This window comes from Desulforhabdus amnigena, from assembly GCF_027925305.1.
Classification (GTDB): Bacteria; Desulfobacterota; Syntrophobacteria; order Syntrophobacterales; family Syntrophobacteraceae; genus Desulforhabdus; species Desulforhabdus amnigena.
In genome coordinates this window covers 1,024,728-1,140,070 of sequence record NZ_BSDR01000001.1, presented here as the reverse complement: position 1 = coordinate 1,140,070, position 115,343 = coordinate 1,024,728, and the positions used below count along the sequence as shown (strand labels likewise).

General features: G+C 50.3%; 109 protein-coding genes, 1 tRNA gene and 2 pseudogenes (1 of these 112 only partly in view). 60 read left to right on the top strand and 52 right to left on the bottom strand.

All coding sequences use genetic code 11. The features are described 5' to 3' along the window. The 29 genes and pseudogenes from QMG16_RS05040 to QMG16_RS04900 all read left to right on the top strand — a co-directional run. On the top strand, positions 1-1,490 hold the 3' portion of the coding sequence (locus QMG16_RS05040; RefSeq protein WP_281792667.1) for a flagellar hook-length control protein FliK. Its footprint begins 778 nt before the window's first position; only the last 1,490 of its 2,268 coding nucleotides appear in the window; the start codon falls outside the window, past its left edge; the stop codon is at positions 1,488-1,490. Positions 1,491-1,542: 52 nt separating this feature from the next. Further along, positions 1,543-2,250, top strand: coding sequence for a flagellar hook assembly protein FlgD (locus tag QMG16_RS05035; protein WP_281792665.1), 708 nt, complete (start codon positions 1,543-1,545; stop codon positions 2,248-2,250). Positions 2,251-2,325: 75 nt separating this feature from the next. Next, positions 2,326-3,162, top strand: coding sequence for a flagellar hook-basal body protein (locus QMG16_RS05030; RefSeq protein WP_281792663.1), 837 nt, complete (start codon positions 2,326-2,328; stop codon positions 3,160-3,162). A gap of 638 nt (positions 3,163-3,800) precedes the next feature. Further along, positions 3,801-4,565 carry a motility protein A gene (locus QMG16_RS05025; protein ID WP_281792661.1) on the top strand — a complete coding sequence of 255 codons (765 nt, stop codon included), beginning with the start codon at positions 3,801-3,803 and terminating at the stop codon, positions 4,563-4,565. Between the two features lie 46 nt (positions 4,566-4,611). After that, on the top strand, positions 4,612-5,097 hold the full coding sequence (locus tag QMG16_RS05020) for a flagellar basal body-associated FliL family protein (RefSeq protein WP_281792659.1): 486 nt from the start codon (positions 4,612-4,614) through the stop codon (positions 5,095-5,097). 19 nt (positions 5,098-5,116) lie between these two features. Continuing rightward, entirely contained in the window at positions 5,117-6,133 is a 1,017-nt protein-coding gene (gene fliM / locus QMG16_RS05015; RefSeq protein ID WP_281792657.1) for a flagellar motor switch protein FliM, read from the top strand. Between the two features lie 103 nt (positions 6,134-6,236). Next, a pseudogene (fliN, locus tag QMG16_RS05010) lies at positions 6,237-6,497 on the top strand (flagellar motor switch protein FliN); the annotation flags it as partial. 105 nt (positions 6,498-6,602) lie between these two features. Further along, complete coding sequence (fliO, locus tag QMG16_RS05005) at positions 6,603-6,887, top strand: flagellar biosynthetic protein FliO (protein ID WP_281792653.1); 285 nt, start codon at positions 6,603-6,605, stop codon at positions 6,885-6,887. Positions 6,888-6,931: 44 nt separating this feature from the next. Continuing rightward, positions 6,932-7,690 carry a flagellar type III secretion system pore protein FliP gene (fliP, locus tag QMG16_RS05000; protein ID WP_281792651.1) on the top strand — a complete coding sequence of 253 codons (759 nt, stop codon included), beginning with the start codon at positions 6,932-6,934 and terminating at the stop codon, positions 7,688-7,690. Positions 7,691-7,700: 10 nt separating this feature from the next. Further along, the gene (fliQ, locus tag QMG16_RS04995) at positions 7,701-7,970 is read left to right on the top strand and encodes a flagellar biosynthesis protein FliQ (protein ID WP_281792649.1); all 270 of its coding nucleotides are present in this window, start codon (positions 7,701-7,703) and stop codon (positions 7,968-7,970) included. Positions 7,971-8,211: 241 nt separating this feature from the next. Then, on the top strand, positions 8,212-8,982 hold the full coding sequence (gene fliR, locus QMG16_RS04990; protein ID WP_281792647.1) for a flagellar biosynthetic protein FliR: 771 nt from the start codon (positions 8,212-8,214) through the stop codon (positions 8,980-8,982). Positions 8,983-9,072: 90 nt separating this feature from the next. Beyond that, positions 9,073-10,137, top strand: a complete 1,065-nt coding sequence (flhB, locus tag QMG16_RS04985; protein ID WP_281792646.1) for a flagellar biosynthesis protein FlhB — start codon at positions 9,073-9,075, stop codon at positions 10,135-10,137. A 40-nt stretch (positions 10,138-10,177) separates the two neighbouring features. Continuing rightward, positions 10,178-12,247: a flagellar biosynthesis protein FlhA gene (gene flhA, locus QMG16_RS04980; protein WP_281792644.1), complete on the top strand. Its 2,070-nt coding sequence runs from the start codon at positions 10,178-10,180 to the stop codon at positions 12,245-12,247. Beyond that, a complete protein-coding gene (locus QMG16_RS04975) occupies positions 12,237-13,340 on the top strand; it encodes a flagellar biosynthesis protein FlhF (protein WP_281792642.1) in 1,104 nt (367 codons plus the stop codon). The genes flhA and QMG16_RS04975 overlap by 11 nt, the downstream gene beginning before the upstream one ends. Position 13,341: 1 nt before the next feature. Further along, positions 13,342-14,229 (top strand): MinD/ParA family protein, encoded by an 888-nt coding sequence (locus QMG16_RS04970; RefSeq protein ID WP_281792640.1) that lies wholly within the window; start codon positions 13,342-13,344, stop codon positions 14,227-14,229. Between the two features lie 22 nt (positions 14,230-14,251). Beyond that, positions 14,252-15,109: a FliA/WhiG family RNA polymerase sigma factor gene (locus tag QMG16_RS04965; RefSeq protein ID WP_281792638.1), complete on the top strand. Its 858-nt coding sequence runs from the start codon at positions 14,252-14,254 to the stop codon at positions 15,107-15,109. Positions 15,110-15,363: 254 nt separating this feature from the next. Continuing rightward, entirely contained in the window at positions 15,364-16,089 is a 726-nt protein-coding gene (locus tag QMG16_RS04960) for a hypothetical protein (RefSeq protein ID WP_281792636.1), read from the top strand. A 19-nt stretch (positions 16,090-16,108) separates the two neighbouring features. Next, a complete protein-coding gene (locus QMG16_RS04955) occupies positions 16,109-16,591 on the top strand; it encodes a DUF6115 domain-containing protein (RefSeq protein ID WP_281792635.1) in 483 nt (160 codons plus the stop codon). A gap of 362 nt (positions 16,592-16,953) precedes the next feature. After that, positions 16,954-17,661 carry a flagellar hook-basal body protein gene (locus QMG16_RS04950; protein ID WP_281792633.1) on the top strand — a complete coding sequence of 236 codons (708 nt, stop codon included), beginning with the start codon at positions 16,954-16,956 and terminating at the stop codon, positions 17,659-17,661. 16 nt (positions 17,662-17,677) lie between these two features. Further along, on the top strand, positions 17,678-18,460 hold the full coding sequence (flgG, locus tag QMG16_RS04945) for a flagellar basal-body rod protein FlgG (RefSeq protein ID WP_281792631.1): 783 nt from the start codon (positions 17,678-17,680) through the stop codon (positions 18,458-18,460). 20 nt (positions 18,461-18,480) lie between these two features. After that, a complete protein-coding gene (flgA, locus tag QMG16_RS04940) occupies positions 18,481-19,506 on the top strand; it encodes a flagellar basal body P-ring formation chaperone FlgA (RefSeq protein ID WP_281792629.1) in 1,026 nt (341 codons plus the stop codon). A 246-nt stretch (positions 19,507-19,752) separates the two neighbouring features. Further along, positions 19,753-20,316 (top strand): flagellar basal body L-ring protein FlgH, encoded by a 564-nt coding sequence (locus QMG16_RS04935; RefSeq protein ID WP_281792628.1) that lies wholly within the window; start codon positions 19,753-19,755, stop codon positions 20,314-20,316. Between the two features lie 12 nt (positions 20,317-20,328). Then, a complete protein-coding gene (locus QMG16_RS04930; protein WP_281792626.1) occupies positions 20,329-21,438 on the top strand; it encodes a flagellar basal body P-ring protein FlgI in 1,110 nt (369 codons plus the stop codon). A 15-nt stretch (positions 21,439-21,453) separates the two neighbouring features. Further along, a complete protein-coding gene (locus tag QMG16_RS04925; protein WP_281792624.1) occupies positions 21,454-22,284 on the top strand; it encodes an OmpA/MotB family protein in 831 nt (276 codons plus the stop codon). 44 nt (positions 22,285-22,328) lie between these two features. Then, the gene (locus QMG16_RS04920; RefSeq protein WP_281792622.1) at positions 22,329-23,078 is read left to right on the top strand and encodes a flagellar motor protein MotB; all 750 of its coding nucleotides are present in this window, start codon (positions 22,329-22,331) and stop codon (positions 23,076-23,078) included. Positions 23,079-23,107: 29 nt separating this feature from the next. Next, positions 23,108-23,410, top strand: coding sequence for a rod-binding protein (locus QMG16_RS04915; protein ID WP_281792620.1), 303 nt, complete (start codon positions 23,108-23,110; stop codon positions 23,408-23,410). Between the two features lie 97 nt (positions 23,411-23,507). After that, positions 23,508-23,975 (top strand): flagellar export chaperone FlgN, encoded by a 468-nt coding sequence (flgN, locus tag QMG16_RS04910; RefSeq protein WP_281792618.1) that lies wholly within the window; start codon positions 23,508-23,510, stop codon positions 23,973-23,975. 2 nt (positions 23,976-23,977) lie between these two features. After that, on the top strand, positions 23,978-25,402 hold the full coding sequence (flgK, locus tag QMG16_RS04905) for a flagellar hook-associated protein FlgK (protein ID WP_281792617.1): 1,425 nt from the start codon (positions 23,978-23,980) through the stop codon (positions 25,400-25,402). A 256-nt stretch (positions 25,403-25,658) separates the two neighbouring features. Next, complete coding sequence (locus QMG16_RS04900; RefSeq protein ID WP_281792615.1) at positions 25,659-26,573, top strand: flagellin N-terminal helical domain-containing protein; 915 nt, start codon at positions 25,659-25,661, stop codon at positions 26,571-26,573. 635 nt (positions 26,574-27,208) lie between these two features. Here the strand turns inward: QMG16_RS04900 and QMG16_RS04895 are convergent. Together QMG16_RS04895 and QMG16_RS19530 are read right to left on the bottom strand one after the other, a co-directional pair. After that, complete coding sequence (locus tag QMG16_RS04895) at positions 27,209-27,622, bottom strand: flagellar biosynthesis anti-sigma factor FlgM (protein WP_281792613.1); 414 nt, start codon at positions 27,620-27,622, stop codon at positions 27,209-27,211. 113 nt (positions 27,623-27,735) lie between these two features. Next, a complete protein-coding gene (locus tag QMG16_RS19530; protein ID WP_373878654.1) occupies positions 27,736-27,996 on the bottom strand; it encodes a DVU0524 family FlgM-associated protein in 261 nt (86 codons plus the stop codon). A gap of 570 nt (positions 27,997-28,566) precedes the next feature. Here QMG16_RS19530 and QMG16_RS04890 point away from each other — a divergent pair. The 3 genes from QMG16_RS04890 to QMG16_RS04880 all read left to right on the top strand — a co-directional run bounded on the left by QMG16_RS04890 (position 28,567) and on the right by QMG16_RS04880 (position 32,130). Then, positions 28,567-30,219: a GGDEF domain-containing protein gene (locus QMG16_RS04890; protein WP_281792611.1), complete on the top strand. Its 1,653-nt coding sequence runs from the start codon at positions 28,567-28,569 to the stop codon at positions 30,217-30,219. Positions 30,220-30,272: 53 nt separating this feature from the next. Continuing rightward, complete coding sequence (locus QMG16_RS04885) at positions 30,273-31,331, top strand: VgrG-related protein (protein WP_281792609.1); 1,059 nt, start codon at positions 30,273-30,275, stop codon at positions 31,329-31,331. Between the two features lie 304 nt (positions 31,332-31,635). After that, positions 31,636-32,130 carry a chemotaxis protein CheW gene (locus QMG16_RS04880; RefSeq protein ID WP_281792607.1) on the top strand — a complete coding sequence of 165 codons (495 nt, stop codon included), beginning with the start codon at positions 31,636-31,638 and terminating at the stop codon, positions 32,128-32,130. A 186-nt stretch (positions 32,131-32,316) separates the two neighbouring features. On the opposite strand, the gene QMG16_RS04875 is transcribed toward QMG16_RS04880, so the two are convergent. The 14 genes from QMG16_RS04875 to QMG16_RS04810 form a co-directional block, all read right to left on the bottom strand. Beyond that, a complete protein-coding gene (locus QMG16_RS04875; RefSeq protein ID WP_281792605.1) occupies positions 32,317-33,717 on the bottom strand; it encodes a protein phosphatase CheZ in 1,401 nt (466 codons plus the stop codon). After that, entirely contained in the window at positions 33,714-35,873 is a 2,160-nt protein-coding gene (locus tag QMG16_RS04870) for a chemotaxis protein CheA (protein WP_281792604.1), read from the bottom strand. Before QMG16_RS04870 ends, QMG16_RS04875 begins: the two co-directional genes overlap by 4 nt. A gap of 24 nt (positions 35,874-35,897) precedes the next feature. Beyond that, positions 35,898-36,266: a response regulator gene (locus tag QMG16_RS04865; protein ID WP_373878710.1), complete on the bottom strand. Its 369-nt coding sequence runs from the start codon at positions 36,264-36,266 to the stop codon at positions 35,898-35,900. Between the two features lie 71 nt (positions 36,267-36,337). Beyond that, positions 36,338-37,390 carry a protein-glutamate methylesterase/protein-glutamine glutaminase gene (locus tag QMG16_RS04860; RefSeq protein WP_281792601.1) on the bottom strand — a complete coding sequence of 351 codons (1,053 nt, stop codon included), beginning with the start codon at positions 37,388-37,390 and terminating at the stop codon, positions 36,338-36,340. Positions 37,391-37,460: 70 nt separating this feature from the next. Continuing rightward, complete coding sequence (locus QMG16_RS04855; protein WP_281792599.1) at positions 37,461-37,883, bottom strand: chemotaxis protein CheX; 423 nt, start codon at positions 37,881-37,883, stop codon at positions 37,461-37,463. Continuing rightward, entirely contained in the window at positions 37,864-38,286 is a 423-nt protein-coding gene (locus tag QMG16_RS04850; RefSeq protein WP_281792596.1) for a response regulator, read from the bottom strand. The genes QMG16_RS04855 and QMG16_RS04850 overlap by 20 nt, the downstream gene beginning before the upstream one ends. A 337-nt stretch (positions 38,287-38,623) precedes the next feature. Beyond that, a complete protein-coding gene (locus QMG16_RS04845) occupies positions 38,624-39,106 on the bottom strand; it encodes a chemotaxis protein CheD (protein ID WP_281792594.1) in 483 nt (160 codons plus the stop codon). A 37-nt stretch (positions 39,107-39,143) separates the two neighbouring features. Then, complete coding sequence (locus tag QMG16_RS04840) at positions 39,144-39,974, bottom strand: CheR family methyltransferase (RefSeq protein ID WP_281792593.1); 831 nt, start codon at positions 39,972-39,974, stop codon at positions 39,144-39,146. Positions 39,975-40,170: 196 nt separating this feature from the next. Further along, on the bottom strand, positions 40,171-40,641 hold the full coding sequence (locus QMG16_RS04835; RefSeq protein WP_281792591.1) for a hypothetical protein: 471 nt from the start codon (positions 40,639-40,641) through the stop codon (positions 40,171-40,173). Between the two features lie 369 nt (positions 40,642-41,010). Further along, entirely contained in the window at positions 41,011-41,688 is a 678-nt protein-coding gene (locus QMG16_RS04830) for a sensor histidine kinase (protein ID WP_281792590.1), read from the bottom strand. A 9-nt stretch (positions 41,689-41,697) separates the two neighbouring features. After that, entirely contained in the window at positions 41,698-41,835 is a 138-nt protein-coding gene (locus QMG16_RS04825; RefSeq protein ID WP_281792588.1) for a hypothetical protein, read from the bottom strand. Between the two features lie 8 nt (positions 41,836-41,843). Beyond that, positions 41,844-43,355 carry an HD domain-containing phosphohydrolase gene (locus tag QMG16_RS04820; protein ID WP_281792586.1) on the bottom strand — a complete coding sequence of 504 codons (1,512 nt, stop codon included), beginning with the start codon at positions 43,353-43,355 and terminating at the stop codon, positions 41,844-41,846. Further along, positions 43,352-44,047: a response regulator gene (locus tag QMG16_RS04815; protein WP_281792584.1), complete on the bottom strand. Its 696-nt coding sequence runs from the start codon at positions 44,045-44,047 to the stop codon at positions 43,352-43,354. The genes QMG16_RS04820 and QMG16_RS04815 overlap by 4 nt, the downstream gene beginning before the upstream one ends. A gap of 121 nt (positions 44,048-44,168) precedes the next feature. Next, the gene (locus QMG16_RS04810) at positions 44,169-44,864 is read right to left on the bottom strand and encodes a hypothetical protein (RefSeq protein WP_281792583.1); all 696 of its coding nucleotides are present in this window, start codon (positions 44,862-44,864) and stop codon (positions 44,169-44,171) included. 334 nt (positions 44,865-45,198) lie between these two features. Between QMG16_RS04810 and QMG16_RS04805 the strand changes: the two genes are divergently transcribed. The 8 genes from QMG16_RS04805 (at position 45,199) to QMG16_RS04770 (ending at position 53,810) form a co-directional block, all read left to right on the top strand. Next, positions 45,199-45,357: a hypothetical protein gene (locus QMG16_RS04805; RefSeq protein WP_281792582.1), complete on the top strand. Its 159-nt coding sequence runs from the start codon at positions 45,199-45,201 to the stop codon at positions 45,355-45,357. Between the two features lie 37 nt (positions 45,358-45,394). Continuing rightward, a complete protein-coding gene (locus QMG16_RS04800; protein ID WP_281792580.1) occupies positions 45,395-45,994 on the top strand; it encodes a Uma2 family endonuclease in 600 nt (199 codons plus the stop codon). Between the two features lie 97 nt (positions 45,995-46,091). Then, on the top strand, positions 46,092-46,700 hold the full coding sequence (locus tag QMG16_RS04795; protein WP_281792578.1) for a Uma2 family endonuclease: 609 nt from the start codon (positions 46,092-46,094) through the stop codon (positions 46,698-46,700). 249 nt (positions 46,701-46,949) lie between these two features. After that, on the top strand, positions 46,950-47,369 hold the full coding sequence (locus QMG16_RS04790) for a flagellar protein FlaG (RefSeq protein ID WP_281792576.1): 420 nt from the start codon (positions 46,950-46,952) through the stop codon (positions 47,367-47,369). A 695-nt stretch (positions 47,370-48,064) separates the two neighbouring features. Then, positions 48,065-50,812 carry a flagellin N-terminal helical domain-containing protein gene (locus QMG16_RS04785; protein ID WP_281792574.1) on the top strand — a complete coding sequence of 916 codons (2,748 nt, stop codon included), beginning with the start codon at positions 48,065-48,067 and terminating at the stop codon, positions 50,810-50,812. 442 nt (positions 50,813-51,254) lie between these two features. Next, positions 51,255-52,679, top strand: coding sequence for a flagellar filament capping protein FliD (gene fliD / locus QMG16_RS04780; protein ID WP_281792572.1), 1,425 nt, complete (start codon positions 51,255-51,257; stop codon positions 52,677-52,679). A 290-nt stretch (positions 52,680-52,969) separates the two neighbouring features. Then, on the top strand, positions 52,970-53,437 hold the full coding sequence (fliS, locus tag QMG16_RS04775; protein ID WP_281792570.1) for a flagellar export chaperone FliS: 468 nt from the start codon (positions 52,970-52,972) through the stop codon (positions 53,435-53,437). Next, positions 53,427-53,810, top strand: a complete 384-nt coding sequence (locus tag QMG16_RS04770; protein ID WP_281792568.1) for a hypothetical protein — start codon at positions 53,427-53,429, stop codon at positions 53,808-53,810. The genes fliS and QMG16_RS04770 overlap by 11 nt, the downstream gene beginning before the upstream one ends. Before the next feature lie 122 nt (positions 53,811-53,932). Here the strand turns inward: QMG16_RS04770 and asnB are convergent, their stop codons facing one another. Together asnB and QMG16_RS04760 are read right to left on the bottom strand one after the other, a co-directional pair. Continuing rightward, on the bottom strand, positions 53,933-55,819 hold the full coding sequence (gene asnB / locus QMG16_RS04765) for an asparagine synthase (glutamine-hydrolyzing) (protein WP_281792567.1): 1,887 nt from the start codon (positions 55,817-55,819) through the stop codon (positions 53,933-53,935). Between the two features lie 87 nt (positions 55,820-55,906). Then, positions 55,907-56,473, bottom strand: coding sequence for a Uma2 family endonuclease (locus QMG16_RS04760; protein ID WP_281792565.1), 567 nt, complete (start codon positions 56,471-56,473; stop codon positions 55,907-55,909). Positions 56,474-56,855: 382 nt separating this feature from the next. On the opposite strand from QMG16_RS04760, the gene QMG16_RS04755 reads away from it, so the two are divergent. Continuing rightward, positions 56,856-58,121, top strand: a complete 1,266-nt coding sequence (locus tag QMG16_RS04755; protein WP_281792563.1) for an HD-GYP domain-containing protein — start codon at positions 56,856-56,858, stop codon at positions 58,119-58,121. Here the strand turns inward: QMG16_RS04755 and fliW are convergent. Then, positions 58,114-58,626 (bottom strand): flagellar assembly protein FliW, encoded by a 513-nt coding sequence (gene fliW, locus QMG16_RS04750; RefSeq protein ID WP_281792561.1) that lies wholly within the window; start codon positions 58,624-58,626, stop codon positions 58,114-58,116. The genes QMG16_RS04755 and fliW overlap by 8 nt on opposite strands. 32 nt (positions 58,627-58,658) lie before the next feature. Further along, positions 58,659-58,922, bottom strand: coding sequence for a carbon storage regulator CsrA (csrA, locus tag QMG16_RS19525; protein ID WP_373878653.1), 264 nt, complete (start codon positions 58,920-58,922; stop codon positions 58,659-58,661). 252 nt (positions 58,923-59,174) lie between these two features. Between csrA and QMG16_RS04745 the strand changes: the two genes are divergently transcribed. The 5 genes from QMG16_RS04745 (at position 59,175) to QMG16_RS04725 (ending at position 65,276) form a co-directional block, all read left to right on the top strand. Beyond that, positions 59,175-60,431 carry a DnaJ domain-containing protein gene (locus QMG16_RS04745; protein ID WP_281792560.1) on the top strand — a complete coding sequence of 419 codons (1,257 nt, stop codon included), beginning with the start codon at positions 59,175-59,177 and terminating at the stop codon, positions 60,429-60,431. Positions 60,432-60,591: 160 nt separating this feature from the next. After that, on the top strand, positions 60,592-61,431 hold the full coding sequence (locus tag QMG16_RS04740) for an HDOD domain-containing protein (RefSeq protein WP_281792558.1): 840 nt from the start codon (positions 60,592-60,594) through the stop codon (positions 61,429-61,431). Positions 61,432-61,462: 31 nt separating this feature from the next. Further along, positions 61,463-63,772, top strand: a complete 2,310-nt coding sequence (locus QMG16_RS04735; RefSeq protein WP_281792556.1) for a PAS domain S-box protein — start codon at positions 61,463-61,465, stop codon at positions 63,770-63,772. A 231-nt stretch (positions 63,773-64,003) separates the two neighbouring features. Continuing rightward, positions 64,004-64,918: a metal ABC transporter solute-binding protein, Zn/Mn family gene (locus QMG16_RS04730; RefSeq protein WP_281792554.1), complete on the top strand. Its 915-nt coding sequence runs from the start codon at positions 64,004-64,006 to the stop codon at positions 64,916-64,918. Positions 64,919-64,943: 25 nt separating this feature from the next. Then, positions 64,944-65,276, top strand: a complete 333-nt coding sequence (locus QMG16_RS04725) for a hypothetical protein (RefSeq protein ID WP_281792552.1) — start codon at positions 64,944-64,946, stop codon at positions 65,274-65,276. Positions 65,277-65,354: 78 nt separating this feature from the next. Here the strand turns inward: QMG16_RS04725 and aroC are convergent, their stop codons facing one another. Then, positions 65,355-66,407: a chorismate synthase gene (gene aroC / locus QMG16_RS04720; RefSeq protein ID WP_281792550.1), complete on the bottom strand. Its 1,053-nt coding sequence runs from the start codon at positions 66,405-66,407 to the stop codon at positions 65,355-65,357. Between the two features lie 168 nt (positions 66,408-66,575). On the opposite strand from aroC, the gene clpS reads away from it, so the two are divergent. The 8 genes from clpS to QMG16_RS04680 all read left to right on the top strand — a co-directional run bounded on the left by clpS (position 66,576) and on the right by QMG16_RS04680 (position 76,545). Then, a complete protein-coding gene (gene clpS / locus QMG16_RS04715; protein WP_281792548.1) occupies positions 66,576-66,890 on the top strand; it encodes an ATP-dependent Clp protease adapter ClpS in 315 nt (104 codons plus the stop codon). Continuing rightward, positions 66,891-69,233, top strand: a complete 2,343-nt coding sequence (gene clpA / locus QMG16_RS04710; protein ID WP_281792547.1) for an ATP-dependent Clp protease ATP-binding subunit ClpA — start codon at positions 66,891-66,893, stop codon at positions 69,231-69,233. A 17-nt stretch (positions 69,234-69,250) separates the two neighbouring features. Further along, positions 69,251-69,943, top strand: a complete 693-nt coding sequence (gene aat / locus QMG16_RS04705) for a leucyl/phenylalanyl-tRNA--protein transferase (RefSeq protein ID WP_281792546.1) — start codon at positions 69,251-69,253, stop codon at positions 69,941-69,943. 189 nt (positions 69,944-70,132) lie between these two features. Beyond that, positions 70,133-71,467 carry a cyclic 2,3-diphosphoglycerate synthase gene (locus tag QMG16_RS04700; RefSeq protein WP_281792545.1) on the top strand — a complete coding sequence of 445 codons (1,335 nt, stop codon included), beginning with the start codon at positions 70,133-70,135 and terminating at the stop codon, positions 71,465-71,467. Between the two features lie 105 nt (positions 71,468-71,572). Then, on the top strand, positions 71,573-72,475 hold the full coding sequence (locus tag QMG16_RS04695) for an NAD(P)-dependent oxidoreductase (protein ID WP_281792543.1): 903 nt from the start codon (positions 71,573-71,575) through the stop codon (positions 72,473-72,475). A 250-nt stretch (positions 72,476-72,725) separates the two neighbouring features. Then, positions 72,726-73,679 (top strand): carbamate kinase, encoded by a 954-nt coding sequence (gene arcC, locus QMG16_RS04690; protein ID WP_281792541.1) that lies wholly within the window; start codon positions 72,726-72,728, stop codon positions 73,677-73,679. 137 nt (positions 73,680-73,816) lie between these two features. Beyond that, positions 73,817-75,400, top strand: coding sequence for a hybrid sensor histidine kinase/response regulator (locus tag QMG16_RS04685; RefSeq protein WP_281792539.1), 1,584 nt, complete (start codon positions 73,817-73,819; stop codon positions 75,398-75,400). Positions 75,401-75,429: 29 nt separating this feature from the next. Next, positions 75,430-76,545, top strand: a complete 1,116-nt coding sequence (locus QMG16_RS04680; RefSeq protein ID WP_281792537.1) for an HD domain-containing phosphohydrolase — start codon at positions 75,430-75,432, stop codon at positions 76,543-76,545. A gap of 45 nt (positions 76,546-76,590) precedes the next feature. Here QMG16_RS04680 and QMG16_RS04675 read toward each other — a convergent pair whose 3' ends face one another. From QMG16_RS04675 to QMG16_RS04550, 25 genes and pseudogenes are all read right to left on the bottom strand, one after another. After that, positions 76,591-77,307 (bottom strand): DUF4410 domain-containing protein, encoded by a 717-nt coding sequence (locus tag QMG16_RS04675; protein WP_281792535.1) that lies wholly within the window; start codon positions 77,305-77,307, stop codon positions 76,591-76,593. 20 nt (positions 77,308-77,327) lie between these two features. Further along, entirely contained in the window at positions 77,328-78,368 is a 1,041-nt protein-coding gene (locus QMG16_RS04670) for a DUF2950 domain-containing protein (protein WP_281792533.1), read from the bottom strand. 92 nt (positions 78,369-78,460) lie between these two features. After that, a complete protein-coding gene (locus QMG16_RS04665; RefSeq protein WP_281792531.1) occupies positions 78,461-79,669 on the bottom strand; it encodes a DUF3300 domain-containing protein in 1,209 nt (402 codons plus the stop codon). A 217-nt stretch (positions 79,670-79,886) separates the two neighbouring features. Continuing rightward, the gene (locus QMG16_RS04660) at positions 79,887-81,305 is read right to left on the bottom strand and encodes an efflux transporter outer membrane subunit (RefSeq protein WP_281792529.1); all 1,419 of its coding nucleotides are present in this window, start codon (positions 81,303-81,305) and stop codon (positions 79,887-79,889) included. 1 nt (position 81,306) lies between these two features. Then, positions 81,307-81,462, bottom strand: coding sequence for a hypothetical protein (locus QMG16_RS04655; protein WP_281792527.1), 156 nt, complete (start codon positions 81,460-81,462; stop codon positions 81,307-81,309). A gap of 65 nt (positions 81,463-81,527) precedes the next feature. Then, a pseudogene (locus QMG16_RS04645) lies at positions 81,528-82,828 on the bottom strand (efflux RND transporter permease subunit); the annotation flags it as partial. A gap of 75 nt (positions 82,829-82,903) precedes the next feature. Further along, entirely contained in the window at positions 82,904-83,938 is a 1,035-nt protein-coding gene (locus tag QMG16_RS04640) for an efflux RND transporter periplasmic adaptor subunit (protein WP_281792521.1), read from the bottom strand. 345 nt (positions 83,939-84,283) lie between these two features. Further along, positions 84,284-84,874, bottom strand: a complete 591-nt coding sequence (gene pgsA, locus QMG16_RS04635) for a CDP-diacylglycerol--glycerol-3-phosphate 3-phosphatidyltransferase (protein WP_281792519.1) — start codon at positions 84,872-84,874, stop codon at positions 84,284-84,286. A 60-nt stretch (positions 84,875-84,934) separates the two neighbouring features. Then, a complete protein-coding gene (locus QMG16_RS04630; RefSeq protein WP_281792518.1) occupies positions 84,935-85,591 on the bottom strand; it encodes a transglycosylase SLT domain-containing protein in 657 nt (218 codons plus the stop codon). A gap of 47 nt (positions 85,592-85,638) precedes the next feature. After that, a complete protein-coding gene (fsa, locus tag QMG16_RS04625) occupies positions 85,639-86,295 on the bottom strand; it encodes a fructose-6-phosphate aldolase (protein WP_281792515.1) in 657 nt (218 codons plus the stop codon). A 378-nt stretch (positions 86,296-86,673) separates the two neighbouring features. Then, a complete protein-coding gene (gene folK / locus QMG16_RS04620) occupies positions 86,674-87,168 on the bottom strand; it encodes a 2-amino-4-hydroxy-6-hydroxymethyldihydropteridine diphosphokinase (RefSeq protein ID WP_281792513.1) in 495 nt (164 codons plus the stop codon). Positions 87,169-87,274: 106 nt separating this feature from the next. Continuing rightward, a complete protein-coding gene (locus tag QMG16_RS04615; protein ID WP_281792512.1) occupies positions 87,275-88,441 on the bottom strand; it encodes an LL-diaminopimelate aminotransferase in 1,167 nt (388 codons plus the stop codon). A gap of 98 nt (positions 88,442-88,539) precedes the next feature. After that, positions 88,540-89,343 carry a 4-hydroxy-tetrahydrodipicolinate reductase gene (gene dapB, locus QMG16_RS04610; RefSeq protein ID WP_281792511.1) on the bottom strand — a complete coding sequence of 268 codons (804 nt, stop codon included), beginning with the start codon at positions 89,341-89,343 and terminating at the stop codon, positions 88,540-88,542. A 114-nt stretch (positions 89,344-89,457) separates the two neighbouring features. Continuing rightward, on the bottom strand, positions 89,458-90,333 hold the full coding sequence (gene dapA, locus QMG16_RS04605) for a 4-hydroxy-tetrahydrodipicolinate synthase (protein ID WP_281792510.1): 876 nt from the start codon (positions 90,331-90,333) through the stop codon (positions 89,458-89,460). Between the two features lie 10 nt (positions 90,334-90,343). Next, positions 90,344-91,213, bottom strand: coding sequence for a diaminopimelate epimerase (gene dapF, locus QMG16_RS04600; protein WP_281792508.1), 870 nt, complete (start codon positions 91,211-91,213; stop codon positions 90,344-90,346). An 81-nt stretch (positions 91,214-91,294) separates the two neighbouring features. Further along, on the bottom strand, positions 91,295-92,554 hold the full coding sequence (lysA, locus tag QMG16_RS04595) for a diaminopimelate decarboxylase (RefSeq protein ID WP_281792506.1): 1,260 nt from the start codon (positions 92,552-92,554) through the stop codon (positions 91,295-91,297). Between the two features lie 109 nt (positions 92,555-92,663). Further along, positions 92,664-93,755: a fibronectin type III domain-containing protein gene (locus QMG16_RS04590; RefSeq protein WP_281792504.1), complete on the bottom strand. Its 1,092-nt coding sequence runs from the start codon at positions 93,753-93,755 to the stop codon at positions 92,664-92,666. A 22-nt stretch (positions 93,756-93,777) separates the two neighbouring features. Beyond that, the gene (gene argH / locus QMG16_RS04585; protein ID WP_281792502.1) at positions 93,778-95,178 is read right to left on the bottom strand and encodes an argininosuccinate lyase; all 1,401 of its coding nucleotides are present in this window, start codon (positions 95,176-95,178) and stop codon (positions 93,778-93,780) included. Between the two features lie 109 nt (positions 95,179-95,287). Further along, entirely contained in the window at positions 95,288-96,502 is a 1,215-nt protein-coding gene (locus QMG16_RS04580) for an argininosuccinate synthase (protein WP_281792500.1), read from the bottom strand. Positions 96,503-96,636: 134 nt separating this feature from the next. Then, entirely contained in the window at positions 96,637-97,557 is a 921-nt protein-coding gene (gene argF / locus QMG16_RS04575; RefSeq protein ID WP_281792498.1) for an ornithine carbamoyltransferase, read from the bottom strand. Then, a complete protein-coding gene (locus tag QMG16_RS04570; protein ID WP_281792496.1) occupies positions 97,554-98,744 on the bottom strand; it encodes an aspartate aminotransferase family protein in 1,191 nt (396 codons plus the stop codon). Before QMG16_RS04570 ends, argF begins: the two co-directional genes overlap by 4 nt. A gap of 179 nt (positions 98,745-98,923) precedes the next feature. After that, positions 98,924-99,820 (bottom strand): acetylglutamate kinase, encoded by an 897-nt coding sequence (gene argB, locus QMG16_RS04565; protein ID WP_281792494.1) that lies wholly within the window; start codon positions 99,818-99,820, stop codon positions 98,924-98,926. 193 nt (positions 99,821-100,013) lie between these two features. Beyond that, a complete protein-coding gene (hslU, locus tag QMG16_RS04560; protein ID WP_281792492.1) occupies positions 100,014-101,390 on the bottom strand; it encodes an ATP-dependent protease ATPase subunit HslU in 1,377 nt (458 codons plus the stop codon). A 4-nt stretch (positions 101,391-101,394) separates the two neighbouring features. Then, positions 101,395-101,934, bottom strand: a complete 540-nt coding sequence (hslV, locus tag QMG16_RS04555) for an ATP-dependent protease subunit HslV (protein ID WP_281792490.1) — start codon at positions 101,932-101,934, stop codon at positions 101,395-101,397. A gap of 143 nt (positions 101,935-102,077) precedes the next feature. Beyond that, positions 102,078-103,022 (bottom strand): tyrosine recombinase XerC, encoded by a 945-nt coding sequence (locus QMG16_RS04550; RefSeq protein ID WP_281792488.1) that lies wholly within the window; start codon positions 103,020-103,022, stop codon positions 102,078-102,080. Positions 103,023-103,285: 263 nt separating this feature from the next. On the opposite strand from QMG16_RS04550, the gene QMG16_RS04545 reads away from it, so the two are divergent. The 3 genes from QMG16_RS04545 to QMG16_RS04535 all read left to right on the top strand — a co-directional run bounded on the left by QMG16_RS04545 (position 103,286) and on the right by QMG16_RS04535 (position 106,480). Then, on the top strand, positions 103,286-103,543 hold the full coding sequence (locus tag QMG16_RS04545) for a hypothetical protein (RefSeq protein WP_281792486.1): 258 nt from the start codon (positions 103,286-103,288) through the stop codon (positions 103,541-103,543). A gap of 179 nt (positions 103,544-103,722) precedes the next feature. Beyond that, positions 103,723-105,801: an elongation factor G gene (fusA, locus tag QMG16_RS04540; protein WP_281792485.1), complete on the top strand. Its 2,079-nt coding sequence runs from the start codon at positions 103,723-103,725 to the stop codon at positions 105,799-105,801. Between the two features lie 169 nt (positions 105,802-105,970). Next, positions 105,971-106,480: a MogA/MoaB family molybdenum cofactor biosynthesis protein gene (locus tag QMG16_RS04535; protein ID WP_281792484.1), complete on the top strand. Its 510-nt coding sequence runs from the start codon at positions 105,971-105,973 to the stop codon at positions 106,478-106,480. Positions 106,481-106,554: 74 nt separating this feature from the next. Here the strand turns inward: QMG16_RS04535 and QMG16_RS04530 are convergent, their stop codons facing one another. From QMG16_RS04530 to efp, 6 genes are all read right to left on the bottom strand, one after another. Continuing rightward, positions 106,555-106,953, bottom strand: coding sequence for a hypothetical protein (locus QMG16_RS04530; RefSeq protein WP_281792483.1), 399 nt, complete (start codon positions 106,951-106,953; stop codon positions 106,555-106,557). Positions 106,954-106,980: 27 nt separating this feature from the next. Further along, the gene (locus QMG16_RS04525; protein WP_281792481.1) at positions 106,981-107,466 is read right to left on the bottom strand and encodes a Mut7-C RNAse domain-containing protein; all 486 of its coding nucleotides are present in this window, start codon (positions 107,464-107,466) and stop codon (positions 106,981-106,983) included. Then, positions 107,463-108,242, bottom strand: a complete 780-nt coding sequence (locus QMG16_RS04520) for a LolA-like protein (RefSeq protein ID WP_281792479.1) — start codon at positions 108,240-108,242, stop codon at positions 107,463-107,465. Before QMG16_RS04520 ends, QMG16_RS04525 begins: the two co-directional genes overlap by 4 nt. Before the next feature lie 8 nt (positions 108,243-108,250). Continuing rightward, positions 108,251-109,963, bottom strand: a complete 1,713-nt coding sequence (locus tag QMG16_RS04515; RefSeq protein ID WP_281792477.1) for a tetratricopeptide repeat protein — start codon at positions 109,961-109,963, stop codon at positions 108,251-108,253. A gap of 327 nt (positions 109,964-110,290) precedes the next feature. After that, entirely contained in the window at positions 110,291-111,217 is a 927-nt protein-coding gene (gene epmA / locus QMG16_RS04510; protein WP_281792476.1) for an EF-P lysine aminoacylase EpmA, read from the bottom strand. A gap of 5 nt (positions 111,218-111,222) precedes the next feature. After that, positions 111,223-111,792 carry an elongation factor P gene (gene efp, locus QMG16_RS04505; RefSeq protein WP_281792475.1) on the bottom strand — a complete coding sequence of 190 codons (570 nt, stop codon included), beginning with the start codon at positions 111,790-111,792 and terminating at the stop codon, positions 111,223-111,225. A 191-nt stretch (positions 111,793-111,983) separates the two neighbouring features. On the opposite strand from efp, the gene eno reads away from it, so the two are divergent. The 3 genes from eno to QMG16_RS04490 all read left to right on the top strand — a co-directional run bounded on the left by eno (position 111,984) and on the right by QMG16_RS04490 (position 115,282). Further along, positions 111,984-113,264, top strand: coding sequence for a phosphopyruvate hydratase (eno, locus tag QMG16_RS04500; protein ID WP_281792474.1), 1,281 nt, complete (start codon positions 111,984-111,986; stop codon positions 113,262-113,264). Between the two features lie 107 nt (positions 113,265-113,371). Beyond that, a tRNA-Cys gene (locus QMG16_RS04495) sits at positions 113,372-113,446 on the top strand. Positions 113,447-114,049: 603 nt separating this feature from the next. Continuing rightward, complete coding sequence (locus QMG16_RS04490) at positions 114,050-115,282, top strand: D-alanyl-D-alanine carboxypeptidase family protein (RefSeq protein WP_281792473.1); 1,233 nt, start codon at positions 114,050-114,052, stop codon at positions 115,280-115,282. The last annotated feature ends 61 nt before the right edge of the window (positions 115,283-115,343 follow it).

Genomic DNA, 115,343 nt, shown 5'->3' with positions numbered 1-115,343 from the left:
ACTTGCATGTTTCGGTAGCTGCAGATGCCGAGTTGAACACACCTGTGAAGGAACCCGGAACAGCTCTTCTTTTCACTGGATTCGGTGAGGACACATCAGACAGTGCCACCTTTGAGACTACCTGTCTTACTGAGAAGGATTCAGATGAAATATTTGAGACAAATGCTTTGCCGGTCTCTGGAATGGAAAAAGAAAACTCGCCCTACGTAACGGCAGGGCAAGGAAATATAAGGAGTGAGAAGCCTCAAAAGGTCAGAATAAGCGACATACAGGAAACTGTAGAGAAATTGGCCGATGGTGGTGGAGATGGGTTTGCAATTCGGCAATATGGAGGGGGCAAATCCTCTTCCACCGATTCTTTCCAGGAAAGGGATGATATCCTGTTTTCTTCGCCGAAATCTTTTCTGGAAGCAGGTGAAATCTTGGAAGGGAGAAGCAGCGCATTGGGGCAGGAGGAAGCTCCTGATCAGTCGTTCAAGAAGGAAATTCCAATAGTCAAAGCATCGGAAATTCCAATAGGCGATCCGGATCAATTCCTGGAAGGCCTGGATCGGGTGATCCAAAAGGCGGAAAGGGAAGAGCCCGGGCATTCTGGAGCGGATGGAGATGTCCCTCACGAATCCATTTTGGAAAAAGCGGACCCCGCTACAACCGTTTTGGTGAAGAAGGACTCTTCCAATCTTGAAGGGCACGGTGTTTCCATCCTTGAAAAGTTCCCCGAGGCCGATTCAAAAGATCGCCAAGTATCCGGAAAGGATGCTCCCCGAGGAAAGGTGAGCGGATCAGGCGCTGAAGATCCGGAAGGATTGGAGGCAAAAGATGCTCGCAATACTCCCCAAGTACCTTTCGATGCCCGTCCGGCGAACTCCGACCAGGGCAGAGGTATATCTGAAAAGGATCGCTGCGGGCCGGGAGAACAGGGGGGAGATCCGGTTCTTGAGGAAGATCGGGATGATCTCGGGGTTGATGCAACGGACTTGGGCAGTGCCTTCAGTCCTTCGGTAACCGGTCGGTCGGTTGGTTCCGGCGAACCTGCGCGCGCTCCCGAAGCCGTTCTTTCTCTTCAAGATGATTCATGGGCAGGAGATCTGAGTCGTCGCCTTGTGGAGCTTCATGAAAAAGAGCGAAACCAATTGACGCTGGAACTGACACCCAAGCATCTGGGAAAATTGGTCCTGCAGGTGGAAACAAAACACGACCAGGTGATTGCGTGGCTTTCCACGGAGAACGAACAGGCCAAGAACCTGCTCATGCAAAATGTATCACTCCTGCGACAGCAATTGCAGGACCAGGGGCTCATACTGAGCCAACTCCATGTGAATGTCAGGCAGGAAGGGCAGGAAAAAAATTCCCACAGGAACTTCGAACAGTTCAGTGTCAAGGGTGGGCGCAGCAAGGTTTTAGAAAGACTGAACGGGTCGCGACTCTCCACAGCCGGGTCAGCCTACAAATCAGAAAACGATAATCGTCGCATCAGTTTCTTCGCATAGGAAGAGATTTCAAACGGCAGCCGAGTGAATCGGTACAGAAGGGAAGAGAGCTATGGCAATTACAGGAATAGAATCGGCGGGCAGCCTGATGGGAGTCTCTCAAAGCAGTGCACAGTCGGAAACATCAACCGGCGGCAACCGGATTGACATGAACGGTTTTTTGAACTTGTTCTTGACTCAGCTGGAAAATCAAGACCCGACAAACCCACTGGAATCATATGAACTCGCAGCTCAATTGGCGCAGTTCAGCACGGTAGAGCAGCTTTCTCAGGTCAATGCAAACATTCTCAAACAAAAAGATTACTTGACGTCCATCAATTACGGGCAAATGGCCCAGTTGATCGGAAGGGATGTGGTAGCGGTGGACGACAGCATACAATTGACCGATGGAGAAACATCCAAAAGTTCATATGAGTTGAATGTTTCGGCTGAGGTGAGTCTGAAGATCCTGGATGATCGAGGGACACTTATCCGTACGATTTCACTGGGGAACCAGGAGTCGGGGACTTACGAGGTTGAGTGGGATGGAAAGAACGATTCCGGGGAGGTTGTGCCGGATGGAACCTATCATGTTCAAGTGGAAGCTGTCGATGCCGATGGAAATTTCACGGAGGCGACCCAAACCGTGAGCGGTAAAATATATGCCTTAAGCCTTGATCAAGACAATCCCCAATTTATTATCGGTGGGCCGAATGGCGTGAAAGTGTCCGCAGGGACAATCTCTGAGGTTCGTGAAATGGATGGATCAGGAACTGTCTGATGAGGACAGATTACATTTTGGGGTGTAAAGTTTTAAATCAAAAAACACTTATGATCGGCAACAGGGAGGATTACCATGTCTATAACCAGTGCAATGTCAAATGGCGTCAGCGGATTGAACAGCTTCAGCACGGCTTTGGAAGTAACGAGTGACAACGTTGCCAATACGGGTACTACAGCATTCAAATCCAACGCAGCGCGTTTTGGTGACATGGTAAGTAGTTATTATAACACTCAATCTAAAGATACTGACAGACGGGGAGCCGGCAGTGTTGCTCTGGGTGTGGCCACTGACTTCGCTCAAGGTTCTTTTTCCACCACGACGTCCTGGTCAGATATGGCGATCAACGGCCAGGGCTATTTCGCTGTAGCCAAGATTTCTTTGGATGATAGCGGTGCCGCTACGGTTAACGGTCAGACTTTCTATACGCGGGATGGTAGCTTTCACGTCGATAAGTCGGGCTATTTGGTGAACTACCAGGGATATGCCGTATTGGGAGCGGATGGTCAGCCCATAAGAGTTGAAGCAACACCAAACAGTCCTTCGCACACCAACTTCTATGTAGATAACAAGGGACAGATTTGGGGATATCCCACGGATACAACTTTGAGTACGGATCCAGAAATGATTGGAAATCCGGTGAAAATTGTTATTTTTCCCAACGAAGGTGGACTGATTCGCAAGGGTGGCAATCTCTACAGCGTCGGCCCCGAATCCAAGAGTCCCATTGACGTCACGAACAACGAGACACTGCGTGGAGATATCGCCGGATACACTTTAGAGGGTTCCAATGTGGATTTAGCCAAGGAGATGGTGAATATGATCATCTACCAGGCAAGCTACAATGCCAACAGTAAGTCCATCACAACAGCAAGGGATATGCTGGATACGACCATAAATCTCGTAAGATAGCATTGAAGGATTCAGTGCCGTTTCGGGGATGCTGAATCCATACTCTGCCCCGGTATGGTCGCAATGGTTGATGATTGTGCTTTCGCAGGAGCGGCTTCCAACTGTTCCTGCGGAGGTCAAGGTTTCAACCGTTCACGGTAGAGCAGTCGCTTGAGATGATGCTTGTCAAAAAAATGACAATTTGTGATTTGGTTTGACGAGGTAGTGTCTTTCATAAAACTTCAAGGAACATCCCTCTTCTCGTTTTGAAGAGTCCGCCCCGTTTTGCGCTTCATCAAGCGCAATGTCCTTCAGTCAGGGACGGATTCTTTATTTCAGCTGCTCCTGCATGTTTCTGCCTTGTTTCATTATCCTGCCATGGCATGTTCGTTGCTTTTCCAGTCTTGTGGTAACTTCCAGCACAATCGACCCGATTTGACTGATTCGAAACACTGAGGTTGGTTCGTGTGGGCATAAGGCTCGCCACCCTACGGCATAAAATCCATGGCTCCGATACGTAGGGATGAGGTTTGTGGCCACCCGCCTGCAGTGCCGGTCTGTGCAGCAGGTTGAACGAAACGGTGGCTCGATTCAGGTCGGAATGGCTGTCTGTTGTAATCGTACTTACCGTCAATCAACACCAGGGTTTTTGACTGTTTATGGACTTAGCAACTGTAATCGGCATTGTCGTGGCTTTTGCTCTGGTCTTTCTTTCCATTGTTATGGGAAGCGGACTGGGTGTATTTGTCGACTACCCGTCCATAATGATTGTCATGGGGGGGACGCTTGGAGCGACGATGATCAACCACCCGCTCAAAGAAGTGTTCTCGGTTTTCAATGTTGCCAAGCATTGCTTCTTCACCAAACCTTGGAACAGCAGTGAAATCATTCCCATGTTCATAGAACTTGCCAATAAGGCGAGGAAGGAAGGCATTCTGGCCTTGGAGTCGGAACTGGGCAATATCGATGACGAATTTTTGGCAAAGGGTTTACAACTTGCCATCGATGGAATCGAGCCGGATTCCATTCGTGAAATACTTGAGACGGAAGTGGAATATCTTGAGGAGAGGCATCGCACAGGTGGTGAAATCATGAATACCATGGCGACTTTCTTCCCGGCGATGGGAATGATCGGCACGCTCATTGGATTGGTGCAGATGCTTCAGACCATGTCCGATCCATCCACCATCGGACCCGCCATGGCTGTCGCGCTGCTCACGACGTTTTACGGAGCGATCGGAGCGAACCTGCTCTGCATCCCCATGGCGGGAAAACTTCGCAAACGTAGCAAGGAAGAGACGGCCATAAAAGAAATGATCATCTGCGGAATCATGGCCATTGCCGGTGGGGATAATCCAAGAATCATCGAGCAAAAGCTGTTGGTATTCGTACCGCCAAATTCGCGGCAAAGCGCGTTCAAGTAAGGGCGTCTAGCCAACTTTTTGAAAAGAGGAAGGAGTTTTCCGGTTTATGGCTAGAGCAGGGAATGGAAAAGATAATCCGCAGGAGGTTGGGAGCGGCAAATCATCGGGTATGAAATGGGTAATCATTGGAGTTCTGGCTCTCGTTCTTCTTGGTGGGGGTGGGTTCTTTGGGTGGAGGATGTTTCTTTCAACAGGCCGGAGCGACGCGCCCGCTGCCGCCAAGGAGGCGCCTCAGATTACCCACCAGATGGATTCTTTTCTGGTGAACCTGGCGGATCCAGGCGGCAAAAGGTACTTGAAAGTGAATATCCAGGTCCTTTTGGATAATCCTCTCGTAGAAGATGAAATTAAAACACGTACTTATGCAGTTCGGGATACCATATTGATGCTTTTGTCGGCAAAAGCATATGATGATATCGCGACGCCCAACGGTAAAGACATTCTGAAAAGGGAAATGATGGTCAAGTTGAATCGCCTTCTCACAAAGGGCCAGGTCAAGGAAGTTTTTTTTACTGATTTTTTGGTTCAGTAAGGAAAATAAGTCTAAGCCCATGGAAAAAGTCCTTTCCCAAGAGGAAGTTGATGCCCTCCTCAGAGGTATTTCGGACGGGGCGATCGAGTCCGAACCCGAGGTTGAAGAGAATCCAGACGCTGTCCGTGTCTACGATCTCACCAGTCAGGATCGGATTATCCGCGGACGTATGCCCACGCTGGAAATCATCAACGACCGGTTTGCACGGCTCCATCGGGTCAGTCTCTCCGCATCACTGCGAAAAATAGTTGATATTACCGTCACTCAAACAGACATGGTGAAGTTCGGAGAGTTCCTTCGCACTTTGCCGGTACCCACGAGTCTTCATATTGTCAAAATGGAACCGCTGCGTGGGCATATTCTGCTCGTGATAGAGAGTCGTCTCATTTTCAGTTTGATGGACTGTTTTTTCGGCGGCAGCGGGAAAAGCAGCTTCAAAGTGGAGGGAAGGGATTTTACCAGCATTGAGCAGCGTGTGATTCATAAGGTGGTCGGCGGTGCGCTCAATGATCTGGACAATGCCTGGAAACCCGTCGTTCCGGTCAATTTTCAGTTGGTACGGTCCGAAGTCAATCCACAATTCGCCACCATTGTGGCTCCAACGGATCTGGTCATTGTGATTCATTTCGAACTGGAATTGGAACGCTCCATCGGTAAGATCATCCTCTGTTTACCTTATTCCACCATTGAGCCCATTCGATCGAGGCTCTACGCAAGCTATCAAAGCGATCAGCTTGAGGTTGACCTGGATTGGATCGAACGACTCAAACGGCGAATGATGGAAGTGGAGGTGGAAGTCCTGGTGGAACTGGGAACAGCAGCAATCAAAGGCCGTGATCTGCTTCATCTCGAAGTGGGAGATGTTCTGATTCTGGACCAGGAAGTTCATCAACCCCTTCGAGTAAACATCGAGGGCATTCAAAAATTTAAGGCGTCTCCAGGTATTTCAAGAGGAAATCACGCAATTCAGGTGACTGAAGTCGTCAATTCTCCTGTTTCGGAAGGGGTATCCAAGAGGATTCATAATTATGGCTGAAAGTGAGAACGTCCTCAGTGAAAAAAACAAAGAGAGCCTGACTTCCGGAGATGGGAAGGCGGAATTTCCCAAGTTCGAGTCGAGTCAGCAAAAAAAAGAGATGGTGAGAGACCTGGATTTCATTTTGGACATTCCTTTACACCTCTCCGCCGAATTGGGACGCACCACCATGATCATCAATGACCTCCTGCAACTGGGGCAGGGATCAGTGATCGAACTCACCAAACTGGCAGGCGAACCTTTGGAAATCCTGGTCAATGGAAAGCTCATTGCCCGGGGAGAACCGGTTGTCGTGAATGAAAAATTCGGTGTTCGAATCACGGATATCATCAGTCCCATGGAACGAGTCAAGCAACTCGGGTAAGTGGGCGGTTTCAATCCGGTACGGATGGGAAGAATTTCTTCAAAGTGACCCGCTCGTCGCAGGATGTGCCTGTGACCTGAAGGCATGGAAGGATCACAGCTGTTGATGGACCTTGGAATACAGTTGCTCCGTGTAGCGGGCAGCCTCGCTCTTGTCCTGGCCTTGCTGATTCTGGGGCTTTATGTGGTCAGACATTTCAGTTCCTGGATAAAAAAAACAGGTGATAACGAATGGATTCAGGTTTTGAGCCGTCATTATCTGGATCCCAAAAACTATTTGGTCGTGGTCAAGTCACAGGAGCAGGTGCTTCTGATGGGCGTTTCCCCCCAGGGCATACAGCTGCTTACACCTCTTGATAAGCCCACAGGCGTTCCTTCAGAAGAAGTCTGAAGTCTTCGACATCTTCCCGAAAAGTGGGATTTGAATGTAACAATATGAAAAAAAAGTGGTTTATTCTATTTGTTGCCGTCATCTTCATCTTGGGTTTCCAGCTTGTCGGCGGTTGGGCGTCTGAGATTCATTTTCCCGGATTGAGCTTCGACCTGGACAACCCGCAGGCTCCAAAACAGATTTCCGGAATCCTTCAAGTCGTTTTTCTCCTCACTGTCCTTTCTGTGGCTCCCGCCATTCTGATCATGACCACCTCATTCACCCGGGTGGCGGTTGTTTTAAGCTTTCTCCGCCAGGCTATCGGCACGCAGCAGTCTCCTCCCACCCAAGTGATAATCGGTCTGGCGCTGTTTTTGACTTTTTTCATTATGCAGCCTGTCTGGGAAAAGATTCAAAAGGACGCCATCGTTCCTTACACCCGGCATGAAATTACCGGTGAAGAGTTTTTGAAGAGGGGAGTGACACCGCTCAAAGACTTCATGCTTCGGCAGACCAGTAAAAAGGATCTGGCGCTTTTCATATCTTTTTCCCAGGAGGAAAAACCTCAGAATGCCGAATCGCTCTCACTCGCCACAGTGATCCCGGCCTTTGTCATCAGTGAACTCAAAACGGCCTTCCAGATTGGATTTTTACTATATGTCCCTTTTATCATTATGGACATGGTGGTGTCCAGTATCCTCCTTTCCATGGGCATGATGATGCTTCCTCCCGTAATGATCTCTTTGCCTTTCAAACTCATGCTCTTCGTGCTGGTGGACGGCTGGAACATGCTGGTCGGCTCTCTTGTCAAGAGCTATCTGTGAGGAGCGAGCCATGACTTCTGATTTTATTATAGGCCTGGCCCGGGAGGCCATCGAGATTACACTTCTTACCAGCATGCCGGTTCTTCTCGTCAGTTTGGTTGTGGGGGTGGGGATCAGTCTTTTTCAGGCAGTCACCCAAATCCAGGAACAGACCATCACCTTTGTTCCAAAGATTGTCGTGACTTTTTTGGCGCTGCTTTTTTTCGGGGCCTGGATGTTGAACGAGATGGCTCAGTTTCTGAGAGAAATCCTGCAAAACTTTCCTCAGTGGATTCGGTGAAAGGTATGAGGGAGTCAGCGGATTCCAATATCCCGTTATTCACCACGGAGACACGGAGGGCACGGAGAAGATTTTGGAATTCTTATGGAGCTCCTCCTTGATCTCTGTGCCTCCGTGGTAAACGGGGATTTCAAGAGCGACTCACTCCCTAAGCATTCTCTCCGGTTTTCAAATTTTGGGTTGAGAATCTTTCGTGCGATGGCTCTATTGCGAAAATCGGTTCGGGAAGAGGTGAGAGGGAGTGACGACTTTTCATATCGATATTAATGAAATCGCAATCTTTTTTTCCATTTTGCTCCGGATCAGCCTCCTTTTATTCATGATCCCGCTCTTCACCGGAGGACAGATTCCGAATATGGTGAAGGCTGGCGTATCCCTGGCTCTGGGAGCTTTTTTTTTCCCCTTTCTCCGCTCCGTGGTCACCCCTCTGCCCCTGGAACCTGTGGCCTTTGTTCTGGTTGTTCTAGGGGAAATCCTCCTGGCAATGGTGCTTTCTCTGTCCATGCTTTTGGTGCTGGCGGCCTTTCATTTGGCGGGAGAAATAATCAGTGTGGAGATGGGGTTGGGATTTGCACAGGTCGTTGACCCGCAAGGCGGCGCACAGGTGATGGTCCTCAGCAGATGGTTCAATTTGCTCGCAGTTTTGCTTCTTTTCAGTTTCGATGGACATCACATGATCATTCAGACCATCGTGGAAAGCTTCAGAACAATTCCCATGGGCGGATTCTTTTTAAAGCATCTCACTTATTCCCGAATGGTCGCCCTCTCGGGGTACCTGTTCGTGATCGCCCTCAAGATAGCCGCACCCGTGCTCATCGTGCTGATGCTCATGAATGTCGCATTGGGCTTGATTGCCAAATTTTCTCCTCAAATCAACATACTTACAACAAGCTTTCCTCTCACCATATTCTTGGGGCTCCTTTTTATGGGATTTTCCGTTTCCGTGTGGGGAGCTGCAACGGGTCAATTCCTCATGCAACTCATGGAGTACCTTCGCGTGATCACCGGATAGGAGATTCCTTGCCCGCCTCTAATATCAAGGTTTTTTGGGACAAAAAATTGACAAGGCAGGTTTTTTGACGAGAGCTCAGGAGCATTTTTCGTGTCAGGTGGACAGGATAGGAGTGAAAAACCCACAGAAAAAAAGTTGCGCGAGGCTCGAGAACGGGGACAAATCCCCAAGAGCAGGGAACTGAACTCTGCTGCCGTTTTATTGGGGGGAGGGATGGTCCTTTATCTGAGCAACGGTGTCATTTTTGATCAGTTTGGACAAATGCTCAGGGAACTCTGGAGTCAAGGGTTCAGTTCAACACTGACACTCCCGTCCGTAAAAGAATCCATGGGGCATGTATTGATTCATTTCTTTACCATGATTGCTCCCACGGTCATTTCCATTCTCCTGATCGCTGTCGGAATCAATATAATACAAACCAGAGGCTTGAACTTTTCTTTGAAGGCCGTTCAGCCCAAGTTTTCGAAACTGAACCCCTTTCAAGGTCTGAAACAGATCTTTTCGATACGCTCTCTCATAGAGTTGGTGAAGTCGATTCTCAAGATCATGATCGTGGGCTGGGTCGTGTACAGTGTATTCAGGGATGGTGAGGATCTCTTTCTCCCCATGGTGCAGCAGGAACTGCCACAGATCCTGGAAGTCTTCGGACATCTGAGTCTGAAACTTTTGGTTCGAGTCTCTCTCATCATGATCGTTCTGGGCATCGCCGATTACTGTTATCAAGCCTGGCAGCATCGGAAGGATCTCATGATGACCAAACAGGAGGTGAAGGAAGAACACAAGCAGTCGGAAGGCAACCCGCAGATCAAATCGCGCATTCGTTCCATCCAGCGTGCCCTCGCGCGACAACGCATGATGGCCAAAGTCCCCAAGGCTACGGCAATAGTCGTCAACCCGACCCACTACGCAGTCGCCCTCCAATACAAGCAGCAGATGGAAGCACCTAAAGTCGTCGCAAAAGGCGTCGATTTTGTCGCCAGGAAGATCATCGAAGTGGGGCGAAAACATGGAGTCCCTGTAATTCAAAATCCACCATTGGCACGTGCTTTGTATCAGGAAGTGAAACTTGAGGGGACCATTCCGATTTCTTTGTATCGAGCCGTAGCCAAAGTGCTGGCCTACGTCTACCAACAAAAGCAAACACGCACAAAATAGAGAGCGAATGCAAGCGTCCGGTTCTGCAATGAATTCATTCATGGAGCGCCTCAAACGCGCATCCGACAGCGATGCCATGATGGGACTCGGGGTCGTGATGATCCTATCCGTCATGCTTCTGCCCATGCCCAGCACTTTCCTGGATATGTTACTGGCTGTAAATATCGCTTCTTCCCTGGTCATTATGCTGACCGCCGTCTATTCTCTAAAGCCCCTGGATTTCGCTATTTTTCCCTCCGTTCTTCTGATCACGACCCTCTTTCGGCTGGCCCTGAATGTCGCCAGTACGCGCCTGATCCTTTTACGAGGCCATGAGGGGCCTGCTGCCGCGGGTCACATCATCAATGCCTTCGGTCAATTTGTCGTCGGAGGAAACTACGCCGTTGGTTTCATCCTGTTCGTCATCCTCGTGATCATCAACTTCATGGTGATTACCAAGGGTACCGAGCGAATCTCTGAGGTCACTGCGCGGTTTACTCTGGATGCTCTACCCGGAAAACAGATGAGCATCGATGCGGATCTGAATTCGGGAATGATCAGTGATGTACAAGCGCGCCGTAGGCGAGAGGAGGTTCGAAGGGAAGCCGACTTTTATGGCACGATGGATGGTGCCAGCAAGTTCGTGCGGGGGGATGCCATCGCCGGGATTCTCATCACATTTATAAACGTCGTCGGCGGTTTGACCATTGGAGTTCTCCAAAACCACATGAACATCGTGGATGCCTTGAAAAACTACACTCTGCTCTCCATCGGCGATGGTCTGGTTTCACAGATTCCTGCACTGATCATCTCGTCTTCGGCAGGCATACTGGTAAGCCGGGCAGAATCGAACGTGGGAATGGGAAAGGCCTTCGGGGAACAGTTCAGCATACAACCCAAGCCGCTCGTCATAGCGGGTGCAATGCTCTGCGTACTTGCGCTGGTTCCCGGATTCCCTGCCATTCCCTTGATCCTGGTAGGGGCAGGGCTCCTGTATGCCGGTTTGGCCCTGTTGAAGAGAAAGGAAAAGAGCGAGGTTCCCAAAGAGGACCAGGAGCAGGCTCAGGCGGCATCTCCCCCTGAATTCGGGGAACTTCCTCCGCCTTTGGACATCCTGGAATTGGAAGTGGGCTACGGATTGATTCCTCTGGTGGATGAGTCACAAAAAGGGGATCTGCTGCCCCGCATCAAGGCCATCAGACAACAGCTGGCCATGGAATACGGGATCATCGTGCCTGCATTGCATGTGCGCGACAACTTGCAGCTCAAGCCCGCCGAATACCGGGTTTTGCTCAAAGGGAACGTCATTGGCAAAGGTGAACTGATGATCGGGCATTATCTTGCCCTCAGTTCGGGGGACAGCTTCCAGGATATCAAGGGAGTTCCCACCAAGGATCCCACTTTCGGTCTTCCCGCAGTCTGGATCCCGGAGAAAGAATATGAGTCGGCGGTGGGAAAGGGCTACACGGTCATTGACCTTTCCACCATTGCAGCGACCCATTTGACGGAGCTGTTCAAGAGGCACGCCGACGAACTCCTGAGCCGCCAGACAACTCAGAATCTTCTGGACAACCTGGCTGCATCTCAGCCGAAACTGATTGAAGAGCTCGTCCCCGGTCTCCTGTCCGTGGGAAGCATTCAGAAGGTATTGCAGAATCTTATCCGGGAGCGCGTTTCCATACGGGACATCCAGACCGTGTGCGAAACCCTGGCGGATCATGCCGCTATCGTCAAGGATCCTGAAATATTGACGGAATATGTGCGTCAGGCCCTGGCGCGTACGATCACCAGGCCGTATGAAGGGGAGGGACGGGAACTGAAGGTTCTCACTCTACAGCAGGATTTGGAAGAGCGGATCAGCAAAAGCATTCAGAAAACGGACCAGGGAGCCTTCCTGGCTTTGGAGCCCGATTTTTTGAAATCCTTCATCCAAGCGACCAATGTTGAAGTCAAGAAGGTTCTGAATATGGGGTTTCATCCCGTAATCCTCTGCTCGCCCATGGTGCGCAGGCATTTGAAGAAACTTCTGGAACGCTTTCTGTCCGACGTCGTCGTGCTCAGCCACAATGAATTGAGCGGACATCTGGAAATTCAATCCATCGGGATAATCAGGCTCACGCATGCAAATTAGGACTTTCAAAGCTTCCACTGTCAACGAGGCCCTGGCCCAGGTAAGGAAAGAACTGGGTGAGGATGCGCTCATCCTCGGAAACAGGAAGGTGACTGTTTCTCCGATGGAAACCTACGTTGAGGTGACGGCTGCTGCTGAACCGGACAGGGGGGAACCTCTCATTGCCAAACCGGCACCGGTAGATGGATTGGATCTGCATTCACGAAATGATATCGAGGAAATCAAAAGCTTTTTGTCCATGCTCATTTCATCCAAGGACTACTACAGCAAATTGCAGATGCAACAACCGCTTGCGGAAGTCTACCACAGCCTCATAGTTCGTGGACTGGATGAAAAGCATTGCTATGTCCTTTTGAACGATGTGCTGAGCGCAATGAAGATGGAATGCCTGGACAAGCGCAGGGTCATGGAGGGATTTTGCAGGAAGCTTCTGGAAAAAATCAATTTTTCTCGTCCTTTCCATGATCTTCCTCCGAATATCGGAGCGCCCCACACCTTTACCTTTGTGGGGCCTACAGGCGTGGGGAAGACCACCAGTCTGGCCAAGTTGGCCGCTTTTCTCAAAATAAAGCGGAATCTTGAGGTCGGTATCATTTCGGTCGATACCTACCGCATCGGCGCAGTGAATCAACTCGGTACCTATGCAGACATCCTCAACATTCCCTTCCTGGTGGTCCAGACCAATGCGGAACTGCGCAATGCCAGAATGCAGTTTGGGCACCACGATGTCGTGTTGGTGGATACCAGTGGAAAGAATTTCATAAATCCGGATCATATCAAGGATCTCCAGGCTGTTTTTGGGAATATGGATGACATTCGGCACTTTCTCGTTCTGAGCGCTACGGTGAAAGACAGTGATCTGAAGCAGACCATCATTCATTTCCACCCTATGAACATACATAGCTTCATATTTACCAAGATTGATGAAACGCTCAGCATTGGTTCCATCATCAATCAGCTTCTTCGTTTTCCTTATCCTGTTTCATATCTGGGGACAGGGCAGCAGGTTCCCGAAGACATTGAGTTGGCAACTCCTAAACGGTTGCTCACGTTTCTCTTTCCTGCGAAAAAAGGTCGGAATGGAAAGGAGTAGTATGGATCAAGCATTGGGCTTGCGTAGCAAAAGAGAGCGGGAAGCCCGCTGGAAAAGCTCTTTTTCGCACCCCCTGTCTCCCGGGCATCAATCGATACGTGTGATGACTGTCAGCAGTGGGAAGGGGGGGGTTGGAAAAAGCAACATCGTGGTAAATCTGGCCCTGGCATTCGATCAGCTGGGAAAGCGAGTGCTGATTATGGATGCCGATCTCGGGCTGGCGAATATAGACCTTCTGTTGGGGCTGACACCGAAGTTCAACGTCAGTCATGTACTTGCAGGCAACAGGAAATTCAGCGAAGTCCTGGTGAGAGGGCCGGGCAATATCCGTATCATGCCGGCATCTTCCGGGGTGCAGCAACTGACTCAACTCTCCGACGAACAAAAACTGCTCTTCCTCGAATTACTGGAAGACCTGGAAACGGAGATCGATATTCTGCTCATCGATACGGGAGCCGGCATTTCCGATACGGTCCTCTATTTCAATCTGGCGGCTCAGGAGAGGATCGTGGTAGTGACCCCCGAACCCACATCCCTCACTGATGCATATGCCCTCATCAAAGTGCTCTTCACCCGCCATGGAGAGCGTTATTTCAAGGTCCTTGCGAATTCTGTGGAAGATGAGAAAGCGGGAAAGGTGATTTTCGGGAATATAAGCAAAGTGGCGGACCACTTTCTGGATGGGCTCTCCTTGGATTATCTGGGGAGTATTCCTCACGATCCAAATATTCAAAAAGCGGTTTTGCATCAGAGGCCTCTGCTGGATCTCTTTCCAAATTCACCCGCCTCGAAAGCCTTTCACATGGTTGCCAATCGTATTGAAAAGATTCCTCCTCGTATCAACCAGGGAACCATTCAGTTTTTTTGGAAAAGGTTATTGAATGTATAACCCCAGAATGAAGAAAAATCCTATGTTGCCAAAAGAACTTCAGTGCAAGAATTCCTCTCAGATGCAACGCCCCGCACAGCTCTTGAGCAGAAATTGCTACCCATCCCAGTATAACGCTGCATCTCAAGAATCCATGGACCGAGAAGAGGCCATAATCAAGCATTCCGGCATCGTGAAATATATGGCGCTGCGATTGGCTGCCAGACTTCCGGCTCATGTGTCTGCAGATGATCTGATCAATTCGGGGATGATTGGGTTGATCGATGCTTTTGAGAAGTTTGATCCCGGCCAGGGGATTTCTTTTTCTTCATATGCCAAGATTCGTATAAGGGGGGCCATGTTGGATGAGATCCGGGCCATGGATTGGGTGCCGCGCTCGCTCCGTCAAAAAAGCAATGAGCTCTCCAAGACCTGTCTGCTCCTGGAACAAAGACTGGGGCGCGCTCCCCTGGATGAGGAAATTGCCGCCGAGCTCCGGATTTCTTGTGAGCAACTTTTCAAGCTATTGGATGAAATCAAGGGAATTTCTCTAGTGCCCGAAGACATTTTTGATGCGGTGGGGGAAGGTAAAATCAATGGTACGTTGCCCTCGGAATCAGATGAAATTTTCCAGAAGACGTATCGGGCAGAACTGAAGAAACACCTTGCAGAGGCTATCAGCAGTCTTTCCAAAAAAGAACAGCAGTTGTTGGCCCTGTATTATTATGAAGAATTGACCATGAAAGAAATCGGCGCGGTCATGGATTACACGGAATCGCGTATTTCCCAGATTCATACGAAAGCGATTCTAAAACTGCGCAGTCGGCTGGCAAGGAAGCTCAAGAGGGAAGACCTTCCGGACCGATTGCAGGATCAGTGGTGTGAACAGACTGTTTCTTGAACGAAGTTTATATGAAAAAAGGCTCATGGTTCATAGCTCATGGCTCATAATAACATCGCCTTTCAAGAGCGTTTCCCGCTTTCCATATTGGCTTGCATCTCTTTGCCTTTTTCATTTTTCGTTGTGACCGTTCCGGCCATGGGAGTTCATTGAAAGGACGCGCACGAGTATGGAAGATCCCATGAGGATGGGCTGGAACCTCAAGATTATTTTGATGAAAAAAACTGTATGCGATTGAAGGAAAAATTCAAAAGGTGAAAGATGAAGCATTCGAGAGAATACTTCCCCAGGCATCTACCGAAGGCAGGCATTTAGATGAGGAATTTGTCGGGATTCAGGGGGAAGAAACATCCAATGAAAGGTTTTCCCTTGAGATAGATGAACCGTCAGAGGATGAAGAGGATTCGGTGAGCATTGAACTGGATCCATATTTTACGCCCGATTTGTCGGGGGAATCCTCTTCCGAATGTGAATCTTCACTCGAACCGGCCTCCTCCAGCCATGAGGTTGGTCTGAAACGGCCTGTTTTCGTCTGGAAGATCCTTTTCGTCTGGCTTGTGGCCTTCCTGGTGATAGGTCTGGCAATCGCCTGTGTGGTATTTTTGCGTTCCAAGGGGTTGGCAAAATCGAAGAGAGTGGCATCTGATGGGGCCAATATAATCAGATATCCGATTCCTGTTCCGTTGTATGTGGAAAACCTGGAATTCTTTTTTCTGGCTCAGTCCAAAGAGGAAAGAGATCTGGTTTCCATTGAGCTGGAGTTGACGCTTGAAGGCCGGGAATCCTATATTTTTTTTTCGCATGGCAATGTTCTACTGCGGGATGTGATCTATAAATTCCTACTCGCACAGGCGCCGGTGCGTAACACGTATAAATATTGGGAAAACATTTTGCAGAATGCTTTGGCCGATCATCTTAAAAACACGCTGCCTCAATGTAGAATTCGATTGATCAAGATCATCAAGCTGGATCGGTTGTGAGCGAAAACCGGAGATATGAATGGAAATTTTCCAAAGCTGGTTCGGCAGCCAAATGTCTTTTACACTCATGTTGCAGATCATTCTGGACGTGGGGCTCATTATTCTGTTGTTCCTTCTTCTCGGGAGACGTTCGCGGCCCCTGGACGGGGCGGAGGAACTCATTCAGACTTTGGAAAAAATACTTGAAGAAACCACCGCTATCACCACGGAGTTCGATGCAAATCTTCATGAGAGAAAGATGCTGCTCCAAAACATCCTGGCTAAATTGGATGATCGTTTGAATGAAGCGGAGAAGGTCTGCAAACGTCTTGAAGGGGCACAATCCGTGGCGGTTGTCAATAACCCTGCGCCTCTTGCTCCTCCAAAGGGCAATGACCATGATAAGGTCTTCAAACTTGCCAATAAGGGGCTTGCGGCGGAAGCCATTGCCAAACGCTTGCAGAAACCGCTCGGAGAAGTAGAGCTGATTCTGAACCTTAAGAAGATGTACTCCAGTCGTTGAATCGATCTATTCCCCAAGGCTCATATCCTACCGATTTTACTTTGCTTTTCGTCTTGAAATCCTCTGCAAGTCATTCGGTCTTTTCCTTTCGAGAAATATTCGGAACAATAATCTGAAAATCAGGTCCTGACCGAAGATATGAATCGATCTCGATAAGTCTTTTTGCAGGAAATTCCCTAAGGAAGAAGATAAGAGGAAAATCTTGCCTGCGAACGGACTTTTTTTTGAATTTGGATTGCAGAGCTTCTAGTGGTGTGAGGGCTTCCATCGCCGTGTACCGGCTTCAGACCTGGCAATGCGAGGGAATTCATTTCCTGGCATTATCGTTGCTTCTCTAAAGAATGCAAAAGGAGAGCAAGGCCATGCGATTAGGACTTCATGCCGTTGTGTTGGGAGCCAGACAACAGGAAAAACGTCTGGAAGTGATTGCGAACAATCTCTCGAATATCGAGACTGCAGGCTACAAGAAAGACAATGTCCACTTCAGTGATTTTATCCGCCAGACGACTTACACGCGAATGGATCAGGGAAATATGAGGAATACTGGACAGCCCCTTGACGTCGCGCTCTCCGGGGAAGGGTTCCTGCGTGTACAAAGTGACAAGGGAACGGTCTATACGCGTGAAGGCAATTTGAGCCTCAACAAAGACAATGTTCTGGTGACACAGGAAGGGTGGCCGGTGTTGGGCCAAAATGGCCCCATCACGTTATCCGGAGCTGATGTGCGCATAGAACGAAATGGTCAAATACTTGACAAGGGAGAGTCCGATGGTCTTGGAAATGGTGAATATGCGGCGGTGGATACTCTCGATATAGTCAAGTTTTCTGAGAATTCGTTGCTGGAAAAAACAGACAATGGTTATTTCAAGCCCAAAGAAGAGAATGTACAGCCTGTTCCGGCACCGGATACCATCGTGCAGCAGGGATCACTGGAGGAAGCAAACTTCAATCCAGTGGAAGAAATGGCGCTTATGATCGATACCCAGAGAAATTACGAGGCTTATCAAAAAACGCTGCAATTTTTTCAACAGGAAGATTCTCAATTGATCAACAAATTGGGCAGCCAGTAACGAGGAGGCAGAAAGCATGATTCGCAGTCTTTGGACAGCAGCGACCGGTATGGGAGCACAGCAGTTGAATATGGACGTGATCGCCCACAATTTGTCCAACGCCAATACGACGGGGTACAAACAGAGCCGCGCCAACTTCGAAGATCTGATGTACCAAAACATTATACCTCCAGGTGCCAAGACTTCCAATGATGCTCAGCTTCCAGTGGGAGTTCAGGTGGGTATGGGAACGAAAACCGTTTCCGTTCAGAAAAATTTCACTCAGGGAAATTTTGTGGAAACCGGCAACAAACTTGATCTTGCAATTGAAGGCAAAGGTTTTTTCAAGGTGTTGCGAGGATCGGAAGAGGTCTATACACGCGCAGGCACCTTCAAGTTGAATGAAGAAGGATTCATTTGTGATTCCGAGGGAAACCGTCTTCAGCCCGAGATCGCCATTCCCGTGACAGCTACGACCATCAATATCGACGCCGGGGGAACTTTGACGGCGGTAGATCAGGCGGGAAATGTAGTGGCCAACGAAACCCTGAACATTACGGATTTCCCCAATCCTGCAGGGCTTTCCAGTATAGGGAAGAATTACTTTGTTCCTACAGAGGCATCGGGGGAAGCGACCGACGGACAGCCCGGCAGCGATGGCTTGGGGAGCCTGCTCCAGGGGTTTCTGGAAAATGCCAATGTCGATGTCGTAGAAGAGATGGTCAATATGATTGTTGGTCAAAGGGCTTATGAAGCCAATTCCAAGGTCATCAAGGCTTCGGATGAAATGCTCCAGATCGCAAATAATGTAAAAGCATAATGATCAGGAAAGTGAGCCCGATGGGTGGAACACTCTTGCAGCAGAGCCTCATGTTCTTTTTTGTTTTGCAGTTGATTTCCTGGGGACTGCCGGGTGGTGTGTGGTGGCCATCGTTTCCCTGTGAGTCTCAGGCTTACAGTCAGGAGTTGAACGGGCTCGATAGAGTGGAAGTTAAAGGAAAAGATGTCTCTTTGTTGGATCTTTTTGACTCAAACACGGTTCCAGCCGATCTGAAGGTTCTTTTGAGCCGGGAAAGCATCGGACAAAGTCCTGCAGTGGGTGAAGAGAAATTCGTTCAAGGTGATCGATTACGCAGTTATCTCAATACGTTTCTCAGCGACCACGGGTACGATCCGTCGGAGTTTACGATCCGATTGCCCGACCGAATCGTCGTGGTCAGCGAATCGGTTCAGATCCACCGGGAAAAAATTGAGAAAATTTTTCGCGAATTCATTTTGGCTCGCATCTCCAGGGATGCGAGCGATATCGTCATCAACAACATCCGGTGTGACGACAATCTGTCAATGCCTGCGGGAGAAGTCACTTATAGAGTAAACGCCTCTCCCGGGGAGCGTTGTTTGGGCGATGTAGCGGTCGAAATCGATTTTTATGTGGATGGGAAAAAGATCGACAGCGCCAAAGTATCGGGGCGGGTGGAACTCTACCAGAATGTTCTGCACTCCCGCCACCCCATGAAGCGCAATAGCGTGGTGGGGCCTTCAGATATTGAAGAAAAGCGCATCAATGTAGCGGATGGGGCTGTGGGTTTTGTTACTCAATCGGACCAGGTGATCGGCAAGCGCCTCTTGCGGGATGTGGGATTTTTGCAGCCCCTGAAGCTTGAGGACTTCGATGAACCTCTCGCCCTCAAGCGTGGTGATGCGGTCACCATTGTGTATGAACAACCAGGTTTGCGCGTGACAGCAAGTGGAAAGAGTCTGGAAGAGGGTAGCGAGGGTGCTACCATCCGTGTGTCGAACATAAAATCAAGGCGCACGATCGATTGCAGAGTCGTTGATGGGGAAACGGTTTATGCGATTCCCTGACGGGATAGCACGGAGGGATTCATGTCCCAGGTGAAGCGAGTCTTAGAATTGATTTCATTTTTCTGTCGATATTTCTCCATGGCGAGGGCGGTTAAAATCCTTCCATTCCTATTGCTGTTCTTCTTTTTTGGGTGTGCATCTCAACAGCTTCACAAAGTCGAAGCTCCTCCCTTGAATCCCGTCCCTCCTGCGCAAATGACCATCCCCACCTCGCAACCCCCTTCGATAGTGCAGGAATATAAGTCCGTGCAACAACCTCCCAGCGGTTCTTTGTGGGTGGAAGGCAATAGCTCCATGTTCCAGGACATTAAAGCTCGAAAGATCGGTGACATTCTCACCATAACGGTCAGCGAAATATCCAAGGCCAGCAAGTCGTCAATGACGGATACCAGCCGGGAAAAGACCATGAATGGCAACTTCAAATTCAATGGCTTGACTGCAGGCAACAAAACCATTCTCAATCCCGTGGAATTTGGAGGGTATGAGGGCACATTCGGGAGTGGTTTTACTGGAGCCGGCAGCACGTCCAAGTCGGATTCCATGACAGCGTATATGACGGCAACAGTCGTGGATATTCTGCCAAACGGCAATTTGCTCATCAGGGGTTCGCGATGGACCAAGGTGAACAATGAAATGCAGCAGATTGTTTTGGAAGGGGTCGTGCGGCCCAATGACATCAGCAGGAACAATGCGGTTCTTTCACAAAATATTGCGGATGCCAAGATCTTCTTTGAAGGCAAGGGGCCGCTCACTCAGCAACAGAAACCGGGCTGGCTGCTTCAGCTCTTCGATTTGGTTTCCCCTTTCTAAGAGGTGTGTGAGGTGTTCAGACGAAATCTGTTTCTTTTGTTGAGCGTGTTTCTTCTGCTTCAGTTCCATGTCTTTCCTGCTTCCGCTGCGAGAATTAAAGATATCGCTTCCTTTATGGGAGACCGCCCCAATCAGTTGATCGGCTATGGGCTCATTGTCGGATTGAACGGCACCGGCGACAACAACAAAACGCAGTTTACCGTAAATACTCTGGCAAACCTGCTTGACAACATGGGCATCCATGTCAATCCGGATCAGGTCAAGGTGAAAAATGTAGCGGCGGTCATGGCGACAGCCAAACTGCCGTCGTTTGTGCGCAAAGGAAGCCGGGTGGATGTTCAGGTTTCTTCCATAGGCGACGCCAAGAGCCTGGAGGGAGGAACCCTCCTGATGACCCCGCTCCAGGGGCCCGATGGAAAAACCTACGCCGTGGCCCAGGGCCCCATTTCTGTAGGTGGCTTCAGCGTATCGGGGGCCAGTGGGAGCGGAGTGCAAAAAAACCACCCGACAGTCGGTTTTGTGAGTGGTGGTGCTCTTGTCGAACAGGAAGTTCCCGTGCCTTATGGTAATTTGCAGCAGTTGGATCTGGTATTGAGCAATCCCGATTTTTCCACGGCCAATAAGGTCTCTAAAAGAGTCAACGAGACCTTGGGAGACTCTGTTGCACAGGCAATGGATGCAGCGACCATCAAGGTACAGGTTCCGGAAAGCTATCAGCAAAATATTGTGGGGCTTATCAGCCGGGTGGAGAGCATAGAAGTTCAACCCGATGAAGTAGCCAAAATTGTGGTCAATGAACGGACAGGGACCATCGTGATAGGGGAGAATGTTCGGATTTCTCCTGTGGCTGTGGCCCATGGGAATCTGACGGTCCAGATCTCTGAAACGCCCAGCGTTTCTCAACCCCAGCCTTTCGGTAAGGGACAGACGGTCGTAGTTCCTCAAAGCGAAGTGAATGTAGAAGAAGAGAAGGGGCATATATCCATTGTGGGAGGAGGCGTAACCATCGGTCAGGTGGTCAAGGGGTTGAATGCCATTGGGGCTACCCCTCGTGATCTTATCAACATTCTACAAGCCATTCGCGCAGCCGGGGCGATGCAGGCTGAACTTGAATTCATTTAAACCGGGTATTGCCTCATGGCCAGGAAAAAAAAGCAGGAAGAAAGTTCACCGGGGGCCAGTTGGCTCACTACCTTTGCAGACCTGACCACCTTGCTCTTGACCTTTTTTGTTCTTCTTCTGAGCATGTCGACCATCGATGAAACGCGTCAGCGGAAGGCTCTCGATTCCCTTGTAGGCGCCTTTGGATTTCTCAGTGGAGGGCGCTCCGCCATCGGCAAAGAGAAGGGTTCGGATCCACGGGAATTCACTTCTCCCATCAATAAGAGCGAGGGTGTCGATATTGAAATGCTCAAAGAAATCACCATGCAGAATAATGTGGATGCCGATATTCAAGTCCTTCAGGAAAACGACAGAATCATCATTCGCATCAGTGAGAAGATCCTCTTTTTTCCTCAATCCGCAGAGATTTGCCCGGGAATTAAAGACTATCTGATCCGCCTGGCGAGTTACTTGAAGTCCACAAAAAGGGAAATCGAGATTCAGGGGCACACAGACATCCACGAGATATTGAAAAATGGCATCTATAAAGACCACATACAGGAGCGTTCCTGGTACCTTTCAAGCAAGCGGGCACAGGTCATCTACACTTTTTTTGGGCAGGCTGGAGTTCCTGAGGAACAAATGATCGCCAATGGATTCAGTTATTATTATCCCATCGTGAAGAGTGAACAGCAAGTGGAGATGGGCAGCCGAAATCAGCGGGTGGATATCATTGTTGGAAAGGATGAAATCATCCCTGAAGCTTTGCTGGAGGTCAGATCGGTTCCAGCGAAAGGATTCAGCTATAAGAATTTTTTCTTTCAAGTGTTTCCCGCTGAAAAGAACGAAACGAAAGAGAACTTCTGAATTTCTTTGTAGCGAAGAGAGCCTGAAACAGGAATGGGGGCGGGGTGAGAAAGAAGAAGAATCAGGAAGGGGAAGGCAACGGAGGGGGAGAGGCTTCGTGGTTGGTGACCTTTTCCGACCTGTGTACTCTGCTTCTCACCTTTTTCGTTCTTCTCCTGTCGATGTCTTCCTTGAACCAACGCGCTTTCAGAATAGCCTTCAACAACTTTTCCGCCTCCAGTGGCGCGCTCTATTATAACGACCATGAAAGCGTCATTCTGCCGAGGGACCTGGCCATCAAAGACCTCTGCAAGAGTCTGCAGAGTGTTTATGTGCTGGATATTCGCGACCTGGACGAGGTCAGAAAAGAAGAAGTTTCTTCCGATCAAAAATTCAATCTTCTCGTTTCCTCGGGTAATGCCGTATGGGTGAAAAGATCCCGTGCAACGGGAAAATTCTCATTTATATTTGGAGACAAGCTGTTGTTTGAAAAGGGGAGCGCAACACTCAATCCACGAGCTTTTCCAATCCTAATGAAACTAGGGGATTTTATTCGTGAATCCAACTATTCCGTTTTTGTTGAAGGGCACACGGACAACATTCCGATCCATACGCAAAGCTTTGCATCCAATGAAGATCTTTCGCTGGCGCGGGCTCAGGCGGTGCTTGAGTTCCTCTTGAATCGATGTGATACGGATCCGAGGCAGATGGGCATGGGCGGTTATGGAAGCTCGCATCCCATTGCTTCCAACGAAACTGAGGCGGGTAGAGAGATGAATCGCAGAGTCGAAATCATTTTCAAAAGGGAGAAGTGATCCGGTTTTGTGAAGTCATGGAGGAAAAGATGCTGAAAATCGGCGCGTCACGTGTGAATCCGGAACCGAACAGGGATGGGGAAAATCAAAAGAACCGGCTCAAAGAGTGTTGTCAGAGCTTCGAAGCCATCATGATGAACAATCTCCTGAAGGATATGAGGCAGAACTCCCTCAGCACCGAATCTGCAGACACCGGGCGGGAGGTCTACGAAGGGATGATGAACGAGTCCGTCGCAAGGATGATGAGCAAAAGCGGCGAGTTAGGGTTGGGAGAGACTCTGTATCGGCAACTTTTACCCTTGATTCAGAAGGATGGTCGGGAAGATTCATGAACAGGCGTGCTTTGATGGCAAAATCTTTCGTGCCGTAAATTATATTCCGCATGTTTCGATCTGATCTCTGATCCTTCAAAGAAAGTGTAATCCATTGATGAGTCATGATAATCGCTCTTGTCTGAATGTATCCGACCCGGAATCTTCCAATGTTTCAGAGTTTCAATCAAGCCTCTTGGAAGCCTTTAGCAAGACGGTTCAGAGCTTGATGCGGATACTCCATGAAGAGTTTGAAGCCTTGAAGCATTTTCAAAGCGATAGGCTTTTGGAGCTCCTTCCGGAAAAGGAATTTCTGATACAGCGTATGACGCAGATGCTGGGAGAACTCGAAAGGATTGGCGAGGAGGATACCACCCTGGGAGAAAGCGAGAGTGTCAAGACTTTCATGGGTAATCTCCTTGAGATCGAGCGTATGAACCGTATGAATCATGTTCTCGTTGAAGGATCGTTGGAATACTGCCGGGAATATCTCAACGTCCTGGTCGGAGGAAGCTACTCCGGGAATAATTCGAATCCGCTCAGTAAGATGTCGTTGAAGGGACTCAGGGTCAGCAGGGAGATATAGCCATGGGTAGCCTGAACTTTACTCTGGAAGTTGCCAAGAATACGCTTCTGAATACTCAGGTTTCCATCCAGACAACGTCGCACAATATAGCCAATGCCGACAATGCGGCTTATGCACGCCAGAAAGTTGTCATGAGTACGAATCCGGCGTATCGATTCCGTGGCGGCTGGGTTGGCATGGGGGCCAATGTTGCCACGGTGGTGCAGCAGCGTGATCAGTTTGTCGAACGGCGTCTTGTAAATAGTATTTCTGAAAAATCGCAATCGGAGACGCTGACTTCTCACTTAAGCCTGGTAGAGGCATATTTTTCGGACGATGGGGAATCGGGAATTTCAGGTGCGTTGGGTTCGTTTTGGGAGTCCTGGGATCTGCTTCACCGGAATCCGACCGGAGAGACGGAAAAAGAAGGGGTCGCTCAAGCGGCAAAGCGTTTGGTGGAGGAGATCAATGGTGCCTACCATAATCTTGAAGGTCTGGCGGAAGACATCAATGGCGAACTTGAAAGGGCGGTCGGAAACGATGGCTCAGTAAAGAGCACAGTCAATGCTCTTTTGGACCGGATAGCGTCCATGAACGCGGAGATTCGTTTGTCGGAAAACCCGGGCCGGACGGCAAACGATCTTCGAGATCAACGTTATCAGGCGATCAAGGATCTTTCAGAAATCATCCCCATTCGCTATAGCGAAGAGCAGGACGGGTCTCTGACGGTTACCCTCGATTACAGAAACTCGAGTACGGACCCCGTGGTGCTTGTCTCTCACGACAAAGCCGGAGAGCTGACCCTGGCAACCGACTCCGTGGAGGGAAAGCTGATTGAATATCGTTCCTTCGACTACGATTCCGCTGCTTCCTCTGGAGTGGCGGTCACACCTTCGCCGGGGGAGGGTGAGATTTCCGGCGGAAGTCTGAATGGATTGATCAAAGCTCGGCATGTGATAGACGATTCACTCGATCAGCTGAATAGTTTCGCTGATAACCTGGCTGAGCAAATCAATTCCTTATACCCCGTATTTGAAACGGGAGGCTCTGGGAATCCAGCCGAAAGTATTCAGGTCGTTTCGGATTTGGCGAAGAGCATGGCCACGGAAACCAACAATGAGATTCAGAACATTTCGGAACTTTCACTTGAAATTTCAAAGATGCAGGATGAAAGCATCAGCTTTGGCGAGTTGGGCGACTTCACATTTGGACATTTTTTGAGCAACATTCATTACAAAATAGGGATTCAACAGAGTGATGCCGATTCTAAAGTGGAGTTCTACGGAAGTCTGGTGAGTGAACTGGAGGCGCAACAACAATCGGTTTCAGGTGTTTCCATCGATGAAGAAATGGTCGATATGCTCAAAAATCAGCAGGTTTATCAGGCTGCTGCAAAAATAATTCAAATGACTGCAGACTTACTCAAGACCGTTATCGACATGGTATAAGGACCAAGGGCCTATCCAGAAACCTCCTATGGGCTTTGGAACACCCCCTTTAGTCCCCAATGTTGTTGACTTAAAGTCACCCCGGTGAAAACCGGGGTCCAGAAAAGCTTAATTGACCTGGATTCCGGCTTTCGTCGGAATGACGAAAGTTGGTTAAGTCAACGGCATTGCCTTTAGTCTCACCTCGAGGGGGAATTGAAGGGGAATGTTCGCTGCCAAGGATAGGTGGTTCTAAGAAAAGAAAGAGGGGGCACCCATGAGAGTCACTTTAGCGTCCAGCCACGAAGGAACGGCTGCAAATCTTGGCAGACTGAATGCCGACCTGGCACAGTTGTCAATTGCTGCTTCATCTGGAAAACGACTGGCAAAGCCTTCCGATGATCCCATGGGGTGGGCTGGGTCCATGGATATCAAACAAGGGCTAAAAAAACTTGAAGCATACTCCAAGAATATTGATTTTGCCGTCAGTTGGGGGAATGCCACCGAGAATGCTTTGAATCAGCTTTCGGATTTGTTTGTAAGAGCAAAAGAAATCGCAATAGGATCGATCAATGGAACTTTGAGTGAAAAGGACACGGCCTATTTGTCCGAATTGGACCAGATCCTTGAAGAAGCCGTATCGGTTGGCAATCAGAAATATCAGGGTCGCTATCTTTTTGCGGTGAACAGTGGGCAACCGCCTTTCGATCTTTCTGAAGCCAATGCTGCAAACAGCAATTATCCCATTTCGGTTGAGAGTAATTTAGAAGGTACCTTCACGGTTCGGGTGGGAGAATCCAGTGAGCAGAAAGTGAATGTGAGTGGAGCGGATACTTTTCTTTACGACCCGGCAGGCGATGGGGAGAACAGCTTGCAACATCTTGTCAAGCTCAGAAAGGCCATTGCGGATGGAGATACGGATGCCATCAGCCAGGAGATGGAATTTATCGATACGGCTATCGAAGGATTTTCCAAACAAACCTCTATAGTCGGGTCCCGCCTGGCAGGTCTCGAACGGCGGCAGAACTTCCTGGATGATATGGAAATAGGACAAAAGTCCAACCTGTCACAGATAGAGGATGCCGATATGGTTCGAACAATATTGCAATTGCAGCAAAAGCAAACCGCCTACCAGGCCGCGCTCCAAGTCACAAGTATGCTCAACGGCCTAAATTTGGCACAGTATTTGTAAAATAAGCTTTGCTGAGTGCAGCCCCACACAAACAAGCGTACAAAATCGGTGGAGTCTATCCATCGTCATTCCGACGAAAGTCGGAATCCAGGTCAATTAAGCTTTTCTGGATCCCAGCTTTCACCAGGGTGACGGCAACCGCATTTTGTTCACCTTTCAATGTAGAGCTGTACTGAGGATTCAATGATCTGATTTTATGGCGGGAACTTTCAAGCGAATGGCGTGAGACACTCAGACATCATTTGCTTGCTCTCTGGGTAGGCGGCTTTCTCTCTGCAACTCCTTTATCTCTTGGTGAACAAAGGAGGAGACAATCGCGTCTCTTCCTTTGTTCCATTCCTGTCGCGCTATAAGTATCCAATCTTCCATCTGCGCTTTTTCATTCTTTATTGTAACCGCTCCGTTTATGAGAGGGATATACGATAAGAAACTGTTCATTATGAAGCGTCAAAGGGCAGACAAGGGAGTTGCCATGAAAGCTTCGCTGCCTCGGGAAAAGAAAATAGGGACAAGGAATTCTCTGAATTCTCTCTGCTTCAGCCGTACATCCAGGTGCTTTGAACTCCAACAGTTTGTCAATCTACTGACATGCCGTGTTGATTTTTGGCGGTTTCGTGATCGTATGGGGTTGAAAATCAAAACAGCTCAGAGATCATCTTTTCTGCAATCTTTTCAGCATCTATCGAATACGCGTCATTCTTCAGGAGATTACGATAATGGTCTACAACCTCCGTGCGAATTTCTTCCCGATCCATGGAGACTTTCGTCAGCCGGTTCATTTCCTGGTATTTATCGGATAATTCCACACGGTCCTGCGTCACCATTGGAGTCTTGTTTTCCGACTCATTGTCTTCCAATTTGTTCCGAAGAAACGTTTCCTGTGGGCGTTCGATGTGTGGAGCACTATAGGTGTTGAGTTGCTTGATGTCCATGTTGTAAAGCCTCTTCAATTCTTTCTTGAGTATCCGAGCGATGATGGAAGCCTTACCGGAAACAGTATGGAGCAAGTTCGCTCTGAAAGGTAGGAATTTTTTTCCTTTTTGCCCCAAGACTTTCTCCATCACAAAGGGTCTGATGTGATTTTTTCTCCTCAGTCCAACTGGTTTCTTCCGGGAAATGGCCATTCTTATTTTTGTATTTTTAACCATTTTGTAATTGTTTCTCAATCTACAGGAATCGGAAGTGTGATTGTCAGTTGGTCATTCCCGTCACAGTAAGTGGATTCATTCAAGTCTTTCGTCTGGGATGCGAAATGCTGCAAAATCATTTGCCGTCCGGCTTCTTCAGATATGCTGACATTTGCAGATGGCATTCTTTTGCGTTCTGCGTCAGGGACGTCCGACCCGGCAGAAAGTTTCGAACGCTGTAGTTGTTTGCTGTAGTTCCGAATTACGTTCTGCACCAGATGGGAAGTTATTCTCATGTCAGCTCCTCCAACGATAATATTATCGGCATCTGCATAGGAAACTTAAAAAATAAATGCGGTTTACCCGGGTCAAAGAGAAGCGAGCCTCCAATCTCTTAAATCCTTCATTTATGCGGATGGCTTGTCGACAAGCGCTTAAAATGGCACGAAATTCGCTTTTTAACATTGGTGAGATCCGGGACAGACAGAAACAAAAAGCGCCCCCCTTCACACAATTTTCAATCAATAATTTTGCATGAGAAGTGAGGAATGAAAAACATAACCTGTATAAAATGCAAGCACTTTTTTATCACATGGGATCGCAACCTGCCGTATGGCTGCAAGGCTTGGGGGCTACGCTCCAGGCGGTATCCCGATACATTGGTTCATGGGACATCCGGAATGGTCTGTCAGTTGTTTGAATTGAAACCGGTCAAAGTGAGTCCGGTGACATAGAATGACAACGAGGCTTCTACCGTCTGGTGGGCAAAAGCAGAGTGTTGTCTACCAGGGTGATGTCTGGGGCTATGACGGTGGGCAGGGAAAAGACTTTGACCACCCGACAAAGGGATGGATGAGGGAGTGCCGATGGGGCGGGGTCAGGATTCTCAAGAGCTTGGCAAAAATATGGGAAGGTTGTCGGAAATCGTCATTGAAGCTTTAAAGGAGATCTCTGCACAGCGCCGGCCGCTTGCATCTTCTTCTCTGTGCCAGGCCCTTTCTGCGAGAGAGGATGTTTTTCATCTGATATCGGAAATATCCTGTTGCAATGGTTTGTCTTTACAATGTCCGGATCAAACGAAAGCTGAACTCAAAACCATGAAGAATGAAATTCTTATCCTCAAGTCTCAGAAAGAACGTCTTTTCAATCACGTGATAGAACTTCAGGAGGAAAAGGAGCAACTGCAAACATTTTATAGACGTTCCTTGTCCACCTTCCTGACGTGGATTCAAGCATCGGCGAATGATTCGCTCTACTGCGCCCTGAACGATTTCAAATCCTTATTGTTCAAAGACACAGATTTGGCCGACCTCGAGAAGTCCCTCAGCAATATAAAGGAAATCTTTGTAAAGTTGGGTGAGGAGGATCTGTTGCCCCCCGCTATCTCCAATCACTCTTCCCCGGTTTGGGGAAGACTTTTCAAAAAAGCGAAGGACCTCAGGGAACCGGGAGAACCCGGCGGCTTGTACCTGAAAGAACTTCAAGAGATTTACCTGGATGTCCTTCAGGTGGTCACAAACGATCTGGGGAAAAGGGATGTGAACGGTTTATCCGAACTGCAACAGAAAATCAAACGCAGTGCCGATCCTTCGCAACTTTTTTCAATAAAAAAAGACATTCTTGCCTTTATAGAGTTTTCCATCAAAAGCATTTCAGAAGAGCGCAAGCAAATCGCTCAGTTCATCTCAGAAATCAATGAAAACCTCGTACAAATGGAAAGTCATCTTTTTTCCTCTCTCAATGGCAGGCGTCAGGCGCACCAGGCAAATGCCGATTTCAATCTGATCATTGAAACTCAGATGGATGATATGAAGCGGTCCATGGATGTCAGTACTGATTTGGGTGAGTTAAAAAAACTGGTGATCACTAAAATAGCTACGATCCGTTCCGCTCTTGAAATGAAGCGTCGAGAAGACGAGAAAAGACTGGCCGAGGCCCATGAGCAACTGGGGGGACTCCAAAAGAAAATAGAGAATGTAAAAACGGAAATCGATCAGATCCAGGAGAGGGCCAGGAATCTTGAGAGGGAAGCCTTCATTGATCCTCTCACGAATATCCATAACCGAAGGGCTTATGAACAGCGGCTCAAAGAAGAATTTCAGCGTTATACCCGCTATGGGCAGGTTTTTTCCATGCTCTTGCTGGATGTGGATGACTTCAAGAATGTCAACGACAGTTATGGTCACGCAGCGGGGGACCTGTGTCTGAAGGAAGTGATCAACAAGGTCAAGGGGATTTTGCGTGTTTCCGACTTCTTGAGTCGCTACGGTGGGGATGAATTTGTTGTAATCCTTCCCGGAACAGATCGAGAAGCCATGAAAAAAGTCGCCGAAAAGATACACTCTTCCATCGAAAAAACCCGTTTCTTCTATCAAGGCAAACAGATAATCGTTCGCATCAGCGTCGGGGGGACACAGGTCGAACCCCTGGATCAGAAAGAGGAAGATGTTTTTGATCGTGCGGACAGGGCCCTGTATGAAGCGAAAACCGGGGGCCGAAACAACGTGTTGGTATTGTAATCGTTTTCTCATTCAGCAAGGCAAGCAAGGATATTTGTAGAGAGGAGTCATCCATGGCATTCAAAATCACCGCTCCTCAAGGGCAACGATCAAGCGGCGAAAAAGTTGACGAAACTCGCAATTACCTGCCGCATGCAAAAGGAGAACAACGGTTTGACGCCGTGTTGAATCGGGTCGGCACCGATATGGGGAGAGAATCATCGGGAGCGGATGGCGGCCGTGGGATTGAGCCACCCTTGGGACATTTCATTTGCCGGAATGCAGTCTTACAGTTTTCAAACGATGCCGTCTCTTTGCCGAATCAGAGCGGGGGTCTCGCAGAGTTGGCGACTTCGGCCTTTTTGCAGGCGATGGCTCATTCGAGCGGCGGGATGGTGTTGAGAGCCTACGAACTGGCCGGCCGCATGGGGAATTTTAAGTCCCGGAATCCGATTATGGCGGCTGCAGGGGAATCGCCCATTCATTCACACAGTAAAAGCTCCTATGACCTGGGTTCCTTGTCTGCGCAATTCGAATCGGGCAGCGCCGGCGTGGGGGCCATAGGGTACGATAGAAACGGTGGAACTTCCTATGGCATGTTTCAGATTTCATCCCGTCAGGGAACCTTGCGGAACTTTTTGGAATTTTTAGATAAGCATGCCCCTAAGTGGTCTGCAAGACTTCGGGAATCGGGCCCTGCCGATACGGGAGGCACTGACGGAAGTATGCCCAGGGAATGGAATCGAATTGCACAAGAAGATCCGGTTCGTTTCGAGAAACTGCAGGAAGAATTCATTCAAGAATCTCATTACAATGTTGCTCTAAATGAAATTCAGGAAAAAACCGGTGTGGATATCAGCGCACAATCCGGAGTGCTTCAACAGGTGCTTTGGAGCACCGCCGTTCAGCATGGTCCTCATGGGGCGGCCAATCTTTTCAGTGAGGCGGTCGAGCGGATTCAATCTTCGGGAAAAGAGATCACGGAAAAACAAATAATAGAAAACGTTTATGCTATGCGTGCTTCGAAGTTCGGACTTTCGACTCCGAGTGTGCGTGCCGCTGTCAGGGCCAGATTTAAAGAAGAAAAGGGCATGGCGCTCGCAATGCTCGAAGACCGTCAGGCACAGGGATGATGTTTCTGACCACCTCGAAAAACCTTGTTAAAGTCCTTCTCGGGCAATGCCGATAAACCTTCAGGATATGCAGACCTTGCATTTTTGCTGTAAGAGGCTGTCTCAAAATTCCCCCCTTGAGGGGGGGCTTGGGGGGTGTTTTTCCTGTTCGCCAAATCTTGACACCCTCCAGGCCCCCCTCAAGGGGGGAGTCGAAGCAGGTTCGGCTCCCAGGCAGAGGAATTTTCAGACAGTCTCTAAGACCTTGCCGGGGTGTAATGCCCTGGCGGTTTCGAATCTTCAACATCGTCATGAAGGGAACGGGATGGAAGATCAAACGAGCAAGATCAAAATGGATAGAGGAGGAAAGTATCTAACTTTCACCCTGGCAGATGAGGACTACGGAATAGAAATACTGAAGGTCAAAGAAATCATAGGGATGATGCCCATTACAACGGTGCCTCAAACTCCCGATTTTGTTAAGGGCGTTGTAAACCTGCGCGGCAAGGTGATTCCGGTGGTAGACCTGAGACTCAAGTTTGGAATGGCTTCCCAGGAGTATACCGAACGCACCTGTATCATTGTCGTAGAGATTTTCAGCAACTCCGGGTCGACCATGATGGGTATCGTTGTGGATTCCGTATCGGAGGTGGTGCAGATCAGGAATGACGATATAGAGGAAACTCCACAATTTGGAACCAAACTGGATACGGATTATATCCTGGGAATGGCCAAAACCGATGGCCGTGTCAAGATCCTCCTGGCTATCGATAAGATCCTTACCGCCCAGGAACTTTGCCTTGCCTTGAACGCGGCATAAAGAGTATACCCCCCTTGCCCGTCTTTAGGGATAGGGGCGAGGGGGCGGGAGTGAGTCGCTCTTGAAATCCCCATTTACCACGGAGGCACAGAAATCGCGGAGGAATCCCTTAAGAATTCCAAAATCTTCTCCGTTCTCTCCTTGTCTCCGTGGCGAATAACGGGATATTGGAATCCGCCAACTCCCTTAGAAACCGAATTCAGCCAGCAGGTTGTCCACATCATCCTGAGAATGGAGTGCACCCAGTTTTCCTTGATGTGCTGGTCCATACAATTCTTCCGACTGGGTCTTCTTCCGATCATCGATCGCCACCCCGAAAGTTCGAATGAGATTCACCATTTTGAGCTGGAGATCGTTCAATAAATTGATAATCTTCAAGATGATCTGTCCCGTCAGATCTTGATAATCTTGAGCGGTGAGTATCGTGATCAAATCATCACGGGTTTGAATGGCAGAAGCACTCAGTTGATCGAGTAGGGTACCGCTATCCGTGAGACGAGCCTGAGCGGGTTCCCCGATGGCTTTGAGGCCGGATAGAATCTTTTGGAGTTTCTCCAGATTGGCCTGGTCCATCTGATTTCTTTTCTGCAATGATTCAACATGATCCAGGGTGGTGGTCGCAGCATGTTCCGTGATTTGCAGAATATGTTCCAGGCGGTTGCCCGAGTCCGGCAGTTTGTCCATAACCAGGTCCTTCAAGGCGGGATCCATAGTGTTCATAAAGCTCTTCAAGGAATTGTGCAGGTCTCTGGCCAGAGTTCCTATCTCCACAAAAAGTCCTGCCTGCTGCTGTTTTTCCTGGAAAGAAAGCAGGATCTCCTGGGCCTCCGCAAGGTTGCCGCTGGAAAGAGCGTTCATAAATTTCTTGATACCGGTCAGGATTGCCTCCACTTTGGTGTCTCGATTGTTCAATTGTGAAGCAAACTGCGAATTGGGGTCGCATGGCGCCAGCAATGTCCCGATGCGTTTCAAGATGTCCGGGTCCGATGGAAAATGGAGTTGGAAAGACCCTTTTCCATTTTCAGCAGTTTCCCTGTTTATGATCAGCTGTCCGCCGAGCTTGGATACAATTTGATCCAGATCGTCAAAACCGGCGGCAGAGTGATCCGCATCTCCAGCAGCTACCTGCCGTCTTGTCTCTTCCTTGGATAATTCCGTCAAAGACTCCGGCGTTGGGAGCACATCCTTTTCCGCAAGGGTTGTGCTTTCCGGGGGAGCATGGAAAGCCCCCTCCAGTATGGAGGTGATTTCCTCAACACACGACACGTTGTGATATTCCGTTTCATGAGTGTTTTCGAGCCTGGTCAGCAAGGCATCTACAGCGAGATTGAAATTGGATGGAACTTCTCCATTGCTCCCCGGTTCCTTTGGCTTGAGCAAATACTTTTCCAGGGCGACACCGGCCTCTTCCAGCTGTTGGAGGCCCAACATGGCGGCAGTAGTATGAAAAGACTGCAGGAGCTTTTGAGATTCAGCGATCTCCTCGGTATCGCTCTCCACGTCGACCCATGAGGATGTTTTTTCACTGATATTCTTGAGTGCTTGAATCAGTTCGATCCAATCTTCTTTTTCTACCGATATCATCATCTTAATTTGTCCTCGTAGAGACTCACGATACCTTTGACATCAACGATCAAGGCAACTTTTCCATCCCCAAGAATGGCTCCCCCTGAAATTCCGCCGAGATGACGCAGTGTCGTTCCGAGACTTTTGATCACCACTTCCTGGCGCCCGATAATTTCATCCGCCTGCAGACAATACGAGCGATTGTCTTCATTGACCACCAAGAGCAATCCTTCCCATGGATTTCGGTATCGGGGTTCCACTTCAAAAATCTCATGAAGCCGGATGAGGGGCATGAGTTGTTCCCTCACTTTGATCAGTTCACCTTTGCCCTGCACTGTCAGATAGGCTTCTCGAGCCGGCCGGAGCGATTCCTTGAGGGCTATGGTGGGGACTACAAAACGTTCCTCACCCACCCGTACGATCATTCCGTCAATGATAGCCATCGTGAGGGGCAGCTTGAGGTTGAATCGGGTGCCATTTCCTTTTGAGCTGGATATTTCGATTTTACCTCGCAGCCTTTCCACGCTCTTTTTCACCACATCCATTCCAACACCCCGGCCCGAAACTTCTGTTACCTGGTCTTTGGTTGAAAAGCCGGGATGAAAGATGAGATCATACACTTCCCTTTCTTCGAGAGGCTCATTTGCTCCGATAATGCCCCGTTCCACGGCCCGGGCATGGATTCTTTTCACATCCAGCCCTCGACCGTCGTCCTGAATGTTGATGAGTATATTGCCTCCCTTTTGCTCTGCTGTTAGGAAAACGGTTCCTTGCGCCGGTTTGTCGGCTTCCGTCCTTTCCTCGGGAGACTCTATTCCGTGGTCGATGGAATTGCGAATCATGTGCACCAGCGGCTCATAAATCTCTTCGACCATGTTCCGGTCGATCTCCGTTTCCTCCCCTTTCATTTCCAAGACCACATTTTTGCCTGCTTTCTTGGACACATCCCGGACAAGACGAATCATTTTTTGGAAGGTGCTCTTTATGGGAACCATACGCATGGAAAGACTGATGCGTTGGAGTTCGGCGGTAATCCGCCCCAATTGCGCGATATCTTTTTGGAGTTTCTGATCCTTGATATTCTGCAGATCCGGGTTCTGGAGGACCATGGATTGGGCGATGACCAGCTCTCCCACCATGTCCACGAGATTGTCCAGTTTTTGAGTATCTATGCGGACAGAGGCTGTATTTTCATTGATCTTGCGCTGTTCGCCGAGAGCCTCGGAGACGTCCCTCGGATCGACCGCACCCATGCAAACGAGTTCTTCCCCCAGCTTCGTCCCTTTTGACTTGCTCGCCTTCACTGCCTCTTGTATGACTTTTTCATCCACAAGCCCTTTTTCGACCAAGATCGTACCGAGTTTCTTCGTGGCGGGTTTTTGCTCTTGAACATCGGGCGATTGGAGGCTTCTCACTTTTTCCAGGAAGGGCTCTACCAGTTGCGAAAGAGAGCCGATCCCGGTTCCCTGGACAGAAGATTTTTCCAGTTCCTGGAGGAGCACCTTGAGGATATCCACGGCATTCAAAACGATGTCGATCATGTTTTCCGTGACGACAATGGTGCCCGCGCGCGCTGCGTCCAGAAGGTTCTCGACTTCGTGGCTTAAATGATGAATCTCACCCAGGTTCAGGAACCCCGCGACCCCCTTGATGCTGTGGAATGGACGAAATACGGCGTTTATGGCTTCCTCGTCTTCCGGGTTCGCTTCAAGAGAGAGCATGTTGATCTCTATGGATGCCAGATGCTCTTTCGCTTCTTCGATGAAATCCTTGAGCAATTCCGGGTCATATGTCTCCGCCGTTTCGCTTGAAGGGGCATCGCCTTCAAGGATCATTTCCTCTCTGCATCGATCGAGGTTTCCCAAATCATCCAGATCGAAATCCATCGGCGAATCTTCATCGGAGGTACTCGAAAAAAGACCGTTCAACAAATTCTGAACCGTACCCCAGTCTGACTCCGGATCTCTGGATTCATCGAGTATGAGCCGGTTGATGATTTCTTTGAGCTTGAGTATTTTTCTCCTGGATGATTCCGAAAGATCGCATGCCTGTTCCGCATGTTCCAGCAGGTTGAGACACTCCCCCATGCCCATGAGGTCGTCGCTTGCTGCGATGACACCATTTGTGAGTAGCTCCCGGATTTCATCGAGGGATAAAACAGTATCTTCGGATTTCATTATCCTTGCACTCCTGGTTCATCCCTAATTCGGGGGCAGTATTTTTGCCAGCTTTTCAGCGAGAGTGGCTGCCGTAAAAGGCTTGACAATGTAGTTGCTGACTTTTGCTTTTACGGCTTCGACAATATTTTCCTTCTGCGCTTCCGCTGTAACCATCAGGAACGGCACATCTTTGATTTTCTCTGTCGCCCGCACACTTTTTAGGAGCTCCAGGCCCGTCATTTTGGGCATGTTCCAGTCGGAAACAACGAGATGAACCTCCTGGGAATTCAAAATATCGAGAGCTGAGGCGCCATTTTCGGCTTCAAGGATATTCTTGAACTCAAGGTCCCGTAGAATGTTACGCAAAATGCGACGCATGGTCGAAAAATCATCAACAACCAGAACGGTCATGTCTTTATAAGCCACGGTTCACTCCTCTGCTTTTATTCCAACCAACTGGAAAAATTACATTCATTTGTTTGTCATTGTCGGGAGGTGAGGGACGTTATGATGGCGCTCGGAATGTCATTCAGGGAAACGACCTTTTCCACCGCTCCTTCTCGAACGGCTTCCTTCGGCATTCCGAACACGACGCAACTGGCTTCGTCTTGCGCGATCGTGAATGCGCCCGCTCTGCGCATCTCCAACATTCCCTTGGCTCCGTCTCTTCCCATTCCCGTCAGGATCACTCCCAAAGCGTTCGCCCCTGCATATTTTGCGACGGAATGAAAGAGAACATCGACCGAAGGACGCTGATGGCATACCAGGGGGCCGCTCTCGACTTCCACATAGTAGCGGGCGCCGCTTCTTTTCATCACCATGTGATAGTTTCCCGGCGCAATGAGAGCCAATCCCGGAACGATGGAATCGCCGTTTTTTGCCTCCCGCACTTCGATTTGGCATAATTCATTGAGCCGATTCGCGAAGGCCGTTGTGAATCGTGGAGGCATGTGTTGGACTACAACGATGCCCGGGCTGTTGGGGGGCATCTGTGAGAGAACACTCTTGAGGGCCTCCGTGCCGCCGGTGGAGGCCCCCATGGCGATGACCTTGTTTGTCGTTTGCTTCAGCGCTGCGCTAAAAAGGGTTCTTTTTTCCCTTTGTACCGGTGAACCGGTATGAGAGCAGAAAGAAACGACTTTGGCGTTTGCCGCGGCGCGGATCTTTTCCACCAGTTGAACGCTCATATCGCCCACAGAATAAGATCCACCGGGTTTTGCCAGAACTTCCAGCGCGCCGCATTCCACGGCTTCCAGGGCCATTTCGCTGTTCTTTGGAGTCAGCGAACTCACGATAACGGTGGGAATGGGATAGTATTTCATGAGCTTTCGTAGAAAGCTCAATCCGTCCATGCGCGGCATCTCTATATCCAATGTGATTACATCGGGTTTCAATTTGACGATTTTGTCCCGCGCGATGTAAGGGTCCGGGGCCGTCCCCACGACCTCGATGTCTTCATGCTTGGAAAGTTCCTGGGTGAAGATTTTACGAACGATGGCAGAATCGTCCACAACCAAAACTTTAATCGATTTCATTATGTCCTCTGCTGCGAGGGTTTCCTCAAGAAAGGATGATCGATCCTCTGCCGGTGGGTGTGATTCCGATTTACCCGGAAACCTCGGACGACAGATGGACTTCCCCGACGTATTCTCCAAAAAAGGAGAGAGATATTTGCGCCGGGAAGGTCCGCTCCTCTTTGAGCATCGACACAAATTGCGGGATTCCCAATTGCCAGTTTCCATCCGCCAGCCTTGCCAAATAACTTCCGCCCACCATGTTGGCCAATTCCTTCATGGCGTCCTGGAGTTCATCGGCATTCACTTCAAGTTCGTGTTTGCCCAGAAGATTTGCCGTCAACATTTTGGCAAAACCCTCTCCCAGCTGAAGGCCGATCTCCAACCGTTTCCTGTTTTGACGTAAATAGATGCGTGATTCACAGTAGCTTTGATTCGTTTTCTTTTCGGCAGGTGGAAAATCCACCATAACGAAAAACATGGTCTCAAGGACTTCAGAAATCGCATCCTTCATCGCTGATTGCCATTCCCTTTGCATTGGGTTCCCCCATAATCTCAGATAGATGGGCATGAATTGTTTCAGGGCGAAAAGGCTTGCGGATATAGCCCCTTGCACCCAGTGCCAACAATTCATTCAGTCGGTTCTCGTTGGACTCGGTCGTAATGAAGACCACCGGCAGGTCACTCCAGTTCTTTTCCTTTTTCAGGGCCTGCAATAATTCGAGACCGTTCATGACGGGCATGTGCAGGTCGGATAAGACTAAATCCACCCAATGGTCCTGGAGTATCTTCAATGCTGCCTGCCCGTTTTCAGCTTCCCACCATTCCCCCAGGTCGAAACCGGAAACGAGGAGGATTTTCTTGATGATCTTTCGCATTGACCCAGAATCATCCACGATGAGAATATTGTAGGACATTATCGCCTCTTTCTAAAAGTCTATCCGAACCCCTTTGTGGACTTTGCGACACCCCCCTTGGTCCCCCCCCCCTCGACGGGAGAATTGAAGGGGGGTGTCCGCTGCCGAGGAAGGTTTTCGGATAGGCTCTAAGTCGAATGTGCATGCTTGCGACTATCCCCGGCGAACCTTCTATAAGGAGTGAGCCGCTCTTGAAAACCCCATTCACCACAGAGATCACGGGGAAATTCCACAATCTTCTCCGTGCCTCCGTGGTGAATAAAGGGATATTGGAATCCGCCGGTTCCTAAGATGTTCGTCAGCCACAAATATTCTGAAGAAGACTCTTCCTGGACACTCATGACATTTCCATTTCGCCCTGGCCTGAAATCTTCAAAAAAACCCGTCCGGTACTCATTTCGAGACGAACGGTTCGATTGACATTTCCGCCGACATGTTCCTGTTTCACCAGCACGTTGTTCCGCCACAGAATATTTCTCAAGGCCAGGTAATTGCGCTTGCCGATGTTGAAAAAACCTTTTTCGTCAAGGATTTGTGATCCGCCTGCGATCCTGACGATCAGATTTTTCTTGGTCGCTCCCAACTGATAGCTCTGCTTGAACAACATGGGAATTCCCGTATCGGCAAACATTGCCGGCTTGATTCTGGCCTTTTCCGGATCCATGGCGGATTCGGGAAGCATGTAGTGCAGCATTCCGCCCACTCCTGCCACAGGGTCAAAAATGATCACCGCGATGCACGAACCCAGGGAATAGGTGATCAGAGTTTCGTTCTGCTGACTGGTGACCGCCATATCCGCTACTCCGATGACTTTTCGCATATCGACTCAATTCTCTCGCACGGATATTCCATTTTTCTTATTTTCGGTAGACAGCTGGTTTTACATAAGTGAGAGGGTGATTCAGGCCGGTCAGGCTTTCAGAATGCCCTACAAAAAGGTATCCTCCAGGACTCAGGTACTCCGCCATGCGCTGAATCAGGGATTCCTGAGTTTTCTTGTCGAAATAAATCATTACGTTGCGGCAAAAAATGAAATCGAAAGGACCCTTGAAAGGATAGGGCTCTTTGAGATTCAGCCGTCTAAAAGCGATGAGATTTCGTATGGCAGGCACAATTTGAAAATCGTTGCCTTCTCCATCGCTTCTGGAGGACTGAAAGTACCTTTGTCTAAAAAGCGCCGGAACCTTGGCGATCTTGGATCGGTGGTACATGCCTCTTGAGGCGATAGCCAATACACGTGTCGAAATATCTGTCGCAAGAATTCGGAAGTCCCAACGGTCGAGATCCGGGATATGCGAAGCGATAGACATTGCCACACTGTAGGGTTCTTCACCCGTAGAGCAACCCGCGCTCCAGACGCGAATGCGGTTTGTACGCTGCTTTTGTTTGACTTCCAACAACTTGGGCAACAAAACTTGTTCAAGAAGATCAAAATGCTGCACTTCTCTGAAAAAATAGGTGAGATTCGTGGAAATGCAGTCCAGGAAGTGGGTCAGTTCTTCCCCATCTCTGGAGCAGGTGAGATATTTATAATAGGCTTCATAGGATGGGAGCCCCCTGGCTCTGAGCCTTTTATTGAGCCTTGCTTGAAGGAGGGCTTTCTTGCCGTCGTGCAAGTTGATTCCGCAATTTTCGTACACCAGGTGACTGAACTTGCGAAAAAGTCCTTCGGAAAGTGACAATTCCATCGCTGCCGCCCTTACACATGTTGAGTACTCTTTTTCAACCCACCGTGCTTCAGGCGAATAATCGGCTTATGTTTCCCTTCACTTTAAACAATTTCTTTTTTCATGCTTCGTGGTCTCCTCTCTATAAGAGGCTGTCTTAAAATTCTCTCCTTGAGGGGGGGCAAGATTTGGCGAACCAGAAAAACAGCCTCCCACCCTAAAAGTAGTCTCCACGGTTCCACTTGGTGGATTCCACGTAGCAGAGTACGCTGACTTCTTCAGCGATTTGCCTCAGGGGATGGTCCCCGGGAAGTTGGCTCACCTGCTGTTGCAGGCCGGGCAATTCCTGCGAGATCTTATCCAGGGCCGATCCCACTTCCTGCGGATCGACCGCATCGCCTCGCAAAGACTGTTCCACCTGTTCCAACCGGTTCATCACGCTGTCAAGAGCTTTCAGGGTTTGCTGGTCTTCGCCGGCAGGGACCGGAATGGTTGACGCCGAGAGTATGCCGTTCAAAGGGTTGATGGAGGGGGGATAAAATTCAAAGCCGTCGGAAATGGTCTTCCTGGCTGTTTGTTCTTGTTCCAGCAGTTCGGAAAAAAGTTGATTTTTGTCAACGGAACTCTTTTCCTTGATTCTTTCCCGGCTGACCTGATCCAGGTTTCCCGGAAGCTGTTCGATTTTCATTTTATTGCTCCTGCAATTTTAGAATTATGCCTTCAAAATGCAGCTCCACGCAAATAAAAGCCTATCCACTCCCCCTGTGGACTTTGCGACATCCCCCTTTGATCCCCCCTCGAAAGGGAGAATTGAAGGGGGGCCAAAGTACCAGGAAGTTTCCGGATAGCCATATGTGGTCATGTATCAAGCAAGGAGCCTGCCAAGGCAATCCACTGATTCTAACTCCACTTTATTCTTTTGATTTCAAATGATTACATTTTACAGAATTTTGGGTCGAACAACTGCCGTTGATCAGGAAGGGAATAAGTTGCTGCGACCGGGGCAAAACTTTCCCAATAACGTATAGGCAGTCATGAGGATATGAACCGGTTGGGTTCAGGAGGACGGCGGAATCCTCAGGGTGACGGCGGTTCCATCACCATCACGTTTCAAAGACGTTTTAACGCCGTATGGACCGAGCAGATGCTGAACGGCATATAACCCAAAACCGAAATGTCCTTCATCTCTCTTTGACTTTTGAAGGGGTTCAGGCCAATGAGAGCGAAAGAGTCGGAAGAGGTCTTCTCTCTTGCAGTCGGGATCGACCCCGCATCCCGAATCCTTGAAAAGAAGACAAATCCACTGATCCTCAACGTAGCCTCTGATGGTGAGTTGTTTTTGAGGGGCTTGCCGCATGGAAATGAGAGCGTTATCGATCAAGTGAACCAGGGAGGGAACCAGGTGGCGTCCGAAAATTCGAACGAGAGGGAGGTTTTCGGTCAATTGGAGGTCGAGCTTGACCTGATGTTTAAAAAAGGGATCGGCACGGAACACGCAAGCCAATTTATTGACTACCAACCTGAGGTCCACTTCGGATTCGCTTTGTTCTATTTGGTGCAGCAGCATGAAGTCCCGCAGCATCTCTCCCAGGATTCCGACCTGCTGATTCAATTGGTTCAATCTGCGGGACTGCTTGTCGGTCAATGTCTGCCGGTCTTCGTCATTCTGCCATTCAGAGGTTTGAGGCATTTGCGCCAGGCGTGTATGCTCCTGAATCAGCATTTCGAGCAGCATGGAAATATTCTACAGGGGGCCGTTGATATTGTGGATGAGCCCATGAACCCACTGTCCCCATTGGCCTTGCCGGTCTTTCTCAAAGAGCAATTCGAGGTATTCTTCAGGAAGTGTTTCCAATCCGTTCCAGGTCACTTGTTTTTTCATGATTCTGCTCATTCCTTTTGTTTCCTCTGCATAATCTCTCTGAAGGCATCCACGACGTCGGGAGCAAACTGTGTGCCCCGGTTGTCGATTATTTCCTTGAGGGCCTCCTTTGCGGAAAGCGCTTTTCGATAAGCTCTCTTTGAAGTCATGGCATCGAAAGCATCGGCTACCGCTACGATTCTGGCCGGTTGTGGAATTTCTTCCCCCCGCAGACCGTGAGGATAGCCCCTGCCGTCCCATCGCTCATGATGATGGAGAATGATGGATCGCTCCTCCGGGCTCAGCCCCAGATCCGCAACAATGGTTTCACCGATCACTGGGTGTTTTTTGATAAGCTCAAATTCTTCGTGGGTCAGGGCCGATGGTTTATTGAGGATTTTGTCTGCTATACCCATCTTGCCGATGTCGTGAAGGTACCCGGCTGTGCGCAAAGATTCGATAGATGCCGGAGAGCTGCCCATGGATAGCGCAATACGCTCGGCGTAGAGGGTGACTCTTTCAGAGTGTTTTCCCGTATAGGGATCCTTGGCCTCCAAAGCATTCACGAGGGATCTGAGGATTCCGTAAAAGTTGCTGATCAGGTTTTCATAAAGTGCCAGGTTTTCCATGGCCAAGGACGTCTTCCTGGTAAGGAAATCCATGAGTTTTAGCTGTGAAGCGGAAAGTGCCGCAGAAGACCTGTCGCGAAACGTCATGAGGAAACCGAACAACTCTCCCCGTATTTTCAGAGGCCAGCAGGAAAGTGTTGCGTCCTCCAGGTTGTACTTTTGGAGATGGGGCGAACCTATCAATTCGTGTGACGGACAAGCCGCGGGGTAGGCTTCTTCAAAAGCCAGCTCTTTGAGTTGCAAACGATTGGCGGAAAAGATGCAATCCTTGCCGGATAATCCGTCCATGCCGTGGCCGGCGAGAAGTACAAGTTTGTCCTTTTCAGGGGGAAGCAGGAAGACTGCGACATTGGGGGAACGGGTAATGTCGGAAGAGATTTGAGCGACTCTTCCATAGAGGTCGCCATCGGAATGTATCTCGTCGAGGTCCCTGGCAATTTCGAAAAGCCTCGTTTGTTCCTGGATTCTTTCCTGGAGCTGCTGGTTCACGGCCTCCAGTTGCCTGCGTGTCTGGCTTTCCCACTTCAGGCGGAGGTTCTCCATGAGGAGCTTCTTTTCCTTGGTGACCCGTTCAAGGGTCAAAACCAGGTTTTGGAGCGTAAAGGGTTTGGTGAGGAAATCGGACGCGCCCTTGCGCATGGCATCCATGGCGTAGTCCATGGTAGGATGGCCGCTCATCATGATCACCGGGAGTGCTGGATCTTGACGTTTGATCTCATTGAGCAGGTCCACTCCAAAGATATCGGGAAGGTTGAGGTCCACAAACACGCAATCGAAGAGTTCTTCTTCAATGCATTTCAGAGCATTTCTACCGGTGGTTGAAACCTCCACTCTTTCATGCTCCAAATGTTGGAGAGATTCTTTCAGCATGTCGCCAAGCAGTATATCGTCTTCAACGATGAGAATTTTCATGAAGCGCCCGGTCCCGTTCTATCCATGATTCGCTTTTTGAGACGTTCGAATTCATTTTCATTGATGATTCGGTCCTGTTTCAACTTCTTGAGCCGTTCGAGTTCGGTCAATATGCGCGAGGAATCCGTTTGAGGAATTTGTAGAAAGGAGAGGGGCAAGATGTGACGGGGAAAGAGATAGAACGTTCCTTTGCCTTCCCCTGGTTCTACCGTGTCATTGGGGGAATCACTTTCTCCACACGGTGAAGAGGCATAATATTGGAGCTTTCGATGAGCCTCTTCAAGCTCCTTCAAAAGTTGCGTTTTCTCTCTTAGAATAGTGATCTTTTCTTTGGCGTTTCTTATGGCGACAGAAATTTCTTCCAGCTTGAAAGGCTTTTGAACGTAATCGTATGCCCCTCGCCTGATGGCTTCGATGGCTGATTCTAGGCTGCCGAAGCCTGTGATGATGATGGAAAGAATGTGGGGATGGAGTTCTCGCGCATGCCCCAGAAGGGTGAGTCCGTCCATGCGGGGCATGTTGAGGTCCGTGATCAGGATATCGAAGGGAGAACTTCCGAGCATCTCCAGGGCATCCACGCCATCGGCTGCGATCTTTACGAAAACGTCCTCGCCCTGTATGGCATCGCGGAGTATTTCACGGCATAAATCATCGTCATCGGCAATGAGTATCCTGATAGGTGATTCCAACATTCCCCCCGACTTTATTTTTGGTCACGGATCATCTTCTCATTTCAAACACCTTAGACCCATCGGAACCGTAACGAACGGTTCCGTGATACCTTGAAAACGTCTCTTTGCCATGTGACAAAATCTAAAAGCACCAATTGCGCCAACCCGTGGAATTGTCCGGTGGAGTCAAGACTTCCGCCGCCTGTCCGCCCAACTGCCTCGCCAGCACTTTATAGCGCGCGGCGGGCTCTCCTGCAACCGTTGTCCAGTAAAAATCGACATCGGGCCCCGGCAGGGAACAGGCGTTCTGCTGAAAATACCAGAGCTGCCTTCCTGAACGCACATCCCATATTTCCACATCGAGCTTCAGCTGCGTCGCCTGATTTCCCGAACCATCGAAGACGTAAGGTATGTCTGCAAACATCACCAGATCACAGTTTTCCTTCCATCCCCAATAAATGGCTTCCTCCCTGCTTTTCACCACTCGAGAGATGAGCACGGTTTGCCGGAAAACCGATTTCTTGAGGAATTCCTGCTGGAAAATCGCGGCGACTTCCCGACCCGCTCCCGGCAGGTAAGAGGGTTCGGAAAACTGGGTGATGCCGAGTTTTTTCACGGGATTCCTGAATGGGTCCGATTCCACATGGACATCCATGGGAGAGACGGTGATGGTCCCCGGGGAATCGACATTGACCAGGGAAATGCAGCCGTTGAGGGTGACCAGGACCAGGATAAAAAAAGCAGGCAAAGATGACTGCCGCCAACCGCGCGAAGCCTGGAAATGAAACCTGTGCCACAAGTTTTGGAATTTAGCCTTCGTTATGTCTGCTCTATCCATGATGATTCTAGGATCCCTTCGGTCATCGAATATACTCCGCACGCATGAGAATCGAAGCCACTCCTACCAGACCGGAAGAGGTTCGGATCTCAGCCGTTTGCAAGTATCCATAACACCCGTTATCCGCACACTTTTTTCTATCGGCAGAGAATAGTAAATTCTTGACTCTTTATTTTCTGAAGGCCCCCCGTTCCAGCTGTTTATATTTCAAATATTGTCCTTGTCTTCGTTTATCCCGTGAAATACAAATAAACCATGATCGAGGTGCACCAGGCAGAGGTCTATTCACAGGAGATGCCTCGTCCGATTCGATCATGAGAGGAGAGAACCGTCTATGAACTGTACCAAAGAGCCGGCATTCATCAATCGATCCAGGGAACTTGCAGCCTTGAGCGACTGGATCGCCGAACGTCCGGAAAACCTGCTTTTCATCTACGGTCCCAAGTACGTGGAAATGATGGCGGAGATGGAACGTTCGCATTTTGCGCCTTGATGCATCACCGGCATGCCCTGCAGAAGGAGAATGAGCAATGTCGGAACCGGCAAAGCGAAAAGCTACCTACGAAGATCTTTTCAGTATTCCGGAAAACATGACCGGAGAGATCATCAACGGGGAATTGGTCGTTACTCCCAGGCCATCTAGAAATCATGTTGAAACAACCTCTTCCCTGGGATACAGGTTGGGCCCCTCCTATCAGTTTGGAGAAGGAGGACCAGGAGGATGGATTATTCTCATTGAGCCGGAAATCGGGTTCGGAGAGGACATCCTGGTCCCGGATCTGGCCGGCTGGAGGCGGGAAAGATACCCGAAAGAAGAGCCTCACAACTGGATATCGGTTCCTCCGGACTGGATCTGCGAAGTGCTCTCACCCAGCACTCTCAGAAGAGATAAGGTTGAAAAGACACCGATCTATGCACGGCATGGAGTTTCATATCTCTGGTTTATCGATCCGATAGCTAAAACCCTCGACGCCTTTCGCCTGCAAGACGGCGACTGGGTGCTGGCAGGCGTCTATATGGAAAACGACAAAGTAAGGACAGAGCCGTTTATCGATATCGAAATCAATCTCAGTGATCTATGGCTCGAAACACGTTTCAGACGGCCGCTCGAGGAATCGACGAAGGAGTAAGACCTGCAGGCGAGCTCGTGAGGAACCCCTTGAGGGCAATGCTATTGAACTATACCACGCTTCGGATGAGATCCGGCCTTCTTGAGGAGGCGAAACAATGTCGGAACCGGTAAAGCGAAAAGCCGCCTACGAAGATCTTTTCAGTATCCCGGAAAACATGACTGGAGAGATCATCAACAGGGAATTGGTTGTCACTCCCAGGCCGTCGAGGAAACACATTTACACTGCGACAGCTTTGGGTGGTGAAGTAATACCACCATACCAGTTTGGGCGTGGCGGACCCGGCGGGTGGATTATCCTGATGGAACCTGAAATCGGGCTGGGGGAACATATTTTGGTTCCGGATCTGGCCGGGTGGAAAGAAGAGAGGTTTCCTGACGAAGAACCCCACAACTGGATCTCGGTTGTGCCGGATTGGATCTGTGAAGTGCTTTCACCCAGTACTCTCAAAAGGGACAAGATGGAAAAGATGCCTATCTATGCCCGGCGTGGAGTTCCATATTTCTGGCTTATCGACCCCGTAGCCGAGACTCTCGACGTGTTTCGGCTAGAGCACGGCAACTGGATGGTTGCCGGTCTTTATGTGGAAGACGCCAAAGTGCGGGCGGAGCCTTTTACCGAGATTGAAATCAACCTGTCTGATCTCTGGCGCGGGGAACGGCGCAGGGAATCATCTGGGGACCCACCAATCCAACCATCGTTCTAAAAGAGATCACTCTATTCTTTCCCTCCCTGGCGGTTTGTCGGAGATCTCCCTTTCTGTCATTTCAAAAAAAAAGCGGCAAGATTTGCAAAGGCGGCAAGCACGTGCCCAAACCAGGCAGAATACCAATGGTTGGGCACCGACTTTTTGAATTCAAGAGAAAAAGTCTAATGCTTCCCAATGGTGATGCCGATACTGGTGAGGAGTATTTTGGAGGGATGCAGCCTTTATTTGTATGTAAGGAGAAGTCCGATGGAAATAGATGCAAAAAACATTGGGAACGTAGTTGCCGTGGGAGCCTGGGGCAGCCGGGGAGAAAGACTTAACGAAGAACGGACCATCCCCCCCGTCGCCAAAGCCCAGGGGGGATCTACCAAAAAACTGGGAACGGAAGATCAGAAGACTCAACACAAATTTTTTGGAACAAATGCTTCCAAATCCGGGAGTAATCCTGAAGAAGTGGAGTCGATGGTTCAGGACATCGAAGAGTATCTGGGAATGCTCAAGATTGATTTGAATTTTAAAGTCGACGAAAAAACCGGAGATGTGGTGGTTCAGGTTATAGATTCTAAAACCGGTGAAATGATCCGGCAGCTGCCTCCGGACGATGTGCTGAAATTCCGTGAGAAGTTGAAGGAATTGCGCGGCGTGCTCTTCGAAGAAACCGTTTAAGGACCTTTCGGAATCCCGTCACCCCTCGGCCCTGTTCACAATGCTGTTGAATCAAGTGCCTGAACAGAAATTTCTTAATATTTTCAAACTGTCATACCGGAGAAAGCCGGTATCCAGAGAATGTGCCGTATGGCTGGATTCCGGCTAAAAGCATGCTGGAATGACGTAATCTGTAACTACCAGGAATGTTAAATAACTTCTGCCGGGTACTTGAACAAACTGCTTCTCCCCCTGAGGGAGGGATAAAGCTCGGTTCTTGTAATATGCAGTGGAAGGGAGTTTTTTTCTCGTCCGCCTGGAAAGTTTTTCCTGTTTTTATCCCCCTCATTGCCGACCTTTCGCTTTACCCCCACCTCGGCCGACATTCCCGGAAGCCCGTGTTTCGTCAACCTCCAGCCCCTGAGTCTGTGTGTGATACTCCCTGGACATCACCTGGTATGTGTCTTGCTCTTGAGTTTTTTATCTACATTTTTCTCAAGTCTGTCAAAAGCCTTGCCGATGGAATGACCAAGTGGATGAATGAGAATGCACTCGCATGACGAAAAGGAGGTGATGGAAAGGCAGAGAGAGGCAAAGGGGATGAAACAGGGCGCAGCATCTAAGAATCGTCGATCCAATTATTGATATCATTTATTAGTTTTTACCCGGTTTATGGACAAGGAAGTCCATAAGGGACCTTTCAAGGAGGATTTATCATGGCACTTACCGTTAATACCAACGTTTCTTCTCTAACCGCACAGCGCAATGTCAACAAGACGCAGAGCGCTCTTCAAAAATCACTGGCACGGCTTTCCTCGGGTCTTCGCATCAACAGTGCTAAAGACGATGCAGCCGGCCTCGCCATCTCCAACCGCATGAACGCTCAGGTTCGCGGTCTGGATCAGGCCGTTCGCAACGCCAACGACGGCATCTCCCTGGCTCAGACGGCGGAAGGCGCGCTCAGTGAGGTTACCACCAACCTTCAGCGGCTGCGTGAATTGGCCGTCCAGTCTGCCAATGCATCCAACAGCGCCGATGACCGCGCTGCTCTCCAGGATGAAGCCTCGCAACTCCTGGACGAAATTGAGCGCATCGCCACCCAGACGGAATTCAACGGTACCAAGCTGCTGGACGGCAGTTTCAAAGCCCAGAATTTCCAGATCGGTGCCAATGCCGGCCAGACTCTTAGTGTCACCGTGGATTCCACCAGGACGGACAAGCTGGGAGTGAGCAACACTGCAGCTCTTACGGCAAGAGGCAGCAGCTCCGCCATTAGTGAAGGTGATTTGATTATCAACGGTGTAACCATCCGAAGTTCTTCTGCAGCAGATGATACAGCTTCTTACCCTTCCTCCAGCAAGGCTTCCAGCGCTATAGCTAAAGCGGCGGCCATCAACGCCAGTTCTACTCAAACTGGGGTTACTGCCAAGGCTGATGTGAATGTGGTAGAAGGTGCTTCAATGGTAGGGGCTGAAGGCAAAGGCAAGATTACCATAAACGGTGTGGAGGTGAATATTACCACGACCTCTGACACTGCTGCAAGTCGGGCCGCCGTTGTCCAGGCGATCAACATGGTTTCTGGACAGACAGGGGTGACAGCTGCCGATACAGGACAGGATGAAACCGGCGTGACCCTTACGGCAGCGGATGGGCGCAACATTACGATCAAATTTGATCAGACTGATGGAAGATTCGACGCCAGCACGACAGGTATCCGTGGATTGACTTCGAATGAGCGCGATGGGGCTGATATGAGTGGCGCTGATTATTCCGTGGGTGATATCAAAGGGGTTATCACCGTAAACGGTGTTGATACAGCTATTGTGACCTTGGCCCAGAATACGGATGCCGCCACGAGCCGAAAAAGTGTCATCGAAGCTATCAATGCGATTTCTTCCCAAACAGGTGTCACGGCGGTAGATGGTGGAGATGATTCCAGTGGTGTGAAGTTGGTCGCTGCAGACGGTCGCGAAATCAGGGTCTCTTTGTCCGATATTGATACCGATGGTGATGCCGGCAGCATCTTTGATGAAGGCACTACAGGCATTGATATTACCACTGGCGGTGGAAAGACTACTGTCCAGACCGATGCTGGTACCGATTATGGCAGTTATACTCTGACTTCAGACAAAGAGATTGTCATCACTGCCGGAGCAGGGGCCAATGCCAATGTTGCCAACGCAGGGCTTGTAGCCGGTACGTACAGTTCGCAGACAGCCTACACGTCAACCACCTCCAATAATGGATTGGCTATGGGAACGGGGGATGTGAAAATCAACGGTGTCTTAGTGGGAGCTTCCCAGGCGAGTTCAGACACTTACTCACGCTATTCCAGTGCAGTTTCAGCATCGGATGCATCCAAACTGAGTGCTGCGAGCGCGATTTCCAAAGCGGCTGCCATTAATGCGGTCTCCGGTCAAACGGGTGTTACAGCCGTGACCAATGCCACTTCAGTCGATGGGGCTAATATGACCGGTGCTGCCGCAGGAACGGGTACAATCACCATCAATGGTGTGGAGACCTCAAATATTGGAGTGGCAGCTGTCGGAACCGACGCAAATGTGGCAGCCAGTAACCGTTCGGCAGTAATTGCGGCCATCAATGCGATCTCTGAACAAACCGGAGTCACGGCTGTAGATACCAATAGTATGGAGAACGGCATCAAGCTGGTGGCTGCGGATGGTCGAAACATCAATATTCAGTTTGGTAATGGATTGAACAGTGCCAATACCGGGATTAAGTCAACAGCCAGCAGTACTGCTATAACAAGCACAGGTGGTGCATACGATGCCGCTTTTGATGTCTCAATAAACGGTGTAAATATAAAAAGCGTCGCTGACCCCACTGACATTGGTGATGTAGTGGATATCATTAATCAATATTCAACTCAGACAGGCGTCACAGCAAGTGATGATGGAAATGGTGAGCTTAAATTGACAGCTTCCAATGGTTCCGCAATTTCCGTGACTGGCGCTGATGCAGCAACCTTAATGGGCACAAATGTATCTGCTCTCGGCTCTTCAAGCACGAGCTTTGGCACTTTAACCTTGAGTTCCGCCTCGGAGTTCACCATCGAAAAAGGCACCACCGCCAATCTGGATAACACAGGATTAGCGGTTGGTACTTATGGCAGTGGGAAAACCGGTATGGCCCTCTCTGAGGTTGATATTTCTACTGCTGAAGGCGCTACCAAAGCGATCACCGCCATAGACAATGCCTTGAAGCAGGTCGACAGCAACCGGGGCAAGCTGGGTGCTGTCCAGAACCGTTTCGAGGCCACTATCAGCAACCTGAGCAATGTATCGGAAAACCTCTCCGCCGCCAGCGGGCGTATCGTTGATGCCGACTTCGCGGCGGAAACGGCGTCTCTCACCAAGTACCAGATCCTCCAGCAGGCCGGCGTGGCCATGCTGGCCCAGGCCAACCAGCTGCCTCAGCAAGTACTGAGTCTGCTACAAGGCTAATCTTTAGCCGGCTTCCAATGATCCTTCCCCCCGATTCTCGATGCTGTTGACGCAGGATCCCCTCTTTTTTCGGGGGAGAGGCGAGGGATGATTAAAAGCCTTTTTGAAAACCTTCCCCGGCAGCGGACACCCCCCTTCAATTTCCCCCTCGAGGGGGGACCAAGGGGGGTGTCCCAAAGTCCCAGGAGGTTTCCGGACTGGTTCCAACCTCGACATTGTCGGATTTCATTTGAACCACGGAGACACGGAGAACACAGAGGTTTCATTTGAGGGTTTTTCTCCGTGTCTCTGTGGTTAATGTGACAGTGATCATGAGGACCAGGAACGACCCTCGCCTGGAATGAAAGGGAGTTTTTGAATCATCCTGGTGAGTTGTTTAGCCTTCCTTTTGCGGGAGGGCGTGGAGTTGTTGCAATATCTTACCGGAAGGGGGGAGACAGTCATGGGATTTTCAGTGGGCGGGCTGGTTTCCGGGATTGACACCGATAGTGTGATCTCTCAGTTGATCGAACTGGAGCGGCAGCCCATCACCAAACTGCAGGCAAAACAAGCGGCCTACGAGGTGAAGCTGACCGCATACGGGAGCCTTCAAAGCGCGCTGTCCACCCTCCGCACAGCGGCTTCGGCTTTGGATTCTGCGTCGGATATGAATGCTTATACCGGAGTGTCGAGCGATACGGACGCCTTTTCGGCATCTGTTTTCTCGACGGCCAGGAGCGGCGCATACAATATCAGCGTCGAGTCGCTAGCCCAGGTACACAAGGTCAAGAGTGCCGCTTTCGGTGCCCATGAGGCCGTGGGGGCAGGGACTTTCACTCTGCAGCTGGGCGAGGGGACCTCCGTGGAAATCACCACGAACGCGGACGACACGCTGGCGGATGTAGCCAATCTCATCAATGAAAAACAGAAGGACATTCAGGCTTCAGTCATTACGGACGGGGACAAAGTCTACCTCACTCTCACCGGACAGAGCACCGGGGAAGCAAATACCATCCGCCTGGAGGTGACGGCGGAAACACCGTCGGACCCTGAAGACACCGGGGACGTGACGGACGAGACGGGGCTCTCGCGCCTTCTGTTCGTGGCGGGAGGGGACAACAACCATCTCACGGAGACCCAGGCCGCTTCGGACGCGATTTTGACGGTGGATGGCGTGGAGGGGATACACCGGTCCACCAATACCGTGGGCGACGTCATCAAGGGGGTCACCCTGACTCTCAAGGGAACGACAGAAACGGGAAAGACCGAGACTCTCACCGTGTCACGGGATACGGAGGCCATTGCTTCCAAGGTGAATGCCTTTGTTGATGCATACAATGCGGTCGTCGATTTTTTCAAGGATGCTCAGAGCTACGACAGCGAAACCGAAAAGGCGGGGAGCCTGCTGGGCGACGGCACAACCAATCAGATCCGCAGGAAGTTGAGAAATATGGTTGCGGATATGGTCCCGGGAGCCGCAGAGGGGTTGAACAGGCTTTCAGACCTGGGCATCGCCATGAACAAGGAGGGCAGGCTCGAAGTAGATTCCACGGTTTTAAACGGGACTCTTAAAAACAATTTTAGTGGCGTGGCAGCGTTTTTCACCACTAAAAGCGGAGAAAACAAGGGATTCGGCGTGCGCCTGGTGAATGCGCTGGACGGTATTCTCAATACCAACGATGGTGATTTGACTGTCCGGACCAAGGGTATTCAAACCAGTATAGACCGTATCGACGAAGACATTGAAAAATATGAGACACGTGTGAGCAATACAGAAACTCGCCTGAAAACTCAGTTCCAGAACCTGGAAACGCTTTTGGCACAATACCAGAAAACGGGAGATTTTCTGACCCAGCAGATTGAATCCTGGCAGAATAGCAACAAATGATCGGGATGCATGAGTTTTTGCCGGTAGTCGGGGCTTTAGAACCTATCCGCCCCCCCCTGTGGACTTTGCGACACCCCCCTTTAATCCCCCCCTCGAGGAGGGACCAGGGGGGGCCGCTGCCGGGGTAGGTTTTCGGATAAGCTCTTAGTACTGATCTTCGCAATTACGCAGCCGTTTCATTCGATTACCCCTATCAGGGTCATCAAGGAGCTGGGATATCATCCGCGCTGAGCATGTACAACCTATATAACCTGTTGACTTTACAGTACCATACGGGAGGAGTGAATACTATGACCCCTTACGCACATCATGCGTATCAAAAAACTGCGGTGAATGCCATTTATGACAAGGAACGACTGGTGGTGATGGTATATGAAGGGCTGGTGGGGTTTCTGCACCAGGCACGGGATGCGATGACGGCAGGCAACAGTGCGCGCAAGGGAGAAGCCATTTCCAGTATCATTGCCCTTTTGACCGAATTGGATTGCGCCCTCGATCGCGAAGCCGGCGGGGAGATGGCCACGAACCTGGCCGACCTCTATCAATGGATGATGGGCAGACTGACGGAAGCGAACCTCCATAACGACGTTCATAGACTGGACGAAGTGGAAAAGGTGGTTGTTGAACTGAAAGAAGGTTTTGAAGGAGCGGCAAAACAACTGGCGGCTCAAGCGGTGCAGCAACCGGCGGCCCCGGCGCCGGTCGCGGGAGTGGTAGGAACGCCGGTTCCAACCCGGAGACTGAGTTATGCCGTGTGAGTCACCATCCGGGACGCATGAGAATCTACTGCAAAAGCTTCTGTCAGTGACGCAAAGGATTCAGGCGGTGCTGGCGGATTTAGAAGATGAGAACGATGAAGAGGTCGAGCCCATCGCTTCGCTCCAGGCCCTGGCGCAGGAGCACGCCATATTGACCGAGACATTGCAGCAGGCTGGTTTCAGTAACAACCCCGGTCTGCTGCCTCTCGCGGAAAAAGTCCGAGAGGAAGTTCGGGCCGTCGTGAGCCGGCTGGAGTTTTGCCGGAACTGCACGTTGGAGGCTTTGGTTTCGCATGTAAGGGGAAGAAAGTGCGTGGAGACCTATGGAAAGGAAGCTAACCGCCCGCATTGGGATCTGCAAGGCAGGATATGACCCTTCCCTGGAGTCAGACGGTAGCGCCGTCTTCCACAGGCGGCGCAACCAGGCAGGGATGAGATGAATCCGTTCCCTGGAGTTTCAGGTTTTCGCGCGAAAGTCCGGTTCCCCTAGCGGCATCAAATCATGTCCTTTCCATTGATCATCACTTCGTGCCACATCTGAATAAAAAAGACCACCACGATCAGTCCCGAAAGATCCAGTGATCCCCCCTTGCGATGTTGAATCAGCAATTCCTGAACGAACTGTGGATCGAAATAGTCCGCCTCCCGGACTTTACCGGGAGAAAGGTATTCCATCACCAGTTCGTCCATGGTTTTGAGAAACCAGGGAGCGGGAGGATTGAAAGGCTGCTTTCGCCTCGCACGGATGGTTTCGGGTACAATCCCCTTCATGCTTTCTTTCAGAAGGAACTTTTCGTTCAATCCCTGCATCTTCAGGTGGGGCGGGATCTGAAAGAGCAATTCCACGAGTTCGTGGTCGAGGAAAAGGGGCCGCACTTCCACCGAGTGGGTCATACCCATTTTGTCTGCCAGCGGCAGGGTTAGATTGAGTAAGCGAAGTTTCGTTTCGAGATAGATGGCCTGATCGAAGGCGGGGCGGTGGCTGAATCTTCCTACATTGGCCAATTGGACGGGTTCCTGCGCAAAATGAGAAAGGCGCTGAGCGAACCTCCTGGAATAGAGCTGTTCTTTGAACTGGAATTCCCGGTAACGGTAAGGGATCGCCGGGTGATTCACGGGAAATCTCTCGGCGGCGCGGGCCAGGTGTTCGTGCATGGGAGCCAGTTGAGAATCCTGCAGGGTTGGATAGAGACGCTTGAGGACGGACTTTCTCCAGGGGCCGCCTTTTTTGATGAATTCCATGCACTTCAGTTGCTTGAAATAATCGTAGCCTCCAAGGATTTCGTCGGAGCCGTCGCCGGAGAGCACCACTTTGAGTCCCAGTTCCTTCGCCTTTCCGGAAAGAAGATACAGGGGAAGGTGCAAGAGGGAGACAATGGGGTTTTCCAGGGCGCGGACCATGGGTCCGATCTCTTCGGCGCCGATGGAACATTTGAATTCGTGATGTTCGGCTGCCAGCGAGGATGCGACGCTTCTGCTGAAGTCGCGTTCGTCGTAGTCCGCTCCATCGAAAGTGATGGTTATGGTCTTGACCGGTTGGTCGGTTGATTTTGAATACAGGGCGGCGATAGCGGAGGAATCGATGCCGCCGCTCAGATAGACGCCCACGGGAACGTCCGAGACCACCCCCTGCCGCACCGCTTCCTGCAGTTTGCCGCGAAACCGCTCTATAAGTTCGCAGTCATCGCCGTGCAGGTAGGGAAGTTCTGCAGGGATGTCCCAATAGGGGGCCATTTTGATTCCGTGGCGGTCGACCTTGAGAATATGCCCCGGTAGCAGTTGTTCGATGCCCTGAAAAAAAGTGTGGGGAGCAGTGTTGAACCCGAAGGTAAAAAGATTGTCGATGGCCTGGGGGTTCACTTCCCTCTGTATTGCGGAATGCGTCAGAATGGCCTTGATTTCAGAACCAAAAAGGAAGGTCCCGTCAGGCAGTCGAGAGTAGTAAAGGGGCTTGATGCCAAAGTGGTCGCGAGCCAGAAAGAGGCTTTGGCGGCGGGAATCCCAGATGCAGAATGCGAACATCCCCTTGAAGCGTTCAACACAGGAATTCCCCCACTTCAGGTAGGCCTGGAGGACCACTTCCGTGTCGGTGTGCGTTCGGAATAACCGCCCATGTTCCGCCAGTTGCTCACGAAGTTCCCGATAGTTGTAGATCTCTCCATTGAAAACGATGCATGTGCGGCCGTCTTCGCTCCAGATGGGTTGAGGACCGGCGTCCACGTCGATGATGCTGAGGCGGCAGGAGCCCAGTTGGGCCTGTTTTTCCACATGGAATCCCTCGGCGTCAGGGCCGCGGTGCCTGATGGCCTGGATCATTCGATGGACATGGAGAACAGAATCATCGAGTCCCTGAGGGTTGAAAATGCCGGCTATCCCACACATATTCGTCTATTCCCGTTAGCTCTTTTCTTAACCCGATGCCAATCCCCTTGAGGAGGGCAAGGAGGGGGGCAGATTTTTCAACCCAATCTATGGCTTCAACCAAAGGTCGTTCAGGGCGAGTTCGATTTCTTCAAACGGTTCCGCTTTCATCCGGTCGTTTTCCGCAAATACTCCCAGCAGCGCCCATCTCCCGGATTCCAGCCTGAAGACCTCGATCATCTCGGCTTCGGGGTCCATCAACCAGAGATGACTCACTCCGTGCCGGGCGTAAATCGGCATTTTTCGGGTCCGATCCGTGCGAACGGTGCCCGGCGAGAGGACTTCGCAGACCCAATCCGGAGGGACCGAGATCCAGTTGGTTTCCTCGGAATAGGGGAAGCGTTCCTTTTTCCAGCCTGCAAGGTCAGGAACAAGGATATCCTCTCCCAGGGAAATTTCCGGTTCAATAATGATGATCCAGCCGCCGGGACCGCCGCCACGGCCGAATTGGTAGGGCGGGCCTATTTCTTTGTCTAACGCAGAACTTGCAAAAGTGTGCCTTCTCGATGGCCTGGGAGTAACGACCAGTTCGCCGTCGATGATTTCCCCCACAGCATTTTCGGGGATTGAATACAAATCTTCATAGGTCACTTTTTTCAGTGCGGTTTCGCTCATGGTGGTCTCCTTCGAATGATTTTCGAAAGAACTTCGAGTGAAACTCTAACTTGATCGTCCCCGCTTTTCAACGAGAGAATGCAGCAATGCTCATTTTGGATGTCTCTCATGATATGGACGTTTCCGACATCCCCCTTGATCCCCCTTCAAAGGGGGATTTTATCCTAAAAATTCCCCCCTTGAGGGTGGGCAGGGGGGTGTTTTTTAAAATGAGAATTGCTGGAGAGAATGAACCGGTGTGATGTTGGAAGGATGTTTTGTTTCAAGTGATACGGGCAATATACCGATTCATACTTCATACATTGATTTCCCGGGATTTTGACAGGTTTTCCTCGACGGGGACATTCTTTTTCCGGTGCAGGGTATAAAAAAAGGGAACGAAATGGTAGTGATGTCGGAGCAGCGTATATCACTGGATCGGTTGCGCGTGGGGGTTTATGTTCGACTGGAGTTGCGCTGGATTGAACATCCGTTTGCTTTCAATAGCTTCAAAATCAAGTCGGAGAATCAAATCAAGGTTCTGAAGGATTTGGGAATTTCCAGTGTGGTCTATAAGCCGGAGAAAAGCGATCAGCCGCCTTTGCCGCCCGCTGAAGTCGGTGTGCCCGAAGCACTTGATGTTGCTTCCGTTTTCAAAAAACCTGCGGATGCGGATCCCATACTGCAGAAACGTAAGCAGGAACGTATTCGCCGCCTGAAGGAACAACAAAGAAGATTCCAGAAGTGTGAAAGAGAATTCCAAAAAACCTTCAGGCAGGCAAAACGGGTCATCAAAAGCCTCTCGACGGGGTCGCTCGAAGCAAAGGGCGAGGCCGACAGTTTGCTTCAAACCATGGTGGAATCCCTTCTGACGCAAAGAGATGTCGTTATCAACCTGATGCATGTGAAATCCTTGAATGAAGACGTTTTCTATCACACATTGAATGTGGCCCTGCTGGCTCTTTTGCTGGGAAGGGAGGTGGGACTGACGGAGGAGGAACTGCGGTGGCTTGGGCTCGGGGCCCTCTTTCATGACGTCGGCAAACAGCGTATTCCCAGGAAGTACCTTATCAAACGTGGGCCGCTCACCCCTGTAGAACGCAAGTTGCTGCAACTTCACCCCATTTATGGCGAAGAGATTGCGAAACAAATAGAAGACTTTCCGGAAGAATCCCTGAAAGTCATTCGCCAGCATCATGAAACCAATGATGGTCAGGGGTATCCCGATCGGCTGAAAGCCGATGAGATATCCCTTCTTGCAAAGGTGATATCGATTGCGAATACTTATGACAGCCTCTGCAATCCACTGGACCCGGAAGAGGCCATGACGCCGCACGAAGCGTTGAGTCACATGTTTTGCCGCATACGGGACCGGTTCGACGAAAGTCTTTTGTCTCGTTTCATCCGTGTTATGGGTATCTATCCGCCGGGGAGCCTGGTGGAGCTTTCCAATGGCTTGATCGGAATGGTGATATCCATCAATCCAAAGGACCGCCTGCGGCCGAACATCCTGATTTACGATCCGGCTGTTCCCAAGCGGGAGGCGGTGATTTTCGAGCTGGAAGATGACCCGGATGTGACGATCAAAAGGAGCCTCCGCCCCTCGCAGGTTCAGGCCGAGGTCTATTATTATTTGAACCCTCGAACCCCCATGGATTACTTTATTTAGACACCGGTCGGGCCTTTTCTGTTTTTTCCCGTTTCCAGTAGATAAAAGCGGCGGTTCCCGTCGGGTCTTCCGGGTCCGGACTCAGGGCGACCCCGTTGCGGGTCTCCAGGTATTTTGGAAGGTCCTCGGGGTCTATACTCCACTGATAGGCAAGACGCATGGCCGTATTGAAAAGCAGGGGATTTCGCACATGAAACCGCAGGAGGTTTTGGTCGGGCATGGATGAGACCAGGTTCAATATCACAAGGTCCTGATCATCTTCGAGCTGAATAGGCTCCTTTTTATGTGGAGGGATACGATAGCTCACTCCGGGAATTTCAGGAGGACAAACGACGAAGGCGACAGAGGGATCGTCGACCGCCTGAAGCCAGTGGATGGGTCCCGAACCATGTTCCATGAGAATGAATCGCTTGAGGTCTTCAAAAGCCGGAATGCCCCAGGGAAAACGGATGAATTTGCTCTCCTCCACATCCAGCGTGCCGAAACGTGAGGTCTCGATCAGCATAAGTTCCTTTCCGACATCTTTTTAGTGTTTTTTCAAGATTCTTGATTTTCCGGAGGTCCAGGTTGTTTACATGGATGAAACAAGCTGAGTGCATCGTTCAAATCATTGGCGTCCATATGAGCCGCCTCACGATTTTCCTGCTGCATTTTTTCATACAATTCAGACCGATAAATGGGAATGTGCTTTGGACTTCGAATCGCGATCTTTACCTTTTTTCGATCGATTTCAGTGATAACGATCTCGATGTCATCGCCTATTCTTATGGATTCTCCGCTTTTTCTTGTAAGAACCAGCATGATTTTCAGTCAAACCCTTCCTGATACTTCTGGTTGCGGTTGGGGGAGAGAGATTGCTTTTGCGTTGATGCTTTTCAGCATGAAAGGAATATGATGCTCCCCGTCAGTTGTTTGGAATGCAAGAATTGGTCCTTCGGATACCGCCCATTGCGGTCATCTCAAACCTTGGAATTTCCCGGCGCCTGGTATATTGTATGCAACCGGTTTGAGATTCAAAGGTAAAATCAAATCATAAACCCACGAAATAAAGCCATGCCGTCAAATCCCAAACACTCTCCTTCCTCCGATTACGATATGTTGCAGCTGGGACCGGGTGCGACTCTCACGGAGTTGAAAAGAGCTTACCGCAATCTTGCCAAACAGTGGCATCCGGATCGCTTTCAACATCTTTCGTCCTGGGAACAACGGGCCGCGGAAGAGAGATTCAAGGAAATCACCTCGGCATATCACCGTATTTTGGCGGGATGGAAAGATCCCGATCTTGAAGCTGCGGAACGGGAAAAAAAACGAACTGAAACAAAAACCGGGAAGCGGCCGGTTCATAATGACAGGCCTTTTGCCGTCCCACCTGAACGGCCACGTACACGCCCTTTTGCTTTCGGCCATTTCTCGGTCTTCTTTGGAAGACTCAAAAGCCTCCTTGGCGAATTCGAAAGATATCCTTTTCGATGGCATATTCTTCTGGTGGGGGGGGCAATTCTTGCCCTCTTTTTCTTGTTCAATGTCCTCTGGTGGAGTGCCGAAAAGCGCGCTCTTTTTCACGATAAGGGAATGGCGAAGCCGGAAAGGGTCGCAGATCGCCGGCCGGAACCCTTTCGCTCCGAAGAGTCTGTTTCTTTGCTGCAGGATAAAGCGAAGGGAGTTCCTCCCGCTCTTCTGGAATCCTCCACCCCTCCGCCTGCCCCGCCGATGGATCCCAATCCCTCCTTCTTTACCTTGGGTTCTTCCAGGGAAGAGGTGCGGCAGGTTCAGGGAATCCCACATAAAGTGAAAGGGAATACCTGGAGCTATGGACTTTCCGAGATTCAGTTCAGAGACGGAAGGGTGGCGCGCTACAATAATTTTGACGGTTCTCTCAGGGTTCGGCTGGTTCCATCCGGTCCTCTGGAAAACAGCCCTTTGGTCATCACGCTGGGTTCCACGAAAGACGATGTCATCCGTGCTCTGGGGACTCCCACCCGTGTCATGGGCAACCGATGGTACTATGGGTTCAGTGAAATCCGCTTCAAAGAAGATCGTCTGATAGGGTTCGATAATTTTTTTGAACACGTTTCTATTCGTTTGAATCCTTCGGGTTCACATGGTCCTGCCGTCCAGAAGCAGTTTTTCACTGTCGGTTCCACCAGGGACGAAGTACTTGCCGTACAAGGCACACCGACGAGCATTCAAGGGAGCATCTGGTTTTACCGATCTTCTCATATCCAGTTCCGGGATGAAAAGGTCCAATCGGTTTTCGACGCGGAGGGGAATCTGCGTTTTGTTGCACCTGAAGGGGCATCGAGTGAATGAGCCGGTTCGTGGGTATTCGTGATCTTTCATCACCCTTTGTATATCGCGGCGGATTGCGCGAATACTCCGGAAAGGGAAAATTTCGCTTGTTTTCATCACCCGGATGGACATACTTTTGCGTGGATTTTTTTACAAAGAAAGGAGCTGAAAGAGAAAGCGTATGAATCCCTCAGGAGCCCAAAGCATTGTCCTGACTGCACAGGACCTTCCCGCAATGCCGCATATAGCCCAGCAGGCGATGCAAAGACTTTCCGACCCTGATGCCTCCGCCAGGGATCTCCACAAAATCATATCCAAAGATCAAGCCATAGCGGCCAGAGTGCTGCGCATTGCCAATTCGGCTTGCTATGCGAGGAGAAGGGCTATTTTGACCATCACTGATGCCGTGGTGACCGTTGGGTTCAACACCATCAAGTCTATCGTGATCTCCTCGGCTCTGTACGATTTTTTCAAGACCTTCGGTCTGGCCGAAAAGCTCATGTGGGAACATTCCCTGGGTTGTGCTCTTACATCCAGGATGATTGCTCAGATGTTGAAATTCTCGAAAACCGAAGAAGCCTTCCTGGCGGGCTTGTTGCACGATGTCGGAAAAGTTGTCTTCTATATGAAGATCCCAAAAAAAATGCTCTTGATCGTGCAAGAGGTCTATCATAATCCCGGTCTTACTTTCCTGGAAATGGAACAGCGGCTTCTGGGGTTCAACCATGCGCAGTTGGGACAGTTGGTCGCCAGGAAGTGGAATTTTGCCGAAGAGATTGTAGAAGCGATCGGAAAGCATCACAGACCGGAAAAGGCCTGTGTTCTGCCCGCATTGTCTTATATAGTCAACTTGGGCAATGCCTTTTGCCACAAGATGGAGATAGGCTTTATAAAAAATCCCGATCTTGAACTTCACGAATTGAAAAGTGCGAAGGCTTTGAAACTCCATAAAGAAGATTTGGATGAACTGCTTGAAAGGGTTCAGGCCGCTTACAATTCTGAAAAAGAAATGTTTTTGTGACGATGTGTCGGTTTCCGTTGGAAGAAAAGACATGGTAGATAAGGAAAAAACGATCAGAAACAGGGAAAGCGAATTTCGATCGCTTTTTGACGATATTCCCCTGGGCTATCAGTCCCTGGGGGCGGATGGCCGCCTGCTGGAGGTGAACAAAACCTGGCTGAAGATTCTGGGATATAGAAAAGAAGAAGTTATCGGCCGCTGGTTCGGGGATTTTCTTCCGGAATCGGAGCGGAAGCGTTTTCAAGACAGATTTCCTCTTTTCCACGTGATCGGAGACATCAAGAATGAAAGATTCGAGATGCTTCGCAGGGATGGGTCGCGTTTGTATGCGACCTTCGATGGGTGTATTGGGCGGGACGAGAAAGGCCGGTTCCTGCAAACGCACTGTATTATGTACGATACGACCGAACAGAGGAGGAGTGAGGAACAGTTGCGGGAGAGTGAAGAGCGGTTCCGTACGGCCTTTGAATATGCAGCTATCGGAATGGCGCTTGTGGGCGTGGAAGGCCGTTTTTTGCAGGTGAACCTCTCTCTTTGCCGTATGCTTGGTTATTCCATGCAGGAACTCCTTGAAACCGATTTTCAGTCTATCAGTCACCCGGATGACCTGCAGCTCAGTGAAGAATGCATGCGGCAAATGTTGGAAGGAGAAGTGTACTCCGTCCAGTTCGAAAAACGCTACATCCACAAATCGGGACATCTGGTCTGGGTTCAGCTTGCTGCATCCCTTCTTGCGGATAGCCAAGGAAAACCGCTTTACTTCATCACTCAAGTGGAAGACATCACGCAGCGCAAGGAAGCGGAGCAGAAACTGGCTCTTCTGGCTGCAGCTTTGGAACAGACCGTTGAAAGCATCGCCATCATTCAGACGAATGGGAAAATCGAGTACGTCAACCCGGCCTTTGAGCGGATCAACGGGTATAAGCGGGAAGAGGTTCTAGGAAAGGATTTTCGGGACCTCAAAAGCGCCCATCAGGATGATTTTTCCTATGAAAGAGTTTGGAAACTCCTTGCTCGAAGTGAAGTCTGGACAGGGCGGACCATGCAGCGGCATAAGAATGGTACGCTGAGTGAAGTGGAAACCACCATTTCTCCCATTCGTAATGAAATGAACGTGGTTACTCATTACGTGGCCATAGAACGGGATGTGACCCACGAACGCCAAATGGAAAGGCAGCTGCGCCAGGCACAAAAGATGGAGGCCATTGGGACTCTGGCGGGTGGTATCGCTCACGACTTCAACAATATTTTGGGTGCGATCATCGGCTATACCGAAATGGCCCTCCTGAAGACCCCTTCGGAAAATAACGTCATGAGAAACCTCGAACAGGTGCTCAAGGCAGGAGACAGGGCCAAGGAACTGGTAAAGCAAATCCTGACATTCAGCCGCCAGAAAGACGAGGGATTCAAACCCCTGCAGGTCAGCCTCATCGTCAAGGAAGTTCTCAAACTGATGCGTGCCTCCCTGCCGACGACCATAGAAATTTGCCAGGATATTCCCAATACTTCCAGTCTCATCTGGGCTGACCCCACTCAAATCCATCAGGTTTTGATGAACCTTTGCACCAATGCCGCGCACGCCATGCGTGAGAAGAGAGGCGTACTCCATGTGAGCCTTCGGGATGTGGAGCTCGATTCAGAGGCTGTGATTCGATATGCCGGAATGAATCCCGGTTCCTATGTGAGGCTCACCGTTCAAGACACCGGCCATGGAATGAGCCCTGCGATTTTGGCCAGGGCTTTCGATCCGTTTTTTACCACAAAGTGCCTAGGGGAGGGGACGGGAATGGGACTTGCGGTGGTGCATGGAATCGTGCAAAGCCACAGGGGATCGATTCACGTAGATAGTGAAGAAGGTAGGGGTACGACCTTTCATGTGTTTCTGCCCAAGTTCAAGAATAAAGTTTCCAATGAAATGGGCCCGGGCTTCAATGTTCTTCCGCGCGGAAACGAACGCATTCTTCTGGTAGACGATGAAGCCGCACTGGCGGACACGGTGCGGCAGATGCTAGAACATCTCGGTTATAATGTGCTGGCTTCCACGAGTAGCCAAAAGGCTTTGGAAATTTTCCGGGCGAACCCAGACTCCTTTGATCTTCTGATTACCGATCATACGATGTCTCGCCTGACGGGCATCGAATTGGCGAAGGAAGTGGTTCGCATTCGTCCCGGTTTTCCCATCATACTTTGCAGTGGTCTCGGAGAAGCTATTTTTTCCGAAAATATTGTGAAATCGGGGATTCGTGAATTCCTGACAAAACCCATGTTCATGGGGGATCTCGCCACAGCCGTTCGCAGGGCCCTGCAGAGCGGGAAGTCGCCCACAGGGGATCTTTCTTGATTTCAGCAATTCTCATTTTGAAAAACCTACACTCCTCTGCCCTCCTCGAGGGGGGAATTTTTAGGATAAAATCCCCCTTTGAAGGGGGATCAAGGGGGATGTCGGAAACGTTCATATCATGAGAGGCATCCAAAATGAGAATTGCTGTCTCGATTTTGATGCACTTGACGGAACAAAAAAACTGTTGCATTTTCGGTTGCACTTTCAATGCGGCAAGTTGGGAGTGAGAAAATGAGAAAAGTATTGAAGAGGATTTGTGTAGCCTTTATTTTTTCGGGGTTGGCGTTCGCCGGTCCGGCTTATGCGGATAAGATCATCCAGGTTGCGGTCAGTATTATTCCACAGAAATATTTTGTGGAAAAAATAGGCGGGGAAAGAGTAAATGTCTCTGCCATGGTCCTTCCGGGAGCGGACCCTCACAATTACGAGCCCAAGCCTCAGCAAATGGTGGCTCTGACTGGATCCGACATCTACTTTGCCATCGGTGTGCCTTTCGAAAATGTCTGGTTGCAGAAATTCATTGCGGCGAATCCACGCATGGTTGTTGTGCATACCGAGGCCGGTATTCAAAAAATCCCCATGGCCCATGAATCTTTTCATGGCCCGGCAGGTGAGAATCCTCATGGGGGAGAGGCCCTTCATGAACATGCACATGACGGACTGGACCCCCATATTTGGCTCTCGCCCCCGTTGGTTTCACTGCAGGCGCGTCATATTCTCGACGCATTAGTAAAGGCGGATCCCGAGGGGCGGTCCTATTTCGAAGCCAATTACAAAAAGTTTATCAACGAACTGGTGGACCTCGACCTCGCGTTGATGCAGGTATTTTATGGCAAGGAGGCATCGCCCGAGTTCATGGTCTTTCACCCTGCCTGGGGATACTTTGCCAATGCATACGGCCTCAAGCAGATCCCCATCGAGGTGGAAGGAAAAGAACCGAAAGCTGCAGATTTGAAGCGGTTGATCGAATACGCGCAGGCTCAAAAAGTCAAAACGATATTTGTTCAGCCCCAATATTCAGATGCGATCGCCCGCACCATCGCCGCATCCATAGGTGCCACTGTCGTTCCTGCAGATCCCCTCGCACCCGATTGGGCTGCAAATCTTCTCCAGATGGGGGAGAAATTCAAGGCGGCATTGAAGTGATACCAGAGAAAGGAAATCGCCGGTCATGAAACAGTATGTATTCGATCAACTGCGTGAATCCGATCATGATCTTATAAATGAGTTTCTGTACAAGAATGCGGATAAAACCATGATGAGTGAAATCTTTTGGGTGAACCTCCCTGAAGATCTTTACACTCCTGTTCAGAAGGAACACTCGAAGTGTCATCCATTCTATTTTGCAGTCAACCTGTCGAAAAACAGTGTTGCGTTTGAGTTTCTCATCCGCAGCCGCCAGATTCTGCGTTGCAATTGCATTGCTTACGCCACCCCGGCGCAGCGGGATTACATAATGGAATTTGGCGATAGGATGCTGGAGGATCTGAAAATCAAACTTTAGACGAGTGGATGATGATTCCACAGTAAGCGAATCGGCAGACCTTTCGCTCTTTACTTGCAAAAGGTCTGCCGGGGTTTGTCAGAAATTTCGTGGAAACGGGTGCATCATGAAGTCCGCCAACGTGAGGAGTACCATTGCCTCGCAGACTGGAATGATGCGGGGTATGGCCGAAACGTCGTGTCTTCCTTTGATTTGAATGGTGGCAGGGTTGCCGTCCTTATCCACGGTTTGTTGTGTTTTCGAAATGGAAGGTATGGGTTTCACCGCTACTCTCAAAACAATGTCCAAACCCGTTGAAATTCCGCCCAGAATGCCTCCTGCATGATTGCTGGCGTAGCCTTTGGGAGTGACCGGATCGTTGTTCTGGCTTCCTAGCAGGTCGGCAGCCGCAAAACCCTCCCCGATTTCGACTCCCTTAACGGCGCCGATGGACATGAGCGCCATTGCCAGGCGCGCGTCCAATTTATCAAAGACGGGTTCGCCCAGTCCTGGAGGGCAGCCTTTGGCGCAGACTTCCACGATCCCACCGGCGGAATCCCCCGCAGTCCGAATTTCCTTGAGCCGCTCCTCCATGGCAATGGCGCATTGGGCATCGGGGCAGTAGAGGGGATTTTCGTCAATATCTTCCCAGCGAAAATTCCGGCAATGGATGCCGGCAAGAGCAAGAGTGTAGGCTTTTACCCAAATCCCGTATCGTTGCAGGAATTTTCTGGCCACGGCTCCAGCAGCCACGCGTGCAGCCGTTTCCCTGGCTGAACTGCGGCCCCCGCCTCGCCAGTCCCTGATGCCGAATTTTTGTTCATAGGTCCGGTCTGCATGCCCCGGACGGTAAAGACGCGCCAAATCGCTGTAGTCTTTGCTTCGAATGTCCCGGTTGAAAATAACAAGGCTGAGAGGGGTACCTGTAGTGGTTCCCTCGAAAATTCCGGAGAGAATCTCCACTTTATCGGGTTCCCGGCGTGGAGAGGTCAATTGCTTTCCGGGTCTCCTCCGTTCAAGGTCCTTCTGAATATCCTCGGGGGATAGGGGAATGCCGGGGGGGCACCCATCGATGGTGACTCCCAAAGCCGGCCCGTGGGATTCTCCCCAGGTGGTGATGCGGAAGAGATGACCGAAACTGTTGCCTGCCATGAATATCTCCTCTGTCCCAAAAGGGCGGGATGAATGTGTTTTGTCGATAATCGTAAAAGGCGCCTTGCTTGACACTTCAGTGGAAAAAGTTATTCTTTATTATTGAGAAAAGGTCAAGACGCAGATCGAAAGATTACGCGAAAGCTTCAGGATGAGGGAGGAAACGGGATGAGTGAGCATCATCCGGATTTTGGGGAAGAATTAGAGAGCGGCATTGAAGAGGAACTCGACGAACCTCCCATGTACAAGGTTTTACTTCATAACGATGACTATACTACGATGGAATTCGTAGTGGAAATTCTTGAAAAGGTTTTTCACAAGTCTCCTGCGGAGGCAACCCGGATTATGTTGCTGGTTCATAAGAACGGCACCGGAGTGTGTGGTGTTTTTACGGCGGAAATCGCCGAGACAAAAGTGGAATTGGTTCACCATCTGGCCAGGAAAAACGGATTCCCATTACAATGCAGCATGGAAGAGGCATAAATGATCAATAGAGAACTTGAACTTACATTTGCCGCGGCCATCAAGGAAGCGAAGGATCGGCGCCATGAATTCCTGTCTCTGGAGCATATTCTCTATGCCATTCTCCACGATGTGACGGGAAGACGGATACTCTATCACTGTGGCGCGGATGTGGACAAATTGAAGGCACAGTTGGAAAAGTTTTTTGCCGAACGTGTCGAAATTCTTCCGGAGGGCAAGGAGCAGGATCCCATACAAACCATGGGTGTACAGCGAGTGCTTCAACGGGCTATCATGCATGTTCATGGAGCGGAAAAGAAGGAAGTGGACGCCGGCGATATCCTTGCCGCGATGTTTTATGAAGAAAATTCTCATGCGGTTTACTTCCTGAAATCCCAGGGCGTCTCGCGCCTGGATGTGCTGAGTTATATCTCTCATGGCATTTCCAAAATACATGAACCGGAGGAAGAGGAATTTACCGAAAGGTTTTCATCCGCTGCGCCTGACTCCGGCAATCCCCAGGAACGGCGGAAGCCCGGAGCTCTTGAGAGCTTCACCGTAAATCTCATTCAAAAGGCGGCTGAGGGACAAATCGATCCGTTGATCGGGCGGGAGGATGAAATCCTTCGCACATTGCAGGTTCTGGGACGGCGGACCAAGAACAATCCCATTTTTGTGGGAGATCCCGGAGTGGGCAAGACCGCCATTGCCGAAGGTCTGGCTCTTAGAATTCAGCAACGACAGGTACCCGAGGCCTTTTACAATGTCGAGATTTTTGCCCTGGATATGGGAGCACTTTTAGCAGGCACCAAATTCCGTGGCGATTTTGAAGCTCGCCTCAAGGGGGTCATTCAGGAAATCAAGAAAAAGCCCGGGGCTATCCTCTTTATCGATGAGATTCACACGGTAGTCGGAGCTGGAGCTACAAGCGGCGGGTCCATGGATGCGTCCAACATTCTCAAGCCCGTTTTGGCGGTGGGAGGATTTCGCTGCATCGGTTCCACGACGTATGAAGAATACAAGAACCATTTTGAAAAAGACCGTGCATTGAGCCGCCGTTTTCAAAAGATTGAAATTCGCGAGCCGTCGGTGAACGAAACATATCAAATTCTTCAAGGGCTCAAATCTTACTATGAAAAACATCATCAGGTTCGTTACACCGATGCGGCTTTGAGGGCTGCGGCCGAGCTGTCCAGTCGCCATATCAATGACCGGTATCTTCCTGACAAGGCCATCGATGTTATCGATGAAGCAGGAGCCAGCCTGCGTCTGAAAAAGGACCGGCGGGTGAGGCGTGTCGTTGGTCCTAAAGACATTGAGCAGGTAGTGGCGCGCATTGCCAAGATCCCTCCTCGAAGCGTATCGTCTTCCGATCAGTTGAGGCTTCGAAATCTCAAAGAAGAGATGAGCGGCAGCGTGTTTGGGCAGGAGGCGGCCATTGACGCTCTAACCAGGGCGATCAAGCGCTCTCGAGCCGGTTTGCGTATTCCGGAGAAGCCCATCGGATCTTTCCTTCTCATTGGTCCGACAGGTGTTGGAAAAACCGAAGTGGCGAAACAGCTGGCTCGGGTATTGGGTGTGAATTTCCTTCGCTTCGACATGAGCGAATACATGGAAAAGCATACCGTAGCCCGTCTCATCGGCGCGCCTCCGGGATATATCGGTTTTGACCAGGGAGGTCTTCTGACGGACGCTATCAGAAAGCAGCCATACACGGTTCTGCTTCTGGATGAAATTGAAAAGGCTCATCCGGATCTTTTCAGCATTTTGCTTCAGGTCATGGATCATGCGACCCTGACCGATAACAACGGGAAGAAAGCCGATTTCCGCAATGTGATCCTCTTGATGACGTCCAATGCGGGTGCGCGTGAAATGTCCAGTGCATCGATCGGATTTGGTGGGACCAGTGCCGTGGACAGTCGTGTGGGGAAGGGCATGAAAGCCATAGAAAATCTTTTCAGCCCCGAGTTCCGCAACCGGCTGGACGGGATCATCGCTTTCAATGGTCTTTCTCCTACCGTGATGGAAAAGATCGTCGAAAAGTTTATCAAAGAAATGGAAGATCAGCTCAAGGAAAAGCAGGTGCGACTGGAGCTCACTCCTGCAGCACGCGCCTGGCTGGCTGAAAAAGGATACGATCCGACCTTTGGAGCCCGCCCTCTGGCCCGTCTGATCCAGATGGAGATCAAGGATATGCTGGCTGAAGAAATCCTTTTTGGACGGCTGCAGCATGGAGGTACGGTGCGCATCGATCGGGTGGAGGGTGCGGCTTCTCCCGTTGAGGAAAACGTTTTGAGAAGTGAAAATTTGACCTTTGAGCTTTTGACGGAAAAAGAGAAACAAGGCGCTGCTGTTCCGGCTTGAAAATCGTGTGAGTGAACATGCCGGTTTTTCGTTTGAGTAAAGAGCTTATTTTCCCCCCATGTCAGTACGCGGAACCCGATGGCCTTTTGGCCATCGGGGGGGATCTTTCTGAAGAGCGTCTCCTCCTTGCCTACCGGTTGGGAATTTTTCCCTGGTATTCCCAGGATACTCCCATCTTGTGGTGGGCTCCCGATCCTCGTCTCGTCCTCTTTCCCCATGAATTGAGAATTGCCAAAAGCCTGAAGCGTGTGATCAAGAAAGGTTCTTTTCAAGTGACCATCGACAGAGCCTTCCTCGATGTCATTACGCGTTGTGCTTACGTGCGTGAGTGCAAAGGAGAGGAGACCTGGATTTTGCCTGAAATGATCCAGGCCTACTTTCAGCTTCATAAGCGCGGGTATGCCCATTCTGTGGAAACCTGGCATGATGGAAGACTGGTGGGAGGGTTGTATGGTGTCGTAATCGGGAGGGTCTTTTTCGGGGAATCCATGTTTACCGAAATGACGGATGCTTCCAAGGTGGCGTTTGTACACCTGGTGCAGCTGCTGCAAGCCTGGAAATTTGAATTGATTGATTGCCAGGTTACGACAGCACATCTTCAGAGTTTTGGCGCGCGGGAGATTCCCAGGAGAGAATTCATGATCCGTTTGTCCAGAGCCCTGGGAAAGCCAATGTTTCATATAGACTGGTCCACAGTCGATTTCTCGTGACCTTATAAGGGAGTTGGCGGATTCTAATATCCCGTTATTCACCATGGAGACACGGAGAAGATTTTGGAATTCTTATGGGATTCCTCCATCAAGAGCCATTCCTTCCTCTCTGTAATCTTCTCATTTTTTCATAGAATCGTGAGAGCGTGCATCGCTGCAGATTTTCAACTTCAGAAAAAGGCATTCACCATGGTTGAAAAAGTCATTATCGTCGGAGCGGCCGGACGGGACTTTCACAATTTCAATGTCTACTTTAGAGGAAACCCGCGCTACAACGTCATTGCCTTTACCGCGGCTCAGATTCCCAACATCGAAGGACGCCTCTATCCTCCGGAACTGGCAGGTGATCTTTATCCCAGGGGAATTCCCATCCATCCGGAAAAAGAGATGGCGAAGCTCATAAGAGAAAACCGGGTGGATCTGGTTGCGTTTTCCTATAGCGATGTGCCGCACGTGGAGGTGATGCACAAGGCTTCCATCGCCATGGCCGAAGGCGCAGACTTTATTCTACTGGGAGCCACCTATACAATGCTCAAGGCGAAGAAACCCGTGGTCGCCGTTTGCGCTGTGAGAACCGGGTGCGGTAAATCCCAGACCACTCGTAAAGTGTGCCGGATACTTCAAGCTCATGGAAAACGGATTGTGGCGGTGCGCCATCCCATGCCTTATGGGGATCTGAGAAAACAGGTTGCTCAGCGGTTTTCTTCCTATGATGATTTCGAGCTCAATGATTGCACCATTGAAGAGAGGGAAGAGTATGAGCCTCTCATTGACATGGGGGTCGTTGTCTACGCAGGTGTGGACTATGAACAGATTCTAAGGAAAGCGGAAGAGGAAAGCGATTGCGATGTCGTTGTCTGGGATGGCGGAAACAACGATACACCTTTCTATTATCCGGATGTCCATATTGTCGTGTTTGATCCTCATCGAGCGGGCCATGAGTTGCTCTATTACCCCGGGGAAACCAACATGCTCATGGCGGATGTGGCGATCATCAACAAGGTGGATACGGCATCTGCCGGTGATGTGGAAAAAGTACGCAAAAATATAGAAAGATTCGCGCCTAAAGCTCAGATTGTAATGGCTGAATCCCCCGTGCTTGTAGAACAACCCGAGCAAATCGAAGGAAAAAATGTTTTGGTGGTGGAAGACGGGCCTACCCTCACTCATGGTGGGATGTCGTTTGGAGCTGCAACCATCGCAGCTCGAAAATTCGGGGCCGCACGGCTTGTCGACCCACACCCGTTTGCACAGGGCAGCATTCGGGAAATTCTTGCTCAATACCCTCATATTCATAATCAGCTTCCAGCTATGGGATATGGTGCAGCCCAGATGCAAGATCTTGAGGCGACGATCAATGCCGTGCCCTGTGATCTTGTCCTTTTCGCCACTCCCATCCATCTGGCAAATCTTCTCAGCATCAGGAAGCCGGCTGTTCGAGTGCGTTATGAATACAAGGATCACGGTCCACCTTTTCTTGAGGCTATCCTTCTCAAACGGATGAAGTCGCTCGGAGTACTATAACCCTGCTCATTTCCATATTTATGAAAATCGCACGATCTACCTGCTTGACGATCACTCCACTCGAATGAGAGAACGATCAACAACAGCATGTTCAAGGAGAACCAAATGAAGGAAGTACTATCGTCCGACACTCCAATCGGTTGGATTGGAACCGGAGTCATGGGACTTTCCATGTGTGGACATCTCATAGAAAAGGGATACCGGTTAACGGTTTACAGCAGGACCCGCAAAAAGGCTGAGCCACTCTTGAACAGTGGCGGCATATGGGCGGAATCCCCAAAAGAGGTGGCCGCACGCTCTTCGGTGGTGTTCACCATGGTAGGTTATCCGGAAGATGTACGCAAAGTATATTTGGGCGCGGAGGGGATCCTGGAGGGAGCTAAAACGGGAGATATCCTTGTGGATATGACCACGACGGAACCTGCATTGAGTCGTGAGATCTCTCATGCCGCGATGAAAAAAGGCGTTCAGATGCTGGATGCGCCCGTATCCGGGGGCGATGTTGGGGCACGAAATGCAACACTGTCGATCATGGTGGGGGGAGATTTGGACGCCCTGAACCATGTCCTTCCCCTTCTTGAAGTCATGGGGAAAAACATCGTTCATCAGGGGCCTGCGGGGATGGGACAACATACAAAGATGTGCAATCAGATCGTCATTGCGGGGACGATGATCGGTGTTTGTGAGAGTCTTGTCTACGGATACAAGGCGGGTTTGGACCTGGAGACAATGCTCCGGTCCATCTCGGGTGGCGCTGCCGGTTGCTGGAGTCTTGACAATCTCGCTCCCCGCATACTGAAAAGGGACTTCAATCCCGGCTTCTTTGTGGAACACTTCATCAAAGACATGGGAATTGCCTTGAAGGAAGCCGCAGCTTCAGGAATCGTGCTTCCAGGCTTGGCCCTGGTTCATCAGTTGTACCTTGCGGTCAAAGCCCAGGGGCATGGCAGGAGCGGTACTCAGGCATTGATTTTGGCCCTGGAACAGTTGAGTGGGATGAAGCGGTAGAAGAATCAGGGTCCTGCGGGTTCATGCCTCATCAGGGATCATGCAACAATTCTCATTTTGGATGCGTCTCATGATATGGGTGTTTCCGACATCCCCCTTGATCCCCCTTCAAAGGGGGATTTTATCCTAAAAATTCCCCCCTTGAGGGGGGGCAGGGGGGTGTAGGTTTTTCAAAATGAGAATTGCTGGGGATCATGGGCTGAACCTTGACAGGCTGATTTTTACCACTCTTTCATCCGGTGGATGGCAAATGCAAAAGCCGACCAAAGGCAAAGACACAAAAGAAATCTTGTTGGTAGCGCTCGGTGGCAACGCACTTATCCGTAAAGGGGAAGTGGGCACCGTAGAAGAGCAGTTTGAAAATCTGAAGTTGCCTCTGAGACAGATAGCGCGCCTTTCTCGAAGGTATCGGATTGTCATTACGCACGGAAATGGTCCTCAGGTAGGGAACCTGCTGCTTCAGCAAGAATGTTGTGATGCCGTGCCCCGACTGCCTCTTGAAATTCTCGTGGCGCAGACGCAGGGACAGATCGGTTACATGATTGAATCCACGCTCGACAATGAATTCATGAGGCTTGGCCTGGATGCCAAGCAGCGTTTCTTGACGGTACTCAGTTATGTTCTTGTCGATGAGCACGATCAAGCTTTTCAACATCCCTCGAAACCAATTGGTCCGGCCTTCACTGAGGAAATGGCGGCCAAACTTCCGTATCCCACTGTAAAGACAGCCAAGGGCTATCGACGGGTTGTGGCTTCACCGCAGCCGATTACCATTGTCGAGAAGAGGGAGATCAAAGCGTTGATCGATATGGATTTCATCGTCATTTCCTGTGGAGGAGGGGGGATTCCTGTCATAAAGGAACGGCGTGCTTTTCAAGGGATCGATGCGGTCATAGACAAGGATTTGGCAAGTGCGAAGCTTGCCTATGAAATTGGTGCCGACGTGTTTGTCATCGCCACAGACGTGGAGGGTGTGGCTCTGTCCTACGGTAAACCCGACGAACGGTTTCTCAGAACACTCGGAATCAAGGATGCATATCACCATCTGAAAAAGGGCGAATTCCCGGCAGGTTCCATGGGACCCAAAGTGGAAGCTGCAATTCAGTTTCTGCAGGGAGGAGGCAAAAGAGCGGTCATTTGCTCCATTGAAGACATTATGAGCGCAGTGGATGGGAAGGCGGGAACCGAGTTGATCCTTTCATGAGTAACGTGTTGAGAATCGATAGGTACCGAACCACGCTCTATATTGACTCGTTTTCACGAAATAAAATTTAATAAATTTAGATCAATTGCCGAACCAAGTTGAAGTAGGAACTAAACCCTCTACTCATGAGGAGAAAAATGCCACAAAATAGGAGTCCGCACCTCGAACCTTTGCATAGAGAGCCTCTTGGAAAGCGGGAGAGTGATTCCAGTTATCGAAGCCTTTTCGAGCGTGTGTGCATGGGAATTTATCGCATGAACTCGCAGGGCGATCTCACCGACGTCAACGAAGCCTTTGCGAAGATGTTCGGATATCCGAACCGGGAGTCTCTGCTGAGGCAAAATCTTTTCGAACTGGATGTGGATAGTGAGTCCCGCAGAGAGTGGCTGGCGAAGATTGAAGAGGACGGCGTCGTTTCAAACTTTGAATCTGTCTGGCGCCACTGCGATGGTCATGATGTCTGGGTTCAGGACAATGCCGTAGCGGTATGGGATGATTCCGGCGAAGTGCTCTTCTATGAAGGAATCGTCAGGGATTTGACAGAATGTAAGCGTCTTCAAAGGCAGCTTCAAGAAGCTCAGAAGGTGCAGGCGATCGCTACTTTGACGGGGGGGATTGCTCATGATTTCAACAATATTCTCTCGGCTGTTTTTGGGTATACGCAAATGGCCCTCCTGAGCATTCCGGCGGAATCTCCCCTGCGTCAGAATCTGGAGGAGGTCCTTAAGGCAGGCAATCGTGCGAAGGATCTGGTGAAACAGATCCTGACGTTCAGTCGCATGAATGAAGAGAATCCTGCTCCACTTCAAATAAGTCTCATCACCAAGGAGGTTCTCAAGTTCCTCAGATCATCTTTTCCATCCACCATCCGTATCCAGCAGGATATCCAGACCAAACCGAGCGGTTGGGATACCGTCCTTGCAAATCCCTCTCAAATACATCAGATACTGATGAACCTGTGCACCTTTGCTCTTCAGACGATAAGGGAAAAGGGTGGAACACTCGAGGTGGAGCTCAGAGATATTTCCTGCGACGAGAGCTTTTCAACTTTATATCCCGATTTGAAGCCTGGTTCCTACTTGATTCTGGCTGTGAGTCAGACGGCGCCCGATACGTCCACTGATATTACGGACGGCTTTTTTGACCCGGCCATCGCGGGTATAGAAGACTCTATTAGAAAAGGAAAGGGGCTTGCCGTCGTGTATGAGATTGTCAAAGCCCTGGGTGGAGCCTTACGCATTCAAATGGAGCCGGGAGATAGAGTCACCTTTCATATTGTCCTGCCGAGAATATTCCCTGCTGACACGATAAGAGAGAGAACAACAGGGCCGCTTCCCGCCGGAACGGAGCGAATTCTTCTGGTGGATGATGAGAAATCATTGGTGGATATAGGAAAAAAGATGCTGAGTCATCTGGGATATCAGGTGGAGGGGATGGTCAGCAGCACTGAAGCTCTGAAAGTTTTTAAAAGCCGCTCTGACGATTTTGACTTGATCATTGCCGATGTGACCATGCCGGAAATATCCGGGCTGGATTTAACCAAAGAGTGCCTGAAAGTAAGGCCCGATATTCCGGTCATATTGTGTACCGGAATGTCTGATGCGACAGTGTTTGAAAAGGCGAGGGAGGTGGGTGTCCGTGAATTTCTCAGGAAACCATTTATTTTTCGCTTATTGGCTGACACTGTTCGGAATGCTCTGGACGATCAGCCGGCCGGTTGAAAATATATTGTTCCGGGAGAAGCTTATCGATGGAAAAAATGCCCAAAATCCTCGTGGTTGATGATGAGTACCATAACCTGTTTTTGATGCATGGTTTTTTAGTGCCTCTCGGCTACGAAGTCAGTATATCGAGTGACGGGGAAGAGGCGATTGAATTTGCGAGGAAAGGTGCTTTCGACGTTATCCTGCTGGATATCAATATGCCGGAAATGGATGGATTCGAAGTCCTTGCACGTTTGAGAAGCGGAGAGGAAACAAAGTTTGTCCCCGTTGTTATGGTTACAGGGCAGGGAGAGGTGGAACATCGAGTGCGGGCTCTGGAACTTGGAGCGGATGATTTTTTGACAAAGCCGGTGGATTGGATGGAGCTCAAGGCGAGGGTCCGTTCGCTGGTCAAGGTCAAAGCCTATCACGATCATATGATGAATCATCAGCGGAAACTCGAAGAAGAAGTGAATCGACGAACTCTGGAGTTGCGCCGAGCCACGGAGAAGTTGCATGAAGCTCATAACAAACTGAAGGAAGCCTCACTCGATACCATCTACAGGCTTTCGCGCGCTGCTGAATTCCGGGACGAAGATACCGGAGGGCACATCAAGCGCATGAGCGAGTATGCCGCTGCCGTAGGGCGCAAGATGGGCTTGAATGAGAAGACCGTCGAAGGAATTCTTTATGCCGCTCCAATGCATGATGTGGGAAAGATAGGGATACCCGACCGGATTCTACTGAAACCGGGCAAACTGGATGCCGAGGAATGGGAAATAATGAAACAACACACCCTCATGGGCGCCAGAATTTTGGAAGGGGCTTCGGGAGGTTTCATCAGTCTGGCTGCGGTGATCGCTCTCACGCATCATGAAAAATGGAATGGGAAAGGATATCCAAGAGGGCTGTCGGGAACGCAAATTCCTTTGGTGGGCCGGGTTGTGGCGATTGCCGATGTTTTCGATGCCATGACATCCAAGAGACCTTACAAGGAACCTTTTCCGGTGGAAAAGGCCTTTCGCATCATTGAAGAATCACGGGGATCACATTTCGATCCGGCAGTAGTGGATGCTTTTACGGCGATCAAGGACGAAATTCTGGAGATTAAAGGGAGCAGTGATGGATACGATAACAATTCCCCTTTATTTCCAAAGTATTGAATAAGGATAAATTCATGGTGGGGTACTGTGCGCTTTGTGTCTCCACTACTGGGGTAGAAGGCCGCGTCTTTTCATGTAGCTCACGATCTCGGCGGCGATCTGACCCGCAGTATGCTTCACGTCCTTTTCCGATGCATTTTTGGACAGGACAAATTTGGCTGCGGCCACATATGGATTCATGAGGATGATCGCTCCCGGCATTTTCCCGCTCTCCGCCGTCGTGCCGAACAAGAGGAAGGGTGAATCGGGATGAGTACCCTGGTCAGTAACGGTCACCTGGACCTCCATATGCGTCTCCCCGGAGCCAAAACCGATGATTGCGCGACGGGCCCGGTTTCCCTCGTCGACTTCCAGGAACTGTCCTCGAATCAGCCATCCTTTGTCGGGCAAAGGTTGACCGGGTAAAAGACGTCGCGCAGGAAGAGATCGGTCGTTGAGTTCCCTGGTCAGGGACGATGAGAGGAGATCGACGAGTTCACGGCCTTTGGATGCCGGGTCCTGCTGACGATGCAGAAGCCCTTCTCCCCTCAGAAGCGGCCTCCTTTCCCGGCTTTCGCCTCCAAGTACCCCCTGCCGGTCGGTCACGTCGGCTGAATCGATCTCGAAGTTCTCCACCCAGATCACGTCGGGCATGACCGTTGGCTGAATAGACGTTTCTTGATTGTCGCTGGTTCCGGTAGTCGCATACGCACCGGGCCCGATCCCCCACCCGAGAAACATAATACAACCGAAGATCCCGCCAAGGACGAATCGCCGACTCATAAAACACTCCCCAATCAGATTCATTTCGTTTTCTGCAAAAGAACCTCACCGCCTTCGTCTTGGACGGGGGGTTCCAGGTACTTGGAGTCCACCTTGTGCCATGTTTTATCAGGATCGAAGATTTTTATCGCCTGTGCAACAGAGGACGTCCTTTTGCCCAAATCCTTCTCATATACCTCACCGCTATGGCTTACGATAAAGGTCATAATTCCCGATGATCCATATTGAGCTGGATAGGCAATCAGAGCGAACCCCCCGATCATCCTACCCTTAAGCACGTAGTCATATGCACCGCCGGGTGCGTTCTTCCCCTGAGCCTTCAGAATCTTGTAATAATATCCATGGTAGGGTGAAGGATTATCGCCGGATTTCTTATTTCCGTACCCTTCCCGCTTTGCATTGGCAACGAAAATTCCCATGGGACTTTGCTCTTCGCCTTCTTTGGGCTCCCAGTAAAGACCATCCCTCTTGCCTGGTTCACTCCTAAATTTCTGAGCGTATTCCAACACCTTATCTCCATTCCGGTCCTTGGATGCATATTCCCGTTGCGCATCGACATATGCCAGACAGGTCTGAATGGCGCCCCGCTCGTTTCTCCCCATGCGACGGTTCAGAACTTCTATCTTTCCTTCTTTAGTATCAAAGCGCCAACCCTTGCCTGCTTCCACAATGGGAATGGGGAAAGGCCAGGCATCATTTCCCACTTCGAGGATCGCCCTGACATCACTCTCCTTGATTATCCGGTTCTTCTCCTCGTACAGCTGAACAAAACGCAACCGTCCGTTTTTATCAGCAACCTTATCGCCCGAGAAGATGAGCTGTTTTCCATCGGGACCCAAAATGGCTGAGAGTGCATTCGTATCATCGCCTTTTGCAGCGGCCACCAGCGCTGCAGCAGCCCCTTCCGGAGAGGAGAAGGACTTTTGCGAGATTTTATGCTTTACGTCTGCCGCTATGGCATTGTTTTGCAATGCAACGGTTGTCAGGGAAACCACTATAAGAACGGCTAACCCTGAGCGATTCAGACGAGCTTTTATACGATTTTTTGTGAATAGAAGCATTGTTCAATCCTCCACAAAACAGGATATATCAAAGATGATTCACTTTGATAGCCGGCAACGGCAAACGGTGTTCTCCCAAGCCAGCTCGAGCGTTACCTGCGCAGACCTGGTCCGCCACCTCCTCTTCGGCCTCCAAAGCCTTCGAACCCGCCTGCACCGCGACCGCCGCCCAAGCCCTCATGACCGAAGGCTCCGGAAGACATCTCTCGGCTCATACGGCCACGGTCCGAATTCATTCTTGCTTCCCTGCCGTTCCCCATTCCTTCAAAAGCTTCTGGTGCCTGACGCTGCATTACGCCTTCACGCTGCCGCAAGCCTTGAAGTGTCGACTCTGCAGAGGGTCTTGTCCCAGTCGCAGGCTCCTCTCCCCTAAAATGCTGCATTCCTTCTCTCTCCTCCCGAGAAAAGCCTCTGAAATCTTGCCGACCCTCCGCTGTGCCCGGGCCTTGCTGACCGTACCTCTCACGAGTGGCTGCATCGTGATACGGAACGCCGCCCCGGTGAACAGCATCGTGCTTCCAGCTTGCGGTCTGATAATTTGCAATCGTATCCCGGTTGATGTTGATGTTTCGATTGATATTGACGTCGATATCATGATGTCCCCAGTTCCATCTGCCCCAGCCGTCATTCCATGCTGCTCCGACAGCGACACCCGCGGCAAAGCCGAATGCTCCAGCCGCAACGACCGCTCCTGCAGGATAATATGGATAGGGCGGATATGCCGGATACCACCATGAACCGTAGACAATGGCCGGATCGTAAATGGGTACGTACACAATGGTTGGGTTGGCGGGCTCAATCACGATCGCATTATCTTGAACAACAACCTTCTGTTCTTTATTGGTCTTAAGGTTTCCCTGAGCTTGAGCCTTGGTGCGCAGTTTTTGGATCGTGTCCATGACATCTGCCTGCTGAGCCAGGAAAGCGTCACCTACCTTCTGAGTCCATTCCAATTTTTCACTCATCATAGAGAGAACCTGAGGAAACGGTACCAATGCTTTCACGCTGAGGTCCCAATTCATCTTGTCCAGAGCATCATTAAGCCGCTCCCCTTTGAGGTTCTTGTTTTGCTTTACCCACCGGTCCGCCTGCACTACCTCAATGGGATAAGTCGCCGCCACCAGAACCTGAGCAAGCAGCGAATCAGGATAGAGGGCGATCGGTGCCAACATCTGGTCGAGTTCTTCCTGGCTGAATGTCGGAGCGTTATCCCGGCCCTGCCCGAAAGCTTCGGGGTGACCCGTCACGAGCGCAGCCAGGAACCCCATCACTACAAACCTGCAAATAGTCCTTACATTCATCACACATCCTCCTTCTTTGCCGAGTTTGAGGAATTGACTTATGCACGAAACAGGGGACCTGCAGAACGAAAGTTGTCAATGCGCTCCAGAATGCATCATCTCACAGGAAAGAGAAATCTTTGAACTTCTACCGTGTTCCATAGAGTTCTTCAATCACTTTGTCTGGATGCTGCCTTTCTCTTTGTGAACCGGCCAAAAAGCATCGGGCTCTCTGTATTCATGGCGTCGGAACCTCTGTCCGCATTTCCGCTCTGTCCACCCAACCACCCCCCAAGGCTTTGTAAATGTTAACATAGGCCGTTAAAAGGGATGTCCTTGTCTGTGCATAATTGAGCTCGGCGGGAAAGAGCTGCGACTCGGCGTCGAGGACGGTGAGATAGGGTGTGTAGCCGCCTTTGTACTGCATCCATGCCAAACGGGAGTATTCCTTGAGAGAGGTAACCAGTTCCTGCTGGGCTTGGAGTTGCTCGGAGAGTTTCTGACGGATCACCAAGGTATTTTCCACGTCGCTGAAGGCGTTCAGGATGGCATTCTTATAGCCCAAGAGTGCCGCCTGCTGCCCCGCTTCGGCCTGTTTGACCTGTCCTGAAATGGCTCCAGCCGTGAAAATCGGTCCTATAAAGGACCCGGTGTAATTCCACGTTCGTGCCGGTCCCTTGAAGAGATTGGACAATTCAGAACTCTGCGTGCCCAAGGCTCCTGTAAGGGAGATGCTCGGGAAATACAGTGCCTTGGCTGCACCGATCTGGGCATTGGCAGCAATCAGGTTCTGTTCCGCCTGAGCCAGGTCGGGGCGGCGTTCGAGCAATTGTGACGGCAGGCCGGTTGGAACCGTGGGCAGTGTAAGGTGCAGAATGGATTCACCCCGTGCTATGGAACTGGGGTTGCGGCCGAGGAGGATGCTCAGAGCGTTTTCCGTCTGAGCGATCTGTGATTCGATCTGGGGTATGGCTGTCGCGGCAGTCTGGTACTGGGATCGGGCCTGCTCGACGGTCATCTGGGAGACCTGACCATGGTTGAACTGCAGCTCGAAGAGCCTGACCGACTCTCCGTAAGCGGCGAGAGTGCGTTTGGCGATCTCGAGCTGCGCATCGAGGCCGCGAAGCTGGATATAGCTGTTGGCCACTGAGGCGACGAGGGAAAGGATCACTCCCTGGCGGGCCTCACGGGTGGCCAGGAGATCTGCCCGTGCAGCCTCGGAGAGCCGCCGGATGCGACCCCACAGATCAACTTCCCAGGTAGCGCCGGCAAATAGTTGGAAAGAATTTTGTGGGTTCGGCACAAGGGACGATAACGGAGTCGCACCGAGTTCGCTCACTCGTTCGCGTAAGGCGCTTCCGCTGTAGTTGACCTGCGGGAAAAGCGGCGCGCGGATCTGCTCGAGGATCCCCTCTGCCTGTTCAATATTGGCGGCGGCAATCTTGACCGTCAGATTATTTGCCAGTGCTTCGTCGATGAGGGAGTCCAGCACCGGGTCCTGAAGCGCTTTCCACCAGTCGGTATTCGTGGTATCGCGGGCGTCTTTTTCTTCATAGCGAAAAGACTGTGGAATATCGAGGTTTGGCCGCCGATAATCGGGACCGAACATGCAGCCTGCAGCTAAGACAACGGACACAAGGAGAATGAACCGCCACATATCATTCCCCCTCCAAGTGTATGGAGGACGCCGCAGTGAGCAGATTTTCGACATGCGTCGGAGGCTTTTTCTTTGATTCGGAGCGCTCGTTCAGCTTATCGAAGAGATAGAAGAAGAGGGGAACGTAGAGCATGGCCAGCGTAGCTTCGCCAATCATGCCGCTCGAGCATTCTCTTTGCGGGCGCGTTCGATGGAAGAATAGCGCTCCTTGAAGTCCTTGAGCGTCACGAAGAAGGTGGCCACATTGGGTTTGTACTGGCCGTCGATCAAGCTGTAGCCGTTGATCGCGGTGCGATTGGCCACCGCCGGGTTCCTTGCGAACAGTGCGTCCACCAGAGAGGAAGTTAGAACTGTGCGCTTGAGGCTGGCTGCGTCGGGCATCACGACCAACCCCATCAAATAGCCCTGGTCTTCGTTGGGCACGAAGCTCGTCGGGGTCGACCGGAACAGGTGCACGAGCGCTCCGACAGGATCGCTTCGAAGAGCGTGTGGATGACCTCCTCAATGGAAAGACGCACGAAATCGGTGGTGTCAAGCGCAATCAGATAGTCGATGCCATCCGGAATTGTGCGCTTCATATCCTGGAGGGTTTTGCGGACAGCCTTGGAAACATCGAGCCCATTGGCACCCGGTTGCTGGTAGATGGCAATGAAAGTAGCGGGCGTTCCGTTCAGCCTGTTGTCATCGATATACAGCCTGCGGCCGACTTCAGCGCGGGCGATATCTCTGAGCCGAACAATGGCGCTGCCGTCCTCGCCGGCACGCAGGATGATGTCCTCGTACTGTGAAGGAGTCACGAAGGGAGCCTGTGTTACGACAGGGAATGTCAACTGCACCTGGTCGTCATTGGGCTGCTGACCGATCTGGCCGGCTCCGAAGAGGGCATTCTGTTTAGCTACGGCGTTCTGGATATCGGTGGTCGTGATCCCCAGGGAAGCCATGAGATCCGGGTTCATCCAGATGCGCATCGCCTGATCCGGTACACCGAAAATCTGGGCCTGACCGGCACCGTTGACCCGCTTGATGGCATCGAGGATGTAGACGTTGGTGTAGTTGGTGACATATTCAGGGCTGTAACGCCCATCCTTGTCGGTTATTGCAATGATCATCAACATGCTGGACGACTTTTTCTGCACCGAGACACCGTACTGCACCACCGCATCGGGAAGCTGCGGTGTGGCGAGGTTCACCCGGTTCTGCACCTGTACCTGGGCCATATCGGGGTCCGTGTCCAGAGTAAAGTAGACCGTTATGGTCATCTGGCCGGTGTTGGAACTCGTCGACGTCATGTAAAGCATGTTGTCGACCCCGTTGATTTGGGCCTCGATGGGCGCTGCCACCGAGTCGCCCACCGTCTTCGAGTCGGCTCCTGGATAGGTGGTCGTCACCTGGATCTGCACGGGCGTGATGGTTGGATACTGAGCGATGGGGAGGGCGTTCATGGCCACCAGGCCGGCAATCACGATGATCAGCGAGATGACGGTTGCAAAAATCGGCCGTTCGATAAAGAATCTGGAGAACATGGGTGGGGTGGATGCCTCCTGTGTCTATTGACCGTTTTTTACTGAATTGTTCACAACAGCGGGTACGCCCGCAGCTCAGCCCTTCTCGGCGAGTGTGTTGACCTTCACTGGAGTGCCGGGTCGAAGGGGAAGAACGCCGTCAACTACCACCCGATCGCCTGTGTGCAGACCCTCGTAAATGAACCAGTCGTTCTCATGCCATTCGCCCACCACCACGGGGCGCAGTTCGGCTTTGTCGTCTTTGTCCACCACCCACACGAAATGACCTTTGGATCCCTGTTGGACCGCGCGCTGAGGAACAAGAATCGCGTTGGGCCGAAGCGCCCCTTTGAGGCGGATACGCACATATTGGTTCGGGCGCAGCAAGCCATCCGGATTTTCAACGGTGGAACGGATGAGGAACGTTCCCGTCCGGGCGTTAAACGAAGGATCGGCGAAAGTGACCTTCCCCATGTGTGGATAGATCGATCCGTCGGCAAGAACGACCTCGGCAATGTACTTTCTGTCCTTGGGCTCGATAAGAAGCCCCTTGGCGACCTGGTCGCGGTATCGTAGGCGATCATTTTCGGAAATGCTGAAATTGACATAGGCTGGCGAGATCACTGTAACAGTAGTCAGTTGGCTGTTGGAGGGATTCAAATAGGTTCCGTCCGCCTGCTCTGCGGAACTGGTGATGCCGGTCACCGGCGAGGTGATAACGGTGTAGGAGAGGTTGAGCTTCGCCTGTTCGACTGTAGCTTTGGCCTGTTCGACAGCGGCGGCGGCGGATTGGAATTGACCTGTCGCGTCGTCCAGATCTTTCTGGGAAAGAGCGTTTGCTGCTGCCAGCGGTTTTACGCGGGCTAAATTTTGACGCGCCACATCGAAAGCCGCTTGCTGCCTGGCAAGAGCTGCCTTGGCCTGTTCCAGCTGCACCTTGAATGGCTTTTGATCCATCAAAAAGAGGATTTGCCCCTCCTTGACAATGGCGCCTTCGGTGTAGACCCGCCTTTCCAGAAAGCCATTGACCCGCGCCTGAATACTCACCTGCCGCGAACTCTGCACCTGAGCGATATATTCATATGTAACGGGAACATCCTTCGGATTCACAGTGATTGCGGCAACATCCACTGGCCGCTGTTCCTGTTGGGAACGAGCGGCCTCACGCTTTTCACAGCCGAAAGCCGACAGGAAAATAACAGGCAACAGGGAGATAAAAAAAAAGATCTGCCAAGAACAGCGCCGGCGAAGGAATGATGCACATTCGAAACAGACCGTGTGTTGCACACCCCCTCCTAATTGTTGGATGGCCGTTTGTTTATTTCTTTACTGGAGGCTCCAGATATCGCTGAGAGGATCGCCGCTCGCGCATGAATGAGATAGAGCAATTGATGCTGCAAAGAGATTTATACTGTAGTATGGGCAAAAACGGAAAGCTGTCCACTGGATTGAAATCGTCTGAAAGCCTATTTCTTCTCAATCCCGCTGTTGTTCCTGTTTCTTCGCTTCATGGTAAAAGCTTACGAAATAACCCATGGCAGACCAGTAGCTGAGAAGGACGGATACCCAGAGGACGAACAAACCCAGTCCATCCAGGAAGGGTTGAAGATCGGGGATAGCGAGTAGCAGCAGACTCAGTGCCACCGTTTGGGAGATCATTTTATTTTTTCCCATACGACTGGCATTCAAAATAAGTCCATGGCCGGCAGCGACGGATCGGAGACCCGTAATGGTAATCTCGCGGCCTATGATCAGAAAGACAAGCCATGGCTGCACTTTGTTCAAAGCTATCAACATGATTAGCACGGCAGACGTGAGGAGCTTGTCCGCCAGGGGATCGATGAGTTTGCCGAAGGAAGTGACCAGGTTGTGTCGTCGGGCCAATATCCCGTCGAGATAGTCCGTAATTGATGCGAGGATGAAAAGCACGAATGCGACGTTCAGACTTTTGACCGATGCAGGTGGAGAGAGAAGAACGATAATAATGGGAATAGTAGCCATCCTGAGGTACGTCAGGACGTTTGGTAATGTGGTGAGACTTTGTCTGGAAAAGTCACTTCGAGTCATCGGAACAATTTTACCTTCGGGGTGAGAAAAATTTCAAAAATTTTTAAGGTCCTTTGAGATCTATTGGCTGTAGCGGGAGTATAGATCCATCACCTTCTGAACGTAGTTTTGAGTTTCATCGAACGGAGGAATGCCTCCATGCTTCTGTACATTTTCAGGGCCTGCATTGTAAGCGGCTAAGGCGAGTGTAACGTCATTATTGAAGCGGTTGAGCAAGAACCGAAGGTAACGCACCCCACCTTCAATATTTTGATATGGGTCCAGCGGATCGTCAACTCCCAAATCTCTGGATGTTTCGGGCATGAGCTGCATCAACCCCATGGCACCCTTAGGAGAAATGGCTTGGGGATCAAAAGCCGATTCCGCTTTTATGACCGCCTTGACCAAGTTATGGTCTACTCCATATCGGTTGCAGGCTACGAAGATGTGACGGTCATAGTTGGAATTCTTCGAAATGCTAGAGGAAGGAAGTAACCGTGATGGTTGCTGTCTCACATAGTTTTGTTGACGACCTTTGGGCAGGTACGTATACAACGGCAAAGAGGGAAGTCTCTTGAAATCCGACTGTGTGGGCATGTTGGTGAAATGAATCACCCCATCCCGGTCCACATACCTGTAGATCTCCGCCCGGACTCCTTTTGGACAGGGGAGACAGACACTTGAAACTATAAATACCGTCAGAAGAATCCTACCAAGTGTGTACGCCAAAAGTCTCACAGTATCTCCTCCTTCTTTGGGGGCTATCTGAAAGGCCGTCAGCAATCTCACTTTTCAACTTTTTGCCAATCCTTCAAAAAGTTGGTTAGCCCGATGTCCGTGAGTGGGTGTTTTGCCAGTTGATCAATCACTTTAAAGGGAATAGTGGCAATGTCGGCACCGAATTTCGCTGCCAGGAGAACATGTAAAGGATTACGAACGCTTGCCACAATGACTTCAGTTTCAAAAAGATAGTTGGAAAAAATATCGATGATCTGCTCAACGATTGCCATCCCGTCATGAGCTATATCGTCGAGCCGCCCCACAAAGGGACTGATGTAAGATGCGCCGGCTTTGGCTGCCATCAATGCCTGCAGGGGCGAAAAGACAAGAGTGACATTCGTGCGGATTCCCTCCTCGGAGAGTTGTTTAACGGCTTTGAGCCCTTCTGTGATCATGGGAATCTTCACGACCACGTGGGGATCAATTGCAGCGAGCTTCTTTCCTTCGGCAATCATTTCATCCGCACTCGTGCTCACCACCTCCGCATTGACAGGGGCCTCGATGATCTCGCAGATGGTTTTTATATGCTTTTCAAAAGCTTCACGGTTCGAGATGCCTTCTTTGGCGATGAGAGACGGGTTGGTGGTAACCCCATCCAGGATTCCCAAACTGTGAGCTTCCTTTATTTCGGCAAGATTTGCAGTATCGATAAAAAATTTCATGCGTTCCTTTTTCCTCTTTGTTAATTCAGAACACCTGCAGCACAAGAAACCGCTCAATCAAAGGTTCAAAGAAAAAGACGAGTGAGGGACAGTGCGCTGATTTTCCTTCTTTTTTCATGATTGATGGGATTTGAGATATTCGTCTCGGCAAGTTTCACTGCAAAAATACAGGGTGCGTCCCTGAACTCTCGCTTTCACCCCATTTTGCTTCAGAAAGTAAGCTCCACATTGGGGATCTTGAATGAGTTCCGCCTCTTTTACCGAGGTAGAATCATGGAAAGTTTGTTCTTTCCGTGTAACAAGGGGTGACCCTTTGGACTTCAAGAAGCGGTAAATCGCATATATCAGTAAACCGTAAATGAGGATACGAAACATTTTTTAATTTACCCGTATTACTTCCTGTTCTTTTACTCCCTCCGAGATCTGAGACAGAAGTTCAGAAGCAGTCTTTCCAAATTTGGGGTGTATCCAGTGTGGCGCAATTTCCGCCAGCGGCACGAGAACAAAACGGCGCTCATGAAGTCGCGGATGAGGGATTTCCAGTTCTGGAAGATCGATCACCAGCTGGCCAAAAAAAAGAATATCGAGGTCAAGCGTTCTTGGGCCCCAATGTTCGAGGCGGACTCGTCCAAACTGTCTTTCGATTTTCTGGCAGAAGCTGAGAAGTTCCAGGGAAGTGAGCCTGGTTCGACACAGAAAAACACCATTGACAAACCAGCCCTGGTCGGTCTTTCCCACAGGTTCCGTGCGATAGAGAGAAGAAACCTGTACGACCTCGATTTCCCTATGCCGGCGGAATTGGTCGATCGCTTCGAGGCAGATTCGTATAGAGTCCCCCTGATTGCTGCCGAAACCGATGAGGACTTCTTCCATTACGACGATTCAATCCCCCCACATTTCGGAAGGCCGACAGGCAAGTTTTTTGTCGACCTCCGATGTCACCCGTGAGAATTTTGATGGTCTCTCACAAACGGATCGATTAAAAAGAGAGCTTCTGGATGCGTTCCACAGCCTCTTGAATGCGCTCTTTCGAGACGGTCAGAGCCATTCGGATATATCCTTCGCCGGGATCGCCGAAACCACTGCCTGGTGTGGTCACTATTCCGGCTTTTCCCAACAACAGAGACGAAAAATCCTTGGAGGAATAGCCCTTTGGAGTCGGGCACCAAACATAGAAGGTGGCCTTGGGGATTTCGGGTTCAAGACCTACTTTCTGGAGTCCATTGATCAGGGTTTCAAGGCGTTCCTGATAAATTTTCTGCATTTCGGTAACACAGCTTTGGTCGCCTTCCAAGGCGGCGATGCCGGCATACTGTATGGCGTTGAAAGCACCCGAGTCAATGTTGCTCTTGACCTGGCCGAGTCCATCGAGGACTTCGGCATTCCCCACAGCAAATCCCAATCGCCATCCCGTCATATTGTAGGTTTTCGACAGGGAATGAAACTCAATTCCTATCTCTTTCGCGCCTGGGACTTCAAGGAAACTCATGGGACGATACCCGCCAAAACCCATTTCCGTGTAGGCCGCATCATGACAGATGATGACGTCATACTGTCTGGCGAAATCGATCACTCTTTCGTAGAAATCTCTCTCTGCGGTGGCGCCCGTCGGGTTGTTGGGATAATTGATGAACATGAGCTTTGCCTTGCGGGCCACTTCAGGGGGAATCGCATCCAGATCGGGGAGGAAACGGTTCTCTTTGACCAAAGGCATGAAGTAGGACTCTCCGCCGGCAAACATCGTTGCAACATGGTATACAGGGTAAGCAGGTGTCGGGACGAGAGCCAGGTCGCCAGGGTTGATGAAAGCCAGCGGAAGGTGCGCGATACCTTCCTTTGATCCGATCAGCGTTATCACCTCTTTCAGAGGATCCAGTTCTACTCCGAAACGCCGCTTGTACCAACCCGCTACACTGACTTTGAAGTCATTCATTCCGGAATAAGACGGATATTGATGATTAGCTGGCTTTTGGGCGGCCTCGTCCAGCTTTTCAATGATATGCCTGGGAGTCGGAAGATCCGGGTCGCCTACACCCAGGTTGATGACATCCACGCCTTTGGCGGTTATTTCCGCTTTCAATCGATCGATTTCTTTAAAAAGGTAGGGAGGGAGTCGTCGTAAACGCTCTGCCTTCTCAAACACCATTTAGTACCTCCAATTGAGTTCACAGCTCCAAGCTATAGACCATAGGGGAAATCGTTGGCTTCCCTTTGTTTCACTTTTAATTGCACAGCCGTTTCTTTTTATGAGATTCCTAAGACCTGTTGCATGTCATAAAGGCCAGGGGGCTGGTTGATTACCCACTGCGCTGCATGTATGGCTCCGCGCGCAAAATTATCACGACTGTGAGCCCGGTGGGTGAGCTCAATGCGTTCCCCCAGCCCGGCAAAGAGGACGGTATGCTCTCCCACAATGTCTCCGCCACGCAAGGTCTGAATTCCAATTTCCTGTTCCGTTCTTTCTCCGATGATACCATGACGGGCGTAAACACCCACTTCATCCAAGTTTCTGTTGAGAGATTGAGCAACAATCTGAGCGAGTTTTACTGCCGTACCGCTGGGAGCATCCTTCTTGAAACGGTGATGTGCCTCAATGATTTCAACATCGAAATCTTTTCCCAGAAGCCGGGCTGCATCCGAGACCAGTTTGAAGAGGATGTTCACTCCCATGCTCATGTTCGGTGTAAGAACGCAAGGAGTCGTGCGAGCGAGCTCTTTCGCCTGTTCCAATTGATCTGCCGAAAAACCTGTGGAGCCGATGACCATGGCCTTCTTTGCAGATACGGCCGACTTCAAGTGTGCCAACGAAACGGCGGCAGTGGTAAAATCAATAACGACATCTGCAAGAGGGAGAACATCTTCAATGCTGCCGGAAACAGTCATGCCGGTAGCGTCGCCTCCAATGATCTGTGCGATATCTTTTCCCCTTTGAGGATGCTGGGGGTGCTCAAAGCCCCCAACGAGTTGGATGCCATCCGTTTCCCGAATGAGTTGCGCAATGCGCGAACCCATTCTGCCCCCTATGCCGGCTACTGCTGCACGGACCATTGTTTCCTCCTGAACAAGATTCTAGACATTGATGCTCCAAAGAATTGGGCAAAAACCGTCATGGCACGAAGGGATGAACGGCTGCCACGTTCCGTATCCCTTCTCTTACCCGCATCAGATAAGACCGTAGGCCAGGAGATCCTTTTTCAGCCGCTCACGGTTGCTCTCCTGCATGGGAACCAACGGCAACCGAACCTCTTCGCTGTCAATCTTTTTCATCATGGCCAACGCCGCTTTGACGGGAGCCGGGTTGGTTTCATAGAAAAGACCGTGGCACAGCGGCAGGAGCCGATAGTAGAGCTCGCGGGCTTCGTTAATCTTTCCATCAAAGAAAAGGTTGCACAAATCGGCCATATCGCGTGGAACAATGTTGGAAGAAACAGATATGACGCCTTTGCCGCCAACACACAAGAGAGGAAAAGTGAGGTAATCCTCTCCGGAAAGGACTACCAGACCGTCACCACAGAGAGCGATGATGTCCGTGATCTGCTTCATGGTACCCGATGCCTCTTTGACCGCCACGATATTGTCGATTTTAGAAAGGCGCGCCAGGGTCTCGGGAGCCATATTGACCGCTGTTCTACCTGGGATGTTATAGAGAACAATGGGGATATCCACAGAGGATGCGACCTTTTCAAAATGTCGGAAAAGGCCTTCCTGCGTGGGCTTGTTGTAATAAGGGCAGATCATGAGTGCGCCATCGGCTCCTGCTTTTTTTGCATGCTTTGTCAGCCGGATGGCCTCTTCCGTATTGTTGGAGCCCGTACCCGCAATAACGGGAACGCGTTTGTTGACTTGCTCCACAGTTATTTCAATCACCCGTTCATGTTCCTGGAAGGATAAGGTTGCCGATTCACCGGTTGTTCCACAAGGGACGATACCATGGGTACCGTTGGCGATTTGGAATTCGATCAATTCCCGAAGCGCCGTTTCATCCACCAGGCCGTTTTTGAATGGCGTCACAATCGCCACCATAGCGCCTTGAAACATGTCTTTCTCCCTACTGTATTAAAGTTTCATCCCAAAGTTCTGCTTCATAAACCACCTTGGCATCGCCTTCCAGGTAAACCTCCCTGAAGTCAACCGGGTCGTGGTTTGAGGATTTTTCAAAATAAATCGTCAGGGTCTCGCCACTTCGAGTCTTGACGTCCACGGGAGAGGCCGCCAATCCTTTTGCTGAAGCGACCAGCGCCACCGCAATGGAGCCGGTTCCGCAAGCGAGCGTTTCGTCCTCCACCCCGCGTTCATAAGTGCGCACTGAAATACTGTGCGGGGCATGCACACGAGCGAAATTCACATTGGTACCTGCCGGCTGAAAGTGAGAATGGTAGCGCAATGTTCGCCCCAAGTTGAATACGTCAGCTGAATCCAAGGCTGCATCGTCTTCCACAAAATGCACGACATGTGGGACGCCCGTGTTGATGAATTGCAGGCAGAAGGGCTTTGTACCACCAGCCTCCAGGAAGAAATCGAGCTTCAGGCTGTGAGGTGGAGTCATGCGGATCTTGACCCGCTCGTTCTTGATTTCCGCTTCTATGATTCCCGCGATCGTTCGGAATGCCATGCTCGGCTTGGAAGCGATTCCTTTGAGATATGCGAAGCGTGCAGCACAACGGGCACCGTTGCCGCACATTTCGGCTTCCCCTCCGTCCGCATTGAAAAAGCGCCACTTGAAGTCCACTTCCGGATCATTTTCTATGAGAATCAGGCCATCAGCTCCAACGGAAAGCTTTCTGCGACATACAGAACTTACTAGACCGCGGCAGTTGTCAGCGTCGATCAACTGGTCCCGGTTGTCAATAATGATGAAATCATTGCCGCTGCCAGTCATCTTTGTAAAGTGGATACGTCGCTCGAATTGTATTTCCATCAACGCAGAGCTCCAGTCGAATTGCTCGATTCATTCCGTGAAAATGTTAAAAAATATATACCCGAACGCCTAAATAAAATGTCAGTCTTGGGAAAATTCAGCCACTTCTTCCAGACGAACCATATCCTCCCAGGTCTCACGCTGACGGATGATGTAATAGCGATCTCCCTTCACCAGGACCTCCGCAGCGCGCGGACGGGAGTTATAGTTGGATGACATGGTGAACCCGTAAGCTCCAGCACTCATCACAGCGAGGTGATCTCCCGATGCCACGACGGGCAAGGTGCGGTCACGAGCCAAAAAATCCCCCGATTCGCAAATGGGCCCCACTACATCCACAATTTGCGTCTCGGTGCTTTTTCTTTGGAGGGGTTGAATCTGGTGATACGATCCGTAGAGGCTGGGGCGGATCAAATCGTTCATTCCCGCATCCACAATGACGAAATTTTTGCTCTCGGTTTTCTTAGTGTAGAGGACTCGCGTGAGCAAAATTCCAGCGTTGCCAACGATAACGCGGCCCGGTTCGAAAATCAAGGTACAAGAAAGCCCCTTGAGTTCCTGCAAAATGGCCTGAGCGTAGTCTGTGGGATGGGGAGGTGCTTCCTGATCATAGGGGATTCCGAGTCCGCCTCCCAGGTCGAGATAACGGATCGAAACGCCCATCGCGTCAAGGCGGTCTAGGAGTAAGCGCAACCGTTTCAATGCGTCCACAAAGGGTGAAATCTCGGTCAGTTGACTCCCGATGTGACAATCTACCCCCAGGATCTCGATGTTATCGAGATTTTTGGCCTGCTCATATGCTTGAAGAGCACTCTCAACATCTATGCCAAACTTGCTTTTCTTCATTCCGGTGGAAATGTAAGGGTGAGTCTTGGGATCGACATCCGGGTTGACTCGAAGGGCAATGCGTGCCCTACACCCTAAAATCCCAGCCCGGGAATTGATGGCATCCAGTTCCTCGGTGGATTCGATGTTGAACATCAAGATGCCCTCTTTAAGAGCAAAGTCGATTTCTTCAACGGTTTTTCCAACACCGGAATACACAATACGTTCGGGAGGGATCCCGGCTTTTCGAGCTCGAAAGAGTTCCCCTCCGGAAACGATGTCTACCCCTCCGCCCATGGATCCGAAGAGCCTGAGGATGCTTAGGTTGGAATTTGCCTTTACGGAATAACATGTCAGATGGGAAACATTAGCGAACGCGCCATCGAATACATTGAAATGATGTTGTAGGGTAGAATGGCTGTATACATAGCATGGAGTTCCCACTTCGGCGGCAAGCTTCTTGAGAGGAATGTTTTCACAGTACAACTCTTCGTTTTTATAAAAAAAATGGTGCATGACAGTCTACTTTCTTTCGGTTCGGCTGAGCATTGGTTCGATAGGAAAACAACCACGCCCTGCAGGGATGAATCCCCTTTGTTCCCAGACCTATAACGGCTATTCCTGCTTATTGCTGGAAGATAAGATTTCTAATTTCCGCCCACTTGGACAAAAGCCCTTCACGCTGTTCGGGCGGAGCGCTGACGGAGGATACCGCGTAAAAATAGACAGCGTTGGGTTTCACCGAGCGATCCACGTATGGAGGATTCTTGACGGGAGTTTCCGTCAAACGGATGATTTCTTTGCCTTCTTTTCTGTAAACATAATAACCGCCGACTTTCCCATCACTCGGTGTCCATTGAACTTCCAGCGCTCCCTTGGCGGGAATCACCCAAACGGTACCGGGCGGTGGCGGCGGAAGAGCTTCAGGTGCCAGAACATTCTGGATGACAGCCGGCTCCCCAAGAACTCTTGTTTCCTCGAAAACTACGAAGGGTGTGACGCGGTAGTCATAACTTTGATTCGAGGCTACAGCCGAATCCAAGAAATTTTGCGCTTTGATGGGGACCTGAGAAATCACTTCCCAGCTCCCATTGGGTGCATGCCGCTCGATTGTGTATTGCAGGTCGCCAGAGAGTTTTTTGCCCTTTTGATCTTTATTGGATGCTTTCCATCCAAGAAGAATTCCCTGAGGATCCCGTGATGCTCCAAGTTTTTTGATGCCCTCCGGAGGCGTGATGACTTTGGCTGTCAGTATATTGGAAAATGTTACTGGACGTCCTTTCTCATTCTGAACAATCACTTGATAACGATAGGCATGGTGGGGGGATACAGCCGTATCCACCCATACTATCCTGTTTGAGTCTATGGATGCGGATTGGGGAAAGGCAGGATCGATGCGTTGGATCTCCTGCTGGTTGGAAGGGGGACAGTCCACACAACTGCGATTTTCCCACGCGAGTTCGGATCTCAAAATGGCGAAGCGATAGCCGGAGCCTTGCGGATTCGATTTTATCTGATCCGGGAGAGACCAACTGAGTTCGACCCCTTTGGGTTGAACCTGTACCCGGAGATCTTGAATTTGGGGTGGAAGTTCCTGTGTGACCGGTTTTGGAAATGATTTTTTCCCACAACCCGAAAGCAGGGTTCCCAGCAAAAGGAACGGCAGCAGGCCTGTAAAATATGGAGAGCGGGCAATGAAGCAAATCCGTATATTCATGCGTCTCATATCCAGAATGAAATCAAGATTTCAATGTTCTTTCTTTGGTTTCAATTTCCGCACGGGCCCGGGTTATGGCCTCTCGGACCCGAGAGGATGCGGTTCCGCCAAGAGATGTTCTACGGTCCACAACGGCGGCCATTTCGAGAAACGGGTATACGTCTGAATCAAAGACCTTATGGAAACCTTTCAATTCTTCCAGGCTGCATTCTTCGAGTTCTTTTCCATCATGAATGCAGTGTTGAACGATTTGCCCCACAATGTGGTGCGCCTTGCGGAAAGGGATACCTTTGCGGACCAGATAATCGGCCAGGTCTGTCGCAAGTGTAAAACCCTCTTTGGCCATTTTTGCCATACGTTCTGCATTGAAACGAATTTCCGGGAGGAGTTTTGCAAGGAGGCGCAGAGTGCTCATGACCGTGTCCACGGTGTCGAACACGGGTTCCTTGTCTTCCTGAAGGTCCCGGTTGTAGGCGAGGGGCAGCGCCTTGGTGAGGGTCAATAAGGCCATGAGGTTGCCGTAAACTCGAGCGGTTTTTCCGCGCATCAGTTCGGGAACATCGGGATTCTTCTTCTGCGGCATGATACTGGAGCCGGTACAGAAAGCGTCGCTGATCTCGATGAAGGCAAATTCCGTGGTGGACCACAAAATGAGCTCTTCCGCAAGACGACTGATGTGCATCATGAGAATGGCTGCCGCTGCATTGAATTCGATGAGATAGTCCCGGTCGCTGACCGCATCCATGCTGTTGGAAACCACACGCGGAAACTTGAGGTATCTGGCCGTCCATTCCATGTCTATGGGAAAAGTTGTTCCAGCCAGGGCCGCACTGCCCAGGGGAAGCACATTGGTCCGTTTGTAGCAGTCCTGCAGCCTTTCATCATCTCGATGGAACATTTCGTAATATGCCATCATATGATGAGAGAGCAAAACGGGCTGCGCGTGCTGCATGTGAGTATATCCCGGCATGGTGACACCGAGGTTTTGTTCGGCGACATCGACAAAGGACTTTTGCACATCCAGCAGCAAACTCCGGCACTGAAGAATCACGTCCCGCATGTAAAGACGCATGTCCAGACAAATCTGGTCGTTCCTGCTTCTCGCTGTATGCAGTTTGCCGCCGACATCTCCGATTTTCTGAGTCAATTTCTGCTCGATCGCCATGTGGATATCTTCCTGAGACGACGAAAGATCGAGCTGACCCCGTTCTATTTCTCGAAGAATCTGCCCTAGGGCTTCCACAATGAGGGATGCATCCTCATGGGGGATGATGTTGCACTCCCCAAGCATTCTGCAATGGGCGATGCTTCCTTCGATGTCGTATCGATACAGTCTGCTGTCGAAGTGTATGGAAGCCGTATATTCTTCCACCTGCTTGTCTGTGGGTTGTTCGAAACGGCCCTGCCAGAGCTTTTCAGCCATATAGGATTCTCCCTGTCACAATAGTGCCGGTGGGGTTGAAGATCCACACAGGTGAAGACAAAGGCGTGAACCTTCGGAAGCAAATTTCATGTAAGTTCTTTTAAATTCCTTATTGAGCACTATTCATCTGTTTTCTTACGAGAGACTCGATGCGGAGCCGCAGACCATTCAGTCGGATAAACCCCGTGGCGTCGTTTTGTTGATATACGTCATCCTCTTCGAAAGTTGCAAAACTCGGCTGATAAAGGGAGTAGTCCGACTTGCGCCCGGTTACCCGGCAGGTGCCCTTGTACAGTCTTACTCTCGCCGTGCCGGAGACGTTTTCCTGGGTCAGGTCGATGGTGTTCTGAAGAACCCGCATTTCGGGCGAATACCAGAACCCATTGTAAATGAGCCGCGAATATTGAGGAATGAGAGAATCCCGAATGTACATGACTTCGCGGTCCATGGTGATGGATTCAACGGCCTGATGAGCCGTGCGCATGATGGTGCCGCCGGGCGTCTCGTAAACTCCTCGCGACTTCATCCCCACAAACCGACTTTCCACGAGATCGACCCTGCCTATTCCGTGTTTTCCACCCAGAGTGTTCAACCGTGCCAGGAGGTCGGCCGGACTCAAACGTTCCCCGTCAATGGCCACCGGATTTCCCCTTTCGAACTCGATTTCAATGACCTCCGGAGTGTCAGGGGCATCTTCGGGACTCGTCGTAAGGGTGAACATCTTTGGGTCGGGCTCCAGCCAGGGATCTTCCAGAATTCCTCCTTCATAGCTGATGTGCAGAAGATTCCGGTCCGAACTGTAAGGCTTTTCCTGAGTAACGGGCACGGGAATTCCGCGCTTTTTTGCAAATGCAATGAGGGCGTTGCGGGACCTTAAATCCCACTCGCGCCATGGGGCGATCACCTTGATGCCCGGGTTCAATGCCATGTAGGCCAGTTCAAAACGGACCTGGTCGTTGCCCTTACCTGTTGCCCCGTGACTCACGGCATCGGCGCCTTCCTCTTCTGCGATTTGAATTTGCTTTTTGGCAATGAGCGGTCGGGCAATAGACGTTCCCAGCAAATACTGACCTTCATAAATGGCATTGGCCCGAAAAGCGGGAAAGACGAAGTCTCGGACGAATTCTTCGCGCAAGTCCTCGATGCGGGCTTTGACCGCCCCTGTAGCAATGGCCTTGGCTTCAAGTCCCGACAGTTCTTCGGCTTGTCCGAGGTCTGCAGCAAAAGCGATCACTTCACAATCATAAGTTTCGATCAGCCACTTCAGAATGATTGAGGTGTCCAAACCACCGGAATATGCCAAAACAACCTTTTGAACCTTCATAATCCCAGATCTCTCCTTTGATACCCACCATCCGCCGCCAGAGGCGATTTACAGCTCGATTGATCTTGCGATGCTGTCGAATGGCGCGATGCCGGCGCGAAATGCAATCCTTTTTGATTCCGAACGATATGCAGCTATTTATTCCCCGATACCAACCAATCCAGTAAAGCCATTTGCAGATGGAGGCGATTTTCCGCCTGATCAAAAACGACGGACTGTGGACCTTCCATCACCTCATCCGTAATTTCTTCGCCCCGGTGAGCGGGCAGACAGTGCAAGACCAAAGCATGAGATGGAGCCGCTGCCAGAAGGCTTTCATTGATCTGGAAGGGGCGGAACACTTCTTTGCGAGTCTCCGCTTCGCCTTCCTGCCCCATGCTGGCCCAGACATCCGTGTAGAGCACATCGGCCGTTGCCACCGCCTTTCGGGGATCATCCACCAGATGAATTTTCCCTTTGCCTTCTCGACGTCCCCATTCCAAAATTTTGCTGTCCGGTTCATAACCCTTGGGACAGGCCAGGTAGAGAGTAAAACCAAGCAACGCAGCCGCGTTGATCCACGAATGGGCGACATTGTTTCCGTCTCCCACCCATGCAACGCATAAGTTGTTAAGGTTCCCACGTTTTTCCTTGATGGTCAGGAGATCGCTCAATATCTGGCAGGGATGGAAAAGATCCGTGAGGGCATTGATGACGGGAATAGAAGAAAAACGGGCCAGTTCTTCCACGTCCGAATGAGCGTAGGTGCGTATTGCAAGAGCATCGACATAGCGCGACATCACTCGAGCGGTATCCGCCAGGGGTTCCTGACGGGAAATCTGACTGTCCTTGGCCGTCATGAAAATGCATTGTCCCCCCAAACGGTACATGGCAGCCTCGAAAGAGACGCGAGTACGCGTGGAAGGCTTGACAAAAATAAGCCCGAGAATTTTTCCTGTCAGAGTTGGCTGAAAGGTCCCTTGAGCCCATTTTGCTTTCAGTTCTGCAGCACGGGAAATCAGATAGAGGATCTCTTCGGGAGAAAGATCCCGGATAGTTAGCAAGTCACGCTTCATTCAGTCTCCTCTTTGAGAACTTCATCCAGCACCTGGATGAGACGATCAATTTCCGAATGCGTTACGATCAATGGCGGAACAAATCGAAGCACCGTGTCATGTGTACAGTTGATGATGAATCCCTTATTCAGGAGCTTCTCCACGACCTTTTGACCCGGCATGGTCAGTTCCAATCCAACCATGAGTCCTCTGGCGCGAACTGCGCGAATGAGGGAGTGTCGTTTTTGCAGCTCTTCCAGGCGATCTGCAAAGTATTTTCCCGTTTGCCTTACGTGTTCGAGAAAGGCTGGACGGGCAATCAACTGCAGCGCTTTCAATGCCACGGATGTTACCAGCGGGGTACCGCCGAAAGTGGTCGCATGGCTGCCGGGCACAAAAGCTGCGGCCACCTCATTGGTGGTCAGCATCGCTCCAATGGGAAGCCCGTTTCCCAACGCTTTGGCCAGGGTCATAATATCCGGTGTCACGTCTTCCTGCTCATAGGCAAACAGGGTGCCGGTTCTACCCATTCCCACCTGTACTTCATCGAACAGGAGCAAGAGATCGTGACGGCGGCAAAGGGTTTTGAGTTCTTTCAAATACCCGTGATCGGGTATGTTGACGCCTCCCTCGCCCTGTATGGGTTCCACCATGACGGCACACGTCTGTTTCGTTATGGCGGCTTCCACAGCGGAAATGGAATTGAAATCCACAAACGAAAAACCTTCTACAAGGGGTTCAAACCCCTTGTGCACTTTTTCCTGTCCCGTTGCGGAAAGCGTGGCCAAGGTCCTGCCATGAAAGGAATTCTTCATGGTAATGATATGGAAACGGCCCAATCCGTATTTGTCTTTGCTGTACTTTCGGGCAAGTTTTATGGCCGCTTCGTTGGCTTCGGCTCCACTGTTGGAAAAAAACACCTTATCCGCAAAAGAAAGGCGTGTCAATTCCGCCGCCAGGTGCACCTGCGGAGTCGTGTAAAAAAGATTGGAAACATGAATCAAGGTCCTGGCCTGTTCACACAGTACATCCGCCAGTTCGGAGTGGGCGTGACCAAGATTGCACACGGCGATTCCCGCCAGGAAATCCAGATATTCCTTGCCCTGATCGTCCCACAGTTTACATCCCTCTCCGCGAACGAAAACCACGGGGAGCCTCGCATATGTGCCACAAATGTGCTCCTGACAGGCCAACTGCACATTTTCCATTCGAACGCTCCTTGTCAGCTTTCAGGCAAATCATCTCGATCGTCGAGATTGCCTTCTTTTTTCTAAAATACCTTGCATATCCCGGCAGAAGTCCGCCGCCCCTTGTGAAAAACCGTTTCTATCTCTCTTGTTCTTTCGAATAGGAGAGGAACGGCAGGGGATGCCTTTGCCCGTCGGGTTCACTCTTTTTTGGATTTCGGGCGTTTCTTGAAAATTTCAGTTCCGATGCCGGCGTCCGTGAACATTTCGAGAAGAACCGCATGGGGAATACGCCCATCCACGATATGGACTTTTTTCGTTCCCGCCTGCACGGCGTCGATGGAACACTGAACCTTGGGGATCATGCCCCCACGCAGGGTCTCGTCCTGGAGTGCATCGGCAGCTTCGGCCACGGTCATGCTGGAGATGAGCTCTCCCTCTTTATTGAGGACTCCGGCCACATCGGTCATAAGGATCAGCTTTTTTGCTTTCAATGCGCCGGCAATGTGACCGGCCACCAGGTCTGCGTTGATATTGTAGGTCTCTCCGTTTTCACCCATTCCCACTGGGGCGATAATGGGGATGATGTTGCTTTTCTCGAGAACCTCGAGGATTTCGACGTTTATGCGCTGCACTTCTCCCACGAGTCCTATATCTATGATTTCCGGAGGGCGATCGTCCCCTTGATAGCGGAACACGTGATGTTTGCGAGCTTCGATGAGTTTCCCATCCTTTCCGCTGAGCCCGATGGCCTGTCCCCCGTGGCGATTTACCAGGGAGACGATTTCCTTGTTGATTTTGCCTGCCAGGACCATCTCCACGATATCCATCGTATCGGCGTCCGTGACTCGCATTCCCGCACAAAAGTCGCTCTGTATGCCTATTCTTTCAAGCATGCGGCCGATTTGAGGCCCCCCGCCGTGAACCACCACGGGATGGATGCCGATATATTTCATGAGGACGATATCCTGCGCGAAGCTCTCTTTGAGCTCTTCGGCCACCATGGCATGACCGCCGTATTTGATGACGACCGTCTGCTGATAAAAGCGGCGGATGTAGGGAAGAGCTTCTATCAGGATGTTGGCTTTTTCTATCATACTGCACCTCTTATTGCGACATTGTCACATTAACCACGGAGGCGCAGAGGGTACAGAGAAAGACTTTCAAATAAAATCTCCGTGTTCTCCGTGTCTCCGTGGTTCAAATGAAATTTGACAATGTCGAGTTATAAACCAGTCGAAAGGGGAAGGGGGTAAAAGGAACGTGCCGACTCCCCCTCGTATTTGCTGCTCAAAGAATATAGCGGCTCAAATCTTCGTCTTTGACGATTTCCTGAAGGGTTTCCCGTACGTACTCTTTAGTGACGGGAATTTCCTGTCCCTTGAGATCCGGCGCATTGAATGAAATATCCGAAAGCAGTCTTTCCATGATGGTGTGGAGCCTTCGCGCACCGATATTTTCCGTCCTCGAGTTGACCTCATAAGCAATGGAAGCAATTTCTTCTATGGCATCGTCCTGGAAGATGAGCTTCACTTCTTCTGTCTCCAGCAGAGATTTGTATTGAACGATGAGAGCATTTTCCGGTTCTTTCAGGATACGGAGGAAGTCGTCCTTGGTGAGGGATTGAAGTTCCACTCTGATAGGGAATCGTCCCTGAAGTTCCGGTATGAGATCCGAAGGCTTGGAAATATGAAAGGCGCCGGAAGCAATGAAAAGGATGTGATCCGTGCGCACCATTCCATATTTGGTGGTTACGGTGGAACCTTCCACGATGGGCAGGAGGTCTCTTTGTACGCCTTCCCTGGATACGTCGGGGCCCTTGGTGGATTCACGCCCTGCGATTTTGTCGATTTCATCCAGAAAGATGATTCCGGAGTGTTCCACCCGTTCAATGGCGGACTTGATGACCTTGTCCATGTCGATCAAACGCTGTGATTCATCCTGAATGAGAATTTCCCTCGCCTCAGGAATTTTTACTTTTCGCCTCTTGGTACGGCGGGGAAGCATGGAACCCAACATTTCACGAAGGTTGTAATCCATGTCTTCCATGCCGGCTCCTGCGAAAATTTCCACCATGGGCATGTTGCGGTCCGGGACCTCCAGGTCCACATAGCGGTCGTCGAGAGCCCCTTTTCTCAGGAGCTTACGCAGTTTTTCCCTTGTAGAATCCGCTTGTTCGGACTCTTCCTGTGCCGCCTTGAGAGCTTCGCTTTGTTCGGGAAGCTGCTCTCTGGGTTCAGGTTGCCTCTTGGGTGGAAGCAGGATGTCCAGAAGCTTTTCTTCTGTAATCTCCTCGGCCCGGACCTTGACCGCATCCATCTCTTCCGTGCGCACCATGCTGACGGCGAGTTCCATGAGGTCGCGAATCATGGATTCCACATCGCGCCCCACATATCCCACCTCGGTGAATTTGCTCGCTTCGATCTTCAGAAAGGGGGATTGGGCCAGGCGTGCGAGACGGCGGGCGATTTCCGTTTTGCCAACACCTGTCGGTCCGATCATGATAATGTTTTTGGGAGCGATTTCGTCTCGAAGATGTTCCGGTACTTGCTGGCGTCGCCACCTGTTCCGCAATGCGATGGCAACCATGCGCTTGGCGTCGCGCTGGCCGATGATATATTTGTCCAGTTCGCGGACGATTTCCGCAGGTGTCAGAGGCTGTTGCATAAGACTAAAGCTCCTCGAATGTAAATTCTGTATTGGTATATATGCAGATCGATGCTGCAATCTTCATGGCTTCCTCAGCGATTTCCCGTGCCGAAAGCTGTGAATGCAAGTTCAATGCCCTTGCTGCTGCCAGTGCATATGGAGCACCGGAACCCACTGCAGCCAGACCATCATCGGGTTCGATTACGTCGCCGGTTCCACTCAATATGAAGCAATCCGTGCGATCCGCGGCGATGAGGAGAGCCTCGAGGCGTCGAAGGGCTCGATCCATACGCCAGTCTTTAGCCAGCTCCACTGCGGCGCGTTTCAAATTCCCATTGTATTGCTCCAGTTTTCCCTCCAATCTTTCGAAAAGAGTGAACGCATCTGCAGTAGCTCCGGCAAATCCCGTTAAAATCCGATCATTATACATCTTTCGGACTTTTTTAGCTCGATGTTTCATTACGGTATCCCCCAAAGTCACCTGACCGTCTCCGGCAATAACCACGCGTCCATCCTTCCGAATGGCAAGAACCGTTGTACCATGCATGATGGTTTCAGCCATGATATGAATAGCTCCCTTCTCCGGTGTGAAATTGAAATAAGGTGCGGTCGCTTTGATGTCACACAACCGGACTCCCTTATGATTGTTCAGTATTATGATTGTTCAGTATAATGTTTCAGGGCGTTGTGGGCGCCTCTGTCGCATCACTCACGTTTTCGACTGCGAGGATGTGCCTTGTCATACGTTTTCATCAGTTGATTCATGTGAACATGTGTATAGCGCTGTGTGGTGGAAAGATTGGAATGCCCAAGCATTTCCTGGATCGCACGCAAGTCCGCGCCGGCATTCAAAAGATGGGTTGCGAATGTGTGGCGCAACGCATGTGGGCTGAGATGCTGCCATAGCCCGCATTTTTTCAACTCCATCTGCAGGATCCTCTGTACCGAGCGGGCAGTGAGTCTGCCCCCCCTGGCATTTTTGAAAAGTGCAGGATTCTGTGCACAGCCTTCAGGAAACTGCAGGTTCAGAGCGTTCAGGTATTCCCTTATGGAAACCAAGGCCTTTTTACCAATGGGCACTACACGCTCTTTAGATCCTTTTCCCGTTACTTTCACCATACCGCCGTCGAAGGCGACGTGGGGTTCATCGAGATTCACCAGTTCTCCGACACGAATTCCCGTGGAGTACAGACATTCGAAAAGAGCCCAGTTCCGAACCCGTCTCCACGAACAGCCCGCGACTGTGGCAGCCTTTTGAAGAGCATCCAGAAAATGAAACACATCGTCCACATCCAAAAAAGATGGAATTTTGGCCTTGGTTTTTGGTGAGGCTACCCGATCCGCCGGATTTTCATCAAATAAATCATAATCGTCGAGATAGCGGAAAAAAGTGCGGAGTGTGGAAAGCTTCCTGGCTTGACTGGTCTTTTCAAGGCGTTTATGCATCGAGGCCAGAAATCCCCTGATAAAATCAGCGGATATATCGGAAAGCGTCAAGTCCTCATTTCCCGTCCTGGAAAAGTAATATTCCTGCAACTGTCTCAGGTCACTGGCATAGGCGCGGATTGTCTCATCGCTCAATCCGCGTTCGAAACGCAAATGGTTGATAAATCTGTTGCTGTATTCTTCCCAAGTACCTGGCTTATTCATGAATTATATGTCCAGAATGTTCCATGGCTCGCTCTGAACGTTTTCCTTCCGCATGCGCAGTCCACCGCTTCCTCTACTCTGCTCTCCTAATCATTCAAATGAAAACGGCAAGCATCCTCTTTGAATCGATGGCAAACAACATAATATTATTTCTCCAATCGCCAGCAAACCTTCGTTTCTCTTTGAACCGAATTTGCCGAATTGCGATAGTAAAACGTTCTTATAGAAAAATCAGCTAAGTAACATACAAGGGAAAAAAATCAATGGAAAAAACTCCCGCCATCTGCAATGAAAAATGGACTCTCACTGCTTTGGCAATCGGTGAGTTTCACCCGGGACGCCGAATATTTGGCATGTTTCAGTCGGTTTCTTGGTTGAATGGAGGACCGGGTGCGCTTGCGCAGTGCAGATGGATCAGGAATTCTCTTGACTTTAGCTTGAAATTTGACCTATTTTTCTCATTCTGTTTTTCCCCGGAATTTCCAAATATTGAGGGAGTGATCCGCGGGAAGGGAAAATGATGTGGATGAAGAACACAGAGGGTACTTAACCGTTCCACGAAGCGGATTCATTTCATCCATTTATCTGTAAGGTTTCCGGTACCCTCGTTGATGATTTTAAACGCTTATGCGGGAAAATGTTTCGCCAACGGTAATGAGCCCGGCCCTTGAGGCCGTATTGATCGGAGAAAGGAAGAGACATGAAAGATGAAATAAAAAGTGTTCGAACTTTCGCTATCATTTCCCATGGTGGTGCAGGTAAAACCTCTTTGGCCGAGGCTATGCTGTTCAATGCTGGAGTGACGACCCGCCTCGGAAAGGTGGATGAAAACACATCCATCATGGATTACGAACCCGAAGAGATAAAGCGAAAGATCACCATCAGCACAGCCTTCAATACTTTTACCTGGAAGAAGCATCAGCTTACAGTCATCGATACGCCGGGCGATTTCAATTTCATTGCCGAGACGAAAACTTCCATGCAGGGCGCCGACGCGGTTCTCGTTTTGACCGACGCCATCGACGGTGTGCGCGTGCAAACGGAGAAGGTGTGGGAATTTGCCAATGAAATGAATCAACCTAGAATCATCTTCGTGAGCAAGATCGATCGGGAAAGGGCGGATTTTTTCAAAACAGTTGAAGACATTCAAGGCAATTTTGGAAAATCCTGTGTGCCCCTTCAAGTCCCCATCGGGGTTGCGGAAAACTTCAAAGGGATTGTAGATATTCTGACCGGCAAAGCCTATTACTTCAACAAGGGCGAAAGCGGAGAATTTGAAATTCAGGATATGCCTTCCGAATTGGCAGATCAGGTAGCGCAGTATAAGGAAGAACTCGTTGAACGTGTCGCTGAATCCAACGATGCTCTTCTGGAAAAATATCTTGAAGAGGGAGAACTGAGTCCCGAAGAAGTCAAGAACGGACTGCGCGGAGCCGTGGTTTCCCAGAAACTGGTTCCCATAACCTGCGGTTCGGGTACCGGAAACCTTGCCATTCAGCCGCTCATGGATCTGATTGTGGACTGCTTTCCTTCCCCTCTTGATCGGGGAGAAAAGTCCGGAATGAATGCTCAAGGCGATGCCGAGGTCATCCGGCAGCCCGCTGCTGATGCTCCTTTCAGTGCCTTGGTCATAAAGACGATCAGCGATCCCTACGCCGGCCGCCTTTCCGTTATGCGGATCTTTTCTGGGACGTTGGCTCCCGACTCCACCGTCTATAATTCCACCAAGGGCTGCAAGGAACGTTTCGGGCAACTGCTCAGGCTCAAGGGGAAAAACCAGGAACCTTTGCAGATTGCTGGTCCAGGCGATATCGTCGCCGTAGCGAAGTTGAAAGAAACTACGACACAAGACACCCTGTGTTCCGAAAAAGATATCATCGTGTTTCCTCCTGTTGAACTGCCTCCGGCGATTTACTCTCTGGCCGTGGAACCCAAAAGCAAGGGTGATGAAGAAAAGATATTCTCCTCTCTTTCCCGCCTTATGGAAGAAGACCTCACTTTGAAACTGGAGAGAAAAGAAGATACAAAAGAGATGATCCTCTCCGGAATGGGTGAAATTCATATCGAAGCAACTATTGACAAGTTGAAAAGAAAGTTCGGCGTGGAAGTCAACCTGACGCTTCCCAAGGTCACCTACAAGGAGACGATCAAAGGCAAAACCAGGGTTCAGGGCAAGTACAAAAAGCAGTCCGGCGGACGTGGACAGTACGGTGACTGTTGGATCGAAATGGAACCGCTGCCTCGAGGCGAAGGTTTTCAGTTCTATGACAAGATTGTCGGCGGAGTTATCCCCAAGCAATATATTCCCGCGGTGGAAAAAGGGATCGCCGAGGCTTTGCCTGAAGGGCCTTTGGCGGGATATCCCGTGGTCGATTTCAAGGTGGATCTCGTCGATGGGTCTTTTCACCCTGTCGATTCTTCAGAAATGGCCTTCAAAATTGCGGGTTCGATGGCTTTCAAGAAAGCCGTTATGGAGGCAAAACCCACTCTTCTCGAACCCATCATGCTGATGGAAATCACGGTTCCGGACGACTGCATGGGCGACGTGATCGGAGATTTGAATTCCAGACGTGGTAGAGTGCTCGGTATGGAGAGCAAAGGCAAGAAACAGATCGTAAAAGCGAATGTTCCTCTGGCGGAAGTTCTTAAATACGCTCCGGACCTTCGTTCTATGACTGCAGGACGCGGTATGTTCACCATGAAGTTTTCCCATTATGAAGAAGTTCCCGGTCAACTTCAGGAAAAGATCATAGAGGCGTCCAAGCAAGAGGAAAAATAATTTCCTTTCAGTTTTTTGCCTTATAGATTTTGTCCCTTTTTGCGTTTGGCTCGGTGGGCGGTATTCATTTCCGCCCGTCGGGCTGTTTGTGGAGAGTCCCGAGTCTCCTCCGCAGTAATCGGCTACGAAAAAAAATGACCGGGATGGTGAGATCGGCCGGGAGGATGTCATGGGTGAGAAAAAGTTTTGCCGTACGACTGCAATTGTTACGGTGAGTGATCGAGGATCGCGAGGGGAAAGGGACGACATTTCAGGCCGCAAACTTCTGGAACGGTTGAACGCTGAAGGATTTGAAGTGCTCTATCAGGAGATCGTTCCAGACGAAATATCTGAGATTTCCAGAGTCCTGCGTTCGTACGCGGATGACAAAAAGGTTGCATTGATCATTACCACAGGTGGGACGGGCGTGTCGCCAAGGGATGTTACTCCCGATGCTTCGCTGGCGGTGGTGGAAAGAACCATCCCCGGCATGGCGGAAGCCATGCGTGCCGCCAGCCTTCAAAAGACACCCCATGCCATGATTTCGCGGGCAGTGGTTGGCATTCGCGGTAAAACACTCATTGCAAACCTACCCGGTAGTCCCAAAGGCGCCCTCGAAAACCTGGAAGTGCTCTTGCCCGCCTTGCCCCATGCATTGGAGAAAATTCAGGGAGATACTTCCGAATGTGCCACCAGGTGATGAGGGCGGAGAACGAAATCCTGGAAAAGGGAAAAAGAGGGGAGGGCATCCCCTCATATAATTTTCGGCTTTTGTTATTGACCTTCCGATTCCCCCCTACCCACCTCGGTCCGTTTTGCTGCATATTTTCCCTTGATCGCTTCTTTTTTGCTTTCGTGCGCTTTTTCTATGTTCTCCAACTCGTCATCGGCCTGCAACAATTTCGATTCCGCATCTTCCACGAGCCTCAGTTGATCGATGATGGAGGGATGAGCCATCAAATCCTCCTGACCCTGCTTGTGGAGAGAGTATACGGCAGACCCCAGCAGCGATTGAGCCTTGGCGAGTTCCTTATGGCCGGAGCATTTTTTCCATTTCAACATCTGCAACTTGTAGAACTTCATGACAAATGAAAAAAGAATCTGCAAATATTCAAGAAAAAAGTAACTCATTTTTTGCGCTATATCCAAAATGGTCTTAAGAATGCTGCTCATCTCCTCATCCTCCTGCTCCTGTTTTTTTCATCTCTCGAAACTTTTCCATCCCAGCCTTTCCTGAAGGCGCTCCATCATGCGCTTCGGGTGGCTTCCAGGCCAATATACCTTGCTACACTTTGTACATTGGAAAAACAATATATTTGTTTCAAAGATATAGTCCGGAACCTGACCAAAAGCGAGGTCGCGAGGGAGTCTTTCCAATTCATGATTACAAACGATACACCTGTGCAGAAGACGAACCTCCTGGAAAGCTATGGGAATTTGGGCAATGACCTCTTTGAGTTGATCCATGGAATCGTTTGATGACAGAAAATAAACATGATCCTGATGCATCCAACGTTGTTTACGCGTAATGATATAGAAGCCTTCCTTGCGGTAATGTTCCAGCTGTTGTGGTCGGTCTAAACGCTCATATCTTGTATCAAACCCCAGAATGCGAAGCCATTTGGCGAGCTTTCCCAGCATGGCGTCGACAACAAATCGTTTTTCGTGTGACTCGTATTTTGTCATTTGGATGCATCCAGGTTCACTTTGCGCGTCTCCCCGGGAAAAACAGGAAGGAAGAGATCGCTCTGTAAATTGCTTGTGACTTGAATCTGATCCAGAGTGATGTCCATTTGCCATTCAGACGAAAGGAACTTGACTCTCTGAGGACTTCCTTTCACATCCAGCGGAACCGAAGGTTCATAGGTGACAGAATAATGCCAAAGCCCTTCTCGTGCCTCGAAGGCTTTCAAGGCCATGGGCTGGGATAGAAATTCCCATTGATAAGACCAGCCGTTTTCTATTCCTCTGGACATGCCGATCCATTTGGAACTACCTGCAACCATTTTGAAAGTCTTCAACTCTGCGGGAGGAAGACAGGCCGCAAGACTGTACCCCAAAATATCCAGGGGCAGGGAAACACCCAGGAAATGATCTGTGAGAACACCGGGTTTCTGAGCTGTATAAATGGTTCTTTCATTGGGAACCCAGAGAGTGGATTGATCATTGTTTAGTATGAGTACCCCGAGAGTCTGTCCCCAGAGGTTGAATGCTTCCAGGCGAAACTGACCGGGAAGATTGGCAAGAATGACGGCGCGAAGGGGGTACTTTCCCTTGGCGCTGTCCGCCCTGAGATGGAGTGTTGCCTGATAGGTCTGCCAGTATTCGGCACGATCTTTCAGTCTGGCGACCCATTCTTCATTCGAAAGAGGCTTTGGCCGTTCGACCACTCCGGGATAACGGGCACACCCCCAAATAGAAAGCAGCACGGCAACCACTGCCCACAGAAAAAATTTTTTCACCGGTCTTATCATTGGATGTGCTTCATCTTTTCTTTGATCTTGTCGGGTTCGGTATGGCCCAGCTCAAGAGCTTTCAAATAAGCCTGAAGAGCCTTCTGCTTTCTGCCCAGGCTCATGTAAATATCTCCAAGGTGTTCATGGATCACAGGGTCCGTTGGAACCCGTTTCACGGCCTGCAGTATGATTTCCAGTGCTTTCTTATTTTGTCCCAGTTTATGATAAACCCATGCCATACTGTCCATAATATAACCGTCATCAGGCTGCAGTTCCAGCGCGGTTTTGATCATTTGTTTGGCTTCCAAAAGCCGAATGCCCATCTCTGCGTAGGTGTAGCCGACATAGTTGAGCGCATTGGGGTTTTGGGGTTCGATCGAGAGTATCGTCTGCATCACTTTAACGGCCTCTTCCTTCCTTCCAATCTTGTCCAAGAGCACACCTTTGCGAAAAAGCAAGTCAACATCCTGACCCGTTTTCTCAAGCCCTTTGTCCAGTACCTTGATGGCGTTCTCATACTTATTTTGCTCTTCGTAAATAACCGCCAGGTACAGATAAAGTTCAGACGAGTCCGGCTGTTTTTCGATGGCGCTTTGAATGATCTCTATACTCTTGGCATAGTCGTTCTGTTTGGCATAAAGCAGGGCTATCCGGATTTGAGCGGTCGCCCAGAGCGGGCTGTCCGGAGGTATCGTTTTAAAATATTGGATCGCCTGCACAAAATCCACTTTTTCCTGGTAAGTAGAAGCGAGATAGTAAAGAGCCTGGTCATACTGCGGTTCTTCGGCCAGGAGATAGCTGAAGGATCGAATCGCTTCGTCATACCTTTTTTGTTGGAGCTGAATCAGACCGACCTTGAGGCGCGTCTCCAAGTCTTTAGAATTAAGAGACAGTATCTGTTCAAATTCTTCCAAAGCCTTGTCGAGCTTGTTTTGTCGCATGTAGAGGTTCCCAAGCCGTGTTCGAGCTTGCACACTTGTCGCATCAAATGCGAGAGCTTTTTTGTATGTTTTTTCGGCAGCACCGGGCCGGTCGGTCACTTCGTAGATATAAGCAAGATCCAGAAGGGCACTCTCAAAAGCCGGATCCATCGAGAGAATTTCCTTGTATACACTTTCCGCTTGCTTGTAGAACTTCATGTCCAGGAAAACACGCGCCTTGTAATAAATTGCGGCAGGATTGTCGGGGAGAAGCGTTCTCAGATGGTCAAATGTTTCGACTGCTTCGGAAAAACGTCCTTCCTGCGCATAAAGGGCTCCCAATAAAAGATAGGCATCCTCGTTGGACGGGTTGAGTTCGATGACACGCTTATAAGCCGCTATTGCTTTTGCATTGTTTCCAATACCGGCATAGAGCTGGCCCTGAAGCATATAGGCGGGCTCATACTTGAGGTCGTAGGTCGTGGCTTCTTCTATTAATTGGAGGGCCAGTTCGATGTTTCCCTGGCGAACATAAAGAGAAGCCAGTTCGGTCAGCAAAACGGGAGAACGGGGATCCTTTTCTACTGCATCACTGTAAGCTTGAGTGGCTTCATCCACTTGTTTGTCTTTCAAGTAACGTTGCGCTGCAAGATAATCATAATATATTCCGGCTCGTGTGAGGGATTCACTTGGTAGGGTTAAATGGGCTTGCCCTGCCATAAAGTTTGACCGGGTTTCCAAATGAGTGCAGCCATAAAAAGAGAAAATGGCCAGGAGAAGAAAGACGGGGATTCTTAGAGAACTCATGATTATCCTTGCAGCACTGGCGGTAAAAAAATATTATTGAAAACAACAAAATAGGATTGTGTTCCCGTAGCACACTATACCTGTGGAGTCAATGATTTAGCTTCAGACTCAACGAGGGAAGAAAAGGAAATTACGCCCATAAGATTAAACCAATTTCGAGTAGAGAACTACCTCGACATTGTTAGATCTTATCTGAACCACGGAGACACAGAGATTTCATTCGTAAGTCTTTCTCTGTGCCCTCTGTGTTTCCGTAGTTTATATGAAAAAAAAGCTCACGGCTGGTATCCGGTCATGGGGGTTAATAAAAAGAACAAGAAGAAAAATTCATTCAAACCCGGGAGGAAAGGCTACTATCTCGTCTATATGGCGGGCATTTGCCAGGAGCATGATGAGACGGTCGACTCCCAGGGCAATACCGGCGCAAGGCGGAAGATGTTCTAGACTTTCGAGAAAACGTTCGGGTAGAGGGTAAGGGGAGTAGCCTTGATCCCGGCGCATCTCTAAAGCGCTCTCAAAGCGCATGCGCTGTTCATCTGCATTGGTAAGTTCACTGAAGCCATTGGCCAGTTCCAAACCAGCCCAGTAAAGTTCAAAACGTTCGGCGACGGAAGGATCCTCCCTTTTTAGACGCGCCAAGGCTGCCTGACTTGCCGGGTAGTCCATGAGGATGCATGGGGTTGGAAAGCCCAGCTGAGTTTCAATCTTTTCCACCAGGTCCAGATCAAAACGATCCTGATCCACAACTGAGCCGGGTTCCCAACCGGCATACAGGCGAAATGCTTCCCCGACTGTGTAACGCTGCCATTTTCCATTTACTTCTAACCAATGCCCCTGATAATTCCAACCGGTAGCAACGCCTTCCAATTCGCAGATAGACAGGAGTAAGTTCTGACAGTCATTCTGCAAATCGATATAATCGGCGTCCAATCGGTACCACTCCAGCATCAGGAACTCGGTATGGTGATAGCGACCGTATTCGCCATACCGAAAAACAGGAGAGATCTGAAAAATTTTTTCATAGCCCGCTGCCAACAGTCGCTTCATGTAAAGCTCTGGGCTGGTTATGAGAAAATGATCGTCGCCTGCCGGGATGGCTTCGATATAAAGTTCCGGGGCCGGCTCACGTGTCCGGAGCGGCGTTTGAACTTCCAGGAAGCCTGCATCCAGGAAAAAACTTCGAATGGCCTGCAGAATGCGGCAGCGAAGTTCCATCCGAGGGCGTTTGGCAGCTAGGATTTCTCGTTCGGACATAGTTCTCAGGATTTTACTCGTTCTACGTAAGATCCTGTTCGTGTGTCGATCTTCAATGTTTCGCCCTCTTCAATGAAAAGGGGAACTTGAATGACAAAACCGGTTTCCAATTTGGCCGGTTTGGTTGCACCAGCCGCTGTGTCACCTTTTATGCCGGGGTCGGACTGAATGACTTTGAGCTCAACGAAGTTTGGCAGGTTGATGCCGATGGGACGGCCCTGAAAGAAAAGCATGCTTACCACCAGATTTTCGGTGAGATAATTTTTCGCATCCCCCACCTGGTCGGCGTTCATCTCAATTTGCTCATAATTTGCCGTGTTCATAAAGTGATAACTGTCGCCTTGACTGTAGAGAAACTGCATATCCTGCTCTTCAAGGTCTGCAGATTCAAACTTGTCCACAGAGCGGTAAGTACGATCAAATTGGGAACCGGTAATCATGTTTTTGAGGCGACAGCGATACAATGCCTGTCCTTTTCCCGGTTTGGAAAATTCGAAATCCACTATGATGTATGGTTCACCATCAATCTCCAACTTCAGTCCCTTACGCAAATCGCTTGTCGTCAATGTAGCCATAATCTTGTCCTCTCTTTCGGATTGATAACTTTAATCAAATTTCTTATTTTAATTGGATATTCGCACAACGGTCAAGATTCTTCATCAATCCTAACCTAAAAGATCATTCAGTGGTATTGTTTTGGCAAATGGAGCATACTCCCATTCGTTTTTGAAATGAACTCGCAATGATTCTGAGGAGGAAAGGAATAATGGGTGAAATTCTTTTTGTGAAGGGTAGAGAAATTTTGGATTCACGCGGAAATCCCACTGTGGAGGCGGAAGTTCTCCTGGACAGTGGTTACCGGGGAACTGCCGCCGTTCCGTCAGGAGCTTCGACCGGATCCCGGGAGGCTCTGGAGTTGAGAGACGGTGACGCCGGGCGTTATCTTGGTAAAGGAGTCATGAAGGCGGTTCAAAATGTCAACGATGAGATCGCACCAAAGATCATCGGCATGGACGGAAGAGATCAGGTCGGACTGGATCAGTTTCTTATTTCCCTCGATGGAACGGAAAATAAGGGCCGGCTCGGAGCCAACGCCATTCTCGCGGTCAGCATGGCTGCCGCCAAGGCGGCTGCAGCCGAGAGCGAACTCCCTCTTTACAGGTATCTTGGAGGGGCTTTGACGTACCTTCTGCCCGTTCCTCTGATGAACGTCCTCAACGGGGGCGCCCATGCAGACAACAATTTGGATATTCAAGAATTCATGATTGTCCCGGCCGGAGCTCACACTTTCCGGGAAGCATTGAGGATGGGGGCAGAAACCTTTCATCATTTGAAAAAGGTGCTCAAATCCAAAGGCTTGAACACTGCGGTGGGTGATGAAGGAGGATTTGCACCCAATCTTCGTTCCAACGAAGAAGCCATGGAAGTGCTCATGCAGGGCATTGAAGCAGCGGGATATGAACCGGGCAAGGATATTTTCATCGCCCTGGATGCTGCCGCCAGTGAATTCTACAAGGATGGCTCTTATCGCCTGGAAGCGGAGAAAAACCCCCGGAAGAGTGCGGAAGAACTGGTGGAATTCTATGCTGAATGGGCCTCAAAATATCCCATCATTTCTCTTGAGGATGGAATGGCTGAGGGGGATTGGCCCGGCTGGAAGCTGTTGACCGATCGGTTGGGAAATAAAATCCAGATCGTGGGTGACGACGTTTTCGTCACAAACACGAAGATTCTGGCCAAAGGCATTTTGGAAGGCGTTGCCAATTCAATTCTCATTAAGCTCAACCAGATCGGGACAGTAACGGAAACCCTCCAGGCCATAAATATGGCTATGAATGCCGGCTATACCGCCGTGATTTCTCACCGTTCCGGCGAAACAGAAGATACGACTATTGCAGATTTGGCCGTCGCCTCCGGCGCGGGTCAAATCAAGACGGGTTCGCTTTCCAGAACGGATCGAATCGCCAAGTACAATCAACTGCTCAGAATCGAGGAAGAGCTCGGGGATTCCGCCTGCTATGCCGGCTTGAAGGCTTTCAAGAGATAGAGTGGAGGCCGCAGCGGAAAATCTTTCCGTGGGAATGGGCGCACATCTTGGAACTTCCCCTTGACAGCGCCCCTCTTTTCCAGTAGATAATCCCCATCATCAAGAACGGCGGCATGCCCAAGTGGTAAGGGAGCGGTCTGCAAAACCGTTATTCATCGGTTCGAATCCGATTGCCGCCTCCAGGGCAATTCAAGGGGTTAGGTCTTTAGACTTAACCCCTTTTTTTATTTTTGACTTACGGATAGATTGCAGGTGGCTACAGCCCGGGTACCGGTTCCGTCCAGTTTCTCGATGTTGGATCGGCTTTTTGGAGAGCTAGTGCCGGTATGGAATCCGCAAAAGCGGATAAAATTGTGGGTAATGTTCCTTGAATGTTCTTTCGATTTTTTGCCTTGCCTGAAGCTTGCGGAAAAAGCACGGGGAGTCTTCTCTTTTGTGCACTCCTTGTAATCGTATGAAATTAGAGGTATAGAAGTTTACTCTTCGGCTGTGGTGCATTGGAAAACATTTGTTCCCATAGAGCAGCAGTCTTGGAAGGTTTCAAGGTTTGCAGGAGTTCAATCCTTAATTTTTTTTTCACGCCAAAGAGGGAGTCGCTTGAGGCAACGGGTTAAAAAAATATCCCTTTGGGGAAGTGGAAGAACAATATCTCGCGGGGGAATCCTATGCAGATGAAACGTTTTGCGGTCTTATCCGCAGTGTTTGTTTTGTGTCTATCTCTTTTAACCCCTTCTGTTGGAATGGGTGCAGAACGTGGTTCTCGAAAAAGGATAAAAGCTGTACCCGTGCCCACGAAAAGCATCAACTCCGAACCTGGTCAGACGAATGGTGCGGGCATTGAAACTTCTCCGGGGCAGATCGATGCCAGAGGAGCGGTTTTGATGGAAGTGTCGACGGGCACCATTTTGTTCGAACACAATGCGGATGAAGTCATCGAACCGGCCTCGTTCACCAAGATCATGACCCTCTATTTGGTATTTCAGGCACTGAAACAGGGGGTCATTCACATGGATGACGAAGTGTGGGTCAGTGAAACGGCCTGGCGCACCGGTGGCTCCAAAATGTTTGTGGGGGTGGGAAATAAAGTCCCATTGGAAGAGTTGTTGAAAGGAGTTGCCGTAGTTTCCGGCAATGACGCCTGTGTGGCTCTTGCTGAACATCTGGCCGGCAGTGTAGATGCTTTTGTAGACGCCATGAATCAAAAGGCAAAAGAATTGGGTATGACTCAGACCCATTTCATGAACCCTCATGGTTTGCCGGACCAGGGCCAGGTGACAAGCGCCCGGGACATGGCCATTCTGGATTTATCGTATCTTCAACACTTCCCCGAATCGCTGCGCTTTCACTCCATGAAGGAATTTACATATAACGGGATCAACCAATACAATCGCAACCGTTTGCTTTTGAAGGATTCTAGCGTCGATGGACTGAAAACGGGTTATGTCGGTGCTGCCGGCTATCATCTTTCCGCCACCGCTGAACGCAATGGCATGCGCTTATTGGCGGTGGTCATGGGCACCGCCAGTCCATCGGTTCGCGAACGTGAAGCATTGAAACTGCTCAACTACGGGTTCCGGTACTACACATTGGTCCAGCCCTTTCCTCAGGGCCAACCTTTGAAACAGGTCAATGTATGGAAGGGGAAAAAGAATGTTCTGGATCTTTATCCTGCAGAAAATCCCAGTTTCCTGATCCGCTTGGCGCAAAAAAATCTCTTACGCTGGGAAGTTCAGGCTCCCGAGGAAATCACGGCTCCCGTCACTGCTCAGCAACAGATCGGCAAAGTCGTTTTCTACGTTTCAGATGATCCCCAAAAAACTATCCCCCTGATTAGCCATGAAGATTTGCCTCTGGCCAACTGGTTCAAAAGAACATGGCAGACTCTCATATCTGTGCACAAAATCGACTGGCGCTGGCTGACGGGAATCCTGGGAGGATTTGCCTTCTTAGTGATCGTGTTTCTCTTTGTCTCGAGTCGGAGGTCTTCCTCCCGGCGCTCTCGTTCTTTTGGCAGGTGAGGGAGTATGGAGGCTCATGACCTTTTATATGAAAAAAGCCTCATAGCCCGTGATAGCATCG

Coding starts and splice junctions, on each gene's coding strand:
- QMG16_RS05035 (WP_281792665.1), top strand. CDS start 1,543: ATGGCAATTACAGGAATAGAATCGGCGGGCAGCCTGATGGGAGTCTCT.
- QMG16_RS05030 (WP_281792663.1), top strand. CDS start 2,326: ATGTCTATAACCAGTGCAATGTCAAATGGCGTCAGCGGATTGAACAGC.
- QMG16_RS05025 (WP_281792661.1), top strand. CDS start 3,801: ATGGACTTAGCAACTGTAATCGGCATTGTCGTGGCTTTTGCTCTGGTC.
- QMG16_RS05020 (WP_281792659.1), top strand. CDS start 4,612: ATGGCTAGAGCAGGGAATGGAAAAGATAATCCGCAGGAGGTTGGGAGC.
- fliM (WP_281792657.1), top strand. CDS start 5,117: ATGGAAAAAGTCCTTTCCCAAGAGGAAGTTGATGCCCTCCTCAGAGGT.
- fliO (WP_281792653.1), top strand. CDS start 6,603: ATGGACCTTGGAATACAGTTGCTCCGTGTAGCGGGCAGCCTCGCTCTT.
- fliP (WP_281792651.1), top strand. CDS start 6,932: ATGAAAAAAAAGTGGTTTATTCTATTTGTTGCCGTCATCTTCATCTTG.
- fliQ (WP_281792649.1), top strand. CDS start 7,701: ATGACTTCTGATTTTATTATAGGCCTGGCCCGGGAGGCCATCGAGATT.
- flhA (WP_281792644.1), top strand. CDS start 10,178: ATGGAGCGCCTCAAACGCGCATCCGACAGCGATGCCATGATGGGACTC.
- QMG16_RS04975 (WP_281792642.1), top strand. CDS start 12,237: ATGCAAATTAGGACTTTCAAAGCTTCCACTGTCAACGAGGCCCTGGCC.
- QMG16_RS04970 (WP_281792640.1), top strand. CDS start 13,342: ATGGATCAAGCATTGGGCTTGCGTAGCAAAAGAGAGCGGGAAGCCCGC.
- QMG16_RS04965 (WP_281792638.1), top strand. CDS start 14,252: ATGTTGCCAAAAGAACTTCAGTGCAAGAATTCCTCTCAGATGCAACGC.
- QMG16_RS04955 (WP_281792635.1), top strand. CDS start 16,109: ATGGAAATTTTCCAAAGCTGGTTCGGCAGCCAAATGTCTTTTACACTC.
- QMG16_RS04950 (WP_281792633.1), top strand. CDS start 16,954: ATGCGATTAGGACTTCATGCCGTTGTGTTGGGAGCCAGACAACAGGAA.
- flgG (WP_281792631.1), top strand. CDS start 17,678: ATGATTCGCAGTCTTTGGACAGCAGCGACCGGTATGGGAGCACAGCAG.
- flgA (WP_281792629.1), top strand. CDS start 18,481: ATGGGTGGAACACTCTTGCAGCAGAGCCTCATGTTCTTTTTTGTTTTG.
- QMG16_RS04925 (WP_281792624.1), top strand. CDS start 21,454: ATGGCCAGGAAAAAAAAGCAGGAAGAAAGTTCACCGGGGGCCAGTTGG.
- QMG16_RS04915 (WP_281792620.1), top strand. CDS start 23,108: ATGCTGAAAATCGGCGCGTCACGTGTGAATCCGGAACCGAACAGGGAT.
- flgN (WP_281792618.1), top strand. CDS start 23,508: ATGAGTCATGATAATCGCTCTTGTCTGAATGTATCCGACCCGGAATCT.
- flgK (WP_281792617.1), top strand. CDS start 23,978: ATGGGTAGCCTGAACTTTACTCTGGAAGTTGCCAAGAATACGCTTCTG.
- QMG16_RS04900 (WP_281792615.1), top strand. CDS start 25,659: ATGAGAGTCACTTTAGCGTCCAGCCACGAAGGAACGGCTGCAAATCTT.
- QMG16_RS19530 (WP_373878654.1), bottom strand. CDS start 27,996: ATGAGAATAACTTCCCATCTGGTGCAGAACGTAATTCGGAACTACAGC.
- QMG16_RS04890 (WP_281792611.1), top strand. CDS start 28,567: ATGGGGCGGGGTCAGGATTCTCAAGAGCTTGGCAAAAATATGGGAAGG.
- QMG16_RS04885 (WP_281792609.1), top strand. CDS start 30,273: ATGGCATTCAAAATCACCGCTCCTCAAGGGCAACGATCAAGCGGCGAA.
- QMG16_RS04880 (WP_281792607.1), top strand. CDS start 31,636: ATGGAAGATCAAACGAGCAAGATCAAAATGGATAGAGGAGGAAAGTAT.
- QMG16_RS04875 (WP_281792605.1), bottom strand. CDS start 33,717: ATGATGATATCGGTAGAAAAAGAAGATTGGATCGAACTGATTCAAGCA.
- QMG16_RS04870 (WP_281792604.1), bottom strand. CDS start 35,873: ATGAAATCCGAAGATACTGTTTTATCCCTCGATGAAATCCGGGAGCTA.
- QMG16_RS04865 (WP_373878710.1), bottom strand. CDS start 36,266: ATGACCGTTCTGGTTGTTGATGATTTTTCGACCATGCGTCGCATTTTG.
- QMG16_RS04860 (WP_281792601.1), bottom strand. CDS start 37,390: ATGAAATCGATTAAAGTTTTGGTTGTGGACGATTCTGCCATCGTTCGT.
- QMG16_RS04855 (WP_281792599.1), bottom strand. CDS start 37,883: ATGAAGGATGCGATTTCTGAAGTCCTTGAGACCATGTTTTTCGTTATG.
- QMG16_RS04850 (WP_281792596.1), bottom strand. CDS start 38,286: ATGTCCTACAATATTCTCATCGTGGATGATTCTGGGTCAATGCGAAAG.
- QMG16_RS04845 (WP_281792594.1), bottom strand. CDS start 39,106: ATGCGAAAAGTCATCGGAGTAGCGGATATGGCGGTCACCAGTCAGCAG.
- QMG16_RS04840 (WP_281792593.1), bottom strand. CDS start 39,974: ATGGAATTGTCACTTTCCGAAGGACTTTTTCGCAAGTTCAGTCACCTG.
- QMG16_RS04835 (WP_281792591.1), bottom strand. CDS start 40,641: ATGAAAATCGAACAGCTTCCGGGAAACCTGGATCAGGTCAGCCGGGAA.
- QMG16_RS04830 (WP_281792590.1), bottom strand. CDS start 41,688: ATGCTGCTCGAAATGCTGATTCAGGAGCATACACGCCTGGCGCAAATG.
- QMG16_RS04825 (WP_281792588.1), bottom strand. CDS start 41,835: ATGAAAAAACAAGTGACCTGGAACGGATTGGAAACACTTCCTGAAGAA.
- QMG16_RS04820 (WP_281792586.1), bottom strand. CDS start 43,355: ATGAAAATTCTCATCGTTGAAGACGATATACTGCTTGGCGACATGCTG.
- QMG16_RS04815 (WP_281792584.1), bottom strand. CDS start 44,047: ATGTTGGAATCACCTATCAGGATACTCATTGCCGATGACGATGATTTA.
- QMG16_RS04810 (WP_281792583.1), bottom strand. CDS start 44,864: ATGGATAGAGCAGACATAACGAAGGCTAAATTCCAAAACTTGTGGCAC.
- QMG16_RS04805 (WP_281792582.1), top strand. CDS start 45,199: ATGAACTGTACCAAAGAGCCGGCATTCATCAATCGATCCAGGGAACTT.
- QMG16_RS04800 (WP_281792580.1), top strand. CDS start 45,395: ATGTCGGAACCGGCAAAGCGAAAAGCTACCTACGAAGATCTTTTCAGT.
- QMG16_RS04795 (WP_281792578.1), top strand. CDS start 46,092: ATGTCGGAACCGGTAAAGCGAAAAGCCGCCTACGAAGATCTTTTCAGT.
- QMG16_RS04790 (WP_281792576.1), top strand. CDS start 46,950: ATGGAAATAGATGCAAAAAACATTGGGAACGTAGTTGCCGTGGGAGCC.
- QMG16_RS04785 (WP_281792574.1), top strand. CDS start 48,065: ATGGCACTTACCGTTAATACCAACGTTTCTTCTCTAACCGCACAGCGC.
- fliD (WP_281792572.1), top strand. CDS start 51,255: ATGGGATTTTCAGTGGGCGGGCTGGTTTCCGGGATTGACACCGATAGT.
- fliS (WP_281792570.1), top strand. CDS start 52,970: ATGACCCCTTACGCACATCATGCGTATCAAAAAACTGCGGTGAATGCC.
- QMG16_RS04770 (WP_281792568.1), top strand. CDS start 53,427: ATGCCGTGTGAGTCACCATCCGGGACGCATGAGAATCTACTGCAAAAG.
- asnB (WP_281792567.1), bottom strand. CDS start 55,819: ATGTGTGGGATAGCCGGCATTTTCAACCCTCAGGGACTCGATGATTCT.
- QMG16_RS04760 (WP_281792565.1), bottom strand. CDS start 56,473: ATGAGCGAAACCGCACTGAAAAAAGTGACCTATGAAGATTTGTATTCA.
- QMG16_RS04755 (WP_281792563.1), top strand. CDS start 56,856: ATGGTAGTGATGTCGGAGCAGCGTATATCACTGGATCGGTTGCGCGTG.
- fliW (WP_281792561.1), bottom strand. CDS start 58,626: ATGCTGATCGAGACCTCACGTTTCGGCACGCTGGATGTGGAGGAGAGC.
- csrA (WP_373878653.1), bottom strand. CDS start 58,922: ATGCTGGTTCTTACAAGAAAAAGCGGAGAATCCATAAGAATAGGCGAT.
- QMG16_RS04745 (WP_281792560.1), top strand. CDS start 59,175: ATGCCGTCAAATCCCAAACACTCTCCTTCCTCCGATTACGATATGTTG.
- QMG16_RS04740 (WP_281792558.1), top strand. CDS start 60,592: ATGAATCCCTCAGGAGCCCAAAGCATTGTCCTGACTGCACAGGACCTT.
- QMG16_RS04735 (WP_281792556.1), top strand. CDS start 61,463: ATGGTAGATAAGGAAAAAACGATCAGAAACAGGGAAAGCGAATTTCGA.
- QMG16_RS04730 (WP_281792554.1), top strand. CDS start 64,004: ATGAGAAAAGTATTGAAGAGGATTTGTGTAGCCTTTATTTTTTCGGGG.
- QMG16_RS04725 (WP_281792552.1), top strand. CDS start 64,944: ATGAAACAGTATGTATTCGATCAACTGCGTGAATCCGATCATGATCTT.
- aroC (WP_281792550.1), bottom strand. CDS start 66,407: ATGGCAGGCAACAGTTTCGGTCATCTCTTCCGCATCACCACCTGGGGA.
- clpS (WP_281792548.1), top strand. CDS start 66,576: ATGAGTGAGCATCATCCGGATTTTGGGGAAGAATTAGAGAGCGGCATT.
- clpA (WP_281792547.1), top strand. CDS start 66,891: ATGATCAATAGAGAACTTGAACTTACATTTGCCGCGGCCATCAAGGAA.
- aat (WP_281792546.1), top strand. CDS start 69,251: ATGCCGGTTTTTCGTTTGAGTAAAGAGCTTATTTTCCCCCCATGTCAG.
- QMG16_RS04700 (WP_281792545.1), top strand. CDS start 70,133: ATGGTTGAAAAAGTCATTATCGTCGGAGCGGCCGGACGGGACTTTCAC.
- QMG16_RS04695 (WP_281792543.1), top strand. CDS start 71,573: ATGAAGGAAGTACTATCGTCCGACACTCCAATCGGTTGGATTGGAACC.
- arcC (WP_281792541.1), top strand. CDS start 72,726: ATGCAAAAGCCGACCAAAGGCAAAGACACAAAAGAAATCTTGTTGGTA.
- QMG16_RS04685 (WP_281792539.1), top strand. CDS start 73,817: ATGCCACAAAATAGGAGTCCGCACCTCGAACCTTTGCATAGAGAGCCT.
- QMG16_RS04680 (WP_281792537.1), top strand. CDS start 75,430: ATGGAAAAAATGCCCAAAATCCTCGTGGTTGATGATGAGTACCATAAC.
- QMG16_RS04675 (WP_281792535.1), bottom strand. CDS start 77,307: ATGAGTCGGCGATTCGTCCTTGGCGGGATCTTCGGTTGTATTATGTTT.
- QMG16_RS04670 (WP_281792533.1), bottom strand. CDS start 78,368: ATGCTTCTATTCACAAAAAATCGTATAAAAGCTCGTCTGAATCGCTCA.
- QMG16_RS04665 (WP_281792531.1), bottom strand. CDS start 79,669: ATGAATGTAAGGACTATTTGCAGGTTTGTAGTGATGGGGTTCCTGGCT.
- QMG16_RS04660 (WP_281792529.1), bottom strand. CDS start 81,305: ATGTGGCGGTTCATTCTCCTTGTGTCCGTTGTCTTAGCTGCAGGCTGC.
- QMG16_RS04655 (WP_281792527.1), bottom strand. CDS start 81,462: ATGATTGGCGAAGCTACGCTGGCCATGCTCTACGTTCCCCTCTTCTTC.
- pgsA (WP_281792519.1), bottom strand. CDS start 84,874: ATGACTCGAAGTGACTTTTCCAGACAAAGTCTCACCACATTACCAAAC.
- fsa (WP_281792515.1), bottom strand. CDS start 86,295: ATGAAATTTTTTATCGATACTGCAAATCTTGCCGAAATAAAGGAAGCT.
- folK (WP_281792513.1), bottom strand. CDS start 87,168: ATGGAAGAAGTCCTCATCGGTTTCGGCAGCAATCAGGGGGACTCTATA.
- QMG16_RS04615 (WP_281792512.1), bottom strand. CDS start 88,441: ATGGTGTTTGAGAAGGCAGAGCGTTTACGACGACTCCCTCCCTACCTT.
- dapB (WP_281792511.1), bottom strand. CDS start 89,343: ATGGTCCGTGCAGCAGTAGCCGGCATAGGGGGCAGAATGGGTTCGCGC.
- dapA (WP_281792510.1), bottom strand. CDS start 90,333: ATGTTTCAAGGCGCTATGGTGGCGATTGTGACGCCATTCAAAAACGGC.
- dapF (WP_281792508.1), bottom strand. CDS start 91,213: ATGGAAATACAATTCGAGCGACGTATCCACTTTACAAAGATGACTGGC.
- lysA (WP_281792506.1), bottom strand. CDS start 92,554: ATGCACCATTTTTTTTATAAAAACGAAGAGTTGTACTGTGAAAACATT.
- QMG16_RS04590 (WP_281792504.1), bottom strand. CDS start 93,755: ATGAATATACGGATTTGCTTCATTGCCCGCTCTCCATATTTTACAGGC.
- argH (WP_281792502.1), bottom strand. CDS start 95,178: ATGGCTGAAAAGCTCTGGCAGGGCCGTTTCGAACAACCCACAGACAAG.
- QMG16_RS04580 (WP_281792500.1), bottom strand. CDS start 96,502: ATGAAGGTTCAAAAGGTTGTTTTGGCATATTCCGGTGGTTTGGACACC.
- argF (WP_281792498.1), bottom strand. CDS start 97,557: ATGAAGCGTGACTTGCTAACTATCCGGGATCTTTCTCCCGAAGAGATC.
- QMG16_RS04570 (WP_281792496.1), bottom strand. CDS start 98,744: ATGGAAAATGTGCAGTTGGCCTGTCAGGAGCACATTTGTGGCACATAT.
- argB (WP_281792494.1), bottom strand. CDS start 99,820: ATGATAGAAAAAGCCAACATCCTGATAGAAGCTCTTCCCTACATCCGC.
- hslU (WP_281792492.1), bottom strand. CDS start 101,390: ATGCAACAGCCTCTGACACCTGCGGAAATCGTCCGCGAACTGGACAAA.
- hslV (WP_281792490.1), bottom strand. CDS start 101,934: ATGGCTGAAACCATCATGCATGGTACAACGGTTCTTGCCATTCGGAAG.
- QMG16_RS04550 (WP_281792488.1), bottom strand. CDS start 103,022: ATGAATAAGCCAGGTACTTGGGAAGAATACAGCAACAGATTTATCAAC.
- QMG16_RS04545 (WP_281792486.1), top strand. CDS start 103,286: ATGGAAAAAACTCCCGCCATCTGCAATGAAAAATGGACTCTCACTGCT.
- fusA (WP_281792485.1), top strand. CDS start 103,723: ATGAAAGATGAAATAAAAAGTGTTCGAACTTTCGCTATCATTTCCCAT.
- QMG16_RS04535 (WP_281792484.1), top strand. CDS start 105,971: ATGGGTGAGAAAAAGTTTTGCCGTACGACTGCAATTGTTACGGTGAGT.
- QMG16_RS04530 (WP_281792483.1), bottom strand. CDS start 106,953: ATGAGCAGCATTCTTAAGACCATTTTGGATATAGCGCAAAAAATGAGT.
- QMG16_RS04525 (WP_281792481.1), bottom strand. CDS start 107,466: ATGACAAAATACGAGTCACACGAAAAACGATTTGTTGTCGACGCCATG.
- QMG16_RS04515 (WP_281792477.1), bottom strand. CDS start 109,963: ATGAGTTCTCTAAGAATCCCCGTCTTTCTTCTCCTGGCCATTTTCTCT.
- epmA (WP_281792476.1), bottom strand. CDS start 111,217: ATGTCCGAACGAGAAATCCTAGCTGCCAAACGCCCTCGGATGGAACTT.
- efp (WP_281792475.1), bottom strand. CDS start 111,792: ATGGCTACATTGACGACAAGCGATTTGCGTAAGGGACTGAAGTTGGAG.
- eno (WP_281792474.1), top strand. CDS start 111,984: ATGGGTGAAATTCTTTTTGTGAAGGGTAGAGAAATTTTGGATTCACGC.